The 115,343-nt window shown below is 42.8% G+C and carries 86 protein-coding genes, 6 pseudogenes and 1 riboswitch (1 of these 93 running past the window's edge); of the genes and pseudogenes, 46 read left to right on the top strand and 46 right to left on the bottom strand.

Annotated features, from left to right (window positions below):
• Positions 1–184 precede the first annotated feature (184 nt).
• Positions 185–709, bottom strand: coding sequence for a DUF937 domain-containing protein (locus AACT52_RS11670; RefSeq protein WP_073631031.1), 525 nt, complete (start codon positions 707–709; stop codon positions 185–187).
• Positions 710–1,131: 422 nt separating this feature from the next.
• Between AACT52_RS11670 and AACT52_RS11675 the strand changes: the two genes are divergently transcribed.
• Positions 1,132–2,685 (top strand): YcjF family protein, encoded by a 1,554-nt coding sequence (locus tag AACT52_RS11675; RefSeq protein WP_073631035.1) that lies wholly within the window; start codon positions 1,132–1,134, stop codon positions 2,683–2,685.
• A gap of 145 nt (positions 2,686–2,830) precedes the next feature.
• Here AACT52_RS11675 and AACT52_RS11680 read toward each other — a convergent pair whose 3' ends face one another.
• Positions 2,831–3,001, bottom strand: coding sequence for a hypothetical protein (locus AACT52_RS11680; protein ID WP_158054609.1), 171 nt, complete (start codon positions 2,999–3,001; stop codon positions 2,831–2,833).
• Between the two features lie 202 nt (positions 3,002–3,203).
• Between AACT52_RS11680 and AACT52_RS11685 the strand changes: the two genes are divergently transcribed.
• On the top strand, positions 3,204–5,042 hold the full coding sequence (locus tag AACT52_RS11685; RefSeq protein ID WP_073631038.1) for a serine/threonine-protein kinase: 1,839 nt from the start codon (positions 3,204–3,206) through the stop codon (positions 5,040–5,042).
• A 49-nt stretch (positions 5,043–5,091) separates the two neighbouring features.
• On the opposite strand, the gene AACT52_RS11690 is transcribed toward AACT52_RS11685, so the two are convergent.
• Complete coding sequence (locus AACT52_RS11690; protein ID WP_073631040.1) at positions 5,092–7,188, bottom strand: tetratricopeptide repeat protein; 2,097 nt, start codon at positions 7,186–7,188, stop codon at positions 5,092–5,094.
• Between the two features lie 158 nt (positions 7,189–7,346).
• Here AACT52_RS11690 and AACT52_RS11695 point away from each other — a divergent pair, with 158 nt between their 5' ends.
• Complete coding sequence (locus tag AACT52_RS11695; protein WP_073631042.1) at positions 7,347–8,054, top strand: rhomboid family intramembrane serine protease; 708 nt, start codon at positions 7,347–7,349, stop codon at positions 8,052–8,054.
• A 195-nt stretch (positions 8,055–8,249) separates the two neighbouring features.
• On the opposite strand, the gene AACT52_RS11700 is transcribed toward AACT52_RS11695, so the two are convergent.
• Both AACT52_RS11700 and AACT52_RS11705 read right to left on the bottom strand, forming a co-directional pair.
• The gene (locus tag AACT52_RS11700) at positions 8,250–9,221 is read right to left on the bottom strand and encodes a DMT family transporter (protein WP_083630262.1); all 972 of its coding nucleotides are present in this window, start codon (positions 9,219–9,221) and stop codon (positions 8,250–8,252) included.
• A gap of 309 nt (positions 9,222–9,530) precedes the next feature.
• A complete protein-coding gene (locus AACT52_RS11705; protein WP_073631043.1) occupies positions 9,531–12,656 on the bottom strand; it encodes a tripartite tricarboxylate transporter TctB family protein in 3,126 nt (1,041 codons plus the stop codon).
• Positions 12,657–13,384: 728 nt separating this feature from the next.
• Here AACT52_RS11705 and AACT52_RS11710 point away from each other — a divergent pair.
• From AACT52_RS11710 to AACT52_RS11720, 3 genes are read left to right on the top strand one after another with little or no spacing between them, the layout of a single operon-like run.
• A complete protein-coding gene (locus tag AACT52_RS11710) occupies positions 13,385–13,597 on the top strand; it encodes a chlorophyll a/b-binding protein (protein ID WP_073631191.1) in 213 nt (70 codons plus the stop codon).
• Between the two features lie 43 nt (positions 13,598–13,640).
• A complete protein-coding gene (locus AACT52_RS11715; protein WP_073631045.1) occupies positions 13,641–13,844 on the top strand; it encodes a chlorophyll a/b-binding protein in 204 nt (67 codons plus the stop codon).
• Positions 13,845–13,887: 43 nt separating this feature from the next.
• Entirely contained in the window at positions 13,888–14,091 is a 204-nt protein-coding gene (locus AACT52_RS11720) for a chlorophyll a/b-binding protein (protein ID WP_073631047.1), read from the top strand.
• A 40-nt stretch (positions 14,092–14,131) separates the two neighbouring features.
• On the opposite strand, the gene AACT52_RS11725 is transcribed toward AACT52_RS11720, so the two are convergent.
• The 9 genes from AACT52_RS11725 to ntrB form a co-directional block, all read right to left on the bottom strand.
• Positions 14,132–15,250, bottom strand: a complete 1,119-nt coding sequence (locus tag AACT52_RS11725; protein ID WP_096549405.1) for a sensor histidine kinase — start codon at positions 15,248–15,250, stop codon at positions 14,132–14,134.
• A gap of 69 nt (positions 15,251–15,319) precedes the next feature.
• Positions 15,320–15,691 (bottom strand): hypothetical protein, encoded by a 372-nt coding sequence (locus tag AACT52_RS11730; protein ID WP_073631051.1) that lies wholly within the window; start codon positions 15,689–15,691, stop codon positions 15,320–15,322.
• A gap of 3 nt (positions 15,692–15,694) precedes the next feature.
• On the bottom strand, positions 15,695–16,192 hold the full coding sequence (locus AACT52_RS11735) for a Rab family GTPase (protein ID WP_073631053.1): 498 nt from the start codon (positions 16,190–16,192) through the stop codon (positions 15,695–15,697).
• A gap of 13 nt (positions 16,193–16,205) precedes the next feature.
• Positions 16,206–17,948, bottom strand: a complete 1,743-nt coding sequence (locus tag AACT52_RS11740; protein WP_073631055.1) for an OmpA family protein — start codon at positions 17,946–17,948, stop codon at positions 16,206–16,208.
• Between the two features lie 131 nt (positions 17,949–18,079).
• Positions 18,080–18,697, bottom strand: coding sequence for a hypothetical protein (locus AACT52_RS11745; protein ID WP_073631057.1), 618 nt, complete (start codon positions 18,695–18,697; stop codon positions 18,080–18,082).
• A 625-nt stretch (positions 18,698–19,322) separates the two neighbouring features.
• Positions 19,323–20,015: a universal stress family protein gene (locus tag AACT52_RS11750; RefSeq protein WP_073631193.1), complete on the bottom strand. Its 693-nt coding sequence runs from the start codon at positions 20,013–20,015 to the stop codon at positions 19,323–19,325.
• 115 nt (positions 20,016–20,130) lie between these two features.
• Complete coding sequence (locus AACT52_RS11755) at positions 20,131–20,970, bottom strand: ABC transporter ATP-binding protein (RefSeq protein WP_073631059.1); 840 nt, start codon at positions 20,968–20,970, stop codon at positions 20,131–20,133.
• Between the two features lie 87 nt (positions 20,971–21,057).
• Positions 21,058–22,470 (bottom strand): ABC transporter substrate-binding protein, encoded by a 1,413-nt coding sequence (locus AACT52_RS11760; RefSeq protein WP_073631061.1) that lies wholly within the window; start codon positions 22,468–22,470, stop codon positions 21,058–21,060.
• Between the two features lie 430 nt (positions 22,471–22,900).
• Complete coding sequence (gene ntrB / locus AACT52_RS11765) at positions 22,901–23,752, bottom strand: nitrate ABC transporter permease (protein ID WP_073631065.1); 852 nt, start codon at positions 23,750–23,752, stop codon at positions 22,901–22,903.
• A gap of 97 nt (positions 23,753–23,849) precedes the next feature.
• Positions 23,850–24,040, bottom strand: a riboswitch (cyclic di-AMP (ydaO/yuaA leader).
• A gap of 267 nt (positions 24,041–24,307) precedes the next feature.
• Between ntrB and AACT52_RS11770 the strand changes: the two genes are divergently transcribed.
• The gene (locus AACT52_RS11770) at positions 24,308–25,501 is read left to right on the top strand and encodes a sensor histidine kinase (protein WP_073631066.1); all 1,194 of its coding nucleotides are present in this window, start codon (positions 24,308–24,310) and stop codon (positions 25,499–25,501) included.
• A 345-nt stretch (positions 25,502–25,846) separates the two neighbouring features.
• Here AACT52_RS11770 and rnc read toward each other — a convergent pair whose 3' ends face one another.
• Both rnc and AACT52_RS11780 read right to left on the bottom strand, forming a co-directional pair.
• A complete protein-coding gene (gene rnc, locus AACT52_RS11775) occupies positions 25,847–26,521 on the bottom strand; it encodes a ribonuclease III (RefSeq protein ID WP_073631195.1) in 675 nt (224 codons plus the stop codon).
• Between the two features lie 117 nt (positions 26,522–26,638).
• Positions 26,639–27,001: pseudogene (locus AACT52_RS11780) on the bottom strand (Swt1 family HEPN domain-containing protein); the annotation flags it as partial.
• Between the two features lie 648 nt (positions 27,002–27,649).
• Here AACT52_RS11780 and AACT52_RS11785 point away from each other — a divergent pair.
• A complete protein-coding gene (locus AACT52_RS11785; RefSeq protein ID WP_233153920.1) occupies positions 27,650–28,102 on the top strand; it encodes a nuclear transport factor 2 family protein in 453 nt (150 codons plus the stop codon).
• Between the two features lie 1,038 nt (positions 28,103–29,140).
• Here the strand turns inward: AACT52_RS11785 and AACT52_RS11790 are convergent.
• From AACT52_RS11790 to pheT, 3 genes are all read right to left on the bottom strand, one after another.
• Positions 29,141–29,545, bottom strand: a complete 405-nt coding sequence (locus AACT52_RS11790) for a hypothetical protein (RefSeq protein ID WP_073631071.1) — start codon at positions 29,543–29,545, stop codon at positions 29,141–29,143.
• A 134-nt stretch (positions 29,546–29,679) separates the two neighbouring features.
• The gene (locus AACT52_RS11795; RefSeq protein ID WP_041032143.1) at positions 29,680–29,949 is read right to left on the bottom strand and encodes a YciI family protein; all 270 of its coding nucleotides are present in this window, start codon (positions 29,947–29,949) and stop codon (positions 29,680–29,682) included.
• 104 nt (positions 29,950–30,053) lie between these two features.
• Positions 30,054–32,492 carry a phenylalanine--tRNA ligase subunit beta gene (gene pheT, locus AACT52_RS11800; RefSeq protein ID WP_073631072.1) on the bottom strand — a complete coding sequence of 813 codons (2,439 nt, stop codon included), beginning with the start codon at positions 32,490–32,492 and terminating at the stop codon, positions 30,054–30,056.
• 216 nt (positions 32,493–32,708) lie between these two features.
• Between pheT and AACT52_RS11805 the strand changes: the two genes are divergently transcribed.
• Positions 32,709–33,371, top strand: coding sequence for an HD domain-containing protein (locus AACT52_RS11805; protein ID WP_233153921.1), 663 nt, complete (start codon positions 32,709–32,711; stop codon positions 33,369–33,371).
• Between the two features lie 433 nt (positions 33,372–33,804).
• Here AACT52_RS11805 and AACT52_RS11810 read toward each other — a convergent pair whose 3' ends face one another.
• Positions 33,805–35,232, bottom strand: a complete 1,428-nt coding sequence (locus AACT52_RS11810) for a response regulator (protein WP_073631074.1) — start codon at positions 35,230–35,232, stop codon at positions 33,805–33,807.
• 617 nt (positions 35,233–35,849) lie between these two features.
• On the opposite strand from AACT52_RS11810, the gene AACT52_RS11815 reads away from it, so the two are divergent.
• From AACT52_RS11815 to hepA, 16 genes are all read left to right on the top strand, one after another.
• Positions 35,850–36,524 (top strand): vWA domain-containing protein, encoded by a 675-nt coding sequence (locus tag AACT52_RS11815; protein WP_073631076.1) that lies wholly within the window; start codon positions 35,850–35,852, stop codon positions 36,522–36,524.
• 51 nt (positions 36,525–36,575) lie between these two features.
• Positions 36,576–37,355 carry a PP2C family serine/threonine-protein phosphatase gene (locus AACT52_RS11820; RefSeq protein WP_073631078.1) on the top strand — a complete coding sequence of 260 codons (780 nt, stop codon included), beginning with the start codon at positions 36,576–36,578 and terminating at the stop codon, positions 37,353–37,355.
• A gap of 58 nt (positions 37,356–37,413) precedes the next feature.
• Positions 37,414–39,603, top strand: a complete 2,190-nt coding sequence (locus tag AACT52_RS11825) for a tetratricopeptide repeat protein (RefSeq protein WP_073631080.1) — start codon at positions 37,414–37,416, stop codon at positions 39,601–39,603.
• Between the two features lie 755 nt (positions 39,604–40,358).
• Positions 40,359–41,132: a glucose-1-phosphate cytidylyltransferase gene (gene rfbF, locus AACT52_RS11830; protein ID WP_073631082.1), complete on the top strand. Its 774-nt coding sequence runs from the start codon at positions 40,359–40,361 to the stop codon at positions 41,130–41,132.
• 150 nt (positions 41,133–41,282) lie between these two features.
• Positions 41,283–42,500, top strand: a complete 1,218-nt coding sequence (lhgO, locus tag AACT52_RS11835; protein ID WP_073631084.1) for an L-2-hydroxyglutarate oxidase — start codon at positions 41,283–41,285, stop codon at positions 42,498–42,500.
• Between the two features lie 497 nt (positions 42,501–42,997).
• Positions 42,998–44,023 carry an NAD-dependent epimerase/dehydratase family protein gene (locus AACT52_RS11840; protein WP_073631086.1) on the top strand — a complete coding sequence of 342 codons (1,026 nt, stop codon included), beginning with the start codon at positions 42,998–43,000 and terminating at the stop codon, positions 44,021–44,023.
• Between the two features lie 480 nt (positions 44,024–44,503).
• Entirely contained in the window at positions 44,504–45,511 is a 1,008-nt protein-coding gene (locus AACT52_RS11845; RefSeq protein ID WP_073631199.1) for a glycosyltransferase family 2 protein, read from the top strand.
• A gap of 52 nt (positions 45,512–45,563) precedes the next feature.
• A complete protein-coding gene (locus AACT52_RS11850; protein ID WP_073631088.1) occupies positions 45,564–46,415 on the top strand; it encodes a phytanoyl-CoA dioxygenase family protein in 852 nt (283 codons plus the stop codon).
• A 131-nt stretch (positions 46,416–46,546) separates the two neighbouring features.
• Complete coding sequence (gene rfbC, locus AACT52_RS11855; protein ID WP_073631090.1) at positions 46,547–47,098, top strand: dTDP-4-dehydrorhamnose 3,5-epimerase; 552 nt, start codon at positions 46,547–46,549, stop codon at positions 47,096–47,098.
• Positions 47,099–47,179: 81 nt separating this feature from the next.
• On the top strand, positions 47,180–48,490 hold the full coding sequence (locus tag AACT52_RS11860) for an NAD(P)H-dependent oxidoreductase (RefSeq protein ID WP_073631092.1): 1,311 nt from the start codon (positions 47,180–47,182) through the stop codon (positions 48,488–48,490).
• Positions 48,491–48,610: 120 nt separating this feature from the next.
• Positions 48,611–49,897, top strand: a complete 1,287-nt coding sequence (locus tag AACT52_RS11865; protein ID WP_337251580.1) for a glycosyltransferase — start codon at positions 48,611–48,613, stop codon at positions 49,895–49,897.
• A complete protein-coding gene (locus tag AACT52_RS11870; protein WP_158054613.1) occupies positions 49,890–50,045 on the top strand; it encodes a hypothetical protein in 156 nt (51 codons plus the stop codon). The genes AACT52_RS11865 and AACT52_RS11870 overlap by 8 nt, the downstream gene beginning before the upstream one ends.
• A 153-nt stretch (positions 50,046–50,198) precedes the next feature.
• Entirely contained in the window at positions 50,199–51,299 is a 1,101-nt protein-coding gene (locus AACT52_RS11875; protein WP_073631093.1) for a glycosyltransferase, read from the top strand.
• A 24-nt stretch (positions 51,300–51,323) separates the two neighbouring features.
• A complete protein-coding gene (locus AACT52_RS11880; protein WP_073631095.1) occupies positions 51,324–53,555 on the top strand; it encodes a GumC family protein in 2,232 nt (743 codons plus the stop codon).
• A gap of 1,733 nt (positions 53,556–55,288) precedes the next feature.
• On the top strand, positions 55,289–56,227 hold the full coding sequence (gene hepC, locus AACT52_RS11885; protein WP_073631097.1) for a heterocyst development glycosyltransferase HepC: 939 nt from the start codon (positions 55,289–55,291) through the stop codon (positions 56,225–56,227).
• A 234-nt stretch (positions 56,228–56,461) separates the two neighbouring features.
• Entirely contained in the window at positions 56,462–58,318 is a 1,857-nt protein-coding gene (gene hepA / locus AACT52_RS11890; protein ID WP_073631099.1) for a heterocyst formation ABC transporter subunit HepA, read from the top strand.
• A gap of 46 nt (positions 58,319–58,364) precedes the next feature.
• On the opposite strand, the gene AACT52_RS11895 is transcribed toward hepA, so the two are convergent.
• Positions 58,365–58,604: a hypothetical protein gene (locus tag AACT52_RS11895; protein WP_143172776.1), complete on the bottom strand. Its 240-nt coding sequence runs from the start codon at positions 58,602–58,604 to the stop codon at positions 58,365–58,367.
• Between the two features lie 28 nt (positions 58,605–58,632).
• Here AACT52_RS11895 and AACT52_RS11900 point away from each other — a divergent pair, with 28 nt between their 5' ends.
• From AACT52_RS11900 to AACT52_RS11920, 5 genes are all read left to right on the top strand, one after another.
• Positions 58,633–59,799 (top strand): glycosyltransferase family 4 protein, encoded by a 1,167-nt coding sequence (locus tag AACT52_RS11900; protein WP_083630263.1) that lies wholly within the window; start codon positions 58,633–58,635, stop codon positions 59,797–59,799.
• A gap of 102 nt (positions 59,800–59,901) precedes the next feature.
• Positions 59,902–60,945 (top strand): glycosyltransferase family 2 protein, encoded by a 1,044-nt coding sequence (locus tag AACT52_RS11905; RefSeq protein ID WP_073631103.1) that lies wholly within the window; start codon positions 59,902–59,904, stop codon positions 60,943–60,945.
• An 82-nt stretch (positions 60,946–61,027) separates the two neighbouring features.
• On the top strand, positions 61,028–62,230 hold the full coding sequence (locus tag AACT52_RS11910; RefSeq protein ID WP_073631105.1) for a glycosyltransferase family 4 protein: 1,203 nt from the start codon (positions 61,028–61,030) through the stop codon (positions 62,228–62,230).
• Complete coding sequence (locus AACT52_RS11915; protein WP_073631106.1) at positions 62,148–63,146, top strand: glycosyltransferase family 2 protein; 999 nt, start codon at positions 62,148–62,150, stop codon at positions 63,144–63,146. Before AACT52_RS11910 ends, AACT52_RS11915 begins: the two co-directional genes overlap by 83 nt.
• A gap of 51 nt (positions 63,147–63,197) precedes the next feature.
• Positions 63,198–64,670: a glucose-6-phosphate isomerase gene (locus AACT52_RS11920; protein WP_073631108.1), complete on the top strand. Its 1,473-nt coding sequence runs from the start codon at positions 63,198–63,200 to the stop codon at positions 64,668–64,670.
• 127 nt (positions 64,671–64,797) lie between these two features.
• Here AACT52_RS11920 and AACT52_RS11925 read toward each other — a convergent pair whose 3' ends face one another.
• The 5 genes from AACT52_RS11925 to AACT52_RS11945 form a co-directional block, all read right to left on the bottom strand.
• Positions 64,798–65,904, bottom strand: a complete 1,107-nt coding sequence (locus tag AACT52_RS11925; protein WP_073631109.1) for a glycosyltransferase family 4 protein — start codon at positions 65,902–65,904, stop codon at positions 64,798–64,800.
• Between the two features lie 310 nt (positions 65,905–66,214).
• Positions 66,215–67,162 (bottom strand): glucosamine inositolphosphorylceramide transferase family protein, encoded by a 948-nt coding sequence (locus AACT52_RS11930; RefSeq protein ID WP_073631111.1) that lies wholly within the window; start codon positions 67,160–67,162, stop codon positions 66,215–66,217.
• Between the two features lie 32 nt (positions 67,163–67,194).
• Positions 67,195–68,133 (bottom strand): NAD-dependent epimerase/dehydratase family protein, encoded by a 939-nt coding sequence (locus AACT52_RS11935; RefSeq protein WP_073631113.1) that lies wholly within the window; start codon positions 68,131–68,133, stop codon positions 67,195–67,197.
• A 114-nt stretch (positions 68,134–68,247) separates the two neighbouring features.
• Positions 68,248–69,357, bottom strand: a complete 1,110-nt coding sequence (locus AACT52_RS11940) for a glycosyltransferase family 4 protein (RefSeq protein ID WP_073631114.1) — start codon at positions 69,355–69,357, stop codon at positions 68,248–68,250.
• A gap of 1,491 nt (positions 69,358–70,848) precedes the next feature.
• Positions 70,849–72,900, bottom strand: a complete 2,052-nt coding sequence (locus tag AACT52_RS11945; RefSeq protein WP_233153922.1) for a hypothetical protein — start codon at positions 72,898–72,900, stop codon at positions 70,849–70,851.
• A gap of 1,666 nt (positions 72,901–74,566) precedes the next feature.
• Here AACT52_RS11945 and AACT52_RS11950 point away from each other — a divergent pair.
• The 4 genes and pseudogenes from AACT52_RS11950 (at position 74,567) to AACT52_RS11965 (ending at position 79,569) form a co-directional block, all read left to right on the top strand.
• Complete coding sequence (locus AACT52_RS11950) at positions 74,567–75,736, top strand: glycosyltransferase family 4 protein (protein WP_073631118.1); 1,170 nt, start codon at positions 74,567–74,569, stop codon at positions 75,734–75,736.
• Positions 75,737–76,033: 297 nt separating this feature from the next.
• A pseudogene (iscB, locus tag AACT52_RS11955) lies at positions 76,034–77,316 on the top strand (RNA-guided endonuclease IscB).
• 91 nt (positions 77,317–77,407) lie between these two features.
• Entirely contained in the window at positions 77,408–78,274 is an 867-nt protein-coding gene (locus AACT52_RS11960; protein WP_073631119.1) for a glycosyltransferase family 2 protein, read from the top strand.
• Positions 78,275–78,432: 158 nt separating this feature from the next.
• On the top strand, positions 78,433–79,569 hold the full coding sequence (locus AACT52_RS11965; protein WP_073631123.1) for a glycosyltransferase family 4 protein: 1,137 nt from the start codon (positions 78,433–78,435) through the stop codon (positions 79,567–79,569).
• A 22-nt stretch (positions 79,570–79,591) separates the two neighbouring features.
• Here AACT52_RS11965 and AACT52_RS11970 read toward each other — a convergent pair whose 3' ends face one another.
• Together AACT52_RS11970 and AACT52_RS11975 are read right to left on the bottom strand one after the other, a co-directional pair.
• The gene (locus tag AACT52_RS11970) at positions 79,592–79,963 is read right to left on the bottom strand and encodes a hypothetical protein (protein WP_041032171.1); all 372 of its coding nucleotides are present in this window, start codon (positions 79,961–79,963) and stop codon (positions 79,592–79,594) included.
• A 300-nt stretch (positions 79,964–80,263) separates the two neighbouring features.
• Complete coding sequence (locus tag AACT52_RS11975) at positions 80,264–80,530, bottom strand: hypothetical protein (RefSeq protein WP_073631213.1); 267 nt, start codon at positions 80,528–80,530, stop codon at positions 80,264–80,266.
• Between the two features lie 580 nt (positions 80,531–81,110).
• On the opposite strand from AACT52_RS11975, the gene AACT52_RS11980 reads away from it, so the two are divergent.
• Positions 81,111–81,398 (top strand): hypothetical protein, encoded by a 288-nt coding sequence (locus AACT52_RS11980; protein WP_143172778.1) that lies wholly within the window; start codon positions 81,111–81,113, stop codon positions 81,396–81,398.
• On the opposite strand, the gene AACT52_RS11985 is transcribed toward AACT52_RS11980, so the two are convergent.
• From AACT52_RS11985 to AACT52_RS12000, 3 genes are all read right to left on the bottom strand, one after another.
• Positions 81,355–81,603: a hypothetical protein gene (locus AACT52_RS11985; protein ID WP_233153923.1), complete on the bottom strand. Its 249-nt coding sequence runs from the start codon at positions 81,601–81,603 to the stop codon at positions 81,355–81,357. The two genes, AACT52_RS11980 and AACT52_RS11985, sit on opposite strands and share 44 nt — an antisense overlap.
• Positions 81,604–81,671: 68 nt before the next feature.
• The gene (locus AACT52_RS11990) at positions 81,672–81,794 is read right to left on the bottom strand and encodes a hypothetical protein (protein ID WP_272937094.1); all 123 of its coding nucleotides are present in this window, start codon (positions 81,792–81,794) and stop codon (positions 81,672–81,674) included.
• Between the two features lie 374 nt (positions 81,795–82,168).
• On the bottom strand, positions 82,169–83,836 hold the full coding sequence (locus AACT52_RS12000; protein WP_073631127.1) for a mechanosensitive ion channel family protein: 1,668 nt from the start codon (positions 83,834–83,836) through the stop codon (positions 82,169–82,171).
• Between the two features lie 316 nt (positions 83,837–84,152).
• Between AACT52_RS12000 and ahcY the strand changes: the two genes are divergently transcribed.
• Positions 84,153–85,430 carry an adenosylhomocysteinase gene (ahcY, locus tag AACT52_RS12005; RefSeq protein WP_073631129.1) on the top strand — a complete coding sequence of 426 codons (1,278 nt, stop codon included), beginning with the start codon at positions 84,153–84,155 and terminating at the stop codon, positions 85,428–85,430.
• Positions 85,431–85,710: 280 nt separating this feature from the next.
• On the opposite strand, the gene AACT52_RS41345 is transcribed toward ahcY, so the two are convergent.
• The 4 genes and pseudogenes from AACT52_RS41345 to AACT52_RS12020 form a co-directional block, all read right to left on the bottom strand.
• Positions 85,711–86,025: a WD40 repeat domain-containing protein gene (locus AACT52_RS41345; RefSeq protein ID WP_073631131.1), complete on the bottom strand. Its 315-nt coding sequence runs from the start codon at positions 86,023–86,025 to the stop codon at positions 85,711–85,713.
• Positions 86,026–86,060: 35 nt separating this feature from the next.
• Positions 86,061–86,687 (bottom strand): annotated as a pseudogene (locus AACT52_RS12010) (WD40 repeat domain-containing protein); the annotation flags it as partial.
• Positions 86,662–87,000: pseudogene (locus AACT52_RS12015) on the bottom strand (caspase family protein); the annotation flags it as partial. The pseudogenes AACT52_RS12010 and AACT52_RS12015, both read right to left, overlap by 26 nt.
• Positions 87,001–87,039: 39 nt before the next feature.
• Positions 87,040–87,462, bottom strand: a complete 423-nt coding sequence (locus AACT52_RS12020; RefSeq protein ID WP_073631135.1) for an ester cyclase — start codon at positions 87,460–87,462, stop codon at positions 87,040–87,042.
• A 249-nt stretch (positions 87,463–87,711) separates the two neighbouring features.
• Here AACT52_RS12020 and AACT52_RS12025 point away from each other — a divergent pair, with 249 nt between their 5' ends.
• Positions 87,712–89,955 (top strand): caspase family protein, encoded by a 2,244-nt coding sequence (locus AACT52_RS12025; RefSeq protein WP_073631137.1) that lies wholly within the window; start codon positions 87,712–87,714, stop codon positions 89,953–89,955.
• A 515-nt stretch (positions 89,956–90,470) separates the two neighbouring features.
• Here the strand turns inward: AACT52_RS12025 and AACT52_RS12030 are convergent.
• From AACT52_RS12030 to AACT52_RS12040, 3 genes are all read right to left on the bottom strand, one after another.
• Positions 90,471–92,957, bottom strand: a complete 2,487-nt coding sequence (locus AACT52_RS12030) for an AAA family ATPase (protein ID WP_073631139.1) — start codon at positions 92,955–92,957, stop codon at positions 90,471–90,473.
• A gap of 22 nt (positions 92,958–92,979) precedes the next feature.
• The gene (locus tag AACT52_RS12035; protein ID WP_073631140.1) at positions 92,980–94,068 is read right to left on the bottom strand and encodes an AAA-like domain-containing protein; all 1,089 of its coding nucleotides are present in this window, start codon (positions 94,066–94,068) and stop codon (positions 92,980–92,982) included.
• A gap of 133 nt (positions 94,069–94,201) precedes the next feature.
• Complete coding sequence (locus AACT52_RS12040) at positions 94,202–96,439, bottom strand: methyl-accepting chemotaxis protein (protein WP_083630270.1); 2,238 nt, start codon at positions 96,437–96,439, stop codon at positions 94,202–94,204.
• 404 nt (positions 96,440–96,843) lie between these two features.
• Between AACT52_RS12040 and AACT52_RS12045 the strand changes: the two genes are divergently transcribed.
• Both AACT52_RS12045 and AACT52_RS12050 read left to right on the top strand, forming a co-directional pair.
• On the top strand, positions 96,844–97,782 hold the full coding sequence (locus AACT52_RS12045) for an MASE3 domain-containing protein (protein ID WP_073631143.1): 939 nt from the start codon (positions 96,844–96,846) through the stop codon (positions 97,780–97,782).
• Positions 97,783–98,401: 619 nt separating this feature from the next.
• On the top strand, positions 98,402–98,539 hold the full coding sequence (locus AACT52_RS12050) for a hypothetical protein (protein WP_158054617.1): 138 nt from the start codon (positions 98,402–98,404) through the stop codon (positions 98,537–98,539).
• Positions 98,540–98,676: 137 nt separating this feature from the next.
• On the opposite strand, the gene aroF is transcribed toward AACT52_RS12050, so the two are convergent.
• Positions 98,677–99,549 (bottom strand): 3-deoxy-7-phosphoheptulonate synthase, encoded by an 873-nt coding sequence (gene aroF / locus AACT52_RS12055; protein WP_073631145.1) that lies wholly within the window; start codon positions 99,547–99,549, stop codon positions 98,677–98,679.
• An 891-nt stretch (positions 99,550–100,440) separates the two neighbouring features.
• Between aroF and AACT52_RS12060 the strand changes: the two genes are divergently transcribed.
• From AACT52_RS12060 to AACT52_RS12075, 4 genes are all read left to right on the top strand, one after another.
• Positions 100,441–100,926, top strand: coding sequence for a hypothetical protein (locus AACT52_RS12060; RefSeq protein WP_073631147.1), 486 nt, complete (start codon positions 100,441–100,443; stop codon positions 100,924–100,926).
• 537 nt (positions 100,927–101,463) lie between these two features.
• Complete coding sequence (locus tag AACT52_RS12065; RefSeq protein WP_073631148.1) at positions 101,464–102,111, top strand: pentapeptide repeat-containing protein; 648 nt, start codon at positions 101,464–101,466, stop codon at positions 102,109–102,111.
• An 8-nt stretch (positions 102,112–102,119) separates the two neighbouring features.
• A complete protein-coding gene (locus tag AACT52_RS12070; RefSeq protein ID WP_073631150.1) occupies positions 102,120–102,944 on the top strand; it encodes an SDR family oxidoreductase in 825 nt (274 codons plus the stop codon).
• A 54-nt stretch (positions 102,945–102,998) separates the two neighbouring features.
• Positions 102,999–103,910: an alpha/beta fold hydrolase gene (locus tag AACT52_RS12075; protein ID WP_073631152.1), complete on the top strand. Its 912-nt coding sequence runs from the start codon at positions 102,999–103,001 to the stop codon at positions 103,908–103,910.
• A 54-nt stretch (positions 103,911–103,964) separates the two neighbouring features.
• Here AACT52_RS12075 and AACT52_RS12080 read toward each other — a convergent pair whose 3' ends face one another.
• Positions 103,965–104,966 carry a Rieske 2Fe-2S domain-containing protein gene (locus tag AACT52_RS12080; protein ID WP_198940910.1) on the bottom strand — a complete coding sequence of 334 codons (1,002 nt, stop codon included), beginning with the start codon at positions 104,964–104,966 and terminating at the stop codon, positions 103,965–103,967.
• A gap of 424 nt (positions 104,967–105,390) precedes the next feature.
• Here AACT52_RS12080 and AACT52_RS12085 point away from each other — a divergent pair.
• Together AACT52_RS12085 and AACT52_RS12090 are read left to right on the top strand one after the other, a co-directional pair.
• A pseudogene (locus AACT52_RS12085) lies at positions 105,391–105,960 on the top strand (TetR/AcrR family transcriptional regulator); the annotation flags it as partial.
• 60 nt (positions 105,961–106,020) lie between these two features.
• Positions 106,021–106,122: pseudogene (locus AACT52_RS12090) on the top strand (transposase-like zinc-binding domain-containing protein); the annotation flags it as partial.
• Positions 106,123–106,379: 257 nt separating this feature from the next.
• Here AACT52_RS12090 and AACT52_RS12095 read toward each other — a convergent pair.
• The 3 genes from AACT52_RS12095 to AACT52_RS12105 all read right to left on the bottom strand — a co-directional run bounded on the left by AACT52_RS12095 (position 106,380) and on the right by AACT52_RS12105 (position 110,977).
• Complete coding sequence (locus tag AACT52_RS12095) at positions 106,380–106,958, bottom strand: phosphate-starvation-inducible PsiE family protein (protein ID WP_073631156.1); 579 nt, start codon at positions 106,956–106,958, stop codon at positions 106,380–106,382.
• Positions 106,959–107,094: 136 nt separating this feature from the next.
• Positions 107,095–108,816 (bottom strand): diflavin flavoprotein, encoded by a 1,722-nt coding sequence (locus AACT52_RS12100; protein ID WP_083630274.1) that lies wholly within the window; start codon positions 108,814–108,816, stop codon positions 107,095–107,097.
• A gap of 433 nt (positions 108,817–109,249) precedes the next feature.
• Entirely contained in the window at positions 109,250–110,977 is a 1,728-nt protein-coding gene (locus tag AACT52_RS12105) for a diflavin flavoprotein (protein WP_073631160.1), read from the bottom strand.
• Between the two features lie 748 nt (positions 110,978–111,725).
• Here AACT52_RS12105 and AACT52_RS12110 point away from each other — a divergent pair.
• Positions 111,726–111,917 carry a hypothetical protein gene (locus AACT52_RS12110; protein WP_073631162.1) on the top strand — a complete coding sequence of 64 codons (192 nt, stop codon included), beginning with the start codon at positions 111,726–111,728 and terminating at the stop codon, positions 111,915–111,917.
• Between the two features lie 59 nt (positions 111,918–111,976).
• Here the strand turns inward: AACT52_RS12110 and AACT52_RS12115 are convergent, their stop codons facing one another.
• The 3 genes from AACT52_RS12115 to AACT52_RS12125 all read right to left on the bottom strand — a co-directional run.
• Positions 111,977–113,014, bottom strand: a complete 1,038-nt coding sequence (locus AACT52_RS12115) for an aldo/keto reductase (protein WP_073631164.1) — start codon at positions 113,012–113,014, stop codon at positions 111,977–111,979.
• Between the two features lie 578 nt (positions 113,015–113,592).
• Positions 113,593–114,117, bottom strand: coding sequence for a nuclear transport factor 2 family protein (locus tag AACT52_RS12120; protein WP_073631168.1), 525 nt, complete (start codon positions 114,115–114,117; stop codon positions 113,593–113,595).
• A 118-nt stretch (positions 114,118–114,235) separates the two neighbouring features.
• Positions 114,236–115,343: the 3' portion of an alpha/beta hydrolase gene (locus AACT52_RS12125; RefSeq protein ID WP_083630277.1), read on the bottom strand. It continues 11 nt past the right edge of the window; the window shows 1,108 of its 1,119 coding nt (coding positions 12–1,119); its start codon lies off the right edge, out of view; its stop codon occupies positions 114,236–114,238.

Raw genomic sequence — 115,343 nt, forward strand, 5'->3', positions numbered from 1 at the left:
TTTGATTCCATCTGTGTCCATCTGTGTCCATCTGTGGTTAATTATTCTTTTTTTTTTTACTTTTGCAAGAAGTCTAATAAAATTAAATTTGGGATTTTAAATTCAATCCCAAATCTAACATTGCAACCGCTGATTAACGCGGATATGATGGAAAATTATCTGCGTTTATCTGCGGTTCAAAATTCTACCGTCCCAAATACCGACTAGCTAGCTGTATGGCGTCCATAATATCAACATCGCCATCGCGATCAGAATCGAGAAAAGAATTCAACACAGGATTTCCTCCTGCTTGAGGATTTTGAGAATGTGCTCCAGATTTCAACAGATTCAGCACCACAGGAACCAAAATCGGGAGTAATTGTTGAACGATACCAGCATTTAACCCTGTGCGCTGGGCAACAGTCTGAGCCAACTGCTGTTGTAAAAAAGGAGCGAAAAGTGAGTTAACCGCTTGAGGATTAGGCGAAGTACCGCCAAATTGATTCACCACACTTTGCGCTGCTTCATTACCTTCTGTGGCTTGCTTTTCTTGTAAAGCAGAACGCACATAGTTACCCACAATCCCCAAAGCAGATTGTATTGTTGAGGGGTCTGTACCAGTGCTATTACTCACTTGCTGCACGGTATTGAGAATATTACCCAATTGCCCGGCATTACCTTGCTGATTGGAATTGTCAATTGCATTGATAATTTGGTCAAAAAGTCCCATGAGCTTTTTCTCCTTGTTGACTTATGCTAACAAAACCAAATTTTGACATACCTGCCACTACTTGTTTCTGAGCATTTAGTAATAGATAAGCTTTTTCTAAAAAAAAATCTCCATTACATAAGCTTTATAGGCAAGGAACACTCTACGATGTGTGGTCTAATCATAAGAATAAAGGACTTCCAACTAAAAAAATCTCCAATTTGTAGTAATCCTGGAAACAATGGTGGGTTACGGCGTACTTTAGTTACCATGTAAAACCTCAACTGCCATGCGGCTAACCCACCCTACATAATGGATAATTTATTTTTTGGTACTCCCTAAGCGCTGTAACGCAAAATAACTTTGTCAACACCCTGGTGAAAAACATTGAAACTATTAAGATGGGAAGCATCTGGGTACGTATCCTTTAGTTTGTGCCAACCATGCCTGTGTCGCGCATAGTCACGCTGATTGTTGGTCTCATCGTCATCCTGGGACTCAGCCTGTGGCTGATTGATTCTCTAAGTCGGCTTTACTGGCAATTCTCCTACTCAGCGCCGTTGCTGGGTAATCTGCTACTACTGTTGTTCATTCTCCTTATAGCAGCTTTAATTGCTGTGTTTGTCTACTATGTGTTGGTGATTGCGCGAGGCGAGAATCGTCAGCGCCAACGCAGACAACGCCCAAGCGTACAAGTCCCTGCTGCTAAGTCTGAGGCTGCGTCTTCTACTTTAGATGCTGTCAGGCAACAGGTAGCGCAAATTCAAGATGAAGTTGCACGCCAAGCTTTATTGAGTAAGTCGCGGGAGATTGAGACGAATTTAGCTGGTGGCGAAATTCAAGTTGTAGTGTTTGGCACTGGAAGTGCTGGCAAAAGTTCTCTGGTGAATGCGGTGATGGGACGCATGGTGGGCAAGGTAGATGCACCAATGGGAACGACTCAGGTGGGGCAAACTTATTGTCTAAGGTTGAAGGGATTAGAGCGCAAAATTTTATTTACGGATACGCCAGGAATTTTAGAAGCAGGGGTGGCGGGAACTGACAGGGAACAACTGGCACGAGAACTGGCGACGGAAGCAAATTTACTGTTGTTTGTGGTGGATAATGACATCCGACAGTCAGAATTTGAGCCGTTACGAGCATTGGCAGAAATTGGAAAACGATCGCTGCTTGTCCTCAATAAAACTGATTTGTATACAGACGAGGACAAAGAAGCCATTTTAGCGAGGTTGCGTCAGCGAGTGCGGGGATTGATCGCAGCTAGTGATGTGGTGGCGATCGCCGCGAATCCCCAACCCGTACACCTGGAAAATAGCGAAATTTTCCAGCCTGAACCGGAAATTCTCCCCTTACTCCGGCGAATGGCGGCTATTTTACGGGCTGAGGGTGAAGATTTGGTGGCAGATAATATTCTCCTGCAATCCGTACGACTGGCAGAGGAAGCGAAGAAACTCATCGAAGCTCAACGTCGTCGTCAAGCTGACAAGATAGTAGAACGATTTCAGTGGATTGTTGCTGGCGTGGTTTCGGTGACGCCTCTACCAGTGGTGGATATGTTAGCAACAGCCGGTGTCAATGCTCAAATGGTAGTGGAAATTGGTAAAGTTTACGGCTGTGAATTGAATTTGGAACGTGGAAAGGAATTAGCGCTGTCTTTAGGGAAAACTCTTGCTAGTTTAGGCATTGTTAAGGGAGCTATACAGTTACTGACTACCGCCTTGCAGCTTAATGTCGCTACTTTTATTGTTGGGCGGGCAATTCAAGGCGTGACAGCGGCTTATTTAACGCGGATTGCTGGCAAAAGTTTTATTGAATATTTTCGTCATGATCAGGATTGGGGTGATGGTGGCATGACGGAAGTCGTGCAGCGACAGTTTCAACTCAATCGTCGGGATGAGTTTATTAAGAGGTTTATACAAGAGGCGATCGCACGGGTAGTGAAGCCTTTGCAAGATTCTGAGGTGCTCGAAGAAGAAAATGAAAAGGCTAGGGACTAGGGACTAACGGCTAATAACTACCGTCGTGAGATTCTCCTCACCTTGCCAGAGTCCGTGCGCTTTGCCCTCAGGCGGCGCTTTGCCCATCGCACGCGTGATCAAGCCTTAGATTTTGACATAGCCCAATCAGGAGTAAAGAATGAGGTTAGCAATTTAACAGATAAATCTCAGGTAGAGGAAAAGCAACCTGACAATAAATTTTCACAGTAGAAATACTGAAGAGTTCAGATACACTAATTGGCATAGAGACCAGGTTAGCAATATCGCGAGTATTGACAGCAGTGGCAATATTCCATACTTCATAGTTTCTTTCCATACTTCATACTTTCTTGAACATATTTGTAATCTTACGTACGTACGCAAATTACATTATCCGTAATAATAACTATAAAAAACTGACTCTTATTTAAGAACTTAGCGCTTTATTCAGCGCTGTTTTCATTTAATTTAATCAGGAATTCCGGAAACAGGGGGCAATGTTAGAAAACCTATATAAGCAGTGACTAAGTAACTAGCTAATGACGAACCACATGATCGGTAAAATATTACAAGGACGTTACCAAGTCGTCCAAACCCTGGGAGCAGGGGTATTTGGCGAAACATACGTTGCTGTAGACATTGAGAATCCAGAGAATCCTAAATGCGTTGTTAAACAGCTCAAGGTTATCAGTTTCCAACCAAGCTACTTACAAACCCTTAGGTTACGTTTTCTTACAGAAACCGAAACACTGAAGCACTTGGGACACCATGAGCAAATTCCCGAACTTTTATCCTGCTTTGAAGAACATGAACGCTTTTACTTAGTACAAGAGTTTGTGGAAGGGCATGCACTCACTGCGGAACTACCAATCGATCCCAATTTGGGTTATGTGTGGAGTGAAAGTGAAGTTATTCAATTTTTACAAGATGTTCTGTCGATTTTAGACTTTGTTCACTCTGAAGGTGTGATTCACTGCGACGTCAAGCCGGAAAATTTAATAAGACGCCCTTATGATGGCAAGTTAGTTCTCATTGATTTTGGTTCAATTCAGCCAATTGATTTTGAAATCCTCGATGAGGTCATGCCTTTAGATAGAATTCCTGTCACTTCGCTAGGTTACATACCACCAGAGCAATTTATTGGTCAGACACAACCTAACAGTGATATTTATGCTTTAGGCATGATTGCCATTCAGGCTTTCACAGGGCTAACACCGCTGCAATTGAAAGTAGATCCTCAAACAAATGAGATTATGTGGCGTTTTCAAAACACGCCAGTCAGCGATTATCTAGCTGCTGTGATCAGCCAAATGATTCGCTACGACTACAAAGAACGTTTCAAATCAGCAGGTGAAGCATTGCAGGCACTTCACCAAATGCCGTTGGAAGGTTCACCATCGTACATCATAGATGTTGATTACACCATTTTTTCAGAAGAATATGAAAAAAATCACCCAAAAGATCAACTAAATGTCAAGCGCAGACAATCGCTATCTCCAAATGCCTCTCCACTGTTGACAGGAATGAAGGTGGGGTTGGCGGCTAATTCATTGGTGATGGGATTTGGAGTCTACTCCATCATACATAACACTCCAACTTATTCAGAAACAGAAAAACTATATAAAGCAACTGAAGAATATCAAGGTGGGGATTTGGACGGAGCAATTGCTCTAGCTAAATCAATCCCCTTGAACAGTAATATTTATCCTGAGGCGCAAGCTAGCATTGACGAATGGCAAAAGCAATGGGATATTGCTGCCCAACAATACAATGCAGCCCAACAAGCTTTCAATGAGCATCGTTGGGCAGATGTAGTGCGTGCAGGATCTCAAGTTCCTGATATTTTGCATTGGCAATCACAAACAGATAAATTAGTTCAACAAGCACAAGCAAATCTTGAAGCACAAAGCAAAGATTTATTAGCCCAGGCTTATGAAAAAGCATCATTAAAAGATTTCAGTGGCGCTTTAGATTATCTCAGTCAAATTCCCGAAGAAAGTTCTGCAGGAACAATCGTTCAACAAAAGTTAGCTGAGTACAATCAGAAAAAGCAAATTAGAGCTGCTTACTTGTTACAAAAAGCTTACAACAAAGCAGCAGAGGGTGACTTTGACGCTGCTGTCAAGTTTCTCCAACAAGTTCCTAAAGATACTCCTGTATCTGCCACAGCTCAAGCTAAACTGATAGAATATTCTCAGAAACAGCGCATTGTGCAAGTTGAAGGTGAAAAAATAACTTCATCAGAAGGTGAAAAAATAGCTTCATCAAAAGCACCTGCTTCTGTAAACATGAATCAACCATTTATCAGCAACAGTTCTGCTACGAATATAAAATCTTTTGATTTAGGGAACCAATTACAAGAGGTAAATATTCGATAGTCAACAGTTAACAGTTAACAGTTAACAGTCAACAGTTAACAAACTTAAGTTATGGACTGATGACTGTGGACTCGGGACTCGGAACTAACTGTTGTTGTGCTTGATTACGGGCGTTTATTGCTTGTTGATAATCTGGCTTTATTTTAATTGCTTTATCGTATGAGGCGATGGCTTCTGAATAACGTTTTACATTAAACAGAGCATTGCCTCTACTATACCAACTTTCGTAATGTTTGGGTTCGTAATTAACTGATTTATTGTAGGATAAAATTGCTTCTTGGTATTTCTTTAAATTGTAAAGTGAATTTCCCAGGTTATACCATACTTGATAGTTTTTACGATTCAATTCAATTGCCTGATTATAGGATGTAACTGCTTCTTCGTAGCGTTTTATTTGATGTAGTGACCAGCCGCGACCATACCACGCTTGATAGTTCTTGCGATTGTATTTAATGACTTGTTCAAAAGATTCTATAGCTTCTGGATAGCGTTGCAAATTGATGAGTACATTACCTTTGGATAACCAAGCTTGGTAAAAAGTTGGCTTGTATTGTACCGCTTTGTCATAGGCTGCGATCGCATCTTGGTAGCGTTGCAAATTCACCAAGACATTGCCTCTGTTATACCAAGCTCTTTCATAGTCTTGCTTGAATTCAAGCACTTTATCATAAGCGGAAATTGCCTCATCATAACGTTTTAAATTTTGTAGCAATAATGCTTTATTGTACCAAGCTTCATAATATTCTTTATTAAATTCTATAGCTTTGTCATAAGATTTAAGCGCTTGGTCATATTCATTTAATTTAGTTAAAGCTTCTCCTTTAGCATTCCAGACTTCCGGATAGTTATTTTGTAATTGCAATGCTTTGTCAAAGGAAGCAATTGCTTCTTGGTATCTTTGCAACTTATTCAGTGTAAAACCACGCCCACTCCAAGCTGGCAAATAATCAGGCTCTAATTGAATTGTTTTATCATAGGCGGCAAGTGCTTCCTTATATTCTTTCAACTCATACAAAGTTTTACCTTGTCCATTTCTTGCTTGAGCGTATTCTGGTCTGATGTTCACCGCTTTTTCATATCTCGATAAAGCATCTTGATAACGTTGTAACTCGTATAGTGTGTTGGCTTGCTTATACAATTCGGTGGCATTAACAGAATTGATAGCATTGACAATATATATAGATGAACCTACACCTATTCCTATTAAACTCATGACACCTAAAAACTTTAACACTATATGTTTTTTAGGTTTAGTGATGGGTTTTAAAGTATTTTTTATAGGATTTTGCAATAAGGGAGAACTCAATGCCATTGTCTGAGATTGAGATTTGTTTAAATCATGCAAAGCTTGCAGGACAACCCCTGCAGAACCATAACGTTCCCGAAAGTCATAGCACACCATTTTGTCTAAAACTTTGGCAAAATCCTCACTAACAGAGGTATGTTGCCATATAATCTCACTCGTCTCTGCATCTAAATCGAGTTGCTCAGGAGATAAGCCAGTGAGTGCTTGTATACCAAGTATCCCTAAAGCATAAATATCACTACTGAATTTTGGATTTCCTTGAGCTTGTTCGCTAGGAATGTATCCAGGAGTCCCGATAGCAACGGTAAATTTTGTTTTTCCATTAGGAGTAATGACTTGGGTTGTGATTTGTTTGACGGCTCCAAAGTCAATCAAAACTAACTTGTTATCTGGCTTGCGTCTAATGATATTTCGGGGATTGATATCACGGTGAATGACCTTTTGGCGATGGACAAACTCTAAAATATCCAAAATTTCTTGTAACAGGCAAATAACTTGGTCTTGACTTAGGGGTTTTCCTGGTATTATTTCTTGACTAAGGTCATGACCTTCTATAAATTCCTGTACGAGATAGAATTCTTGGTTCTCCTCAAAGTAGGCTAGAAGTTGAGGAATACGGTCATGAGTGCCTAATTGATACAGAACTTGAGCTTCTGTATCAAATAAGCGTCTGGCTGTTTGCAAAGTATCAGGGTCATTAGCTTGGGGCTTGAGTTTTTTGACTACACATTGAGGTGATCCAGGTAAGTGAGTATCACAAGCAACAAACGTTTCACCAAATCCCCCTCCTCCCAAATGACTAATAATTTGGTATCGTCCAACAAGTGTCTTTCCCAACATTTGGTTAGCCTAGTTTAATGCAGTATGGTCTGATTCCCATCTTGCCACAGCTTCTCTTTTGGGTCGATGAGAACGGTGACGGTAGACGAAGCGAGTATTGAAGGGGATGAGGGGGACAAAGAGAATAACTAATAACTAATAACTAATAACAAATTGATATGATTCCTATTAGCGATAACATTTTCTTTTTCACGCGTAGAAAGCCAATAATTATTTACTGTCTGATTGGTATCAACATTGCCCTCTTCTTATGGGAACTGAAACTAGAACTTGGTGATGAATTAGGCAATTTTGTAAATAGCTTGGGTCTGGTTCCAGCACAAATCAGTACAGCCAGTGCAAATGCAGTTGGTGGAAACTCAGCTGCTTGGATAGTTGTACTAATGCGTTCGACTTCACTGCTTACAGGAATGTTCCTTCACGGCAGTTTTAGTCAAATTTTAGGAAATTTGATATTTTTGTGGGTTTTTGGCAAAACTCTCGAAAATATTCTGGGGTCCAGACGATTTTTATTATTTTACTTGGTTGCTGGCATCCTGACCGGGCTAGTACAAATTTTAGCTGAACCGAGTTTAACAGTGCCATTGATTGGTGCAAATGGGGTGATTACAGCTATTTTAGGAGCGTATGTCTTTAAGTTTCCTAAAGCTAAAATTGATACTATCCTACCCCTTTTGATTATATTTATTCCCGTACAACTACCAGCTTCTTTCTATCTATTTTGGTGGTTTGTGCAACAGATTTCTTACGGAATTGGTAGTTTAAATATTCCTGGTGGTGTTAACCCACTTAGCATTGGCTATTTGGCGCAAATTGCGGGCTTGTTTATTGGTGCAGCTTTCATCAACCTACTGCAAAGATTTTAGCTGGTTTACTAGGGAGTTTGAGGAGCTATAATTCCCCACCATAATCTTCGATGAGGAAAAATAAACAAACAATAGCAAAAACTGGCTAGTACGTGACGGCGTAAATAGGGCAATCATTTAAAATCCCTAAAAAGCCCATTGCATAATACTTTTGAATGCGTGAATGCGTGAATGCGTGACTTCCGCCTTGCGGTACTAGTTCCTCTCTAGTTGGTTAAGTGAGGAATGAACAGCAGCTTGGCTAGAGACAACCAGGTATAGACCGATGAGAACTACAGCAAAACCGACCCAATGAGAGAAACTCAACTTTTCCCAAAATATGACAAAAGCGAAAACTCCAGCAAAAACTGGCTCTAGGAGATGAAACAGAGAGACGACGACTGAGGACAACTTTTCCAGGCTGTATATCAAAAGTCCGTGACCTAAAACTTGGCAGACGAGGGAAAAGCAAATGACTGCTAGCCACCCTCCAAACGTTGAGGGGAAAAATTTATCTCCACTCAATAGAACTATAGGAAACAGGACTACGGTAGCGATCGCACAGATCCACAACTGGATGGTTATAGGACTGAATTTGGTTCGCAGTTGTTCTACAACGAGCAGGTACGCCGCCAAGAAAACCGCAGATATAATAGCAGCTACGTCTCCAAGTAGATTGTTGGGAGCTCCTCCAAGCTGCTCTAGTTCAATGACGATCGCTCCCCCAATAGCGAGCGCCATGCCAATCAGGAATTGGCGGTTGAAGCCCACAGAGAATAATAGCCACGCCCCCAAGCTGGTAAATATCGGGGAGAGATTATGCAATAGACTTGAGATAGCAACGCTGGTTTGAGTCAGTGACCAAGCGACGAGGACTAAGGAGGTAGCAAAAAAAGTCCCAGCACCCAGCAATAACAAAAAGTCCTGACGGGTGTATGGCTCCTGTTGGACAGATTTGTCGTCCCAAAACCACTGACGTATCGTCAAGCCACTATGCCACAACCCGAAGACGACACTACCGAGCCAAAAACGATTAAATACAGTGGCAATGGGGCTGAGTTCGTATTCACTCCATCTAATGAAGATAGCACCAAAAGATATGGCGATTACGCCGAGAAATAATGCAATGCTGACTATCGCTGGTGCTTTGAACGACTGTTGCTCTGATAATTTCAGTTGATTTGTCATTATATAGCAGTCCTATTTGAGTTGTAAATTGCCGAATGAGGGCGCTTAACAGGGAACAGGGAACAAAAATTTTTATAAATTATTTAGGATTGCTATAGTAAAGGGCAATGTTTGAGCTTCTCCATCTTTCTACTGAAATGACAGCAGTTCAAATGCTGTCTTAAAATATTGGTGTCACTTCACGATATTATCTATATTTTTTTTACAGTACCAGCAGGAAAAGTTTATTTTGCGACAGATAACCTTGTGCTAGCAACAAAAAAGCCTCTCGTTTGAGAGGCTGAAATTGTTCCGTAAAAAAGTATCAAACTACACTAATACAATGGCAGCGACTGCTCCTGCAATTGCTGAGAATATGCCTGATACAAGCGCTGTAGCAAATAGCCACCAAGCTGCTGATGCAGCGGCTTTGCGTGTTTCTTCGGCTTGGCGTTGTGCTTGATGCTTCACTTCTTCTAAGCGTCGCTGTGCTTCTTGCTGGATGCGTTCTGCCCGTTGCAAGACGCTGTTTCGTGCGCGTTCGATTTGGTCGATGATGCGGTTAGCGTCTTCCTCCGAGATATCCTCGCGGGAACTCATAATTGCGACTAGGGTATCGCGGTTGAATGAAGATAGGCGATCGCGCAATGCATCAAACCCTGCTTGTGGGTCATCAAACAATGTGCGAACATCGCGCTTAATGCTATCGTAGTTCAGTTCTGGGCGATCCAAAGAGTTGAGGTAGTCGCGAATGCGGGCAAAAATTCCATCAATCACATCTTGAATGCGCCGCTGAATACCCCGCACTTGTTCCACGAACTGGTCACGCACCGATATCATGGTATCCGCAATTTGTGCCGCTTCGTCATCTGTTAAGTCTTCCCGCAGTTTCAGCAGGGTAATAATGGTGGAGCGGTCAAAATGCGAAAGGCGATCGCCTATACTTTCTATCCCCACTTGTGGATCGTGCAACAACAGATATAAGTCGCGCTTGATACCTTCTGGGTTCAGTTCTTCCTTGCCACTCCCCCGCAGGTACGCTTCCAGATAAGCTTGGAAATTTTGCACACTTTGCTGAGTTCGGGTGGCTAGGCGACGAGGCGCACGTATCATGTCGCGAATGGAAGTTTGCACAGAATCGATGACCTGATTGACTTGCTCTTCACTCAAGTCCTGACGTTGACTCAGCAGTTTTACTAAGGTATCTCTATCAACCTGTGATAACCGACGACGCAGTGCAACAACTCCTTGTTGCGGATTTTGGAACAGTCTATTCAAATCCCGCTGAATTCCTTCGGGGTTGAGTTCGTCTTTGCCAGTGTTCCGCAGGTAGTCTGTGATCGTGGTTGTTACGGAGTCATATTGCTCCTTAGCTTTATCTGCCACGGTTCTGGGCACATGACGAATGCTACTCCAGTTTTCCTCAACACTGTCAAGGATTTGGTTAGCTTGGTCTTCGCTCAAGTCTTGCCGCTGACTCAGTAATTTTACTAAAGTATCACGGTCAAAACGAGACAAACGCGCCCTAATTGCCGTAACTCCTGCTTGCGGGTCGTCTAAAAGTCTTTTCAACTCAGCTTGGATAGCATCAGGGTTGAGTTCTTCTTTGCCTGTGTTCCGCAGATAAGATTTTAAATTCAGCCACAGCGATTCAGCTTGATATTTCGCTTGGTCTGCAATTCCTTTGGATTCGACTAAAACTTGATCCCGTTGTTTTTCCAACTGCTCAAGGATTGTGTCTGCTTCCTCAGGATTAATGTCATTGCGCTCTAGGAGGATTTCCCGCATTTCCTGGCGGTCAAACTGAGCAAGTCGCCGAGATAGAGTTTCGTAATCTGCGTCTTGATCTTCCAGCAGGGGTTTGAAATCCCGGTGTATGCCTTCCGCAGTCAAATCTGATTTAGGGGTAACGAGGAGATAGCTTTCGACTCGGCGTTGCAAGTCTTGGACGACCTCTTTTTCTTCCTCTGCGATCGCCGAGAGTAGCACTTCTTGGCGGATCACTTCCAACCGATCTGCTATACGCTGAATTTCTGTTTGGGTCAACAGACCCCTTTGTTTGAGAATATTTACAAAATCAGTCCGAGAAAGTTGCTCTAACTCTCGCCGCACTGTTCCGGGATCAGCAGCTGGATCGTAAAGAACGTCACGAAATTCTTGGGCACTTTTTTCTGAATTCAGCTGCCAAGAATGTGCGTTGAGCAGGTAGTTTTCCACATCAGCACGAATCGGGCTATAAGGCTGCTTTGGCGTGGGAAGACCTAACTTATCTGCTTGATCTGTGACTTTATCTTTAGCGTTTGTGATCGCACCTAGGATTTTTTCTACATCTATGTCTGACAAATCAGCTCGTCCCAACACAACGCCAGTCAACGAGGTTATTGCCTGCTGGACTGTCCGTTGAATTGGACCAGGAGTCGCTTCTTGGGTTGCCCTTTGGTTAGCGTCTTTTGTAGCACGCATTTCTGCCATCAGCTGATCCAGCTTGGCATTGAGTTCATCTGTCCGGGTTTGTCCGGGTGCCATTGATTTGAGATAGTTAACCAATTCTCCCAGGCGGTCTTGTGTTGGTTGTTGTTGACCGACAACTTGTTTCCAAACGCCATATAAGGTGTCAGCAATACGGTTAATTTCTTTCTTTGAAAGGTCAGTGCGACTGCTGATTAAATCGACAAACTTTTGGCGGTCTATATTGCGGATATCTGGACTGCCGGCGATCGCCTTGAGTTGTGGGTCGTTCAGTAACCTTTCAAATTCGCCCCGAATCTTGGATATATCTAGTTCTGGCGGGCGTACCATTTCTAAATAATCTTCTACCTTATCCCTGATAGTGCCGGGGTCGATCGCGCTGCCTAGTTCCCGACGCACGGCGGACGCTGCTGCTTCCGCTGTTGCTACCACTTGCTGATTAACAGCTTTTGCCCCCAACGCGGCGGTTGCTGTCCCCAGAATCGCCTGTAACCCGGAAGTTGCTGTGTTGACTAACGAGCCAATTAAGGAACCCACCGTGGTTGAACTCACCCACACCAGCAGTAAGAAGTACGCTCCCCAAATCACCAACCCTAGAATTGCTCCCTTTACTGGAGACCAATCTCCAAAAAGACTGAGTCTCACCGCTAGGAAACAAGCAATGGCAAGCGCAATAGTCACAGTGATTAATGTCCACAATCCCACCGCCGTGCCTATTTTGCGAATGGTACCGCCCACACTTCCAACTTCTCCATCATGATCTCCATCTGAATCAGATGAACGACCTAGGTAGGAAATCCCAGCAGCAACTGAGAGGTTTGTGAGAACTAATTGTAAGGCAAAAGCCAGGATCACACCTGAGACTAAAGCGAAAAAAAAGTGTGGTCCAAATCCAAAAGAGACATCTGTCTGGTTAGTCACTGGCGCTTGTGCCACCCAAAAGAGCGACTTATACAGTGCCAGTATAATATGCGTACTTTGAAACATCCTACTTATTCCTTCCTCTATACCTCAAGTCGGTGGGGATTAAAAGTTTACGTGAGAATAAATTTTGTATCTGTCATAATACCCAACTCTTGAGCTATACAATCGTGGAATCATGGTGCTTTCAGCATCTCTCCAAAGTTTGAAAATCTTCTACTGCATGGTATGAAGTTTTTCTACCTAATTCAATCAGTAACAAAAACAAGAGTGTAATGAAGGCAAAAAGAAGGCAAAAATGCGAATTATCTGTTGTGAAGTGAAAAATCGGGAATTTTATCCCTTGCTCTTTTTTTATCCTTCTTTGTTAGTTCTACATTAGATTCCTTACAAAAATTGATAAATTCCCAAGAGACTATAACTCACTGACTCACAAGCAAAGCTTACGGAGGTAGGCTTTTAAGCCTTAAGTCCAAGCCTGGGGAATTGAATTTGTCTAGCGGTGATTTTAGTGATTGGGTACCTACTATGGTGACAAATATTTTCTTTTTTATTTTTCATCGCTTTTTAACAGGAATTGATTAAGTAAAATCTAGCTTTTCGTTAACCTTGTTACATTTATTTACAAATACTTTTTTTTGCACTCTCTGTAGGTGGATTTATCCAAGAAAACACTGTTCAGATAATCGTCCACAAGAGGTGCTGATAGTTTGTGCCCATTGACAGAAAGCAGCCCAGTTGTAAATAGCTACAGTAAAGTCAAGAAACAAATTGAACTTGAACCAGGAAAAAAAATGCAAAGTCGTGAAACTCGTCCTGCTACCGATTTACCACCCGTTGCTACAGAATATAACGGCGTAGATCGCAATGCTTTTCTATTTGGCTGGAATCCTCAAGCTGAACTGTGGAACGGTCGCTTGGCAATGATTGGTTTTCTAGCTTACTTGCTTTGGGATTTGGCTGGTTTCAGCGTCCTGCGTGACGTCCTGCACTTGATTGGCTACTAAAGATTGAATTCCTAAAAACCAACTTAATCTTGGAGAAAAAACAATGGAAACTCGTCCTGCTACTGATTTACCACCCGTTGCTAAAGAATATAACGGCGTAGACCGCAATGCTTTTCTATTTGGCTGGAATCCTCAAGCTGAACTGTGGAACGGTCGCTTGGCAATGATTGGTTTTCTTGCCTACCTGCTTTGGGATTTGGCTGGTTTCAGCGTCCTGCGTGACGTCCTGCACTTGATTGGTTACTAAAGATTGAATTCCTAAAAACCAACTTAATATTGGAGAAAAAACAATGGAAACTCGTCCCGCTACTGATTTACCACCCGTTGCTACAGAATATAACGGCGTAGACCGCAATGCTTTTCTGTTTGGCTGGAATCCCCAAGCTGAACTGTGGAACGGTCGCTTGGCAATGATTGGTTTTCTTGCCTACCTGCTTTGGGATTTGGCTGGTTTCAGCGTATTACGTGATGTTCTACACTTTATTGGATACTAGTCATCAGTTAGAGTTGAGTAGCCCCCTCTTGGGGTGCTACTCATTCATTTCGTCTTGGTTTTGGCAGCCGGAACCAAAATCGGGAACCACCTTCTGGACGAGGGGAATAACCAATCTCGCCTCCCCAACGTTCAACTGTAATGCGGCAAGAATAAAGCCCTAGCCCAACTCTACCTGATTTACCTTTTCCTTGAGAGAACTTTTGAAATAAACTCTCTACATTTTCCGGAGGGACACCGGAACCTTCATCATCCACACTGACTAAAATATAATCTCCATCCTGTTCTAAACCAATTGTCACAGTAGACTCTAGTGGACTGTGACGAAAAGCGTTTTCTACCAAATTTGCAATCACCCTATCTAAACGCGATTCATCACCGATGACTCTCCAATCTGCTGTCACGTCAATATTGGCAGCTAGGCGTAACTGCATTTTGTTAAGTGCAAAAGAAGGAGATAAAAGTTGGATAATCTCCTGTGCAGATATCAGGGCACTCGGTGCCTTGTCAACATCGACTGCAAATGTCTCCAAGGATTTGACTTCAGCAGAAAATCCATCCAATATTTCCCGTATGAGCATTTCTTGCCTCTGGCATTGTATTTTACCGAGTTGTAAAATGTCTTTGACTGGTTGTGTGAAATTTTCAAACTGTAAGAGGCTAAGACAGCCATTAATACCACTTAATTGTCCTGCCATATCATGTATAATACAGTGAATCAAAACTTCTTTTTTCTGGTTTTCTTTCACAATATACTGATAATTTAATTGATTTTCTCGTGCTTTTTGAATAATATATTGCTTCTCGTTATAAGTTTCATCAAGCGATTCTATTAATAAATATTTTTTGCTATCTACATAAACGGCTATAGCTTCAAAATGATATTCTTTACCAGACAAATCAAGTTGATACCATATACCAGATTTTAATTTTTTTTCTCCTCTTAAGAGCCAAAATTCTTCAGCATCAATTAAAAAGTTTTCTAAAAATGGAAAGGCTTCTTTCAGTATAATCCCTGTTTCCAATACAACCTTTTGAGGACAAAAGTCAGTTAACCAATCTGGTACGGTTCCAGTGATGCTGAATGAATCAACATCTAGCCGTTCCAATACTAAAATATTCAATGCTGCCAAAATGTCTGCTGTCATAGAACCCTTGATGACTTAGACAAGCCGAAACCAAATTTTTTCAACCAATATCCAGTGATTCTCTATTATAGAGATTTTTTTCTACAGCAGTCTGGAAGAGTTTACTTGTTGTTGTATCATGCCTACATGAATCTCATCCCAGGTAGCATCTAACAGCAACACCCAATCTCCTTCCTGTGAGGAGAAAATATGGACATCTGCACAAATGCTGTATTCCGTTTTTATACAAGGCAAAAATAAAGGAAAATCATCTAGTGGTAAAAGACCTTCCAGAAAAAAAACTTGCTGTCCTACTTTCTTCCCTTCTTGTAAATTTGTAAGTCCGTATACTGATAGTTTACCGCCCCAACCTGACAAATAGCCATCTTTATTAACTAAAAGATAGGCAAGAGAACGTTGATCTATCATGAAATTGAGAAGATAAGCAGTAACCGGAACAGGAAAATCCAACATTATTTATCCCTCCAATATCCTATAAGCAAGAGTTTGGAAAGTTTTTTCTACACCAAAACCACTTTTTGCACTAGTTTTAATAACCGTCCAACCTTTCTGCCTCAGTTCGTCGATTTCGGAGTTACTTATTTCCCATTCATCAGCTAAATCCGATTTGTTTATTACCAAAATAAAGGGAACTTGACCAATTGTTTCTTCTACTCTGTTTTGTAAATTAAAGGCTTTTTCCAAAGTATTGTGTCGAGTTGCATCCACAACTAATAAATAACCTGAAGACCCTCGCAAGTAGGACATCCGCACTTTCTGAAAATCGTCTTCTCCATACAGATCCCAAAGAATAAGATTTAACTCTTTATCTCCAACATTAACTGTTTTTTTGTCAATTTTTACCCCGACAGTAGTCTGGTACTTATCAGAAAAAATGCTATTAACAAAACGTGATACTAAACTAGTTTTCCCCGTGGCAAATGCACCCACCATACAAATTTTCTTTTGGAGCATATAGGGATAATCCTTATTTAGCTTGGTCAGACAGTAAGATTTTAAAAGATACTCTGCGGCTCAATTTCTTATCTTCTACCAATCCCGAACGTAAAGGTTGGCTGTCAGCCACACCTATAGTAGTGAAATTGCTCGTATTGATTCCTTGGGAAGATAAATAAGAAAGGATTTTATTGGCACGGGCTTGACTGAGTGCGATGTTTCTTGTTTCTGTTCCAGTTATATCAGTGTGTCCCACTATTTGAATACCTACATTTTTATCAACGTATTTGGCAGCATCCAAAAGTTTTTGTATTTGCAGTACAAGATTGTTAAGTTTCTTATCTTCCCCTGGGAAAAACTCTGTTGTTCCTTCAGAAAAAAATAGCAATTCTTGTTCAATCTGATTTTTATATGACTCAAGATGCTTTAGTTCTATGTCAATAAGATTATTATCCTGAAATTGAGTAATTCCAGGAATAAAACGCCATAATTTCCTCGCTTCTAAAATCCACTGACGAGGTGCAGAACCACTGACATAAAGAATACCTTTTTCATCTACTTTCACGGCTACAGTTTTTGGAGGTTGAAGTAATTCCTCAGCTCTTTTGCTAATAATTGCTGGTTCAAACGACAGGAAAGGCGTCCAATGGCTGATAACTGTTTTGGGACTGAGATTTGCTTGTTTTATCAGCATCTTGGGGTCTACTGCTAATGGATCGCGCATTCCAGAAATAAAATATTTTCCACCTCGCTTGTCAGCTTTAATCACAACAATTCCAGGGTGAGTGTTCAGTTTTTCCAAGTAGGCATTCCAACGCAGATGATCTCGAATAGCAAAAAAGCTCCAAATTCCCAAACCAATAGCTACTGTGCCTAATAAAGTCCGGGCAGAGATATAATTTTTTTTTGTTGGAGCTTGATACCGAGCCTCCAAACAAGCTTCTATCTCAGGTCTACTGGCTACAAATGGCTCTGTTTCTCCTTCAAAAAAAATAAGTTCTCTGTTTAGCTTCAGATGAATTTTTTCTATTGCTTCTTGAAAAACTAATCTTAATTCTTGGGGAGCAGTTCCCCGAATTATACCTGCCAGTACTGCCTGTGGTCCTTCTTCAATCCAAATGGTGAGTTCTCCAAAGTGCAAACTTTGAAGCCCATCATTTTTTTGTGTATTGAAAGAGTCTTTGACAAAATCTTGAATAGCCGTCAACATGGCTGAAACCAAATCCGGATCTTGAGCGCTGACTTTTGGCGCTACTGTATGTTGCAGCATTAATCCGGTTTTTTTATGAATCAGGAATACCTGTTCCACCCGATAAATAAGCGTGCGAAGCAGCACAACCTCGGCAAATGTTTTACCTGTCTGTCGGGCTTCTAATCTCCACTTGAGGCTTTGTGGAGAAAAGCTTTGCTCTAAAGAAGCATCTAAAGATTGAACCATTCCTTCGAGAGCTGCGGTAATAGCCTTGCGAATGGCTGGTCCCATTATGGGAAAAATCGCAGTTGACAAAATATTTAAATCTTGTTTAACAGAGGATTGAATGGCGTGTTCAACAGTAGGCACTATTGCTTCGCCCAGTTGTTTATCTTGCATTGTTCGCAAAATAACCGCCTCTGGAAGCAATCGGCTGATATCTTCTGCTTTTATCTGTGGGTTATCTAATCGCTCGTATAATTTGTTTAGTTTAGCTGGTTCAATACCAAAAAGCAAACTACGGAGTTCACTCAGTTCATCGTTAGGCTGTACGTGATTGTTATTTGAGTAGTCATTAGTCATTAGTCATTAGTCATTAGTCATTAGTTATTAGTTATTAGTTATTAGTTATTAGTTATTAGTTATTAGTGACTTGTTAGTTCTTAGTTGTTAGTTGTCATTAAGTACGACTAACTACTAACTAATAAGCCTTATTATTGTTGAGAATTCAAGCGGATAGCTAGTTCTGAGAAGAGAGCAGCGAGTGAGGAACGGTCTGTTTTCGCAATACGAAGTTCTTGAGATTCTTGTTGCACTAAAGCCACAATTTCTTCGTATTTTTGCCGGATATCATCCTGTAGGCTTTTAGATTGGTTAAGAATTTGCTCACGAACTTCTCGCTGGCTGTTGGCAGTTTGTTCTTCAAATTGGGCAATTCTTTTTTCTAAAGACATCGTTATATTTTTGTTTCCTTCAGCAACTGCTTTTACTACTTCACCGCGTTCTATTTGCTCGTTTTTTAGCCGATCTGCTATGGACTCAACCTCTTTCTTAATGTACGTTTCTAGGGAATCTAAACGTTTTCTTGTTTCATCCCGTAAATCAGCAGATTCTTTAACCAGACGCTCTTCTAAGCGGGTAAACCTTTTTTCCACCTCCCGCATCTGATGACCAAAAAGAATATCTCTGACTTTTGCTAAACTGTGGCTTTCTCCCATATCTGTACTACTATCTGTACTATGAAAGAGAGGAATATTTGTATTTTGGTTGGACCCTGCTTGAGGTGGTTCTACCATACTATGATTGCTATGTTCTCCTTCGGGCGGGTTCATGTTATTAATCCTTTCGGGATTGCAATGAGTTGTGCATTTGCTTGTTTTCTGACATCTTATGTGATGTGTTTGTACTTCCCTAGAAATAGTTCTGGGCTATACTCCGTAGGGTAGCATCTTTGAATCATAAAGCAAGTCGTCTCCTCCGGAGAGTTTCAATGGTTATTGAAACAATTTCACTCCTTCAAAGATTTGAAGGAGTGAAAATTTTCTTTATAAAACTTAAAATTTTTCAAAAATATTTAAATTTTCATAGAAATACTTTAAATAAGAAGCATCGCCACAGAATTTATTCAGCATACACTTAATCCACTAAGAATCACGCTTAGCGTGTGCCTGTGGTACTTAGCGGGTTCCTTTAGACCCCAAAGGGGGTGCATCGGTTGGGTAGGGTAGTATCTCCCAAGATTCTTCCCTTTGCTCAGAATGACATATTATAACGCAACTTGTATTGGTAGAAATTACACCCAGATTTTTTGCAGATTAGCAAAAAAAAACCACATACATATATTATGTGGTTTTTTGTACTTTGAAGAAATAGGGATAATCATCCTATTGGTAAGGGGTTTAAGAAACCGGACTTCTATACTTAGGTGTCTTTCCACAACATTCGCAATTCTCGCCGCTAAACGCGCTTCTCATTAACAAAATTGGGTATACCCAGTACTGAACAGGGGAAGTTAGAACCGAGCTGTTGGACTATCGGATGCTTGACGGAGTTACAGCCAAGTAATAGTAAATTTGCAGATTCTGATGCAACGACTTTCCTCAGTTCCTTGGCAATACAACCAAACCGAAGATGAGCTTTAAAAGAGCTTTTCCATTCCGCAGCCAGACAACTTGCTTGCCGCAGGATACTTTCTGCTTGTGCAAATCTATCTACCAATATTTCTTGTTGGTATGCTGCGTTAGCCTGCATTTTAGTTTGAGTGATGACACCTGTGTCAAACTCTCTTAAGGAGAAGCTTGTTGAACAGTGAGGAGGATTTAGTTCAGTTGCTCTGTGAGTTGCAAATTCCTCTTTTTGCAAGACTTCTGCACCATTACTACTTTGATTTTCCTCTATCACATAAACAACTTGAACTGTCACTTGCGCCTTTGTGGCTAAACGTGTTTGATGAGCAATTAACAAGGCAATATCTAACGCAGTATGACTGTTGGGAGAACTATTATAACCAACGATTAAATTGACCGATTTTGCAGATTGAGCCTGTGTAGAAAAAGGTGTCTCTGGTGTTGAGATTAACACCATTTGCTCAATTAAATCATCTCTTCCGATAGCGTTTTGCAGACGTACCAATATGGGCTTGAGATTCATAGCTTTATCTCTGTTTAAAGAAAAATTAACAAAAGGAATGACTAATTTGTAATTCATAATCCGTAATTGACTTGCTCATTAAAAATTACGAATTATGAATTAAGAAGTTTTTCGATTACTCGTCTTGGGTGAAATAGCGATCTAGGAAATTTAGGGCGTAGTTGCGGAGATCATAGTACTCTTTTGAGTTTCTCATGGCACTGCGATCGCGTGGATGAGGAAACGGTACTTCTAATATCTCCCCAATATTAGCCGCAGGTCCATTGGTCATCATAACAATGCGATCTGACATATAAATCGCTTCATCCACGTCGTGGGTAACCATCATGACCGCCTGTCGGTGATTTTCCCAGATATCCAACACTTGCCGCTGCAATTTACCCCGAGTGAGCGCATCTAACGCCCCAAAAGGTTCGTCCATCAGCAGCATTTTCGGGCGAATTGCTAATGCTCTAGCAATACCCACGCGCTGCTTCATACCGCCAGAAATTTCCTCAGGGTACTTATCAGCTGCTGCTGTTAAATTTACCATTGCCAGGTGTTCGTTCACAATGCTAATTTTTTCAGATCTATTGGCATCTTTTAGCACTTCATCTACCGCAAGCCGGATATTTTCCCGCACAGTTAACCAAGGTAACAGCGAATAGTGTTGAAACACCATCATCCGCTCAGCCCCTGGTTTACGAATTTCTTTGCCATCTAACCGCACTGATCCAGAAGTCGCTTTTTCTAAGCCAGCGACAATCTTTAAAAGTGTGGATTTACCGCAACCAGAGTGACCAATAACAGAAATATATTCATCTTCGCCCACTGTTAAGTTGACATTATCTAGGACGACAAATTCACCCCCATCAGGTTTTGTATATGACTTGAATAAATTTTCAATCTCCAGAAATCCAGTGGTGGGAGGTGAAGCCTTATCATAGGCATCTCTTGAGAACGAGGTAGATTTCATTTGACACTCCTGCAATTAGTCATTCACAAGCATACAAAGAACAAATGGCAAAGAACGGTGAATACAATGTTATTGATTCTGCCGATGCTAGGACATAAAGAAAGATTTGGGAGCGTTGGCTCTAATCTCAAAACTCTTGAGATACCCCGCTGGATCACTGGGGTCAAAAGCTTTTTTATCGATAAATAGTTCAGCTTGTTCTAGCTTGTAATCTTCTTTTGGAGATTCAATTCCCATTTCAGCGGCAATTTCGCGGTACAAGTCAGTTCGCCAAGCTTTACGCGCCAATTCTTCAGCATTTTTGGGAATTCCTTTAATTTGTCCCCACCGAGCCGACTGAGTCATTAACCAAATACTTTGAGATTGCCACAGAAAGGTTGAATGATCATTTAGCTGTTTGACAAGATTAGCTGGTTTCTCAAAAAAGATTGTTGTATCCGTCGATTTCACAAGCCGTTTTTTGTCATCAAAACCGCCGTAATTGTATTCGCCGACAATCGCTGGTTTTGTTAATTTGAGTTTTGCTCCTGTAAACGACTTATTCGTGATAATTTTAGCCACTTCCTCCCGGTTTTTTGGGTCACCACAATATCGGCAAGCTTCTATCATTGCCTTGACTAAAGAGCGATAGGTTTTGGGATTTTCTTTGATGAAAGACTCCATGACGCCTAGAAGTCTGTCTGGGTGTCCTTCCCAGATTTCCCTACCCTGAGCGAAAGTAAAGCCAATTCCATCATTGCCAGTAATTGCTCGTGTATTCCAAGGTTCTGCCACCATATAACCTTGCATCGCCCCAATCCGCATATTCACTACCATCTGTGGTGGTGGGACGATAATGATGCGAAATTCTTTGTCAGGAGCAACTCCAGCAGCAGCAGATAAGTAGCGGATAAAGTATTCATAAATTGCCGAACTGAGCACCACTGCCCAAACTCGTTGCTCGGTTGGTAATTTTTCAAAGTAATTGCGAAAATCTCGCCCAAACTCTTCCAAATTACCGTTATAGTCTCGCCAAGGACGCAACCCAGACTGCCACATTGCCTTATTCATCGTCATGGCGTTACCGTGACGGTGAATTGTCATTGCTGCACACAGGGGAGCATGACGTGCGCCTTCTGCACCTGTTCTAGCATTCGTCACCGCACCACTGACGACCGGCGAAGCATCGAGGCGACCAAAAATGATGCCGTCACGAGACGTACCCCAGCTGGCTTCACGACTGAGGGTGACATTCAAACCATACTTGCGGAAAAATCCTTTCTCCCACGCTACGGCAAAGGGAGCGCAGTCATTTACGGGGACATACCCTACTGTAATGTTAGGTTTTTCTAGTGTCTTGGGGTCTACAACTGGTTCTACCGCCAACGCCGCTTGTGATATTCCTTTAGGCGCACGGTTAGCATTAATGGCACAAGAAGAAAGTCCAGTTGCAAATGCCGTTGCTCCCAGCCCTTTGATTAAGTCTCGTCGCGTCCAGTTATTTGTGTTATTGTCACTCATGAAAAAGCTCCTGCGGCGGCGAAATCACTGAACAAATTAACCAAGAAGGCGCACAAGTTACAGCGCTTTGCATCTAAATGGAGTACACCCCTCCCCAACCCTCCCCATGAATCGGGGAGGGTGCGCGACAGCGCGGGTGGGGTATCTTTGTACTTCACCAACTTGCAATCTGCTGTATTTGTTGAAGCTGTCACACATTTGATTTGTGTACCGTTCTAGCAGGTAGGCTCCTTACTAAAAAGTGAGTTTTTTATTTGAATTTAGAATCGCTTATCCCCCTCGCCGTGGGCTATTCGCTAGCTATTCAAAAAAGTCAGATTTCCCGAAATGAAACGGCACTTTGCTCTGTAACTAACCCGGATTACAGGTGGTGAGGTGTCGCGTACACTGGGTTCATGCACTCACATCTGAATTATTGAGTGTTGACAAGCTAATTTGAAGTTGCTGGGCGACGAGTGACGAAAGCTTGTATTTTACCTATAGCGTAATCAAGGAATAGCCCTGTTAAGCCAATCACCAGCACGGCTAGAAAAACCGAATTGAGGTTCAGGCGGCTCCATTCATCCCAGACGAAAAAGCCAATTCCAACACCGCCTGTGAGCATTTCTACAGCGACGATAACTAGCCAAGCAATTCCTAAACTAATCCGCAAACCTGTAAAAATGTAAGGCAAACTTGCGGGCCAGATGATTTTTGTAATTCTTCGCCAACGGGGCATTTCCAGAACTCGTGCCACATCTATATAATCTTTGGGAACACTGGAAACTCCCAACGCTGTGTTAATGATTGTGGGCCACAAAGAGGTGATGAAAATCACAAATATTGCCGATGGATCTGCCAAATTAAAGATTGCCAAGGCAATAGGAAGCCATGCTAAAGGCGATACTGGCTTGAAGATTTGAATGACGGGATTAAGAACCATCAGTGCTGTTTTGGACATCCCAATCAGAAAACCAACAGGAATCGCAACAAGAGCGCCTAGCCCAAAGCCTATTAATACCCGTCGGATACTTGCTATTAATAGCCAGCCAATACCCAAATTACCTGGTCCTCTTTGGAAAAATGGGTTGAGGATGTAATCTAAATTTGCTGCCAGCGCCTCAGGAGGGGTGGGCATCAATTCATGGTTGGCAAGGGCAATAATCCACCATATAACAATGACGCCCAAAAAACCAACCAAAGGCAGCAAGAAAGCATCCCGTACAACAATGGGTTTAGCACGTTTCCAAGCTGTTTGACCAGCAACCGCCAAAATGGCAGCTACATTCAGTTGAAATATCATTTATGACCTCAACAGACTCAAGCTCAGGTACAAGTAATCCGAGCAGTACCAGCCAAGGATACTGATGAGATCAGAACATTATACTAATGCTGTCTCTTCAGTCTCCTCTCATTGCCTACGAAGTTAGCTGACGGGCTAGGGCTGAGAGATGCCCCTCTCTTAGAAGAAGGAAGAAACAAAAAGCAAGAAAGATACAATGATTATTTGTTCTTCACTCTTGTTCTTCTATGAGATACGCCCCATACTTTGGTTCCTCCGCTCCAACTTACGCTTCGGCGATTCATTGGATTAGGCTGACTTACTCTTAATTATTATTTTCGATCAATGTAACATCGGTACACAGTACCGTCAAGCCACCTTAGGATATACTTTTTTGGACTTAAAAACAAGTATCTTATTGAGGTCATTCATCCATATTAAGATACATAAAGATTCATTAAAAATTATATATTTTTATATTGAGTCATTACATAGTTTTAAGAAGCAAATGTAACACCCCTCTATAGAAATGATAAAACATTTTTCTCTGGTTGTATTTTTATCCACCCATAAGTGATGAAAGATTTTAGTCAATTGCTGCGAGATAAAACTCAGACGATTCTAGAACAGTGGGTGGAAGCTGTTCGTCGGGATAAAAAGATTTCCAGCACCAATAATCTATCCCACACAGCTATTGAAAATCATCTTAGCCATGTCCTCTCGGCGCTGGCAAGTGTGCTTTCTCAATATCAAGATGATGAAATCCAACCCTTAGTTCAAGCGAGTTTGCATCATGGTACTCTCAGGGCTGAGCAAGGTTTCGACGCGGCAGAAATTGCCCGAGAGTATCGTCTGTTGCGTGATGTCATATTTGTTACTTTAGAGCCGGAATTAGTGCAAGCATCAGCACTAGAAGTGATGCGAGCCGTACGTTTGATTGATATAGTTTTGGATGAGGCGATCGCCTGCTGTTTCCAAACCTACACTGAACAGCGATTAGCAGAACTAGAGCAGTTGCAAAATCAGTTGAGCCTCAACAATCAAGAACTGACTCGCTTGGTACGGGCGAATCAAGACAATTTATCGATTCTGGCACACGAACTCAAAAGCCCTTTAACTTCAATTATTGGCTACTCTGATTTGTTTTTGCGCCTCCAACGCCAACAATCGAACGAGAAAGACACTATAACTCATTTAGAACACGTTGAACGTGTGCTACGCTCTGGAAGACAATTACTCCACCTGATTAACGATGCACTGGAGATTTCCCGGTGTGATGCAGGACAGATGAAACTGCAGCCAGAACCAACCAATGTGCATGAATTAATCACAAATGTCTATGAAATGTTCCAGCCTTTAGCTGATAATAAAAATTTACAAATGGGAGTTGATTGCGATCGCGCTCCTGAAAAAGTTGTAACAGACCCGTTAAGATTGCAGCAAATCGTAACAAATCTTGTTAGCAATGCGATTCGCTACACAGAGTCAGGAACTATAAAAATTAAGTGTGAAACCTTGGGCATTGACAAGTGGACTATTATAGTTTGCGACACTGGAATTGGGATTGAGCCAGAAGACCAAGCCCTAATTTTTGAACCCTACTTTCGCATTGCTTCTGGTACTAAGTCCTTCCTTCCCGATAGTACTGGCTTGGGCTTGGCAATAGTTTCACGGCTAGTGCAACTCTTGTCAGGTGAAATTAGTTTAGTCTCCGAGATGGGAGTCGGTTCTACTTTCACGGTAACTTTGCCGTTAGAAGTGGAAATGTGAAGTGGAGTACACAACCCAAATTGCTAGTTAACATCAGTTGCGCGACATGGTAGGTGTACAAAGTTTTAGCTTAATCCGACACAAGCCCCACACCTGAGCTGTAGGGCAGTGTGGGCGAGGGTCTTACACGTAAAAAATTTGCCAGCCTTGGGTTTGTTAATCTGTCGGCTTCGCACTTGGGACAAGAAAAAGTCGAGCCTTTGTTTTGTTGATTTTTCGCGGAAGACGGGTACTCGTTGTAATAAGGCTCGACTTTTTCCCAGTCGGAACCCTCCTCGTCGGTTACTCGTAGTAATAAGGCTGGCAAATTTTCCCCTAGCTTCTAGCTATGGGGTTTGCACAACACTAGAGAACCCTGACTCTAGCCAGCGCATCTTCAGCCGCGGCTTTTTCAGCATCTTTTTTACTGCGCCCCTTGCCTTGTCCATACTCTTTGTCTCCCACAAATACTTTCGCGATGAATTCCGGCGCGTGAGAAGAACCACCTGCTTGAACTGTGACATACTTGGGGGGTGTTTGGGTGATGTTGCGTTGTACCCATTCCTGAAAACGATTTTTGGAGTCTACATTTGAGCGAAACTGCACAATACTTTCAGGTACAGAATCAAACAGCGGTTCGACAACAGCACGAACTGCTTCGATATTATAATTGTTGTCTAGGTAGTAAGCGGCAATGACTGCTTCAAAGGTGCTGCTGAGCAAATTGGGATTTTGGAAACCTCCTTCTAAAGTTGCTCCTTTACCCAAGCGCATCCTGAAGTCTAAGCCAACCTCAATTGCAAACTTTGCCAGTTGCTTTTCATCTACAAGTGCAGAACGCCGACGGGTTAATTCATCTTCTCCTTTTTCCGGGTGACGACGATAGAGGTATTCGCCACTTAAAAAAGTCAGTAAAGCATCACCAAGAAACTCTAAGCGCTCGTTGTGTTCTCCTTCTTGGGGGTTTTCGTGGACATAGGAACGATGCGTCAGCGCACGGCGTAAAAGAGAACTGTCCTGAAAGCCTTGTTGTTTAATGATTTCAGCCAATTTCTCCTTTGCAAACGGGGCTTTTTCAGCTTGTTTGGGGCTGAGAATTGCTAAAACTTCTTGCTTTTGCTGCTGTGCAACATTTACCTCTGGTGCAGAGATAGCCTTGAGAAGTCGAGCGATCGTGTCGATCGCGCGATAGGTGTCCTCTGTTAAAAAGCGAGATTGATGCGTCCAAGTCTTGCTGGTTTCAATGAGTTCAGCGACTAAAGCACGTTCGGTATAACCTAGTTTTTTGCTGAATACCTGATCCCATTGCTTAATGATTAGTGTTAATAAAACAGAAATATTATCGCCCAGAATGTCTTCCGCCTCAGGCTTGGAGGTTTCGTCATTAGACATATATGAAGTGGCGATTGTTAGCCAACCCTCACCATAGACTTTTTGCATCTCCCTTTTTACATAGGGGTATAAACCCTGATTTAAAAGAGTTAAACCCCTGCCAATTCGTTCATGGTTGCTAACAGCCATCGTAGTATTTAAAGTAACATTTTTCTAAGTAATCATTTAAGGCACTTTATTAAGATGCCAGAAATTGGTACTGTCAAAGCTTGAGCAGGACAGATTTACTATTTTAACCATTGCTAATTTCATAACAAGCTTGGTTCGGGGGGTTTGGCAGATAAGAAGATTAAGCAAGAATTTTCTAAATTTAACTTGACCTATGCTTAACATCCCACCCTATCAGCAGGTTCAAGAACGGGAATCAAGATGTTGTTAGATGGTCAGCTTTCGTTTTCTTACTCTTCCTGACCTATTTTAACGAATGAGCATGAATGACTAGCTGTACGCGGTGTAAAGCTGAAGCAGGTTACTGTAGGTGATTGAGTCATAGATGCAACGCCCCTTCCCTCGGAGACGCTGCACGCCGAAACGGCACGTCCGTAGGGCTTACGAAACGCACTCGCCTTCGGGTACAAAGAACAGGGCGGGGCTTCCTTACAATCACATGAGCAACGCTCACATGAACCGCTCAGGTGTAGAAAACACAGAGGAACAAACAAGAGAGAGGGTTGTGTGAAGCTGTATACTAGTGATAGTCGTTTTTATTTCCATATCTAATTTCATCAAACTGCTATCTTGTAAAAAGAGGCTACACCAAGTTTAAAAAAAATTAGAATGGTAAGATTATCTCAGTTTTTCTTATTAGTAATTATATATTTTTGCCTAACTTTTAATACACCTGCGTTTGCAGATAAATTTATGAATCAAGAAGATATTCGTGTATTGATTGAAAAAGCTAGAGATGCTTGGGTAGCTCAAGATGCTGATGCTCTTGCCCAGTTGTTTACGCCAGACGGTGAACTTATAGTGCCTGGGAAACGTTGGCAGGGGCAAGAGAAAATAAGGGAAGAAGTAACCCAATTTGCTGAGCAATATTCAAATGTGAAAATCAATATCCAGCGGATGATTATTGAGGGAAGCCAGGCGGTAGTGGAATGGTATTACGAAGATACTGAAAAAGCTTCAGGTCACCGCAATAAAGCAGACGATGTTATAGTTGTTGATTTCAAAGAGAGTCGAATTAGCCGTTGGCGTGAATATATTGACACAAAAACACCAGATAAGTAGGTCGGTACAAATAAAGTTAACGAGTTTCGGCAGTCCGACGTCATTAGTCATTGGGAGGCAGTGCGGTGGACGGGTTCCCCGGCATAAAGGAGCCAGCCGCGTGGGCGGCTCTGCCGACTTGAGCGGACTGGCGTCACCTGCCGTTCATTAGTAAGGGTTTTAGAGGCTTTTACATTTCTTAACATAGTTTGGTTTATTTCTACCTATCTACTTAGCATCTAGCAGTCTAAAAATAGAACTGACAAAATTCTTACTTTAGTCTGAGATTAAACTCGAACTGTGGAATGACTTGTTAGAAGCTTTCGGTTTGCTAATCTAAAAATTGAGAATAAGTAGCACTGGATGGGGGTTATATCGCTGTGACCCATTGTTGCACATAGAAGGAGAGCGGCGTCACATGTGCGAAGAGTGCAAATAGTTGACATTGACGATGTGGAGTTTTTGTCGCTTCCTCCACTTTGTTATCACCAAGGGAAGGCTAAACCCTTCTTCAAAGCGGTCTAAGGTGATAATCGTCAGATGTTCATCGCATAGTAAGTTTCTATAAGATATATAGCGCCTCAGATCAATTTTGAACTGAGGCGATTCAATTGTGAAGTATTGACCCTACAAACAAAATAATCCCTAGCTCTACTAGGGAAGGTGTAAATTGACAATCTCTGTCCTAAAGGAGCAGAGATTCTTAAGACATCGCTGTCTTAATATCCTGATTTTTCAGGTTCCCAGGCTCACCCTTCGGGTTCACCAGTCCCCTACGGCGGGAAACCCGCCTTCAGGGCTGGATTCACCACCTTTGCACACACGGTGCGTAGTGATATCTCCTCAAAGTTATTTCGGGCGTCTACTTTCACGAGCGTCCGGGAGTAGGTTTTAACGTCTTGTACTGACGCAAATATTTTAGGATATTTGACCTAAGCCTAAAGGCTTTCATCCAGCTTTCATCCTTGGGCACCCATCCACAAGGTTTTCAGCCAGCCATCCTTAGAAATCCGCAATTGATGATAATTGGTAACTAAGTTACTCGTCACAAATTACGAATTACCTTTTCTTTCTGATGGTATTGATAACTGCACCTGTTGCTGCACCTTCAGCTGCACTACCAAGCGTATCTCCACCACCGTTGATAATACCATCAGTTACTGCGCCGGCGGCGGCACCTACTCCAACATCTTGAATGATGTTGCGATTTTGTCTTTCTCTACGAGTGCCTCTAAGACCATTAGCACCATTAACAGCAGCACCAGCACCAGCACCCTTAATAGCACCCCTTATCACATTACGTCCTCTGATGACGCCTGAGACAGCACCAACACCTGCTCCAATACCTACATCCTCAAGGATCTTATCATCAGCAGAGGCAGGTTGAGCTGGAAACAAGCTCACACCAGCTAAAGAAGCAGCCAACAGGCTGGGCATAAATGCGCGTTTCAAAATTTTGTTCATAGTTTTACCTTCTCAAGACATTAAACGACTAGAGAAAAGTTGAAGTTGTTCCACTTTTTTTACCTTTTCTCTAGTCTAGACAACAGGAAAGTTTTTGTGGATGAAAACGTTTTCATGATTACCGTACCTTTTATTCAGAATGCCTGAATCCATTCTTTGATAGAGTATTCGGTCCAGATGCCATTTTGCCAGTAGGGATCAGCTTCAACTAACTGGCGCACAGTAGCTTCGTCTTCGGCTTCGTAAATACCAAAAACTTTAGTGACATCTTTGGTAGGACCAATAGTAATCAACACACCGGATTCTTTCTGTTTCGCTAATCCGTCTAGGTGCGCTTGACGGTAAGGGGCGCGTTTTTCCAGAACGTCTTCGCAGTAAGTTCCCCACAATACGTATTTAGGCATGGTTCTATGCAATTTAAAGTTCAAAATTCAAACAAAAGAAATAAGACATAAGAGAGAAGAAAGAGCAAAAAATTTCTTCATTTTTCTCTCTTCACTCTTATGTTTTAACTCCTGAGGCTAACACCAAATTTCTCCACGAGGGCTTCGCGGACTTTGTTGTGTACTGGTTCAACTTCGTTATCGGTGAGGGTGCGATCGCTTGCCCGATAAATCAAACGGAATGCTAAACTCCGCTGTCCTTGGGGCACGTTCTCACCGCGATATTCATCAAACAATTCCACAGACTCTAGCAAATCTTTGCCTGCTTTGGTAATTGCTTTTTCAATTTCAGCAACGGTCACTTTCACAGGTGCGAAGAAAGCAAGATCTCGGTCTGCCGCTGGATAAGTGGAGTAAGGCTTGAATTGCGGTACTAAAATTTCATCTTCGTCCAGATAATTCAAAAGCACATCTAGATCCAACTGGAACACGTAGACTGAATCTGGTAAGCCTTTTTCTTGTCGCAGTTGCGGGTGCAGTTGCCCAAAGATACCAAGGCTGTTACCCCGTACCCACAGGGAAGCGGTACGTCCTGGGTGCAAGCGAGAATCTCTGCGATCGCTTTGGTATTCCACTTGCAAGCCAAGTTGTTGAAAGACACTTTCTAGAATACCTTTGGCTTCAAACCAGGTCATAGGTTGCTCGCGATCGCTTCTTGTCCACTTGCTGTTGGAAGTATCGCCTCCCATAATCCCAGCAATGGCTTCTGCTTCTTGCAAACCTTCTTCATGCCAGAAAATCCGCCCAATGTCAAAGCCGTTCAGCGAACCATTGCCTTGTTCTAAATTGTATTGAAACGCATCAATCAACCCTGATATCAAATCGGTTCGCAATGCAGAATATTCGACAAACAATGGGTTTGCCAGGACGATTTGTCTGTCTTCCCCTGGTTTTACCAAGGAATAGTGTATTAATTCTGTCAATCCTTCCGCCCGTAGCGATGCTCGTAACTTGCGTATCAGTTCTTGCTCAAGGGGCAAATAACCTGCTTCTGACTTTTCTGGTAGGGTATCGTAAAATTTATCGTAGCCGTAGAGACGGGCAATTTCTTCAATTAAGTCTATTTCCCGTTCTAAGTCGCGGTAACGATACGGAGGTACAGAAACCGTCCACGTACGATCATCTATGGGAGTCACCTGACATCCGAGTGCTGTCAGGATGCGTTCAACATCTTCGCCTTGGATTTCTCCTGTTTGCTCTCCCAAATCGATTGGTCCGAGAACCTGATTCACTCGGTCTAAACGCAGTTCAATCGAATGTGTCCAAGTCGAGGGGTCAGGACGGGAGTCGCCAATTTCCTGTGTGGCTATAGTTCCAAAAGCCAGTTCGCTGATCAGTGATAAAGCGCGGCGTGTGGCGACTTCCAACTCAGCGCGGTTCACTCCCCGTTCGTATCTCCCAGACGCCTCGCTTCTTAAGCCTACGCTACGGGAAGAACGGCGAATTGCCACAGAATCAAACAGCGCAGCTTCTAATACCAAGTTTTGAGTACCATCATGCACTTCGGTTTCTTCACCACCCATGACTCCCGCTAGCGCCACAGGTTTATTATTGGCGGTGATTAAGAGATTTTGGGTAGATAGAGTGCGAGTTTGTCCATCGAGGGTTTTGAGAGTTTCCCCAGCATTGGCGAAGCGGACACCGATTGTCAGACTGTCACTACCAGCAACCGATTGTAGGCGATCGCGGTCAAAAGCGTGCAGCGGCTGTCCCCATTCCAACAAAACGTAGTTCGTGATATCCACGACATTATTTATCGGTCGCACTCCAGCAGCACGCAGGCGCTGTTGCACCCACTCAGGTGATGGTGCAATTTTTACTTCGTCAATTACTGTGCCAATGTATGCTGGGCAAGCTTGCGTATCAGAGATTTTTAAAGCTAAAGGAAACGTTTCTCGAGACGTACCAGGCGTCTGTTCACCTGGTTTGGGAAGCGTCAGCTTTGCCCCTGTCAGGGCTGCGACTTCCCGCGCTATGCCAACCATACTCAAAGCGTCAGCACGGTTAGCAGTCGCAGTCACGTCTAAAATGACATCATCTAAACCCAAGAGTGGACGGACATCACTACCAACTTGCAAGTTCTCTTGCGTAAAAATATGAATTCCGTCAACATCGCTAGGTAAACCCAGTTCCTTCAGCGAACAAATCATCCCCTGAGACGGAACACCTCGTAGTTTCGCAGGTTTGATTTTTAAATCAATGTTTGGTAAGTAAGTACCTACGGTTGCTACTGGAACATAGAGATCTGCCCGGACATTGGAAGCACCACAGACAATATTTAAAGTTTCACCCGTGGCGATATCGACTTGGCAAACACTCAACTTGTCAGCGTTGGGGTGGGGTTGGCGTTCAAGCACTTTCCCCACAACAACGCCCGCAGCCCAAGTGCGGCGATCTTCAATATCTTCCACCTCAAACCCAGCTAATGTCAGTGTTTCTGCTAGTTCTTCTGGGCTAAGTTTCAACTCTACTAGTTCTTGCAACCATTTTAGTGAGATACGCATGAAGTGTGTTGCCTTGTCTGAAATCTAAGCTAAATAATAATGCACAGACTATTCTAGAACTATTCCACCAAGTTCCTCACGCATTGGGACAAGGTCTTCATTTGCAGACACCAAGCTTGCGATGGTACTTAAGCAAAAATTCAGAACTATGAGTACCAAGGCAACAGTCACTTCTTTTAGGCACTCAAAATCCAAGAATTGTAAAGGGAGGAGCTGATGGTAAAGTTATTCTGTGCAAGTACAAGCATTTGCTTGTCCCCTGTAGGTTTTTATAGTTCACTTGAAATCATGCACACAAAAGCGGCTTTACCTATTACTCTTTTAGACGGCAAGCAAACTTTGCCTATTATTGAAGCTTATTTTGAGTTTAATCATCTTAAGCATCTGTATCGTCAAGGTTGGTTAAAGCACGGTATTGAGCCAAAGTATTGTGAAAGTGTTGCCGAACACTCGTTTTGTGTTGCGCTATTAGCTTTATTTTTAGCTGATGAATATCACCTTGAGTTAGACAGAACCAAGGTTATTCGTATGGCTTTAATACACGATTTGGGAGAAATATATGCAGGCGATTTTACTCCAAAAGATGCAATTCAACCAAATCAAAAATATCAACTAGAAAAGCAGTCTATTGTTCAAGTACTAAGTAAACTTCCTCATGGATTAGAGTGGATCGATTTATGGGAAGAATACGAAAAGGGGCAATCTGCTGAATCACAGTTTGTTCGCCAACTAGACCGATTAGAAATGGCTTTACAAGCAAGTGTATACGAACACCTTGGGCTAGGCAATTTATCAGTATTTTTTGAAAGTGCCAATCAGGCTTTGTCAGCACAACAACTCAAATCTATATCCAGAGGGCTAGAAGACTTAAGAGATTAAACTCAAGCCAGCCTGCCAAACTAGGAGAAATGTAGGCTGCTGGGTTAGTGACAAGATATTCAGTCGCATAAACTTTGATAAAGATATTGATGGTGAATGCCACGATTGTTAACGTGAAACCCTTTTAAATTAAGCTTTTTCTCGTTACAAGGCTCTGTTGTAACGCAATTCCTAGAGGCTCTGCCTCCAATATTTTAACGGGAGGCAGAGCCTCCCAAAATGCGTTAAGAGCCCGGAGGCTCTTAACGAGCCGGCACAAGAGTTTGCTCTTAACAAGCGTGCCATTCGGCTATAAGTAATTGAAATATAAAAATCAAATTGTAAATTACAAAATAGAATATATTTACGCAATAATATTAGGATAGAAAGCGTTTTCTTACATCCTAATTCAAGTTTTTTTTAACGATTGACTATTAACTAATCACTGCAATCATCAAGCCAAATGCATAAACACCATTTTCAGTAAATCTGCACGACTAAAAGGCTTAGTTAAATATCCAGATGCCCCGACAAATCTTGCTTTTACTCTGTCAATAAATCCCTTGTTTCCCGTTACCATGATTATGGGAGTTTTTTTGAACATTGAATTATTTCGGACAATCCTGCATAATTCATAACCATCTATGCCTTCCATATTCAAATCCAGTAAAATTAGGTCTGGCTTATGCCGAATAATCGACATAACTGCTTTCAGTGGATCGTTGATTGTCACTACAGAAAAATTTTCATCTTCTAAAAACCGGCTAATTTCTTTCAGGATGGTGGGGCTATCATCTACAGAAACAACTTTGTAGATTTTTCGATGAGTTGAATTAGCAGGAGTTTCTATATCATGTCCTGAGTTTCCATTATTATTAGGTTTAGATGTTGCTAATTCTTGAACTTCTTCTTTTTGAGGAGAAATCGGCGTTTTTCGCTGATGAGTAACTCTGTTCTCAACAGAAATAGTGGGCTTCTCTTTGGAGATGGTGCTACTTGATGCTACTGCAGAATCAACTAGTTTAGTATTAGCTGATTGGGCGACATAAGTAGAAGCTTGTTCTAAATCTGGAAATGTCTTTGGTAATTTATCAAAGGGAGGGTCTGGTTCATGCAATAATATTGTGCCATTTAAAATATGAGGGTATAATATTCTAGCCAGTTGGACTTCGTCTTGATTCATAATCACTGACAGATGCCGCAGACTAAAACCCTTCATCCACTCAGTTAACTTAGGGTCTATTCCTGATAAATTCTTTTGACTGTTTGTGGTTTTAATTAACAAATATGGACGCTGATAGGGAGAAGAAATTTGGGGACCTAATGACTGCCAATTCTGCAACTTTTGTTGGCAGCGTTCCACAATTTTTTCTACATCCAGCTTGCAAATGGTTGGAACTCGATAATGAGAATCTTTTAATGTAAAAGTTCCATGTTTGATTAAAAGATATGGCTCAAGCACTTCTTTGACCAATTCTTGGATCAGCACAGCTGCTTGTGTAGAATGTAGGTATCGTTCACTAACTAACCAGCAAATAGCTTGGTACTCAGGAGGGAGTGGAGGGGGAATTGACTGTTCTCTGGTATGATTTTTATATTCAACTGACTGACTTTTTGCGTCTGGTTCAAACATCAAACGTAATTGAACACGAACTTCAGCGATGATGTTAGGAACATGATGGCTCAGGCGACGCAAATGACGTTCAAGTCGGTCAAAGGGTTCGACTGAATGGGTGGCATAAGTTATTCTCCCCTGCTCTAAATAGATTGACCAGGAAACGGAGTTGCTGAGGACTTGTAAACAAGTACTCTCAGAACAATTAGATAGATGTCTCAATAAACTGAGGGGACGTAGTTTGCTGAATGTGCCAAAATTATTCATTTCTTTAGAGATTTACTGGAAAATAAGACCGATTGTTTGAATTTTCTTTCTTATCGGTAAATAAGGTATTTCGTTTACCTCGATATTTCCCTATAAAGAAATATTCTTAGAATCTGATATTGTATACATATATTACAAGCTGTAGAGGTAACATTATAGCTAGTATGTTACATTTTCCCGTAACATAGCTAACGAAAGAATTTTTCAACTTATTTCAATTTTAATTAATTAAGCAAGGTAACGAAGGCGTAGCTATCCTACTGATTTTATGAACTCTAGTTAATTGCTTTTATCTAAAATCCTACCTTTCTACATCGAATCTTTAAAATTTTGTGTTAACTGACGTACTAATTTATTGTATTCTATACGTGTTATGTATAAAATTTGCTTGTATTTCGCGGTAGGCAATGCCGACTCCTAGTTGGTTCAGTTTTACAGGGATATGTCTCTGGTAAGATTTCAGAAATTTGTAAAAAAATTAGCAGCAAAATTTTGTTTAACAAATAGTAAACTATCTAGGATTAAACAACTTACATATAGTTTCGTTAGTGCTATAAACTATATACTTTGAGGAAAAGGAAAGCTTCGCTTTGGACTATAACATAACACGAAAAGTTATGCCTGATACATTAAAACTTGATGAAGTAGTGGAGTTTGCGGAAAACCCAGAACCGCGTTGTCCTTGTGTACTTCTCCTAGATACATCTGGGTCAATGCAAGGTATGCCAATAGATTCATTGAATCAGGGGTTGCAGACTTTCAAGGAAGAATTAACGAAAAATTCCTTGGCAGCAAGGAGGGTTGAAGTAGCAATAGTTACTTTTGATAGTCATGTAAATGTAGTACAGGACTTTGTGACTGCTGACCAATTCAGTCCGCCGATACTGACAGCACAAGGACTGACTACGATGGGTGCTGGAATTCATAAAGCTTTGGATCTGCTCCAAGACCGCAAAGCTCAGTATCGCACTAACGGCATTGCTTACTATCGTCCTTGGGTGTTCATGATTACTGATGGTGAGCCGCAAGGCGAGTTTGAAGATGTTGTAGAGCAAGCAGCGCGGCGTTTGCACGCAGACGAAGCGAGTAAGCGTGTGGCATTTTTTACTGTAGGAGTAGACAATGCGAACATGACACGTTTAAGTCAAATAGCTGTACGTACGCCATTGAGGCTCGAAGGGCTGAATTTTGTTGAAATGTTTGTTTGGCTGTCAGCTAGTATGTCAGCTGTTTCTCATTCCAAGGTAGACGAACAGGTAGCACTACCACCGATTGGTTGGGGTTCTGTTTAGTAATGATATGGCGCAATGCTCATGCAAAGAGCAGCAACGGAAGACTATCATATGAACACTTATAGACAGATACCTCATTGGCGGGTAGTAGCCGCATCGGTCTGTGGTACGAGCCACTTAAAGAACAAGCAGTTGTGTCAGGATGCTCACCACTGGCAGATTTTGCCAGATAATATTTTGGTTGTTGCTGCGGCAGATGGAGCTGGATCTGCAAGCATGGGTAAGCTGGGAGCAATGGTTGCTGTGGAAACAGCGATAGAAAACATATCAATCAAAGAAATCTCAGGGCGAACCCTAGTCGATGATGATGCTGTGCGATCGCTTTTGCTTGAGGCAATAATCGCTGCCAAAAAAGCTGTTGAGGAAGAAGCTGTTGCTTGTGAAAAGCAGCCATTGGATTTAGCAAGCACTTTGATTATTGCAGTCGCGACGCCAGAAGTTGTAGCAGTGGCACAAATAGGGGATGGTGTGGCGGTAGCGAGGGATGCTCAGGGAAACCTAATTGCACTGACTATGCCTGATAGTGGAGAATATATTAATGAGACAGTTTTTTTGACCTCGCCGACAGCCTTAGATGCTGCTCAACTTAGGGTATGGCGTCAAGCGATAGTCAACGTTGGTGTCCTCACTGATGGACTACAAATGCTTGCGATGAATATGGCTGTGGGTGCGCCTCATAAACCGTTCTTCCTTCCTCTGTTCGACTTTACAGCGAATGCTGATGATAAAACAGTGGCAAAGGAACAGTTGGTGAGGTTTCTGCGTTCGGATCGGATTACCCAACGTACAGATGATGATCTCACATTAATCATTGCTGCTTTAAGCAATTGATTGGAGAATTCGTCTGTGCCAAAGTGTATACATTTATAACGTATCCATAAATTATATCATGCAGGTACTACGTTGTCTTTCTAACCAAAGAATTAATAATATCAACCTTACCGTAAGTTTGGGACGAGGCGGTGAAGCGTGTATATATACAGTGCCAACAGATGCTGGTTTAGTGGCAAAAGTTTATCACAAGCCAACACCTGCCCAAGCTCGCAAATTGCAGGTGATGCTTGCCCACCCGCCGGAAAACCCAACCGCCAGCTTGGGGCATATTTCAATAGCATGGCCCATTGAGTTGTTGCACTCAACCGATGCAAGCGCTCAGGTGATAGGGTTTTTGATGCCACGCATTCAGGGAATGCGTCCAATCATCGACTTTTATAATCCTAGAACTCGCCGCCAGCACTGTCCTTTGTTCAACTATCAGTACTTAATCCGCACAGCTCGCAATCTAGCTTCGGCTTTTGCGGCGTTGCACGCCAGTGGGTACTGTGTTGGGGATGTGAATGAGTCAAATATCCTTGTCAGTGACACAGCATTGGTGACAATAGTAGACACCGATTCATTCCAGGTACAAGATCCAAATAGTGGAGTGGTTTATCGGTGTCATGTAGGGAAACCAGAATTTACCCCACCAGAACTTCAAAACAAAACCTTTGCTCAGTGCGATCGCAATTTTACCCACGACGTGTTTGGGTTAGCAGTGCTGATCTTTCAACTGTTGATGGAAGGCACACACCCATTTTCCGGCATTTATCAAGGAGCTGGTGAACCTCCAACCTACGAAGCACGCATTGCAGCAGGACATTTTACCTACAGTCTCAAGCGGCGTGTACCATACATTCCCACACCGATTGCACCTCCTTGGGATATTCTTCCCCTAAGCTTGCAGGAACTGTTTGTACGTTGTTTTGAGGAGAGTCACAACGATCCGCAGCTACGCCCCAGCGCTCAAACTTGGCTCACGGCGCTTGCTGATGCCGAAAATTGCCTGATCACCTGTACTGTCAACCCCCAGCATCGCTATAGCAACCACTTGGACAAATGTCCTTGGTGCGAACGTACTTTGCGATTAGGTGGACGTGATCCATTCCCATCTATAAAAGCAATAGCAAATAGAGAACATTTACAACCGCGAGTACAACCCAAAAGACGCCAAGTTCAAGTTCCTCGCACACCGCAACCAGCGATTCCATTTCCCCGCACCAATTATCGCCCTCCAGTTGTTCCGCAAAATATTTCCTACTATAAACCTCCTAAAAAGCGGAAATTATACCCTATTGTTTTTTGCTTGGTTGGTCTTTTTGGCGCTTTAGGGTATTTGGATTTAATGGTTAAATTTACAAATCGCCCCTTTCTTGCCGAAAGTCCTTACGCTCAGCAAAATTTGATTTCTTTGGCAAAAGACAAGATTAAGAATAATAAAAATTTTGCCGATTACTACAAGCAGGGACATGCTTCATACAAAGTCAAAGACTACGAAAAAGCCATTGAAAATTTCAGTCAAGCAATACAAAAAGAGCCAAAACATCCAAAAGCTTATGTCAACCGTGGCAATGCTCACTACAACCTAAAAGAGTACGAAGCAGCACTTGCTGATTACAATCAAGCAATTGGCATCAGTCCTAATGAAGTGAAAGCTTATGTCAATCGCGGTAATGCCCGCTATATGCTTGCCGAATATAGCAGTGATCCAGACAGAGAATATAACTTAGCAATTGCAGACTATAACAATGCCCTGCGTCTCAATCCAAATGAAGTAGAAGCATACATCAGACGGGGTATTGTTCGCTCCCAAATTGCTAAATATAGTGGTGATTCTCAACAGGAATATAAAAAAGCAATTGATGACTTCAACCTAGCACTGAACCTTAATTCTTCAAGGGCAGAAGCATACTTTCAGCGAGGTTTGGTGCGTTATCAAGTTGCCCAATATAGCAGCGAGTTTGAGCAAGAATACAAACAAGCAATTCAAGACTTTAACCAAGCATTGAATATCAATTCAAAACTGGCAAAAGTCTATCTAAAACGAGGCGTTGTCCGTTACGAACTTGCACAATATGGAGGTGGCAAATCTAGTCAGTACCATAAGCAAGCAGTTGATGATTTACAAACAGCTGCCAAAATATCTCTCGAACAAGAGGATATGGATAATTATCAACAAGCATTAAGCAGTATCTGTGTTGTCGTTGAAAATAAATGTGATACTTTTTTGCAAACCACAAATGTATCGCAACAAAGCAACTAATACCAATTTTCTCTAAACTTGCACTTAATACTTACTCTTTAACTCAGCCGCGTACTTGGCGTCTAAAGCCCTCCGGGCATGCGCCTTCGGCGTAGGGCGGTTTATTTAAGAAATATTAAGTGGTTCTTCATGGGGAATTGGTACAAGTACAGTTTCTCGTAAATCTGTAGCGTTATAGCTTATAATTAGGGTTTCAGGGAGAGTAGGCTTGTTCCTTTCTGTCTACCACACTCTTTGATAAAAATTTTTCAAAAAACTTGTGCAATTCTGTACTAAGAACAAGTTAATTGCAGAGAAAATTAAGCTGTTCCACCACGAGGCTTAACAGTTTTGCTGTTTATTATATTTTGTATTTTGAAGAATGACAACGGTTCTCCGTAGGGTGGGCATTGCTCACCAATACTTCAAAAATCACTCACGTAATTTTTTATAGGCAATGCCCACCTTACAATTTTTAGTCTAATCATTTGAAAAAGACTATATATAGCAGGTTATTTCTTGTCATTTTGAAATAGTAAGAGTCGGTAATTTTGTATTTTTTAGAAACTGCCTAAATACTGTTATCTCTAAATTTCAGGTACTTACAAAGCTTATTCATTTTTTCATACTTAAGATAGATTTATTTATCTGAACTTCATACTAAAGTGCCAATTTGCAGTTAGATTATATACTGAGAAAATTGAGAAATCAATTTTTCTCTCTTCAGTCCTAAGATAGTTGATTACTCATCTACCTGAAAACCTAGAGATAATCCCATGAAAGCAGTGATTTTAGCTGGAGGGCTTGGTACACGCTTAAGTGAAGAAACTAGCGTTAGACCCAAGCCTATGGTGGAGATTGGCGGTAAGCCAATATTATGGCATATTATGAAGGTTTACTCCACCTACGGCATACATGACTTTATTATATGCTGTGGTTACAAAGGTTACGTCATTAAGGAGTATTTTGCCAACTACTTCTTACATATGTCAGATGTTACCTTTGATATGCGATTTAACCAGATGAATGTGCATTCGGGTTACGCAGAACCTTGGCGTGTCACCCTAGTAGATACGGGTGATAATACAATGACCGGCGGACGTTTGAAGCGAGTCCGAGAGCATATTGGCAATGAAACTTTTTGCTTCACCTACGGCGATGGTGTAAGCAATGTCAATGTTGGAGAACTCATTAATTTTCACAAAGAACAAAAGAGTTTAGCAACAATGACAGCAGTTCAACCACCAGGACGCTTTGGTGCTCTTGTCTTAGGACACGAACAAACAAAAATCACAAGCTTTCGCGAAAAACCAGAAGGGGATGGAGCTTGGATTAATGGTGGTTATTTTGTGCTAGAGCCTGAAGTCATCAATTTAATAGATGATGATTCCACTATTTGGGAGCAGACACCATTAGAAAAGCTGGCAGAAATGGAAAAGCTATCTGCTTACAAGCATAATGGCTTCTGGCAGCCAATGGATACTTTACGAGATAAAAATTACCTCGAGGATCTGTGGAAGAATGGTAAGGCTCCTTGGAAAGTATGGTGAGAAAAAAAGAAGATAGAAGATAGAAGATAGAACATACAAGATATAAAAATCACTTCATTCTTCACTCTTGTTTTTTCTCTCAGCATTTTTGATTTTTCACTCTTCATTCTTGACTCTTCACACTTCGTATTCCCAGGAGCTATAGTACTGATGTATGATTTTGCGATTATAGGTGGAGGAATCGTTGGTCTTTCCACCGGGATGGCTTTAGGTAAACGCTATCCCAATGCTCGCATTCTGGTTTTAGAAAAAGAAAGCAATTGGGCTTTTCACCAAACCGGCAACAATAGTGGCGTGATTCATTCTGGCATTTACTATAAGCCGGGAAGTTTCAAAGCTAAATTTTGTCGTGACGGTTGTCTGTCAATGGTGGAATTTTGCCAAGAACATGGAATTGACCATGAAGTTTGCGGCAAAGTGATAGTTGCTACTGATGAAAAAGAGTTGCCTCGTCTAGAAAATCTTTACAAGCGAGGTTTTGAAAATGGCATAGACGTTAAGAGAATTACTCCTGAGGAAGTCAAAGAAATTGAACCTCATGTCACCTCCGTTGGGGGAATATTCGTTTCTTCAACTGGTATTGTCAACTACAAGCAAGTTTGCCTCAAGTATGCTGAAATTATTAAACAGCAGGGAGGAGAACTGCGTCTCAATACAAAGGTTGAAAAAATAGTTACCAGTGGCAACCATCAGGTATTAGAAACTAACACTGGTACCTTTGAAACTCGCTTTGTGATCAATTGTGCTGGATTGCATAGCGATCGCGTTGCCAAAATGGGTAAAGCCGATCCGAAAGCAAAAATTGTTCCTTTCCGGGGAGAATATTACGAACTCACACCAGAAAAACGTTATCTGGTGAAAGGTTTGATTTACCCAGTTCCCAATCCTGATTTTCCGTTCCTAGGTGTCCACTTTACGCGCATGATTGATAGCAGCGTACACGCTGGACCAAATGCAGTTCTTAGTCTTAAGCGTGAAGGCTACAACAAAACCGACTTTAACTTGCGTGATTTTGCAGAAGTCATGACTTATCCTGGTTTTTGGAAACTCGCGGCAAAACACGCTGACGAAGGAATCCAGGAAATCATTCGTTCCTTTAGTAAAGCAGCCTTCACCAGAAGTTTGCAAAAACTCATTCCTGAAGTCCAACAAGAAGATTTAGTTCCCACCCATGCTGGTGTTCGCGCACAAGCACTGATGAACGATGGTAAACTGGTGGACGACTTTTTGATTGTTCAAGGTCAAAACTCCGTCCATGTTTGCAATGCTCCTTCCCCAGCAGCAACATCTTCCATCGAAATTGGCAAAGCTATTGTCGCCCAAATTCCTGAGCAATCGCATCTCAAAGCTGTAGTCAGTCAGCTCTAAATATTGTGTTTGCCTGTGCTTTTTTGCAACATTATTTATTATTTAATTTCATCTAGCACAGGCATTGTTTCATGTGAGAATACCTAAACTTAAGGAGAATAGGTATAACGAACTGCTTCACAGTTGCGGCGTTATTCACTTCACAAATTCTCCCAAAGCCTGGTATGCAGGATTGGCAGAACAATCTAAACACCCTAAAAAACATTTGTTCTTGCAATATCTTGACATGACAGACGGGTCTGGCTAGCGAGATAGCATTTGAAGACGGCTTTGGAGAAAATTTATGAAAGTAACATCGTTGACAACCTCAAAACTTTAAAAATGATGTGTTACGGTGCATAACAGATGTACACAAGGTGAGTGAGGCGATAATTTATGCTGCCATCAATACATCATAACTACATCGCCTAAACTACCCTAACCAGAGTGACGCACCGTACCTCACTAGGGTAATTCATTTACAACATGAAATCGAACTTCAATAGGAATTGAAAACAATGAAAATTCTAGTCACTGGTACTGAAGGTTATCTTGGTAGCTTATTACCTCCCTTGTTAATCGAACGGGGACATGAAGTTATCGGAGTAGATACTGGTTTTTATAAAGTGGGTTGGTTGTACAACGGTACTCAGGTCACAGCCAAAACTCTCACTAAAGATATTCGCCATATCACCGTAGAGGATTTAGAAGGTGTTGATGCCATAGTCCACATGGCTGAACTGTCGAATGACCCCACTGGACAGCTCGCACCACACATCACTTACGAAATTAACCATAAAGGTTCAGTTCGTCTTGCCGAATTGGCAAAACAAGCAGGTGTGCGTCGCTTTGTGTATATGTCTTCGTGCAGTGTCTATGGCGTCGCTACCGAGGGTGATGTCACAGAAGAATCTGCTGTCAATCCCCAAACCGCCTACGCAGAATGTAAGACTTTAGTAGAGCGAGATGTCAAGCCACTCGCTGATGATGACTTCTCTCCGACCTTTATGCGGAATGCTACTGCCTTTGGTGCTTCCCCCAGAATGCGCTTTGATATTGTTTTAAACAATTTAGCAGGTTTGGCATGGACGACCAAAGAAATCAAGATGATCAGTGACGGTACACCTTGGCGTCCGCTCGTCCACGCGCTGGATATTTGCAAAGCAATTGTTTGCACAGTGGAAGCTCCTCGTGATATCGTACACAACCAAATCTTCAACGTGGGAGATACAGCAAACAATTATCGAGTCAAAGAAATTGCCGAAATTATTGCCGGAGTTTTCCCTGATTGCAAATTGAGCTTTGGCGATCAGGGTGCAGACAATCGCAGTTACCGCGTATCTTTCGAGAAAATTAACACCGTTCTACCTGGCTTTAAGTGTGATTGGAATGCACAGCGGGGGGCGCAGCAGTTGTATGATTTGTTCTCACAAATCGATATGACTGAAGAAGTTTTCTTATCTAGAGGCTTCACTCGCTTGAAGCAGCTAGAGTATCTCATTCGTACTCAGCAAATTGACAAAGATTTCTTCTGGAGTAAGTAAAGTGCCATAATGGCTGAAAAGCCATCAAGTAGATGGTTTGACGGTGATGTTCATCAAAAAAAGTTTCTAGTTCACAGTTTGGGTTCAAAATTTATTAGCGCGCATAAGTTCTACGTATAGTGGAGAATTTGAATTATCAACTGTGGACTATAAACCCAAGGTGAACATTCCGAACAATCAAACTGTTTTAACTCCGTCTGTAGAATTAATCTACAATCAGGGTTTTCATCTTCAAGTTTTGTGTAAATGCCGATTCGACTGTATTAGAATTATCTCGTCTACCAAGTGTTTGAAACGGGGCTATATTCTATCACAACTGTGTATCTATTGATAATTTTTCCTAAATAATAAAAAACAAGACTGTTTGGAGAATTATTTTGCACCCCAAGCAGATATATAATAACCTGCTATCTGTGGTATAGCAGGTAATCACATATGCAAAATCCAGAGCTACCCAATCACTATTATGTACATTCCAGCATGAATAAATTACTCACTATTGCCATTCCTACTTATAATCGTGCCGAACGACTTGATAAGCAATTAGCATGGCTTGCTCAAGCAATCATTGGCTTTGAATCTGATTGTGAAATTTTTGTTTCAGATAATTGTTCAACTGACAAAACTCAAGAAGTCATTAAAAAGTGGCAAACCAATCTCAGTCATATCACATTTAAATCCAGCAGAAATTCTGAAAATATTGGTGTGATGCGGAATATCATTCATTGCTTAAAATCCGCAAAAACCAAATATGTTTGGACAATTGGTGATGATGACCCCATTCAAGATAGAGCAGTTCCTTATGTGATCAGCAAACTCAAACAACATGAGGATTTATCATTATTATTCCTCAATTTTTCTGGCCGTAACCAAATCACAGGTGAACCAGTACACCCACCTACAATAGTGGGTAACCGTTGGTTTGATGTTGATAGTGAAGATGGGAATGGTGACGGGAAAGCTATATTTGAACACTGTTTTGCGAAAAGTGTTGGCGCAGTCATTTTTCTAACTGCTTCGATATATCGCACTGAGTTGGTACAGCGCGGTCTTCAAATCTGGCAAGAAGCTGAGAAAAACTGGATTTCTTTAGCATATTTAGCTGGGTATTGCGCTGCTAATGGTAGGGTAATTGTTACTAAAGATACCTACGTTGAATGTATTGTTGGTGTAAGTTATTGGCAAAAAGATCCAAAATCTGCACTGTTAATGCAATATAAACACCAGTCTGAAGTTGTGATGAAACTAGGGGAGAACGGATACTCTAAGCAATTTTGCCGTAAGATGATTTGGAAGAATTTTAAAGAAGCTAACTTGAGAGTTTTCTTGGGTGCTTTAAGAAGGTGGCCGATATTCACGCTCCAAATAATTGTTCCCTTTTTGACTTTAGTAGGTATGTCTGTTTTTGAGGCAGCAACTACTAGAGAATTCAAAATGGTAGAAACAAGCGAACAGCCTGCTCAAAACCTAGGAAAATATCCAGGGTAAGCAGGAAATCAATGACTAAGAAAAAACCAAATTTACTAGAAGGTGTTATTCCATGCTTAAAACTATTATAAACAGAATATCTGAACTGAAATCTGAGTTAGGTTATAGATCTGCACTTTTGAACCATGCAGGAAAATTGCCTGCTCTGGAAGAAGGCGATCGCGTCATTGTTGATGCTCTCAAACGCGATGGAGTTTACGTGACAACTCTGGAGAAGTTGGGGTTAGGTTCTACATCTGATCTTCTCCAAGCATCTCACACTCAATTATCTAGAATGAAGGATGCAAATAACAGCAACCTAACGCAAAGACTGCCACAAATTTACACAGTGACAGACTTACCAGAATTTTCCTACTGGGGTCGGGAACAAAAGCTGCTTAACATCATCGAAAATTACATCGGTCTTCCTACTGCCTTTCAAGGCGTACATTTACGCAAAGACTTTCCCAACGAAAATCAGTTTGGCACACTGCTATGGCATAAAGACTCAGAAGACCGCCGGATGGTCAAAATAATTATTTATTTGACCGACGTAGAAGAGAAACACGGTCCTTTTGAATATGTTCCCTTATCTTTGACCTCCTTGTCCACCTTAAATTATTATCGGATTTACTACAAGCTTTGGCGCTCAGGCTACATAGGTATCACTGATGAACAGCTTAAAGAAGTCATCCCAGAACACAAATGGAAATCATGTCCCGGACCTGCAGGTACAGTCATTTTTACAGATCCAAAAACTGCTTTACACCACGGAACCCTAAGGACAGAAGAAAGGTCAGCACTGTTTTTTGTTTACACTGCAAACCCACCGAAACGACCAGAGCTTTGCACCCAGTACTGGGATGATACTTTTGCCAAACCAGATTTATCTCAAGAACTTGATTCAGTGAGAGTTCTTAGATAGTGTGCTTGTCCCGCCCTTAGAATTTCTTCGTGTTGTTTGCGCCTACCCAAGAGGTAGGCGCAAACAACACGAAGGTAAATCAGGAATTACCTAGTGCCACTGTGTAGTCATAATTCAAAGAGAGTTTCCCCATGATTTTTACCGAAACCGAACTTAAAGGCGCGTACATCATTGACCTAGAAGAGAAGCACGACCATCGTGGTTTCTTTGCCCGTACCTTCTGCGCTCAAGAATTTGAGGCGCATGGTTTAAAGCCAACGGTTGCCCAATGCAATCTGTCTTTTAACCACAAAAAAGGAACCCTGCGGGGAATGCATTATCAAATTCCGCCAGCAGCAGAAACGAAATTAATTCGCTGTACCCAAGGCGCTATCTATGACGTGATTATTGATATGCGTCCTGAATCTCCTACTTATCTTCAACATGTCGGTGTGGAATTAACAGCAGAAAACCGTCGCGCCTTCTATGTTCCAGAGATGTTCGCTCACGGCTATCAAGCACTCACAGATGGGGCAGAAGTTGTGTATCAGGTTGGTGAGTTTTATACACCAGGATATGAGCGGGGATTACGCTATAATGACCCATTTTTCAATATTCAATGGCCTGTGGAAGTGACTGAAATTTCCGAAAAAGATCAAAATTGGCCTTTGATGACAATGATGACCGTTGGGGGAAATGTTTAATTCTTAGTGATCAGTGGGCAAACTACTAATAATTCACGACTAACAACTAACAAGCAAATATCAACACAGGAGTTTCACCAAATGATTATTGTAGATCGCGCCTTACAAGCCCGCGCCGAAGCAGGTAACCCCATCAAAGTTGGAATGATTGGTGCTGGCTTTATGGGACGGGGAATTGCCAATCAAATTAAAAATTCCGTGCCTGGTATGGAGTTAGTTGCTATCTCCAACCGGAGTGTTGATGCAGCCAAGCGAGCATATTCGGAAGCAGGGATTGAAGATTACAAAGTCGTTTCTACCGTCGCTGAATTAGAAGACGCGATCGCCCACAATCAGTACGCAGTCACTGAAGATGCAATGTTACTGTGCCGTGCCGAAGGTATCGATGCACTGATTGAAGTCACAGGTGCGGTAGAATTTGGCGCTCATGTCGTGCTTGAGGCGATCGCTCATCACAAGCATGTCATCATGATGAACGCGGAACTCGATGGTACCATCGGTCCGATTCTCAAAGTTTACGCCGACAAAGCAGGAGTCATCCTGACCGCTTGCGATGGCGATCAGCCAGGGGTGCAATTGAACCTTTATCGTTTTGTAAAAAGTATCGGCTTAACTCCGTTGTTGTGTGGTAACATCAAAGGCTTACAAGATCCCTATCGCAATCCCACCACACAGGAAGCATTTGCCAAACGTTGGGGTCAAAAAGCTCACATGGTCACCAGCTTTGCCGATGGCACAAAAATCTCCTTTGAGCAGGCGATCGTTGCCAATGCTACAGGTATGACAGTTGCCAAACGGGGAATGCTGGGATACGACTTTAACGGTCATGTCGATGAAATGACCAAAATGTATGATGTCGAACAACTCAAAGAACTGGGCGGCATCGTTGATTACGTAGTTGGCGCAAAACCAGGTCCAGGGGTATTTGTATTTGGAACTCACGACGATCCAAAGCAACAACACTACCTCAACCTGTACAAGTTAGGTGAAGGACCGCTCTACAGCTTTTATACTCCTTACCACCTCTGTCACTTTGAGGTGCCATTGTCTGTTGCTCGCGCTGTCCTCTTCCAAGATTACGTCTTAAGTCCTTTAGGAGGTCCCTTAGTAGATGTTGTCACTACCGCCAAAATCGACCTAAAAGCTGGCGAAACCCTAGATGGTATTGGTTATTACATGACCTACGGACAATGCGAAAATTCCAACATTGTCCAAGAGCAAAACCTCTTGCCGATTGGTTTAGCGGAAGGATGTCGCCTCAAGCGAGATATTCCAAAAGACCAAGTCCTCACCTATGACGACGTAGAACTGCCTGAAGGTAGACTGTGCGACAAACTGCGATCTGAGCAGAACGCTTATTTCGCTCAATCAAAAACCTTGGCAGCAGTTTAGATAACTAGGTTAACCGAAGTCAACCCATACTTGATGTTATGGTGTTGACTTTGGTAGCAAAAAAGCCATAGGTTGAGTAGTAAAGAATCTCTTATTTGACGCAAAAGTTATGCAAAGGTTATGAGATTCTTATTTCGACAAGTTGATGGCATCCCAAGCATTAACAATGGTTCACTACTCTTCCAACTCAGTATATTTATGCCAACTAAATTAGCTCAGCGTACAGTCAATATCGTTAATCGCCTAACACACAAAATTCAAATCCGTCAACAAATCCGCCGGAAGGTTTCACTCCAGCCAGATAAGCCAGCCATTGGTAACGTACTGATCTCATACGTTGTTGAACCATTTCTTTTAAAACCTGGCGAACCTATTCGGAATTCCCACACCCATTTTTGGGAATGTTACCAAATGGCACAAACTTTCTTGGACATAGGCTACTGTGTTGATGTTATCCAATATAACAACGATATATTCTTACCTCAAAAAGAATATGCATTCTTTATAGAAACTCGTTCCAACCTGCAAAGGTGTGCACCATTCCTCAATAAAGATTGTGTAAAAATATTCCATGCTGACACCGCTCATCTTTTATTCCATAATGCAGCAGAAGCCAACAGACTGTTAGCACTACAGCAAAGGCGAGGCATAACTCTGGGTCCTCGGAGATTTGAACCACCTAATCAAGCTCTAGAACACGCCGATTGTGCCACAGTTCTGGGGAATGAGTTTACCATGAGTACCCTGAAATATGCAAAAAAACCGCTTTACCGCGTTCCCATTTCTACACAAGTAGTTTATTCATGGTCAGAAGAAAAAAATTTTGACGCTTGCCGCAAGAATTTTCTCTGGTTTGGTAGTGGCGGTCTAGTTCACAAGGGATTAGACTTAGTATTGGAAGCCTTTGCTCAAATGCCTGATTGCCATTTAACTATTTGCGGACCAATAAGTAAAGAACAAGATTTTGTAAAAGCTTTTTATAAGGAACTTTATCAAACCCCTAATATTGACACTATAGGATGGATTGATATAAACAGTCAGAAGTTTAGAAATATCCTTAACAACTGCGTTGGCATTGTCTATCCTTCCTGTTCTGAAGGTGGTGGTGGCAGCGTAATTAATTGTATGCATGCAGGGTTAATACCAATTGTTAGCTATGAAGCTAGTGTAGATGTGGAAAAAGATTACGGTGTCATCCTAAAAGACAGTTCGATACAAGAAATTAAGCAAGAAGTCCAAAAAATTTCCACTCTGCCTAAACAAGAGTTAAAACAGATGGCAAGAAGAGCTTGGGAAGTTGCCAGAGAAAATCATACCAAAGAAAAGTTTGCAGAAACTTATAGAAATACTATAGAAAAAATTCTGAAAAATCATTCTCATAAAAACCAGGTATTGATTCATGCCTAAGATTCCATTATTAGAACAACTTAGCTTACGTGTCAACTTTCAAGTTCAAGAACTCAATAGTAAAGTTGGTCACTGGATTTTACGAGTAAAAAGCAAACCACTCACAGTCAGCCAAAAACCAGCTACTATCCTTACGAAATATTTATGAAAAATTAATATTATAAAAATAACCTTTTAGTATCTTGGAAACAAATAGGGTCATAAATCAGATTTGGAAAATAATCTCTTAGCTGTGGGTGCAGTGTTCAGAGCCAACCTATCATTTGTAGATAATTGTATAAAGTAAATCCACAAAAAATATATGAAAATTGCCTTAGTGCATGATTATTTAACCCAAAAAGGAGGGGCAGAGCGCGTTTTTGAATTGCTCTGCAAGCGCTACCCCGAAGCAGACGTTTTTACTTCCTTATACGATCCTGAACAAACCATTGATTTAGGAGAGCGTATTGTTAAGACAACTTTTCTGCAAAATATTCCCAGAGCAGCAAAGTATTTCCGGTTGATGGCTCCTTTCTATTTTCCAGCCTTTCGCGCCTTAGATTTGCAAGAATACGACCTCATTATCAGCAGTAGCACCAGCTTTGCCAAAGCAGTGCGAAAGAACCGAGACGCACGCCACATCTGCTTTTGCCATAATGTTACCCGTTTTTTGTGGGATACAGAAACTTATTTACGGGAGTACGGAGACTATCGATATTTTGCTCCATTAATCGAACAAGTCTTTCAAGTGATGAGAAAGGTAGACCTTGCCTGTGCACAGGAACCTGACCTTTACATTGCTAACTCCAGCATTGTCGCTCGTCGTATTCAAAATACCTACGGCAAAAAAGCCATTGTTATTAACTATCCTATAGACACGAGTAAATTTGTTTTTTCAGATACAAAAGAAGACTTTTATCTTGCCTCAGCTCGGATGATCAGCTACAAGCGTCTTGATATAATAGTCGAAGCTTTTAACTGGCTGGGATGGCGGTTACTGATATCAGGAAATGGTCCAGAAAAAGAGAGATTAAAGTCCAAAGCATTAGGCAATATTGAGTTTTTAGGACACGTAACTGATACACAACGCACTCAGTTGTTTTCTAAAGCCAACTCTGTTATAGTTGCTGCCCTAGAAGATTATGGATTAGTTCCTGTAGAGGCAAATGCCAGTGGAACACCTGTTATTGCTTTTGGAGCAGGTGGGGTGTTAGATACCCAGATACCTGGTAAAACAGGGGTCTTTTTTAAGAGGCAAACACCCGAATCACTGCAAGCTGCACTACTAGAAGGCAGGGAAATCTATTGGGATTACGAAAACATTCGTAATCATGCTGTAGCCAACTTTTCAGAGGAGGCTTTCTTTAATAAGGTCGAGCAAGTTATTGAACAAGCTTGTACCGTAAATACATTATTCAATTAATTTGTTAGCTGAGGGATAGTAAAGGTGGTTCAGAGCAGCCTAAGTCCATATGTGAATCCAGTTACTGAGTCAGAACAGGGTTACGGACAACTGTTTGCGGTTTTAATACGTAGATTTCCTTGGTTTTTAGCAGCGTTTGTGGCTTGTATTGCAGTAGCAGGTGTGATGACAAAAAGGACACCTGCTACCTACAGAAGCTCAATGCAGCTGTTGGTAGAACCTAACTATCAAGGAAGGAAAGAAGGTGGTAGTGGTGTAGACAGTCAATTTACCGACCCTACTGTTCAAGTAGACGCTGCAACCCAACTGAGCTTAATGCAAAGTTCTGGTCTGCTTCAAAAAGCAGTTAATCAACTCAAGCCCCAGTATCCAGACATGACCGTAGGTCAGTTGAAAAGCGCTTTAGTTTTAAGTCAAATCAAAAATAAGGAAGATAATGTTGCTACTAAAATATTTGAGGTGCAATATACCGATAAAGATCCAATTAAAACACATGAAGTTTTGGATGCAATTCAAAAAGTTTATCTAGAATACAACATCGAACAGCAGGACAAGCGCTTAAAAGATGGTCTGAAAATTATCAGCGCTCAGTTAAAGAAAGTAAGCGATGAAGTGAGAAAGGCTGAGACTAACTTGCAAAGGTTTCGCACATCTCAGAAATTAATAGATCCAGAGACACAGGCGAAAGCCAAACAGGACGAATTGACCAGGATTGAGCAAGAGCGCGGCACAACTCGTTCTCTGTATCAAGAAGCGTCTGCTACGTATAAAAAATTACAAGAACAACTTCAAAGTACTCCACAGAATGCCCTCGTCGAAGCTCGTCTGAGCCAGTCTAGTCGCTACCAAGCATTACTGAACGAATACCAAAAAACAGAACTATCTTTAGCACAAGAACGCTTGCGCTTTACAGACGAGGCTCCGAACGTGCAGAAGTTGGTAGATCAACTTCAAAGCCAAAAAGCATTATTGCAGCAAGAGCAAAAACGAACCTTAGGGGGAGAGTCTGCTCCATCTAGTAGCCAAGCACCGTCTCTCTTACAAAAAGGACAGAAGAGCGCAATTGACCTCAACCTCGCTGCGAAATTGGTGGACACACAAACCACAATCGTGTCTTTAAGCGCTAAAGACCAAGTTCTGGCGAAGAAAGAGCAACAACTACGTGAGGAACTCACAAAATTTCCCGCGATTTTAGCTCGCTATGGTAGCTTACAGCCCCAGATACAACTTAGCCGCGAAAGATTGCAGGAGCTTTTGAAAGCAGAACAGCAATTGCGACAAGAAATTGCCAAGGGAGGATTTAACTGGGAAGTTGTGGAAGAACCCCAACCCGGTGCACAGTTAGGTCCAAACCTGCAGCAGAACCTGATGCTGGGTGCGGTAGTTGGGTTGATGTTGGGAGGTATTGCTGCCTTTGTCCGTGAAGCGGCGGATGATTCAGTTCACACCACAGCTGAGTTGGAGAAGCAGGTTGCCCTACCGATATTGGGAACAACTCCCAAGTTGCCACCTGCTAAAAATAGAGAATCAGTTATTAAGTTACCTTTAGGGAAGCCACAAGTCCCTGCTCCTTGGACAATTCAGGTATTGCAATCTCCACCACGTTGGGAATCGCTAGATCTAATTTATAAAAACATTGAACTTTTGAACTCTGTTTCTTCGTTCAAATCTTTGATGATTACCTCAGCTTTATCAGATGAGGGGAAATCAGCTCTAGCATTGGGTCTAGCAATGAGTGCTGCTCGTTTACATAAACGGGTACTGCTGATTGATGCCAACTTACGCGATCCCAGTTTACACAAACAACTCAATCTTCCCAACGAACAGGGGCTTTCTACTTTACTAACAAGTGACGTCTCTATACCCAACCAAATTAGTATCCAGTCCTCAGGCTCATCTTACATCGATATTTTAACCGCTGGACCAACGCCTGCTGACCCAGCTAATCTGTTGAGTTCCCCTCGGATGCAGCAACTCATGGCAACATTTGAGGAGAACTATGACTTGGTACTTATAGATGGCACTCCAGTTCTTGGCTTAGTGGATGCTATGCTTACGGCATCATCGTGTCGTGGCGTGGTTATGGTAGCCAGCATTGGTAGGGTGACTAGAACCCAACTTACGCAAGCGACAGCCATGCTGAGCAGGTTAAACTTACTAGGAGTTGTGGCAAATGGGGTATCAAACTCTACTAGTACATACGTTCCATATGCACAGCAACACCGCTTTGCACTGCAACAAGCTATGGAGAAATAAAGGGTACAAAGGTATAGGGACAGGGCAAACGCATCTAAATTTGGTGTCTAGGTACTTGACGAAAACTCTGATTTATGTAAAAAACGATAAAATCAGATTTCTCGCTCTCCGGCATTGTGCTTACTTATAAAACTTAAGTCAGAAATAGAACTCAAGATGATGTTAGTAAGCATTGCTTAATGCGATTATTTCAGGCTCTATTGAGAACAGAGTCTTGTTAATGACAAGATGCATTTGCCCTGGGTATAGGGAGGAGGCGTCTGCAACGACGCAGTAATGCTCTGTAAGACCAAAGGTGACTAATGCCTTTCCTCAGCCCAAAAATCCCATCGCATAAACGGCGTGGGAGTGTCAATAAACAACAAAAATGCAATCCTCAATGCGGTATATGCCCCTCAGCGTTGGCATAAGCCGTATTTTTTTATAGGGGCAAGAGTGTCAGCATAATTCGTAATTGATAACATGTCCATCAATGAAGCAAGACAAGGACCACAAGGACCACAAGGACCACAAGGACCACAAGGACCACAAGGGAGAATTTGCTTCCTTGTCTCCCCATCTCCCAAGTCTTGGCTTGTCTGATAAATCATTGCAAAAGATCTAAGAATGAAAGCGCACTAGGGAAGCTAGCTGTCCCTTGATAAAATCTAGGTAAAACTGTGGAAATCTATCAGAAAACTTACCATAAAGCGCTCACGTTTTCGCAATTTCGGCCCTTTCTTACAAATAAAGAGTACAAAAGCGATAGTGGCACCCAAGCCGAAATTGCGACGGTGAACCAGTTTGATTCAGGGTTTTCATAAGGCACTGTCTAACGAGTGAGTCATGGTTTATGACAAAAAAATAGTCACAATTACGATTGGCTTTCACTAATGTAGTAAGTTAGCGTACCATAAATAACATAATTATTTCTTTCTAGGTATCATCTTTTCTTATGTAGGTAAAAAATATAGCGGTTCGGGGGTTGAGTGCAATACATCAGGAAATAAGAACCACAGATGGACACTCATGGAACACAGATAAATTTGTACTTCATTCAATTGAGTTGCGCTATAGATACACACGGCTGTTATTTTAGCTTTTAGCCATTCTATATAGCAGGGAAATGACAGTGAGGGATAGAAGAAACATACTGAATCAAACGCTATAAATTTCGTGTTATCTCAACAATAATTCTCTTCCTGGTTAGAATTATCTAAACTTAAATTTAGATAAGTGTATAAAGTTTGTGCCACAAATATTATTGAATTTGTGTAATTTTATTACTTTTGATAATAAAGCCTTTTTTAAGTGCAATCATCTGATTGTGTTAAAATCACATGGGATGATCAGCAAAAGGGTTATTACGTAGTTCTACAACCGATGTTATTCATAATAGCTTAATAATTGCCGGAAAAAGGCACAAAATGTTTAAAGAGTAAATAAAGAATCTATTTACGTAACCGTTATTCCTACGCCGTCTTATATCCTAGATATTAAATACCCCTTAAACAATACAAGAGAGAAGTTTCTTAGATTTATCTAAAGGCTACTATTTTTGTATCTTGTACATCTTTTATAAAGATAAATTCTCCGAAGATGTGCAATATCTATGAGGGATAGCTGTACTATCATTTTTTCCACTCACTGACCTCCAGGTTTGGAGTGAAGACTAAGATACAGGTCGGGCTATTTGGCTTTAATAGCTTTCGATATCAGGTTGGCGATCTACTGTACTATAAGTGTAAATACATATGACAACCTCAATAAAACCAACATTACAGAATTCCTATACTGTGAAGCAGCAACAACAAGATAATCCCTCACAGTACTGCACACTTCAATGGCGACGAGATCAGTTGCTGGTTATGCCTTCTGCAGTAGCGAAACAGCCGTATATGCCTCCACTGGATAAAAACGGATTGTTAGTGGAGTGTTTAAAGCGTTCTCCAGTAAATTTGGTACGCATAGATCCAAAACTCGGTGAAGCAAGGTTGAGATTTTGGGCAGATGCGTGCCTTGCAGCCGGCAAGCCTATATTCCTACGCATACCTTCTAGCGATAAACAGCCGAAACCAGTTGGCTCAGTATTATGGTGGTTAAAGCGGCTCACTGAGTGGCTCACAGCGTTGGTTTTTCTGCTTGCTGTCAGCCCAATCATGCTGGGATTAGTTTTGTTAATGCGCGTTTCCTCCCCAGAACCAGGATCACTTTTTTCTTGCCAATGGCATATTGGAGAACGGGGTAAACTGTTCAAGGTTTTTAAGTTTCGCACAACGACAGTCAGCCAGAAAGTCAGTGGGGATGCGATCGCCTACGGTGGGGCTTTGCCAATCGCGCGGAGTATAGTGCCTTCGGCGATGCTCGCAAACGGAGCCGCCCAGAGGACGATGGCGCAGAACGGGGGCTTCGCGATCGCATATCAAAGCGGTTTATGCGATGGGGAAGATGAGCAGAATCTGACAACTCTAGGACTTTGGATGCGTAAGTACGGACTGGATAATCTACCCCAATTGTTGAATGTGCTGCGTGGTGAAATGAGTTTGACAGGATCTCGTTGCTGGACTTTGGAAGATGCAGTACGGCTGAGTCCAGAAGCACAACGAAATCTCAATAGATTACCAGGAATCATGGGGTCATGGGAAGTTGAGGCAGAGTCGAACTTATTACATTTGGATAGTCCCACTTTGTGATTTGTTCGTTACCTCATGGCTTGAACGCCCGATCCTTACCATATGCTAGTGATACTTACACAGGTTCAAGCCTTGCAAAGTGACTCTCGCTCTTCTTGATTCTGACAAAATAGCAACTAGTGCTTTGTACAGTAGTGAGCTCATTTGCCGCACGTAAACGCGTTGCGGCTTTTCGTAAGACATAGCACTTGGAGCGCTCTATCTTCTCTGGAAAACTATAGTTCAATATTGACCATGCAGCTAAAAATTTCCAAACCAGTCCAAAATCTGCTTAAGAATTTAGTAAAGACTACTAAGTTCTGGCAGAACAACTACCTGATACTGCGAGAATTTAAACACTTTCCGCGAATTACCGTTATGGCATTGATGTTTTCATTGCTGGCGGCAATTTTTGAGGGCTTTAATGTTAGTCTTTTGCTTTCTCTTCTGCAAAGCTTAACTAGTGATGCCAACACCCAACCATTTCATACCGGAATTGGCTGGGTTGATACTGTGTTTTTGGGAGTGAACGCATCTCCTACCAGTCGGCTGTATCGCGTCTCGTTATTGATTTTAATTAGCACTTGGATACGTTCCGGCTTAAATTATGTAGCACAACTTTACACCGAAATCACTCAGCTTACTTTAATTGATAGGCTGCGTAAACAAATATTTGAAAAACTACAATCTGTCAAAATTAGTTATTTTAGCAATACTAAATCTGGCGAACTGATAAATACTTTAACGACGGAAATAGAAAAGCTTAAACAAGCTTTTGGCGATGCAGCTTTCTTATTTTCAAGAACAATAAACGCTGTAGTTTACCTACTATCAATGTTCTTGATATCTTGGCAGCTATCTGTCATTTCATTGATGCTTTTCACTTTGTTAGCCGTAGGGTTATCTACATTGAATGGTCGCGTGCGGGAGGCGAGCTTTGAAGTATCAAAAGCCAGCAATAGATTTACTTCAATCGCCATAGAATTCATCAATGGAATTCGTACAGTTCACGCATTTTCCACTGAAGATTTTGAACGTCAACGTTATTATAATGCCAGCTTGAATCTGGTCAGTGCTTCCAAGAAAATTGCCTTGGTATGGATGATTGTCAAGCCATTTGCCGAGGCGTTAGCGACCACAATACTCGTGGGAATGATTGTTCTGGCATATACGGGTTTGGTAACTAACGGCTCACTACAAGTAGCTTCTCTATTAACGTTTTTCTTCGTTCTCTTTCGTTTCGTGCCAATTATTCAAGATATTAATGGTGTCGCGACGCATATCAGTACAATGTACGGCTCGTCGGAAGTCGTTAAAAAACTTTTGGATATTGATGAAAAACAGTATTTCCGCAACGGACATATCGAATTTCCTGGCTTAAAACGTTCAATCGACTTCGTGTCTGTTGATTTTGGCTACGACAGCGAAAATTTAGTACTTAGTAACATCACGCTGATGATTGAACGAGGCAGAATGACAGCACTAGTGGGTGCTTCAGGGGCTGGTAAAACAACATTGGCGGATTTGATTCCGCGATTTCACGATCCAACACAAGGTCATGTTTTTATTGATGGCGTTGATTTGCGGGATATTGAAATCCACTCGCTGCGCCGGAAGATTGCCGTTGTCAGCCAAGATACCTTTATTTTCAACACTTCTGTCCGTAATAATATTGCCTATGGATCGGAAGGAGCAACAGATGAGGAAATTTACGCAGCAGCTCGACTCGCGAATGCTTTGGAATTTGTCCAAGAAATGCCCGAAGGTTTCGACACTCAACTTGGAGATAGAGGTGTAAGACTTTCTGGTGGTCAGCGTCAGCGAATTGCAATTGCTCGCGCTTTGCTGCGAGATCCGGAAATTTTGATTTTGGATGAAGCAACAAGTGCTCTTGATACTGTGTCAGAACGACTTATTCAAGAGTCTATAGAAAAGCTTTCTGTAGGACGAACGGTGGTTGTGATCGCCCACCGCCTATCGACAATAGTCCGAGCAGATAAAGTTGTCGTACTCGAACAGGGACAGATTGTAGAACAGGGCGGCTATCAAGAGTTGCTTGATCTTAAGGGCAAGCTTTGGAAATATCACCAGATGCAGCATCAACTCAATTAAAGATTGATAACGATGAGCGCACCTGCAACCGTGTAGAAAATCTGCGTCAAACCTTAAAATCTTTGGCGCTGGTGAACAGACAGCAATACTTATCTTGTAAATTGATTGTGGTGGATAACCCTTCCACTAAGCACACCAAAGAGCGATCGCAAAGGTGCCAGTGCCCGCGCATGGCAATCGCTTGCTCTAGTCTCTCAACAGCTATAAAAACCGCATCTAGAACAAAGATGCACAAGTCCAGTCTTAGCAAATTGAGAATTTGTTTTCTCAAGAAAAATCTACTCATGAACTTTGGAAAATAAGGTGGAGGAGCCATGCCAAACTTAATAACTGATGCGGAGGTAAGAGCGGAAAACTTGCAGCAGCCCCAGTTTGATCATAACTTGATGTATCACTGCTCTAGCTTTAGAGTAAATGGGAACGGAGGAGCTGAAACTTATCTCACTTCTTTGATTCAATCTCGGCAACCTGGTGTGAGTGACTTTGTTATTAAATCTCTCAAAGAACTTGACCAGAGTCAGTTCAAATTGCTCCACATTCATAGCCCAGACTTACTATTGCAAATTAAAGGAGAATGTCCCACTGTCTTTACCGTTCACAATCACTCACTTTACTGTGCTAGTGGCACAAAATATCTACCAGGACAGGGCGTCATTTGTGATCGTAATCTCTCTTATTTAGGATGTCTCTGGGGCAAACTTGTAGATGGCTGTGGTAGCCGCAAACCAGCAAGAGTGATAGAGGAATTACTAGGAACTAATCATCTCAGCAAGTTTATAAAAAATCTTAAAGCGACTTTTATTGCCAATAGTGATTACGTGAGGAGTCAGTTGATTAAAAACGGTTTACCACCTCAACAAGCTGTAACGCTACGCTGTGGTATTTCCGCACCGCAAATGGTGACTGCACCTTTGAGTTTAGAAACACACAAGAATCATCGAATTTTATTTGTTGGGCGAATCGTTCCTGATAAAGGACTGGAATGGCTGCTTAAAACCTTAGTACATACAGATCCGCAAATTCAACTTGATATTGCAGGTGAGGGTTGGGATCAACCCCGATTGGAACAGTTAGCTCATAAGCTAGGGATAAACAACCGTATCACTTGGCATGGCTGGTGTAATAGCGAGAAATTAAATCAACTTTACGAACAGTGTTTTGCTGTTATCTTCCCCAGTATCTGGCCTGAACCGGCTGGTCTTGTTACTCTGGAAGCTTATACTCACTATCGACCTGTCATTGCTGCCGCAGTCGGAGGCATCCCAGAATATTTACGAGATGGGGAAACAGGTATTCTTGCGCCAGCCAATGATATTAAGATGCTGGCTGAAGCGATTACTGATTTGTCTAGTGATTATGAAAAATGCCGACACATGGGCGAACAAGGTTATGCTTTGTTTCTGCAAGAATTCACAATGGATATCCACGTCAAACATTTACAAAAAATTTATGAAAACACAATATCTAAATTTTCCCTTTGAAAACATTTAGTTAGATAATATTATCAAGCCAATTAGGCTGTTTCTGTCTCCAACCATAGATTGGACACTATTTCTATTATAAAATTAAAGGATTTTTTAGATATGTTACACAGTAATAGCTCACAAGAGCCTTTAGTGAGCGTTATAATCCCAACTTATAACAGACCAGAGTATCTCAAGCAAGCAATTGATAGTGCTGTTAAACAAACTTATCAAAATATTGAAATTATTGTTTCAGATAATTGCAGTCCAGAAAGTTCCCAAAAGGAAGTTGAATCTTTTGGTGATTCATGCATCAGACCAAAAAGCCCCCGAGAGGTAGTTGAATCTTTTGGTGATTCACGCATCCGATTTTTCAGACATGAAGAAAATGTCGGGATGTTTGCCAATCAGATGAACGCCTTTAAGATGGCACAGGGCAAATACGTTGCCAGTCTGCATGATGATGATATATGGAACGAGGATTTTTTAGAAAAACTTGTTCCACCATTGGAAGAAAATCCAGATGTTATTTTAGCTTTTTGTGACCAATACGTTATAGATGCACAAGGTAAAATAAATTATTTATCTTCAGATGAATATACAAAGGCTTACAAACGTAACTCCCTAAACAAAGGAGTTCATCAACCTTTTTATGAAATTGCCGTAGTACATAAGTCTATACCCACCGCAGCAGCTTGTGTCATTCGCAACGAGTTTGTTGACTGGGATAGTATTCCACCAGAAGTAGGTGGTATGTGGGATTTATATTTAGCATACCTATGTTCTCGTTCCGGTCATGGAGCTTACTATCATCCAGAAAGATTGACACGGTATCGCGCCCATGAGCAAACAGATACAAATCTCAGTGGTGGTGGAGATGCTCAGGCAAAAATCCGCAAAGGGGAAGCGGAAATATTTTGCTACGAAAAGTTTATGGCAGATGAAAACCTTAAGAACTATAAGCCGTATTTCAAGCAGAAATGGTTAGAGGCTCATACAACTTTAGCTCTAGGTTACCTGCGTTCTCAAGAAACAATTCAAGCTCAAGCACGTCCTTATCTTTGGCGAGCGCTTTGGGAACAAAAGTTTAATTTAAGAACTATAGCAGCATTGACTTTGAGTTTCACCCCACGACCACTAGTCAATAAATTGCTCAAAGTATGAATGAAATAATCAAAGTAGAAAGCGCAACAAAGAACATAACATTTAAGTGCTCAATAAACTCAAAAGAAAAGGAAGGTGATGCGTGAAACTATGTATTGTTACCCATAAGGTAAAAAAGGGTGATGGACAGGGACGAGTGAATTATGAGGTTGCGAAAGAAGCAATTCGCCGAGGTCATCACCTTACCTTATTGGCAAGTGAAATAGCACCAGAATTGCAACAAAGTAGCCAAGTAGAGTGGGTTTCTATTCCAGTTAACAGTTTACCAACCGAATTTTTGCGGAATTTCATATTTTCGCAAAAAAGTGCAGATTGGTTGCGGAAAAATCGCTCCCAAGTTGATTTGGTCAAAGTTAACGGAGCAATTACAAAAGCAGCATCTGATGTGAATGCTGTACATTTTGTCCACAGTTCTTGGCTGCGATCGCCCGCCCACATTTCTCGCATCCGCCGAGATTTGTATGGTTTTTATCAGTGGCTGTATACAGGCGTGAATGCTTTTTGGGAAAAACGAGCCTTCCAAAAAGCACAAGTTATTGTCGCGGTCTCCCAGAAAGTCGCCCAAGAATTGGAAAGCATTGGCGTAGGGCGATCTCAAATTCAGGTGATTGTCAATGGAGTCGATTTAGAAGAGTTTTCTCCAGGTGTCGCTTGTCGCCAAACACTAGGTTTACCTGAAAATGTGACTTTGGCGCTGTTTGCAGGAGACATCCGCACCCCCAGAAAAAACTTAGATACCGTGCTGCGTGCCTTGGTGAAAGTGCCTGATTTACATCTAGCGGTTGTGGGAAGTACTGAAGGTAGCCCCTTCCCAGCGATGGCAGAATCCTTAGGATTGAATCAGCGAGTGCATTTTTTGGGGTATCGGCGTGATATAGCCCAGCTGATGCGGGCGGTGGATTTATTTGTGTTTCCCTCTCGTTATGAAGCTTGTACTCTGGTGCTGTTGGAAGCCCTCGCCTCTGGACTTCCCGTAATTACTGCAACAGCAACAGGAGGTGCAGAATTGGTAACACCAGAATGCGGAGTTGTTTTACCAGACTCGGACGACACCGATGCCTTGGCAGATGCACTATCATCAATGATGAGCGATCGCACCCGAATGCAGCAGATGGGAAAAGCTGCTCGTGCTGTTGCCGAGCAGCATAGCTGGAGTATCATGGCACAAACCTATATGGATTTATTTGAGGAGTTAAGCAAGAATGAGGAACACCGTTCTCATACCAACTTATCGCCGTCCTCAAGACCTATTACGCTGCCTTCTGGCGCTACAAGCGCAAACTAAACCACCATATCAGGTGATAGTGACAGTAAGGGATACGGACACCGAAACTTGGCAATTCCTCGAAGAATTCAAAGACTGTAAACTGCCACTACAGACTGTAAAAGTCACCGTTGGGGGGGTAGTTGCAGCTATGAACGCTGGATTGGAAGTGGTTGAAGGCGATACAGTTTCAATTACTGACGATGATGCCGCACCCTACCCAAATTGGTTAGAACGGATCAGTGCATATTTTCTATCAGATGACAGCATTGGCGGAGTTGGGGGACGTGATTGGGTTCACCAGGGAAACCAATTACTCGATGACTCCCGGGAGATCGTCGGTCAATTGCAGTGGTTTGGGCGAGTGATTGGCAACCATCACCTAGGAGTGGGACAACCTCGTGAGGTCGATGTTCTTAAGGGCGTAAATATGAGTTTTCGTACCAGTGCGATCGCAGGATTGCGCTTTGATGAACGGATGCAAGGCACTGGGGCGCAGGTACACTTTGAATTAGCATTCTGTCTCACCTTAAAACGGGCTGGATGGAAGCTTATTTATGACCCAGAGGTAGCAGTCAATCACTATCCAGCACAGCGTTTCGACGAAGACCAACGCCAGAAATTTAATAATATCGCGTTTACCAATGCAGTCCACAACGAAACTTTAGCTTTACTGGAACACTTCTCCTTTTTACAAAAGCTTGTGTTTGCATTCTGGGGAATATTCGTCGGCACACGAGAGGCGTTAGGTTTGCTACAGTGGTGGCGGTTGCACAAAAGTGAAGGAACTTTAGCCAGACAAAAGTGGTTGGCTTCGATGCAAGGACGTTGGCAAGGCTTCCGTACTTGGAACAAAACTCATCATCAAGCATCAAAAATGGGTAGTAGAGTGCTTTCTACACCTGACAACTGCTTCCAGATGGACAAGCCTTCATAGCATTGATAGATAATTTGAAAAAACCACGACTGTTAGACAGGGAGAGGCTGAGTGACCTACAGGCAATTTCATCAAGTTCCGACGCCAGAATTATCAGAAAAAGAACAACCAACAACTCTAGCTTGGCTAGCGATCGGTGCGCTCATACTGTTTACTCTCGCCTGCTATGTGGCAGGTGCTGGAGGTATACTGCGTCTAGCATTTCCAGCAGGGTCTTTTTTGGTAGGGGTGTTCCTCTATGTGCGATATCCGGTGCTTTACATTGGTTACACCTGGTGGATATGGTTTCTGATTGCGCTGATCCGCCGTCTTATAGATTTTAGGAGCGGTTGGGTAGAGCCAAGTCCAATCTTACTCGCGCCGTTCTTAGTAACACTGATTACTGCTGCTACATTCTTCCGCTACCTACCCAAAGCATCGCGCATGGGCGGCTTACCGTTTGTCATGGCGATTTTTGCTGTATTGTACGGCTTTTTGATAGGGAGCGTTAACTACCAACCACTTGTCGTCTTCCGTACAATGCTGGACTGGATTTCTCCCCTATTTTTTGGGTTCCACATACTTGTTAACTGGCGATACTATCCACAATATCGCAAAAACATGGAGACTGTATTTGTTTGGTCTGTACTCTTAACAGGTCTTTATGGGGTAGTGCAATACCTCATAGCACCGGAGTGGGATAGGTATTGGTTAACCCAAACAAAATTGACAAGCTTTGGACAACCTGCACCAATGCAGATGCGGGTGTGGAGTACGATGCACTCGCCCGGACCATTTGCAGTGAGTATGATGGCGGGGCTATTGTTGTTATTTAGTAGCAAAAATCCATTGCGTATCCCTGCTTCTGTAGCGGGCTACTTAGCATTCTTACTAAGTATGGCACGCGGAGCTTGGGGAGGCTGGGTGGTGGGATTGCTCAGCTTGCTCACTAATCTCAAACCAAAGCTACAGATGCGCTTAATATTGACCATCCTGATCATGGCAACATGTGTTGTGCCACTCGTGACAATTGAGCCATTCGGCAGTATGGTCAGCGAGCGGTTTGGAACTATTTCAAATCTAGAGAATGACCAAAGCTATCAAGACCGTACAGCAAATTACGATAGAAACATTGGTATAGCACTTTCTAATGTTTTAGGCAACGGGATCGGCGGTACGTGGGTTGTTGATAAAGACGGCAAACTCATACAAATTGTTCTTGACAGCGGCATCCTAGATACGTTTTTCGCTCTCGGTTGGTTTGGAGGTCTCCCTTATTTGGGAGGATTATTGCTGCTGTTGTATGACGTATACCAAACTTCTGAAGCTCGCAGCGATCCGTTTGCCAATGCTGCCCGTTCGATTAGTCTTGCGATCGTCTTCCAGTTAGTTTTTAGTAGCTTGATGATTTCGCTTGGTGGTGTCGTTATGTGGGGCTTCCTTGGTGTGGCTATGGCAGCTAAAAGGTATTATCAACATCAACGTCTTTCTGCTGGAATCATCAACGGCTACCCGCTTCCCACCCAAAAACTACCTCTCACTTGACGAATCAGTTATCAGTTATCAGTTATCAGTTAACAGTTATCAGTTAAGAATAAGCTGTTATTTCATCTAAAAAGTTATATGAGCGAAGAACACAACACCAGGCGAAATTTTGCCAACTTGAACACTGCTAATTTGCTTTGCTGTGCGCTGCTAACTGTTTTGTAGGTTCAACCAAGTTGGTAGTTAACTCTCCATACACCAACAGGGTTTGCTCATGGACACGCATAACACTCAATCGGTCTAAGTTTTGTTGTGCTAAGTACTGCCACTGGTGCATCAGCTTGCGGCTACTTAGCAATTGCCTGAGAGCGTCTGCTAAGGCTTGGCTATTTGCCGGGGGTACCAGGATACCCGCCTGTCCACCATCTAAAGCTTCTGGTATGCCATCGACATTGCTAGCTATGATCGCGCAGCCAGCTTCACGGGCTTCTGGAATCACAAGCGGAGAAGGGTCACGGTGCGAAGCCAGCACAAATATGTCACACCCCAGCATATAAGATTGTGGCTCTTTTTGAAAGCCCAGAAAATGAATCCTGTCAGCAAAGAGTGTAGTTTGCGCCTGCTGTTCAAACAAAGTTCGGTCAGGACCGTCTCCCACTAAGTAGAGATGCGCGTTTGGAAAATCAGCAGCAATTTGTGCGAAAGCATCGATTAACTCCCCAATACCCTTGCGCTTGTACATTCCGGCTACAGTAGCAATTGCCGGTCTTTGCAGTTCCATCGCTACGTACTCTTGAAGTTTTCGCATACGAAGGCTCCCCAGAGTCCCGTTAGATACCACCCTTAACTTGTTTTGTGCAATACCACGCCGTGCCATAGACTCAGCAACCGCATGGCTGACTGCTATAACGCGATCGCCTAAACCCATCAGCACTGCACTGCGCTGAAATTCGTTGTGTACTGTGGAAACGAGACCATATGTAGAGAAAGCCTTCCAAATCTTTGCCAGCACAATCCCAGTCATCATATGGGCATGGACGATGTCTGGTTGAAACTCTTCGATGATTTTCCAATAACGCCAAGCGGCTTTCATGATATTAATTGGTGTTCTTGTTTGATCCAAATTGAAGTGCTTTACATTGTATGTGGTAAGTAATGCCTCATATTGTCCACCAGCGGATGCTACGCTCACATTATGACCATTTTGAGCTTGCAGACAAGCTAAATCCACGGCTACATTGACAATACCATTACCAACTTCTTGGACGTGGTTCAAAATATGTAGAATTCGCATCTAGCTTTAATTTTCTACTAATTTATTTTTATAGATAATAAATCAAACAACAGTTCCAACAATCCGGATAGTTTTTGCCAATTTGGCAAAGGTATTTGCAAGAGATAATAGAATTAATTTTTACGAATTTATGTAAATTTTAAGAATTGAATCTGGTCTAGGCAAATACAGACAACCATTGATTTTTTGGTTGAGCATATATGCTGCTGATAAAAAAAAGCCTGTACAATCAGGCTTTTTTTGTCCTCCAAGAATCGCTACCTGTAGGCGATAAGGTGCAGGTCTTTAAATTTTAATTAAATATTAAAATTTACCCCCTTCCATCAACACAAGCAATCCATCGCTCTTCATAGATAAAGTGAGGATCGATATGGTGCATACCAGCACCGTTCCAACCAACACCAGTGGGTTTAAGCACTAAGTTTTGGTCAATTTCTCGTTCTTGATAACTTGTCGTTGTCAACTCAGTAATTTCAAATGCTCTTAACTGTGTGCCGTAGTCTGGCTGACAGTCTTGAGTGTAGCGAATAATCTTATCATTCATCACTACAACTCTACCGCCTGGTCTGGCAATGTGTGCATTACCACTAATAATTGGACTTTTTGGGTGTTCTATCCAAGAACCAAGCAACTCATCAGCATAATAGAGACGGAGAGTGTCAAAATGATGCTGAGGATTTGTTTCCGTAAATAACCACCATTTATCAGCGTGACGGAAGATAGAAGCGTCTAAAAATGACGCACCGCTTTTGATATTTCCAACAAAACTCCATTCTGTAGGAAACTTGGATGCTTTGTACAATCGAATCGAGTTTGCCTGATGGCTCTCCGGAATCATGTAATATTCATTCATCCACTCGAAAACGTAGGGATAAGATAAGTGAAATGGTTCAGCAAGTACAATTTGTTCATACTTCCAATTCACTGTATCCTCACTCGTTGCTAGCCCAATTTCTCCTCTACGTGTCTGTTGGTTCAACACTTCAAAGAACATGAACCAGGTGCTATCAGCTTTAATCATAAAAGGGTCTGCAACAAACCCAGCCCTGACATCTGATACGTTCCGGCGTGTCAAGACAGGATTTTTTATCCCTTTAGGAGCATCGAAATCAACAGGGGATTTGCCAGTATAGATTCCAATAGACCATCTTTCCTTTTTTGTCAGCGCACCTAATGGCAGCTTATTAGCTATAGGAACTGGGAAACTATTCACTACAGAAAAATGTAGTTCTTTTACAATCTTTTTGAGGTAATTCATCAGAATTAATTGTGAAAATTATAGAAATAATCCTATGATTTATGTTCTTGACAATATTCTACTAAAACTTTTAAACCAGATTCTACAGACCACTGAGGTACAAAATTTAAAACTGATGACGCTTTGGATATATCCGCTTGGGAGTCTTGAATATCTCCAGGACGAGAAGGTGCAAAGCCAGGTTCTAATTCCCATTTGGGGAAATAAGTTCTCATAATATTTACAAGCTGAAGAATTGAAGTTGATTTACTTGTGCCAATGTTACAACTCAATGCTGAACCAGGAGGTAGTGGAGTCGTTAAGGCTTTAGCAAAGGCAGTCGCTACGTCTTTCACAAACACAAAATCTCTTGTCTGACTACCATCGCCATAAATTTTGATAGGTAAACCTTTGAGCATTGCATCAACAAATATGGAAATCACTCCAGAGTATTGAGAACCAGGTACTTGTCGAGGTCCAAATACATTAAATAAGCGTAACCCAATAAATGAAAAGTTAAATTGTTTGGTAAAAAGGGCAGCGTATTGCTCGCTTACCAATTTTTGCAAACCATAAGGAGAAATGGGATCGGGAGGCTGTTGTTCTGAAATTGATAGAGGTGTTTTATTACCATATACAGCAGCAGAGCTAGCAAAGACTAGCTTGGAAATCTTTAAAGCCTGACACAGTTCAATTACAGCTAGAGTTGCAGACAGATTATTATCGTGCGCTTCCAGTGGCTTGATCCATGATTCAGTAACGGATGGGGTAGCTGCTAAATGAGCAATGCCATCAATCTGTGTGGAAAAATCTTCTGGGTGACAGTCTAATATGTTTTTGTGCAGAAATTTTAACCCAGAATGTTCAGGCAAGTTTTGTAAGTTACCTGTCGTCAAATTGTCAATTACAGTCACAGAGTGACCTTCTGATAACAACTGCTCAGTCAGATGAGAACCAATAAAGCCTGCTCCGCCAGTGACAATAAAATGCATAAATTTAATTTAGGAAAAATAGTGTGATTTTCATTCATAATTCGTAATTTAAATCATAATTGTAAATTACGAATTACGAGTCATCAACAATAAATTAATCTCTAGCTCAATTTGTTAATTATGAATTAGCTTGGCTTTAGCATATTCATAATTATTGGGCGTATTATCTGGAATTAACTCTTTATAGACAGCTAGTGTTTCTTTATGAACGCGACTAGCACTGAGCCTTTCTAGGTTCTGAGATGCTTGAGTCCTCCACCATTGCAGGCGATCGCGATCGCTCAACAACTGCCTTAAATTTACGGCTAACGTATGGCTGTCTTTTGCTGGTACGAGAATGCCTGCTTTCCCAGCGTCCAAGGCTTCAGGTATACCATCTACGTTTGAGCCAATGATCGCGCAACCAGCTTCTCGTGCTTCTGGAATCACAAGGGGTGAGGAATCTTTGTGAGAAACAAGTACGAAGATATCAGTAGCTAGTAGATATCTCTTTGGTTCTGGTTGGAAACCCTCAAAATGAATGCGCGAAGCTGCTTGAGTGTTCCGCGCTTGTTCTTCCAATGACTCGCGATCAGGTCCGTTACCTACCAAGTACAAATGGGCATCAGGAAAATCGCCGGCAATTTCAACAAAAGCATCTATTAATTCCCCGATTCCCTTACGCCGATACATCCCCGATACTGTTGCAATCGCAGGGTGGTGTAGGGGGAGCGGTTGGTATTCTTTAATGCTGCGCTGACGGGGACTCCCTAATGTGCCGTTAGATACAACCCGCATTTTTTGTTTTGGGATACCACGCCGTGCCATAGATTCTCCCACCGCTTGACTGACGACAATCACTCGCTCACCCAAGCCCATCAGTACCGCACTAGGTTGGAATTCGTTGTGCACTGTCGCAATTAAACTATATTTATAGCCGAACCTGAGAGTCCCTGCCAGCACTGCTCCCGTCATCATATGCACGTGGACGATATCCGGTTTAAACTCATCCACGATTTTCCGATATCGCCATACCGCTTTGATAATATTTAGCGGTGTTCTTGACTGGTCTAGATCAAAGTGCCTGATTCCATAAGATTCTAGTAATGCCTCATATTCTCCTCCAGACGATGCTATAGCAACATCGTGACCATCTTTTGCTTGCATACAGGTGAGGTCTATCGCCACATTAACGATACCGTTACCAATCTCTTGTACGTGGTTTGTCAGATGTAGTATACGCATTTATATGATCTCCACAGTGGTCGCTTATTGCAAATGGTTGATCTTGATTCAGTACCGATAGAAGCAACCTCTGATAAATGCAGGATCTTAAACTAGAGGTAGTTATTAGGATTCTGCTTTAAAAAGGATTTCATCAGACCGCAAAAATCGCTTGACAAAGCCACGGCTCAGGCTTTCAAGTTGAGAATAGTAGGAGGCGATATCGCTCTGTTTTTTTGTCTTAAACCGATTGAATTAAGACTCGGTAAGCAGCCACAAAATTCTGTATCTTGAGCAGAATACACAGCGGTTTTCATTTTTGGAAAAATTTGAGGGGTTATTTTGTATTCATATTTTTTTCATTGACTCATAAAAATATAAAAAAACATTTTATAATCTCGATTCAGTCATTGCAGTCGTAACGATAAAATGAGGTTTGTAGGCTCCATTCTCAACCATTTGCTGGTTGAACACGACCGATTTTGTATTTCTTAATTAGTGTTCTAGTGTCATTATCTCTTATGTTTACCAGCTTCTTATTTAAGACATATTCATGTTTAGTTTAAGAAATATAAAATTATCGCTAATTTTGTTATAAATATTACAATTTTCTATATTTTTTCCTCCATCAGATAAGAAATTAAAGCCAGACAAACTTTGCAATCCAACTATTGTGTCATGACACAAAATCATGACCTAACTGAAAAGTGAGATTAATTTTTCAAATCACCGGAATGCAGCCGCTACATTTTTCCTAGACAAAACCGGACAACCTTGGCAAAAAAGGCGGGTTGATTTGTCAACAAGTACGAGTAATTGAGAATTACCGCCTATGCATGCCCCCACCACAGATATCTGAGGAACCATTAGGAGTACTCGTGGGGGAAGGTTGTCCGGTTTTGTCATGGTTTCACCCAACCCTCCCCTCCCTCTGCCGAAGTTTGGAGCCTCGCTCCGCTCTTGAGCTTGCGCTAACGGCGGAAGCCCCTGCGAAGAGCGGGCAGAAAATAAGGGTTTTAAAGCGGGCGTGCATTCCGGTGAATAAACCAACTTGAGGCTGCTTAGACACACAAAATTGCTCCACTCAGCACTTGACGTACTCTATAAGAACGCTCCTGAGTTCTGAATGGATCTCCTGGTATTTCTTTATTTCACTGTCAAATGATTTCGGTTCATTTCAACGCAATGATTTGGCTGCTACTTAACGAAATTTAGTTTAATAAGAAGTATAAGATGTGAACCAAATCATTCTTGAAATTTTGTTGCTATACAGAATTTACAATATCATTAATTGAAAAAGGTCTTTTCAACTAATATCGTTTCTTTAAACTCTGTTTACCTCCCTTTCTCATAATTTTCTAAATTGTAAAAAAATATTGCAAAATGATACTACACTGCCTATAAGTTGATAACAACTATCAATATATAATTTTTACAATAACTTTAAAAATTCCAGATTTTTGGTGTGAAAACTGAAAATTTAGGTTTAAGCCTTTGACTGTTGGAGCGGTTTTATCTGGGTAGCTGATACACAATCACCTTTCCTTTCCAATCTTCCTCAACAAATACCAGGTACTCTCCATTTGAGCGGCGAAAAGCACGAATACCGTAGGGTATATCAATCCACCCACTTTCACCAGCCACTTCTGGACCAGGTTTTAACTTTTGTACTAGCTTTCCTGTTGCGGCGTTATAAACAGAGACCTCTGGCTTTTTCACTGTTACAGAGAATACATAATCTCCCGCCACACTCATCGCTATTGTAACCACTTCACGCTTTCCAGTAGTGTCATGAGGAATGACAGTGCGCCAACGGGGAGTGCGATTTCCTTGACTCCAGTTGTCAAAACGTACAATTTCAGACCCCGCTGCCCCAGCATCATCGTCAGGCGCAGGATGGTCTTTGGTAAAGCCTGATAAATACATGGTGTCTGTTTTGGGGAAATACTCAATCCGTCGCACATCCGTGAAAAGGCTAGGAGTTTTATCCTTTTTCATCGAACTGTACGAGTAAATGGGGTTGCCCTTGGCATCTAGTCCCTGTAAAGGATAATGGCGAATACCCTCTTGAGTTCGCAAAGATTTCCATAAATCGCCTTTGCTATCTACCCACCATCCCCCAAGGTAGGGATAATCTCTATTACTGGCATCATACTCACCTTTATCAAAGGCACCGTTACCGTTATTATCTCGCCAGATCCACTCCTTATCTTCCTGCGGTTGATTTGGCGGCCAACTTTCAACTGGCTTACCATCCTTTATAGATGTGCCAGAAAACATTGCAGAGGGTATGGCAAGTTTACCGTCCGTGGTTGGATTGAAACGATAAATTTGCATAAAGCTTTGATACATATCTGTGAGAAACATGAAGGGTTTCCCCTGGATGCGCCGGAAGAACACTGAAGTCGGCGCTGTATGCAGGCGTGGATCTTGAGGGTATTTAAAAGGATTTACAGTGTAAGATTTGTAAGTCCATTGCTTACCAGCTGGTTTTTTGTAATCCATGTGGAAGTATTCGTGCTTAGTGTATACGTCCACTCCATCACTTTGAGGATCTGTATCAGCGTTATCCACAAAATGCAAACCCAGTAAGCGCCACTGCAGCTTTCCTGATGGCGAAAACTTTCTTAAGTCGGTTCCAGCATTATGAAAACCATTACTATTCACATAGATATTACCTGCTGCATCTGTACCCACGCCGCTTATGCCGTAAAATTTCAAATCTCCAACTTCACCAGGAACACCCGCAAAAATGCCACGCTCAATACCGAATGTTCCCACCTGTTTCGGTTTGCCTGCAATGTTGTAAATTAAGACTTGCTGACGAGGTCCATTTTCTGCTACCAGAAGTCTGCCTTGATTATCGATCGCGATCGCACTCGGGTCAACAACATCTGCAATTACCTTAGGCAGGCGCTTACCTTCTGCTGAATAATGCAAAATTTGAGGAGGAGTACTGCCATCTTTGGCTTGTATTATCCATAGATTTCCCTGTTTATCAATTGTTATCTGCCCTGGGTTGGAAACAGAAAAATTGCGTACTTCCGTCATTGTGTCAGTGTTGTAGACACTAACGCGGTTTGCCTTAGCAATACTCACATACAACTGATTTCCTACAGTAGCTAATCCCGTAACTGGGTTTTTCGTGCTGACAATCAACATACTTTGGTCATAGCCACGCCCTCCAGCAAAACCCGCAGCCTTTCCAGACAAAGTATAGCGTCTTACACAGTACCAAGATGTTCCTTCTGGCGGGTAATCCTCTTTTATCTTGCCCATTGATCCCTGGAACATAGCCAGGTAAATGTACTTGCTATTTGCTGTTATGGCTTTGCCACCCACACGACTCCAACCATGAAGCTGAAAGTCAGGACCAACAACATCACCGTTTTTATATATTCCTGCTTCTCTTCCTGCTTCATCCCAAGTGCTGTTGGTGTAGACCGTACCATCAGGACCAACATACATTGCCTCTACATAATTCTGCACCCATTTGCTACCGCCACCATAAGTATTACCTATCCAAGATGTTGTGTAGGCGTTTGTGGCAGGTGCAGATCTCATAGCAAAGTACAATGCAAGAGTTATTACAGCAATCATAACGAGGAAAAATTTTGCAGTTTTTCCTCGTAGTAAATGACCACTATTTCGTTGCTTATGGTAGAACTTACCCAACTTTGAAATTAATCTATTTTTCATAAACTGACAAAATTTTTGATTGCTTCTCCAACCTCATTTTTCATGAAAAAACTATTTCATTAAATTTTCTTATCTTTGATATAATAAACCAGACTATAGCTCTCTTAATTGAACTCCTAAAATTATGGGTTTTCGGTGGTAGAGTTTAGATATAAACAATTCAAAGTCCCACTTATACTGGAATGGCAAATTCTTTAAAGGTTTGAGAGTCAAACAAAAAATCTAAATTAGATATTATTTCTAGCTTTGAGCATTTTAAAATATATTTTAACATTTTGTAAACTAATTATGATTATGACTTGTTGTACTAGACTAACTTGTTTGACTTCAAGCTATGTCAAAATATTTTTCATATCTTTATTTCTCCTACCTTATCTACAATTAAGGAATTTCATAGAGATGTTTACCAAAACTTTATCATAACTACACTAACTTTTTAATTTCATACAGTTACTTTTGGTAATACATATTCTAGATTATATTTGCAACCTCTATTTTCAATAAAAAGTAAAAATTAATACGCAATAACCTTTGTCCAACTATTTTTTTATCTCATCTGCATTCCTAAACTATCGAAGATTGATCGTTGATAGTTAAAGGAAGTTATAGCCAATAGTCACATTTAAGAGTCAGCGGTGTCGAGGAGTCTTTCATTCCAACCTAAATAGCAGGGTTTTCCCGACGCCATTTAAAAAAATCTTTAGCCTTAACCCTAGAGGTCGTTACTTCTTGTTGAAAGATGGATACTTGGCAATGGAAATGTGGAAGATTAGACGTAGAAGTCTTCTTTGCAAAGGGGGTGTAATTCATTCAAAATTCAGCTTAAAATAAAACTTAGTGTTGGCAAACAGCTTACTTACTAGTACACTGGGCGCGGAAATAAAGCTACCATACCCGAAGGGAAGCCCTTCTGTGCAGGAGATACGTGTTGGCGCAGCCTGTCCTTTTGGACTTACAAAGCAGCGTGTCCCCTTGGGACGAGAGCGGTACTAGCTGTATGCACCCTTAAAAGTTTAAGAAGAACACAGAACGCACCAACGCAGAACATCTCCACAGATAAATCCCCTGGATTTAACTCGCTAAAGAATTCTTTTTTTCGACTTAATCAAATTTAGGGGCTAACGCCAAAGCACTCAAGGAACAGAACCACGCAGCTAGGAAAGCGAACTCCTAGAGTTTAACTTTCATTGCCCATATCTATCTGTACAAGAGCGTTCCTAGCAACGGAGTACTTACACGTTTATACTGACCTTACAAATTGCCCTTCAAATATTTTGTTTTAATAAATGTATAATTAAGTATTTTATAAAAATACGAGAATTCTATCTTTATATCATAATTTATTTACGTTGAGATAGAAGATGATAACAAACATCTATCTAGAGTTATAGTAAAAAGTTCTGATTATATATTCATTAACAGAATATATCTATTGTGGGCATCAATAAATAATCGTGCTGAAATCAAAAAAAGGCGTTAAAAAGTAAATTACAACGAGACAGACAGACAAGCATTACTTGGAGAAACATAAGTGGAAGGGAACACAAAAAATGCTGCTTCAAAATCTGCGTCTATTCTCTGTTTGGGACTAGGCTGGTTTCCTAAAACCCCTGGAGGATTGGAACGGTATATTTATGAATTGACCCAGAAATTGGCAGCAAATCAAGACCAAGTTGAATTATGTGGAGTTGGTTTACCAGAAGCTGAACCAAATTTGCCGATAAAACTAACTAACTTGGCATCGCCAGATAGTGCTATTTGGAAACGGTTGTGGGACATCCGCACTAACTTTCAGAAAACAAGAGGTGCCAAACCTGATGCCATTAATTTACATTTTGCATTATACAGCTTTCCAATTTTGGATCTTTTGCCAAAAGGAGTGCCTATTACCTTTAACTTTCATGGTCCTTGGGCATATGAAAGTCAAGAGGAAGCCGTTGAGAGGAAACTAAGTCTTTGGCTCAAAGCTAAGCTGATAGAACAAAGAACATATAACCGCTGCGATCGCTTGATTGTTCTAAGCAAAGCATTTGGTAATGTATTGCATGAACAATATCAGATTCCTTGGAACAAAATTCACATAATTCCAGGTGGAGTTGATATTACTCAGTTTCAACCTAATTTATCACTTCACGAGGCTCGCGCAAAACTAAATTGGCCCCAAGACCGCCCAATTTTATTCACAGCCCGCCGCTTGGTCAATCGAGTGGGACTTGACCAATTGTTGTCAGCCTTAGCTATGATTAAACCAAGAATTCCGGATGTTTTGCTTATGATTGCAGGACGCGGACGACTACAAGCTACACTACAACAGCAGGCAACTGAATTAGGACTGAGCAATCATGTTAAATTTTTAGGGTTCCTACCAGACGATTTGTTACCTGTTGCTTACCAAGCGGCTGACTTGAGTGTTATGCCCAGTCAGTCTTTTGAAGGATTTGGATTGGCAATAGTAGAATCTTTAGCTTGCGGTACTCCTGTTGTGTGTACTCCCGTTGGAGGAATGCCAGAAATTTTAGAACCATTCTCACCGGGTTTAATTACGTCCTCAATAGAAGTCCCAGCCATTGCAGAAAGATTAGAACAGGTGCTCCTGGGAAAAATTCCAGCACCTACACAACAAGCCTGTCGTCAGTATGCTGTCGCCAACTTCGACTGGAACAAAATAGCGCAGGATGTACGGAGTGTTTTATTTGCCTAAGATAATATTTTTGTAATGCTAGTTTAGCAGCCGTAAGCAACCCCCGAATTGAATTCGGGGGCTTCTCCTAACGGAGACGCTGCGCGAACAGCAAACGTTGAAGCCCTAGCTTACCAGACTCAGTACGCGCGTGTACTACGTTCAGAGCAAGAGTTGAAGTTCCTACCTACAAATGCGTAGCTAGTTCTGCGCTTGAGACCAAAAGATTAAATAGGTGTATGGGTTAAGCCAGTGTATGAATGGATAGTACCGACTCTGAACATTGTCGCAGCTAACTTTACCCGAAAGGAGGGGCTTATGTCCAAAGTATTTGTAATCGATTCTGAAAAACGTCCATTAAATCTAATTCATCCAGCACAAGCGAGGCAATTATTACGAAACAAAAAAGCAGCCGTTTATAGACAATTTCCTTTCACATTGATTCTCTTTGAATCACGTCCAGAAACATCAAATCAACCGCTGCGATTAAAAATTGACCCTGGTGCCAAACATACAGGAATTGCATTAGTAAACGATTCAACAGGTGAAGTTGTCTTTGCCGCTGAATTAAAGCATAGAGGTTTTGCAATTCGAGATGCTTTAACTTTAAGAAGACAACTTCGTAGAAGTAGAAGAAATCGCAAAACCAGATATCGTAAACCTCGGTTCTTAAACAGGACTAGACCAAAAGGATGGTTAGCTCCAAGCGTATGCATTGCCGGATTGATAATATCAAAACCTGGATTAACAGGTTGCGCCGATTTGCGCCGAATGAAGCCATCAGTCAAGAACTTGTGCGCTTTGATATGCAGTTAATGCGTAATCCTGATATTCAAGGAAAAGAATACCAGCAAGGGACTTTGACTGGTTACGAAACCAGAGAATTTCTATTAGAGAAGTGGGACAGGCAGTGTGCATATTGTGGAATCAAAGATGTCCCATTACAAATAGAACACATTCACCCAAGAGCCCAAGGGGGATCTAACTCAATTACAAACCTTACTTTAAGTTGCTCTAAATGTAATACCAAAAAAGGAACAAAAGACATTAAAGAATTTCTTAAAAAAGAACCATTAAGATTAGAGCGAATTCTTAAACAAGCGAAAAGACCATTGGCAGATGCAGCAGCAGTCAATACAACTAGATTTGCATTGTTGGAGGTTTTAAAAGCAACTGGATTGCCAGTAGAAACTGGTTCAGGAGGATTAACTAAATTTAATCGTAACCAACAGAACTTAGAAAAAACCCATTGGCTCGATGCTGCTTGTGTTGGCAAGTCAACGCCTATTCTTAATATTGAAGGTGTAAAACCTCTTTTGATTACAGCTAATGGTCATGGAACAAGACAGTTATGTCGTACAGATAAGTTTGGCATCCCAAATCGTCACTGTTCTAGAACTAAGTTTCACTTTGGTTTTCAGACTGGCGATATTGTTAAGGCTGTTGTTACCACTGGAAAGAAGATTGGTGAATATATCGGTAGGATTGCCGTGCGTTCAACAGGTAGTTTCAATATCTCAACCAGCAACGGATTGATTCAGGGGATTTCGTATAAATATTGTAAATCTATTCACAAAAAGGATGGTTACTCGTATGCATAGTTTGGAGAATTGGACGGCTAAAAATAACGCCGTGTCGTGCTTCCTCCTTGAGCTAAAGGTGCAAGGTTTCCGCACTCCCGGAGGTTTTTAGATGAACTTAAGTGTGATTGTTCCCTCTTTTAATGCAGCAGATACAATTTCCGGACAACTGGAAGCACTGGCAAACCAGCAGTGGAACCAGCCTTGGGAGGTGATTGTTGCCGACAATGGTTCTAGTGATGAAACAGTGGCGATCGCCCAAAAATATAGTACAAAAATACCATCACTTCGCGTGATCGATGCGTCTGATAAGAAAGGAGCCGCTCACGCCCGTAATGTTGGTGCAAGTGTTGCCAAAGGTGAAGCCCTAGCTTTTTGCGACGCCGACGACGAAGTTGCACCTGGTTGGGTAGCAGCAATGGGTGAGGCGCTGTCTAAGTATGACTTTGTTGCTGGTCGCAATCAACACTGGAAACTAAATGAACCTTGGTTGGTCAAAAGCTACAGAGTTGAAAACGGTGATGGAATTGCTTTCGATCACCCATATTTGCCAGTGGTAGGTGGTAATAACATCGGCATCAAACGTTCAGTACATGAAGCTGTAGGTGGCTTTGATGAAACCTTTCTGGCGATTGAAGACATTGATTACTGCTGGAGGGTTCAACAAACAGGAGCAAAACTGCATGAAGTCCCTGACGCAATCCTTAATTACCGATTTCGCACAAGCATAATGGGCGGGTGCAGCCGCTCGTGGAGTGTTGGTTTTTACGAACCATTACTGTATCAAAAGCATCACTCATTCGGTTTACCTAAACTCATGTCATGGAAGATCTGGGTCAAAACACCTTTAAACTTGTGTTTGGATGTTTTGCGTTTGAAAATCCGTGACAAAGCAAGCTTAGCTGGAGCCTTAAGATATCTGGCATGGCATATCGGTCAAATCCAGGGTTGTATTAAATACAGATATTTCCCTGTCTAATTCCTGTTTCGTAATTCGTAATTGAAATTTTGATTCCGAATTACAAGAAAAAAAAGCTGAAAGCCCCGTGTCTTTGACCGGGGATGAAAGCTAATTGCAGGCTTCTTATGCAATCCTGTACTTGGTATTAATTATTATCTGAAACCTCTTAAGCCCTTATGAAAATTTTCTTCCTAGATCAAAGCGGTAAACCAGGCGGGGCTGAACTATGTTTAATAGATATTGCCAAACCCTATAAAGATAGGTGTTTAGTGGGATTATTTGCTGAAGGTTCTTTTAGAAATTTACTACAACAGAACCACATTCCAGTTCAAGTTCTCACCACTCAAGCAATAGAAGTTCGCAAAGAAAGCAGCTTGGCACAAGGATTAGGCAGCTTAGGTCAGCTTATACCTTTAATTGCTAAAGTCGTGCAACAAGCAAGAGAATTCGATTTAATTTACGCCAACACCCAAAAAGCATTAGTTGTTGGCGCACTGGCGAGTTTTTTCAGCCGTCGTCCTTTGGTCTATCATTTGCATGATATTCTTTCCCCAGAACACTTTAGCAAAACCAACCGTTCGATTGCCGTAACTTGCGCCAATCGCTTTGCATCATTAGTCATTGCCAATTCCCAAGCAAGCCAAGCAGCCTTTTTAGCAGCGGGAGGACGCCCAGACATCACGAAAGTGGTTTACAACGGCTTTGATGCGAAAAATTATCAAAGCCAAGAGTCCGATGTCAAGCAAATTAGACAACAACTAGGGATAGACGGACAATTTGTTGTCGGACATTTTAGCCGTCTCGCACCTTGGAAAGGACAGCACATACTCATAGAAGCACTGGCAAAATCTCCTCTTGATGTCACAGCAATCTTAGTTGGTGATGCACTTTTTGGAGAACAAGAATATGTCCAGCATTTACATCAACAGGTGACAGCCTTGGGACTGGAAAATCGAGTCAAATTTTTAGGGTTTCGTTCAGATATTCCATTGCTGATGTCAGCTTGTGACTTAGTTGCACATACCTCAACTGCTGCAGAGCCGTTTGGTAGAGTGATTGTAGAGGGTATGCTTTGCGGAAGACCGGTGGTTGCGGCGAAAGCTGGCGGTGCGATCGAATTAGTAGAACATGGTGTCAATGGTTTTTTAGTGACACCAGCAAAGCCTGATGAATTGGCGCAAGTGATTACCACCTGTCTCCAAGAACCAGAAAAAACAGCAAATATAGCTGAGAATGCACAGGCGATCGCCCGCCAGCGTTTTGATGTCACAGCTATTAATCAGCAAATTGCTGAACTCTTAGACAAGCTATGACTTAGTGGTTTTTGACATCCTACTACAAACCGACTAATTCACGCGATTCAAAATCTGTGAGTTGTTGAGCTATTGCTAGTCTTGCTTGCAGCTTAGCCACACTAAACTGGTTACGCAGATATTCTACATGAGCAACAGCATTTGCCTTTTCGGTAGTTAATTGTATCAGGGTGTCCATCGCTTTTTGATATTCTTGATTCACAAGTAGCACTTCAAAGCGACGAGCTTTGCGTTGAGCATCATTTTTCAGATCGATATCAAAGGCAGCGCTGCGATCCGCATTGCCTTCAAATCGGTTAATCTGGTGCTGAACTGCCATTAACTGGGAGTCTATTTCATTTACTCTTTGGGCAGCTTGAGCGATCGCAGCTGGATAATGATTAAGTTGCGTCATCAAAATAACTTATTCCTCTTAAATAAAATGACATATTCTAGTACGGGAGTGAGAGATGAGGGTAGAGAGCCTAAGCGCAGCGTGTCGCTTTGCGACGAGCGCGAGTATTGAGGAAGTCAAAATTCTCCCTTGTCCTCCTTCTCCTCCATTTCCTCGTTGTTCTCTTGTCCTGTTCTAAGGGACTTCCAAATAAAAAAATATCCAACTTTTTCTTGTGGGATGGGCATCTTGCCCGTCCTATAAACTGGGCGGGCGGGGACGCCCACCCCACAAGATGGATAATTTATTTCTTGGAAATCCCTAAGCCACTTCCCTGAGTTGAGCAGGTTGGATCGTCACCTCGCCAATATTTAAGGAAAGCTGTTCGGCTTGTGGTACCGCAGCTTCTTCCAACACTTGGACTTCAATATTTACACTGACTAAATAACTGCCTGTATCCGCACCAACCGCTTCGGCAACTAATTTGGCAATCTCTGGGCGTTTAGCGGTCAGTGGGTCACGTAGAATACACCGATCCCATTCATGCTTGGCAGTCGGATTGAGGCTGAGAATATAGTGCTTAATCATAGGACAAACCGTTAAACGCATCTCCGGAACGCTGTCACCCACCTGTTTTGCACTAACTTAGGCTTCGTGAACGCTATATCTATTATAGTACATATGTACCGCATTTGGGAGATGAGGAGTAGGGAGTACAGGCGCAGGGTACTGCTCAGAAATAACACTTATATATGATGTACCGTCACGGGTTACGGGTATCGGAGTTGATCAATATGAAGTGGGCTAATGTTGATTGGGACACGTCATATTCAGCACACGGTCAAGTACACCGAACTCCATAGGTGTCAACTTAAAGTGAAAACCAGTATAGAACAAGCTTTAAGAGATTGCCTCGTTCCCAGCCTCAGGCTGGGAATGCCTGTTAAGAGGCTCTGCCTGCCTTAACAGCGTTACTAGCCGCTTCAATTGCATTTACAGGTGGAACCTGGAAACGAGATTTTATAAGGGTTCTAGCTTAAGTTGGCACCAATGACCGAACTCCCCCCGATCGCTTTGATGGGCTTTGGGATTAAAGGTTTTTTCGTAATTGACTCTACTTGGGTTGTATCTAACCCACAATAGCTTTACAAATTAGAGGTCATTTGTTGTGAGCCATCCCGATTCATCCTTGGTTAAGCTCCGCAACCCTTATTTTCTTTCAGTTGTTATGGGGGCTACAGGTAGTTTTCTTTCCTGTATGCTAGACTCTGTTAGTCTAGAGACTACAGTGACCGCATGTATCATCGGTGGTCTCAGCCTTAGTACTGCTGAACTTGTCAGTCTCCTAGGCAAGACTTGGTGGTTGAAAGCACTACTGTGGGGAACAACGATGGGAATTATTGGCAGTGCTCTCATTCGTTTGCTGCTACCATTGCCTCACAAAAGCCGTGCTTGAGTTCATCTGCTTGTGCTAAATTTTCTAGTTTGACGCGCAACAATTCCCGAATTCGTTCATGAATTTGATAAGTGTCTTCTGCTAAATGCTGTACGAGGTATCGTTGAATTAAGATAGTGCAGCTAGCTTTGATGTCAAACTCCAAATTGCTAGCACTCGCTGCTGATTCTACCAAAGACCAAGAAATAGGAGCTAAAGCAAACAAACTTAACAGACCAGCTAACTTTTGCTCCTGGGGTTCTAAACATTCCCAGTTGAGTTCAAAGGCTGCTGTTACACCTGACTCGCCTTAATATCAGGACGTTGTGCGTAAATGTTTTTCTCAATTGTTTTAAAAGTTTCCTCGTATTCGCGCTTCCGTACTCCTGTACCATGTACAAATATTACGGTCGTCATTGCCTTTTACGCATAGGTCAGTGATTAAATATCTGCGACTATTCTAGTATCTCATTGACACTCCCCTGCCGTCCATGCGAGGGGATTCTTGGTTCATCGACTCGCCGTTAGACAGCAGGTTTGCACCAACCGCCCAAGAGGGCAAATCACGCCTGCGCGACGTTCCTGGGGGCAACACGGTACTGAGTCCTAATTTCAAGATGTTGATGGAGGTTTTAAACTTCCAAATAAAAAAATATCCAGCTACCTCTTGTGGAGGCAGACATCTTGTTGGCAACTGACTTAGGGCAAGCAGTCCGGCACAACGCCCTTCTCCGGCAGGAGAAGGGCGCTGCCTCTGCTATAAAATGGATAATTTATTTGTTGGAAATCCCTTAATGTGTAGACGCCCTATGATCCGTCTGTTTGACTATTGACGAATTGCCGTTGCCATCAAGTGGAGGTGTCTGCAGTTGAAAATCGTTTACCCAAATCGATTGTTGAGGCAAAGGAATGGAAATTCCGGCGTCGTCGAAGGCGACTTTCAGACGACGGCGATACTCCCGTGCGACTTCCCATTGCTTTAGGGGCTGTGTCTTAATCCAGACGCGGATAATCAAACCTCTGTCGCCAAAATTATCTATTCCTAAAACTTGGGGGGTTTCCAAAATTGGATTTTGCCATTTTGGGTCTTGGTCCATCTCTAAAGCGACAGTTTCAATCAACTTTAAAGCTTGGTCAATATTGGTTTGATAAGCGACTGGGATAGTTAGATCAGCGCGTGACCAGCGACTAGAAAGATTGGCAACTATTTTGATTTCGCTGTTGGGGATCGTGATCAGCCGTCCTTCGGAATCGCGCAGTTGAGTCATCCGCAGATTCAGATTTTCTACCAAACCTCCCACATCTCCCACGTTAATGACATCACCCAAAGCGTACTGGTCTTCGACGATGATCAGAAAGCCGTTGATCGCATCTTTAATCAGGTTTTGCGACGCAAGGGATACGGCAACACCAACCAAACCGGCACCAGCTAGCAACGGACCAATATTTATACCCAGCGTCGTCAGGGATACCAGGATACCAACCCCTACCCAGACAACGGTCACAATACCTTTGGAAACGCCAGAAATCGTAGAAACTCGCAACTGTAGCCGTTCAGAAGTTTGAGGAGTGAGTAATGCACCACTGTTGATAAAAGCTGTGGTAAAGCGCTCAATCAGGGCATACGAGAGACGTACTGCCACATAAGTTCCCAGTACCACAACACCCAAGCTCAAAGGAATTTGCGCGGCAGTAATAATGAGGATCTGAAGCGGTCGCGTATAGGGAAACAAACCCAGTATGAAGAAAGTTCCACCGCCCCAAATTGTTGCTTGTCCTAGCTGAGAAAGTCGCCGTTTGACTTCTTTAAGATGTTGATGTTGCTGTTGAGTCAGCTGTGTCGTAATAGGTTTAGCTTCTGCTGAAGTTGGAAGCGGCGGCTGTAGTGGGTACTTTCTTGAGCGCCGCTGCCAGCTATAGACTCCCCAACTCAATACAATCATCCCCAAACCAGTTGCGCCAGCAATTGCACCCTGGCGGATTAAAGATTCGGATCGTCGCTCGTTTCTTGCCTCATTGAATTCGTCGTCCAACGTTTGGGCGATTAAATCTGCCGCCGCTGAGGGGGTATTTACCTGTAGCTGGTTCGCGTCCTGGGAAGTAACGGTCATCAGGTAATAACCATTAACGCGAATGACTGGTGGTGAACCAGCAGAACGCTCAACCTGCACATCAAGCTTTGAGTCAGGTTTTTTCAAGAAATCTTCGGTAATTTGATTCAAATTTCGTTGAACTTGTTGTGAACGTTCTGAAACGTTTGTCCTTGGTGCCGCTATCTGTATCACCCGACGACCATCCAAATACACCCACCGAGAAACGACTCTATTGTCTGATTCTTGAGTGCGATGGGTGGGAAGTTGCACCGTAGGCAAAAAAGGAATCTGCGCTGTTACTGGAGGCATCGCCCCTACTGTTATCACTGTGGAAGAAAGAGCTATCGCCAAAAATTCAAAGCGCACTTTTACACCTCCTTGAGCAAAATGTACAGTTCAGTACTCTTAGAGCCATACTCCAAACTCAAACTGTGTAATTGTATCCGTCTTCAGTCAAGTTTTAACAAATCTTAAGGTCATACTTTCTGGTTTTTTTTGCTTTTTCCCTATCTTTCGGTAGATGACACAAGAAAAAATAAAGATTTTGGGCAAAAGTATAAAATTAACAAATTAATCACACATTATATTTCACACTTGAAGCAGGCATTTTGCTAATTGTGGAATAATCTAGTAGTGTGCGTAAGAATTTACGCCAATTTCTTTCTAATTGAGGAACTATTTAATGACCGCAACTTCTCCCCGATTAAAGCACGAGGTTAAAGACCTCGCCCTAGCTTCCTTGGGAAGACAGCGCATTGAATGGGCTGGACGCGAAATGCCAGTTTTACGGCAAATCCGCGATCGCTTTGCCCAAGAAAAACCCTTTGCGGGTATTCGCCTTGTGGCTTGCTGCCATGTGACGACAGAAACAGCACACCTAGCAATTGCACTGAAAGCTGGTGGTGCAGACGCTCTGCTGATTGCGAGCAATCCCCTATCAACTCAAGACGACGTAGCTGCTAGCCTCGTCGCCGATCATGAAATTCCTGTCTTTGCCATCAAAGGTGAAGATAACGAAACCTACAGCCGCCACGTACAAATCGCTCTAGACCATCGCCCCAACATCATCATTGATGACGGTTGTGATGTCGTCGCTACCTTGGTACAACAACGCCAGCACCAACTTGCTGACATCATTGGTACCACAGAAGAAACCACAACAGGAATTGTGCGGTTACGCGCCATGTTTAGAGATGGCGTTCTCACCTTCCCCGCAGTCAACGTCAACGACGCTGACACCAAACATTTCTTTGATAACCGCTACGGTACCGGACAATCAACCCTCGACGGCATTATCCGCGCTACAAATATCCTACTTGCTGGTAAAAACATCGTTGTTGTTGGTTACGGCTGGTGCGGTAAAGGTACAGCTTTGCGGGCACGGGGACTCGGTGCTAACGTCATTGTTACTGAAATTGACCCAATTAGAGCAATTGAAGCTGTGATGGATGGTTTCCGCGTCCTACCAATGGCGGAAGCTGCACCCCAGGGTGATTTGTTTATCACTGTGACTGGTAACAAGCACGTCATTCGCGGTGAGCATTTCGATGTGATGAAAGACGGTGCAATTGTTTGTAACTCCGGTCACTTTGACATTGAATTGGATCTCGTCGCTTTGGGCGAGAAAGCGAAGGAAGTCAAGACAGTACGTCCTTTCACCCAAGAATATCGCCTGCAAAGTGGCAAATCCGTTGTCGTTCTTGGTGAAGGACGCTTGATTAACCTTGCCGCAGCAGAAGGACATCCCAGTGCGGTGATGGATATGAGCTTCGCCAACCAGGCTTTGGGTTGCGAATACCTTGTGAAGAATAAAGGTCACCTCGAACCCGGTATTCACTCAATTCCAACAGATGTCGATCAAGAAATTGCGCGGCTGAAGTTGGAGGCTATGGGAATTCAGATTGATACCCTCACCTCAGACCAAATTGAGTACACAAACTCTTGGACTTCTGGAACTTAAGCGTTACCTAAGCGCTTAAGCCAAAGCTCAATGTTCTAAATTTTTGTTGTGGGATAGGCAAGTTGCTTATCCCATTTTTTTTCGTCATTGATCACGATGGGCGGCGATGGCGCAGAGCGCAGCCCCAAAGGGGCATCGCACGTTCGCCTATGCCTGAAAAACACTTCGCGCTTACGGGCGATGGTAAGGGCAGTTGCCCCGAATCGCGATTGCCCTCGTGCTTCCCACTGCGCTCCGCGCAATCGCTCTTGGAAGTGAGAACAGGTAGAATTGAAACTAGCTAGTTGTCGCAGAGGTGGCGATCGCTTTGGTTAACATTGGGGTTATTTTTCAGATAGTCACGCGCCCATTGACAACCACGATCAAGCAAAATTTCTAAATCCAGAAATTTCAAATTCCACAAAGGAACAGTTTTATCAGCACCACCAGAAATTAGGTACTTACCGTCGTGGCTAAAGCTTAGGCTGTAGACGGGAGCAGTATGTGCTTTAAGGGTGATGAGTTCTTTACCATCTCTGTTCCAAAGTTTGATGGTATTATCTTCACTTCCCGAAGCCAGTATCTGACCATCTGGGCTAAAACGCACATCACGCACTGCTTCTGTATGCCGTCTGGAATACTCCAGAATCTTACTGTGTTATCAAAGCTTGCTGAAGCTAGTATCTTACCTTTTGGGCTAAACACGACACCAATCACTTCACCTTCATGTCCCCACCAAGTTTTGCGAAGCTTAGCATCCTGCTTTTTGTCATCCCAATTCCACAAATGTATTGTTCCATCCTCAGTGGAAGCAACAATGAGTTTACCATCTTCGCTAAAGTTGACTACGTTAACAGGGTTGTTTTGTTTATCTTTATTTTTCTGCTTCTGTTGATGCTGTGTAAGTGTTGTTTGTTGGGGGCGTACAGTTGTGATGATGATTTGACTGGTTACCCAGTCGTCATAAAGTTCTTCTGATTCTGGTGTGGCTATAAGGTTGCGGCATTGAACTTTTTTCATCAAACGGTTCAGCGTTCCTCCACCGCGACTGAGTTTTCTCGTTGCGCGAAATGGCAAATCAAGTTCTTCTTGTTCTAGTAATGTGGCATCAAATTCAGCAGTGCTAACAATCAGTTTGAGAATATCTTTAACTTCTGTAATTCCTTGTTCCCGCCACAGTTTTTCTGGAACGGTGGGATAAATCGGTTTACCGCCTAATACCCAAGCTTCATTTCCTATCTTTCCACTTGGCTGTGTCATAACACACCAAAGTTTCATCCAGTCGCTCCGGCTCTAAAGTCCAAAACTCTTCCGGGGCATGTTCTTGACTTCCATGCCCTGCAAAATAAAATAAGACGATATCCTCACTTTTAGCTTGGCACAAATGTTGCCGAAAACCTTGAATAATTGCCTGACGCGAGGCATCTTGGTTTAAGAGTGTGCGAAGATGTAGCTGATATCCATCCGTCGCAACTCGCCCTTCTAAATATTCTTTGACAGCAATAATGTCATTCACACAGCCCTGCAACCGAGGGACAGGAGGAAGGTATTGATCAATACCAACCAGCAGCGCATATATATTATGAGCCATACCGATGATGCAACCCCTCTTCTGAAGATAAAACTATTACTACTCGAGAGTTTCCGGCTCAATCCGTGCCCCAAGCTGAAGAACCCGCCCCAGATCATCAGCGTTTCGCCAGGTTTCAATGATCTTCCCGTCAGCAATCGAATGAATGAAAATAGCCGTGAAGGTTTGCCGGCGACCACGACCGGGTATCCCAAAGAAACTCTCCTGGACGCAGGTGTTGGTGGCGCGCACGACAACTTTGTCACCCTCAGCAATGACATCTTCAATCGTCCATTTCTGATCGATAGGTCCGATTGCCCCAAAGAGTTCGCGAACGCCGTCCGATCCAGGGGAAAGCCCCGGCGCACCACCATGCATCCTCCAACTCGGGGCGGTCATCGAGCAGATATCCTCGATCCTGTGCTCGTTTATAAGTTCCAGCCACCGTCGAGCAATTATTTTGTTGTCCTCAATGGAAGACATTGCTGCTCCTCCTAAAGCTGAGATTAGAAACCGAATGCCACGTACCCACGCGAGCCCTAATTCTTTATTAGACAGACAATGTCAGGTATTGTCAATTGACCCTGTCCCCGCGCTCAAGCGACGGGGGTTCTAAAAGGTAGCGCATAAGTTCTTGCGATTGTCACCTATGAAGTTATAAGGCATATAACTATGGCAAGCACCAGAAAAAAGGTATTTGATTGAAGACACCATATATAGGAAGCAAAAAAGATGGCTAAGCAGGCAAATTCTACTTCAAAATTCTTTGCATTATTGATAGGGATTGATTGCTATCTGCCGAATACATTGCCTGGTGGTTCTTCCTACAAGAGTCTCCAAGGATGCGTGCGCGATATTAATCATGTAGAAGCTTTCCTGAAAAATAACCTGCAAGTCCCTCCAGGACAAATTATTAAGTTAACGGCTTCTCATTCTGACAATTCCAAGCAGCCAAAAGAGCCTTTGGAGCAGTTGCCTACCTACGAAAATATCGTAGCCAAATTTAAGGAACTTAGCGAACTGGCTCAACCTCAAGACCAGGTATATATTCATTATTCTGGTCACGGCGGACGTGCGACAACAATTTATCCAGAACTCAAGGGAAAGAACGGAGTTGATGAAACACTCGTTCCCACAGATATTGGCAATTCAGAAGCCCGCTATCTTCGTGACTTGGAATTAGCAAAAATTCTACAAAATATGGTAGATAAAGGGTTAATTGTCACAGTGGTGCTAGATAGCTGCCATTCTGGAGGTGCAACGCGAGGCGGAGTCGATGATTCGGATATTCGTGGTCTTAACAGCGATGCTGTAGATACAACGTCGCGACCTACAGATAGTTTAGTGGCATCGGCTGACGAATTGATCCAAACCTGGCAAAAGTTAACAGGAGAACAAAAAAATACTCGTAACCTTACCGCCAGCAGTGGTTGGTTGCCAGAACCTAAAGGTTATGTTTTATTGGCTGCTTGTCGGGATAATGAGTATGCTTATGAGTATGCTTTTAATGGCAAAGAGCGCAATGGTGCGCTGACTTATTGGCTATTAGACTCTCTACAGAAGCTGGGAAATGAAGTCACTTACAAGACCATTCACGATCGCATTCTAGCAAAGGTAAATAGTCAGTTTGAGCGACAAATACCCATGCTCCAAGGCGAAGGCTCGCGCGTTGTCTTCAGCGGTCAATCAACGTCTTCCCAGTCGGCTGTGATCGTTAAGAAAGTAGATTTGCCCAAAAATCGGGTTCTGTTACAAGCAGGCGAAGCACAAGGTGTGCGTAAAGGCGCGGAGTTTGCTATCTATCAATTAGGCACAACCGATTTCACTCAGAATCACAAGCGAGTCGCACTGGCTAAGATTGTAGAAGTTCTTGCCGAAGAATCTTGGGCTGAGGTTACGGCAATTTTTGAACAAAAAAATACCAATGTAGACAATTATCGCACTACACGAGACACTTCCTCTAATCCTGTACGCTCTATTTCTGCCGTAACTTCACCACAACCACAGGATACCCTGCGTCTTTACACTCCTCCCGCAACCCCAACTCAAGCCATCATTGAAGATGGCGCTCCTGCTTTACTGCTGTCGCCAGGTGTCAAGCTTGTTCGGAAGGTACGTTTGTTGCCACCAGAGGAGCATCAGCAAGCTTTAGGAATAAATCCTCAAGAAGCATTAGCAGCAGTCAAAGCCGCCAAAGCAAAAGTAGAAGGCAATGGCTGGGTAGAATTCTTGTCTTTTGATGAAAAAAGCGATGAACCTGTCACCTATCAAGTATCTGTCAACGCCCAAGGTGAGTATGAAATCCTTGATGCAGGCGGAGAACCAATTATTAATTTGCGACCGACATTAAAAGTAGGTGATCCAGATGCTGCTGCTAGTGTCGTCAACCGGTTGGTACATTTATCTAAATACCACGCAACTTTACAGTTGGACAACAACGACCCACTGTCACCTTTAGCAGGAAAGCTCAAGGTTGAGCTATGCACCGCCGGAGAAAATCGTGAATTAAAACCCATCAATGCTCCTGGCAATGTACCAACGCTCGATGTTGATGAATATGCATTCCTGCGTATCCGCAATGAATCTAACCAAGTTCTCAACATTACCGTACTCGCGATTCAGCCAGATTGGAGTATTGCCCAACTCCACCCAGGTGGTGCAGCTGCCTTTGAACCCTTAGATCCTGGAAAGGAAAAAGCGATCCGTTTCCAGACAAGTCTTCCAGAAGGTTATAAACAAGGTGCTGACGTTCTCAAAGTTTTTGCAACAATTGGTGCAACTAACTTCCGTTCATTAGAACTACCAGCATTAGACAAACCTCGCAAGGGAACACAGGCAACGCGAGCAACTAACCCCCTAGAAGAATTATTAGCAGCTGTTGCAAGTGAACAACCCCCAAATAGAAATATCAATGCTGCTGCTTATCCCAGTGAGAAATGGACAACAGAACAAGTGAAACTTGTTGTGAAGATGTAGAGACGCGATCGCGCCGCACATACGGGCGATCGCTCTTTTAGTATGACTTAGGTGGGATAGGCAACTTGCTTATCCCGCTTTTTTTGCAAGGTAGCGATCGCCCAGAAGCAAAAACACCTGGCGAATAGAATTCGCAGCTACACAAGCGAAGTCCGCCTGCGCGGACTACTCCCTTCCCGCCAGAAGATTACCTATTAAAAACCGCCAAGACGAGCCAGCGCCGTGGTGAGGCAGCGCGGTCTTGGGGGTTTCCCCCATGAGCGACCTCCGTTAGGGTTCCCCGACTTGAGGCGACTGGCGTCGCCAAGAACGCCAAGGTTCAGAATCGGTAATTTTGTACCGGGAAGGGAGTAATTACAGCCTGCGTAGGCAGGCTTTGTTTGTATAGCCCCAGACTTCCAGTCTGCGGGCAATTTGCATATTTGGGATGCTCCCCTTATTCTCCGCCTTGTGTCTCCCGCTTGGGCGTACCGTTACTCTTTTGTTCATTACTACCAGCACCTCTATCTTTGTCATCAAGTTTCCTCTTCTAGCCGCTGTTCCACATACTTCTGAACTAAAGGCACTTGGAACTCAACACTTTCTTTATACAAAATTTCTTTGCGCACGAGTTTTCGCACAGATGCTTTGTCTTGTGTTGTGGGCGTTTCTCCTTGAAGGAGACGCTGGAGTAAATTGCGATCGCTCTCCGTAAAACCTGTCCACAATTCACGAAAATACTGATCTCCCCGTTCCAGCACTGTGGGAATAACTGTCTCCACATCGTGTACAGTCGCTTTGATGGTAGCGGCGTCTCGCTGATTTTGCCTGATACCACGGTTGAGCAACTCCATCACTTCGTAACACATCAACTGCACGAGATAAGGTTGACAGCGAGTCAGACGGATAATAGCATCTACTGCCTCTGGTGCGTAGATTTTGGGGAAGTCTTCTACAGGTTTCTCAATCAACTCACGCGCTTCTGATTCGTGCAAATATGTCAACCGTAAAGCTCTGGTATTAATTAGGTAGTCACTCCAGTATGTGGGAAGTTCCGACAATTCGTGAGAGCCACTGAAAAGTAAAGTCCAAGAGGTGCGGTGTTGCAGAATATAGCGGAGAAAGTTGAGGGGAACTCGGCTACTTGTCGCTTCCACCACCTCACTTAAGCGCTCATATTCATCCAAACACAGAAGAAATCGCTTATCAGGCAAAGTGCGTTCAATTTGTCCCAGCCAATTTTGGAGGGCGATGAATGGATCTGTTCTGCCTAAATCTGGGTAAGGCAAGTCTAGACGACGGGGTAATCGCCGTGCTGCTTCCGTTATTTGTGACACCAGATTATTTGCCAATCCTTGAAGTGTTGTTGCTGATGCTGCGCCTTGTAAATCCACCAACAAAGGTATCAAACTTGCTCCGACTTTGTCGGGCAGATATTTCAAAGAAGAAGTTTTGCCCGTGCGACGCCCGCCATAGAGTAGCAAAACAGGCGGTGATTCGGAAAGCGCCAAAGTTTCGATTTCCCGAAACAAGTCCATCCGCCCTTTAAAACGATTCTCTGCTGTTTGGGGATCTAGGGCGTTACCAGCAATATAGACTTGCCGGATTTCTTTTGACAACCGTCCTTGTTCTTCCAAATTACGCTGTGCAGTTTCCAGGATACTCTGCCAACGCTGTATAATACTGCCAAAAGTCGTAGCAACTTCAGCATTCTTGCCTAAAGCTAGACTGTTCTTTAGTCGGCGCAATGCACTGATGGGACGGTTAAGTAACTCAGACTGACGATGAGCTGCAGTGGCTTGCCTCGCTGCCGAAACATCTTGACTCATATCTAATAGTTGAGGTAGAACCAAACCGAGTTCTTTTGGCGGAGGTGAGGGAATCCAAGCGAGTTCTTCAGTCATATCTGCGATATCGCTAAGAGTTTGACAACTGTTGAGACGAGTAACAGCGATACTAGCCATTGCCTGAAGTACAACCGGCTGCTGGTTAGTAGAATTTATTAAGTAATCAATTGTTTCACGGGCAGCAGTTGGGTTTTCTCGATAAGCCTCAACAATCATCTCACCCATAAAAGGTAGGGGTAAACGGATGAGTTCGTCAAAGCGAGGTGGTAAGTAGCGCAGTGCTAGCACTGAATTCTTTTGCAGTGTGAGCAAACCCAGGATAAGCATCCACAGTAACTCTGGCACCCAAAAATAAACACGCAAAACCCCAAGAATCCACCCCACGCCAATCGCCACGCCAAACCCCACACCAAACCCCACACCAACCGCCACGCCAAACCCCACACCAAACCCCACACCAACCGCCACGCCTAACGCCACGCCTCCCACTACGTCTCCCGCCACGCCTAACGCCACGCCTAACACCACGCCTCCCACCACGCCGCTCGCCACGCCAAATGCCACACCAAACCCTACGCCAACCGCCACGCCGCTCGCCACGCCGCTCGCCACGCCGCCCACTACCCCTAACGCCACGCCTCCCGCCACGCCTCCCACCAAGGGCCAAAATTGAGTTAACGTAGGCAGCAGGTTAACTAAAAAGGGTAAAGCTTGCAGCAGTGAGCGTATTATCTGTGGTGCGAAGCGAAGGGTAGTATTCCAAATCAAGATGACGCCGAGGGAAATCCATATAAATCGGTAAAACCATCTTTGCAGGTTTTGATTGTCACCACGCGCTACCATCAAACCGATTAACCAACCAAGCCAAACTAGACTACTGCGAAGCCAGTTAAACGGCTCACCACTAACCAAGATATAAACTGGCGCTACTACCAGCACAGCCACCACAGGCGTGACAGCAGTTAGCCACCAAACCTGCCCAGCATAACGACGCAGACGTGGGTTAGTGGGAAATTCAGCTCGTTTTGCAAAGAGATTCGTGTCTGGCTCCAATTCTGGGTGGATATCCTGCAACCAGTTGGCAAAGGTGTAGGGCTTGAAGTAAATCCAGTAAAGGAGGCGAATACATTCAGCGATGTAAGTCCACAAATCTGATGCTGGGCGCTGTCGAGTCATGGCTATCCCCCTAATACTTTATTCACCCTAATACTTTATTCACCAACTTCTGTATCCACTGCCACGCTTGAGAATGAGTCACAAGACCGAACACAACCAAGATAATGACACAAACTATACCAAACCCTAAAATCCAATTGCTCATATCGTCCATACTCACGCCGATGGATTTTACTACGCTACCTATACGAATTGGGACATTCCAAACTAACCAATGTAGAGAACGCCACCACCTGCGGGAACCCAATCCAGGACGGGGTAAACGGCGAGACTGCTCTTCAAACTGAGTTTTTACCCAGTTTTCATCTTTCCCTTGCTGACGGGCTTGATACACCAGCATACCTGCTAATTGCAGCAAAAAAGGATGACGCCCACCCAGTTGCCGAGTTAAGTTCTGCTCATGCATACCCAAGACTGGTTGGGCATGAGCAACAGTGCTACTAGGGAGGAGGACTAATTCTGTGACTTCTTCTTCAGTGAGTTCCCTCAGCTTGAGCACATGACCTAAATTAAAGAAGGAAGAAGTCAGTTGATGGTCACGCGCATAAAAATCGAGTTCCTTTTCGGAAGCTACCACCAGCATTAAACTATTACTATTCATCAAATAGCGCAAGTTGTCATAAAATCCATTATTGAATTCGCTCTTGTTCTTAAGTAATGTCTTAAAATCATCCAAGCAAAGAACAGGCAATAACTTTTGATTTTTAAATTGTGCGATCGCTGCTGAAAATGCTATGCGGTTAAGAGGGTTGAGTTGCAAAGCAGTCATTAAAGTTGGTTTTGCTCGCACACTTGGACGACTGAGCAACTCCTGCGCCACAGCGAGATAGAAATCCTCTTCTCGTTGACACTGAACACTTTGAAGCGACAGATAAATCACTACATAACGGCTGGGATCTTGCACTTGCTGCTCCCAAGTCTGGAAAAAGTGATACAGCAACGAAGATTTGCCAATTCGTTTTTCACCAACAACATTAACACTTGTTGGCTGCACACCACTCATGCGTGATGCGATCGCGTGTAATTCATCTTTTCGACCAACAAATAGCTGAGGATTATCTAACATCCCGCCAGCTACGAAGGGATTGGAAGGAACCGCTCCAGGATTCATAAAAAAATTTTCTAGTGACTAGATTCTAACACTAGAGAAATAATCCTAAAAAAGTAATACCCGCGTTGCGGCTCAATTCCTCACCCCTACACCCTTACACCCTTACACCCTTACACCCGCCCCTAGTGGTGGATCAATTCTGCTCACCAGTTTTGAATACACCGACAGACTTTTGCAATTGCTGCGCTATCTCTAAAGTTTTTTGTAGAGATCCAGACACAATGCCAGAGGAATCTGAAGTGCGTTCTGAAACTTTGGCAATCTCCTTCATCAAAATAGCAACAGTACCAGAAGTCTGAGCTTGAGACACTGTCGCACTTGAAATCGACTGCACTAACTGGTCAATCTGGCGAGACAACTCTAAAATTTGCTCTAGGCTGAGCTTGGCATTTTTGACAAGATTAGCTCCCTCCACCACTTGAGCGCTTCCCGTTTGCATAGCTTTAACCACGTCGCTGGTTCCCAATTGAATATTCTCGAGGATTTGTTGTATTTCTGTCGTCGCTTGGGCAGACTGCGCGGCTAATTCACCAATTTCTTCCACCACTACAACAAAGCCCCGACCTTCATCACCCACCCGTGTCATCTCCAGAGTGGCATTGATAGATAACAAGTTGGTTTGCAGGGCGATTTTGTTAATCAATGACACAACCACCGAAATTTCTTGGGAAGATTCACCTAAACGGTTCACCTTGTTAGCTGTTTCTGTGACTGTCTGTTTCAAATTCAAGATACTAGAGACAGTGCTATCCATTGCTTCGGCGCTTGCTCTGGCTATGTCAAAGGCAGTGCGGGCTACTGCTTTCGCTTGGTGGGCGCTATCGGCTACAGCTTGAATTGAAAGCGTCATTTGATTGACGTCTTCAAGAGTACGAGTAATCTGTTCGGTCTGTTTGAGCGCTTCAAAAGCCAGTAGCTGGACTGCACCTGAGTTTTCCCCAACGGCAACATTTACTTGCTGGGCAGCTTTTTTGACAACAGTGACAATTTGTCGCAAGCTTTCAATGATGGAATTGAAAAAGTCAGCAATTATACCGATTTCACCTGCTGCCACTTCAGCCTTCACAGTTAAATCGCCCTCGGATACCGCCTCGATACTACTTACCAATTCGACCAGTTTTTGCTGGAGCGCTTCTTTTTGTTGACGTTGCTCTTGGGAAACAACTTCAAGCTGTTCCAAAAGAGCTGCTTGGTCTAGAGCAAATCCAACTTGGATTGCTAACTGTGCGAATAAATTAATTTCCCACTCTTGCCAAGTACGAGGTTGGCTACACTGATGAGCAATCAGTAAGCCGACGAGCTGTTTTTCTTGAAGAATTGGCGCGACCAAATTTGCCTGGACTGCAAATTCTTCCAAAGTTTTGATGTGACAATTTGTAAGATTTGCCTGGTAGATATTATTAATCGCACGCACCCGACCATTTTTGTACTGTTGTACATAACGCTCCCTAAAACAGGGGTCATCTATTTGTTTATCGATAGTTTTTGGGAAATCAGCAGCAACAGATTCTGCTATGACAGTTCCACCACCGTCTTGATGAAAGCGATATACGACGACTCGCTCGGTTGCAAGTGAGTTTCGGATCGCATCAACTGTTGTTTGGAGGATATCTTTCTGGTTTAAAAATTGACGAATGTGCAGGGTAATGTCCGTAAATATCTGTGTTCGCTTGGCTTCAGCTTCTAGGCGACGGGATTGTTCTGCTTGTTCGGTAACTAAAACCTTCAGTTGGTCTGCCATCAAGTTGATTTTAGACCCTAACGCGCCGACGTCTTCTCCTTGATCAATGTCGCTATCAACTTCTCCTTGACCCAGTTTTCCTTCCGCGTTAGTCTTATTTAGAATCGGACGGATGCCCCACTTATACAAGAAAGCAGCGATCGCAATCACTACCAACGCTGTCAGCACTGTCCGAATGAGCAGAGTCAGGAGTAAATCTTGTTGGGGAGCAAATGCAGTTGCGCCCTTGACAGCAAAAATTTCCTCCCTATTAAAAGAAGGCAAACTATTTGGTGTTTTCCAAGGCAGGTCGGTTACCAACTGGTATCGATTGTTGCTTTTGACGACAATGTTGTCAAAATCTGCTAGAGCAGAGGCTCTGGTTTGTTGAACTTGGTTAATTTCCTGGCTAGTTGATTGGTGAGCCAATGGATAAGCCGTTGTCCCAGTTGCCAGTGATAAGACCGTGCCAATAGCAGTAGCTAGTGTGACTTTAGTTTTTAAGCTCAGCGGCTGCAACAGTCGAACACCAAATCTTCGATTTCGATGACCAGTGGAAGCAGTCATCGGTTGGTGCAGTGTGGTATTCTCATCTCTTGGGCACGATTTTTGATGAGAAGCCTGTGAATTCTGATGAAATTGATAGCTCATAAATCTTTTCAAGTCTGGTAAATTGCCAAAGATGAGTTATGAAATTTTGGCTTTTTCCAAAAATTTACTGAGCTAGCACGTAGTCTTTGGTACGGGAACAAATTTGGGGCTTTGGGTAAAATGCGTCCCTAAGTGAAAAAACAATTCTAGGCTGTTGAGTGAGTGGGATGTATAAGGAATACTTCTCGGTTAACCTCTCCAGGTGCCCCTCTCCTGCAGGGAGAGGGGAGGTAGTTCCCCCCATTCCCTTGGAGGGAAGGGGGGCTAGGGGGGTTAGGTCTGCCTTATCCTTTAAAGTATTGGATGTATAAGGAATTGCCAATCATACTGCCACTACTTCACATATCCCAGAATATACTGAGTTAAGCTACTTATAAGTTAAGCGAAATACCTCAGAAATTTCTATGAAAAAAACTAGGATTCCTGTTCAATTGGTTTGGGCAGTGGTCGGTATATGTGTGTTGCCTAGCTTGCTGAATCTACTGGGAGTAGATTTTGGCTCGCCGTCGCAGACCTTAGATGCCCCACTGGGGAATACGACTAAGGGCGAAATCATCGATGTGATGCACTACACTCTCTCAGGCAGCTTTACACACACCATTTTAGAGTGGAGTGCCTTCTGTACAGCAATCTTCACAGTAATTTTGTCTTTAATACATTTCTACCTTAAGGGTGATGTCGTCACTCTGATCATTGGCGTAGCACTTTTTAGCGCCGGGTGCATGGATGCATTTCACACTCTGGCGGCTGATAGATTAATTCAGGGTGTGGCAGATAACCATAATCTCATCCCCTTCACTTGGGCAATCTGCCGACTTTTCAATGCTTTGATTCTGCTTGGTGGTACAAGCTTTTTTCTGATCGTTCAGCCAAGAAAGTGGAAGGGGGGTATCGGTTTGGTAGTGGTTGCGAGTCTACTTTGTGGAATAATTGCTTTTTGGTTTGTATCTATCTGCGCCCACAGCGCGACTCTGCCCAAAACCATATTTCCTAACTCTATAGTGACTCGTCCCTGGGATCTTGCTCCGCTGTTACTATTTATCTTTGCAGGTCTTGTTGTTTTCCCTCGCTTTTACTACAAATATCCAAGTCTGTTCTCTCATGCCCTCGTCATCAGCATTATTCCCCAAGTAGCCACTCAACTGCATATGGCTTTTGGTTCAAAAGAGCTGTTTGACAACCATTTCAACATCGGTCATTTTCTCAAGATTATTACCTACTTAGTACCGTTTCTCGGATTGAGTTTGGACTACATCCGAACTTATCGAGAACAGGCAGATACAGCCAAGCAGTTAAAACAAGCTATGGGGGTGTTTAGTTCTATTTTGACTGAGTCCCGTTGACATTGCCCCCTGTCGTTACCAGACAAAATTAATAGAACAATTAAGAAGAACGCAGAACACAGAACACAGTAATCAGAATATCCAAAACGAGTGAATCCGGGGGATTTAAGTACGGAAAAAGTTTGTTGGTCTCCTTCATGATTTATCCGGGGGCACGCCTACCAATACTCAGTACAGACGCCCATAGAGGGCGTCTGTACTCTTAATTCACGGCGAGAAAAGCGCGTTTAATATTCTGACGAATGATTCCTATTCTGTGGTCTTTTTTGGTGAAACTTGTTGTGAAGGTGTAGAGACGCGATCGCTCCTTGGCGGGCACTCCGTGCCATCGCGCAAAGCACCGCGTCCTAAGTACATCGCCTCATAAAAGCAGGGCTATTTCATCCCCCAAAAGACGTAAAATTACAAGCGTCGAAGGGATGAAAAACAATGAGTGCAAACGGAATTGAACAAATGCGGGATAATCAATTAACTTTTGGGTTAAAGACGGACACAAACATCCTGTTTTGCATTCAAGATATACTCCAGCAAAAACATTGTTCTCCGTGAAAGTACAGTAAGAACCGCTTGTTATGCTGTATCTGGCATACCGTTTAAGTCATAATCTTGGTGAGTCTTCATGGTTGAGCAAGCAAACCAGTCACATTTTAGTCATCAACCTATTGCAGACGAGAAATTAGAGTTATGTTTTGCACAAAAACAGTTTCAAACCCTCATAGAAGGGGCGATCGCCCTCTGTCATAGACGTGTTGGATAAACAGAACCATAGATGCACATCGATGAACACTAGTTATTTATCTGTGTCCATCTGTGTCCATCTGTGGTTTCATTTTCATAAATTTGATGACTGCAAGAGATTTACCAGAGAAAAGAGCGATCGCCCTCTACCAACATTTAAGCCGCACAACAAATAGGGGCAGGTTTGAAACCCGCCCCAATGTCTTGCGATATACTCCGTCCAACAGATGCTGCTACAAGCCTTAAGCTATCAACTAAATTCACCATATCTTCCAAAGACAGCGCTTGACGTGCATCAGAAACAGATTTTTCTGGTTCTGGGTGACACTCAATAATTAACCCATCTGCCCCACAAGCAACAGCTGCCTTTGCAACAGGTGCCACGAGTTCCCGTTTACCTACCGCATGGGATGGATCTACAATCACAGGCAAGTGAGTGATTTGCTTAAGAGCCGCCACAGCTCCTAAATCAAGGACATTACGGGTGTAATTATCAAAGCTGCGGATACCTCGTTCGCACAGCACCACATCGGGATTTCCATGGCTTAAGATATATTCTGCTGCCATCACGAATTCTTCAATTGTCGCTGATAAGCCGCGTTTGAGGAGTATCGGCTTACCCGCTTGTCCTAAAGCTTTCAGCAAATCGAAGTTTTGCATATTGCGGCTACCCACTTGCAGCATATCAACATGAGCGGCGACGACTTCAATTTGAGAAATTGACATAACTTCGGTGATGACTGGGATATTGTAGTGCGATCGCACGCCTGCCAAAATTTCTAGTCCTTCCTCTCCCATTCCCTGGAAAGCGTAGGGAGAAGTGCGGGGTTTGTAGACACCGCCACGCAACGCCTGCACGGGCGCGGCGGATAGGCTTTCGGCGACTGTTTCCATTTGTTGGGCGCTTTCAACAGTGCAAGGTCCGCCAATAATCACCAGTTCCGTACCACCAAAAGCGACTTTTTCCGAGAGGTTGATGATTGTCTGATGGTGAGGATGAGATTTGGCGGCTAGTTTAGCATTATTCATGGTTGGATTCTCCTAAAAAACAAAAATGAGAGGTTGACACTAAAAAAGCCCAGAACCTTTGTCAGTTCCGGGCTTTAACGATTCATCGACATGACGCGACTTACCCGGAACTTATTCTGGGGTAAAAGTAAAAGCCATAAAACCAGCTACTGAAATAGGTCATCACGATGAAATTTCACTCCTTAAAAAACAAAAACCGCAGAGTTCGCTCTGCGGTTCACCGGGCGGTTTCCATAAGGAAACTTGACTCACTCCCGGTGAACCACCCTAAACCAAAAATAAAAATAGGAATTGCTGCTGATCATTTGTCAGGCGTTTGGTTGAATAATTTAATTTACACTTATGTTTTCTGACGTTAGCATAGGAAACGAGTCGCGTCAAGACCACCATAACTAAAAAAAAAGCGTTAAACTCAGTACAATTCTGGCAATCAAAACTTATTGCTGGCTGGCTATCATCTCATTTACAGAACTTTAAAAATATTTTATTTCACAGAGCATGGAGAAACAATGAATGTATGAATGCTGAATGAGAAATTGGTGTGGACTGCTCATTTCATAATTCATAATTCATCATTTTGACCGAAGAAAGAACTCAGAACTCAGAACTCAGTAGTCAGCTTGGAGGAATAAGTAAAAGGATGCAAGCTCCCAACTCCGTTATGGAAAGAAGAAAAAGAATTGTTTCAAGACACGTAGTGCGTAAGCGCAAAGCGCAATCTCCGCCAACGCGCAGTGTGCCCGCTTTCTCTTAGAAACAAAGCGTCCGCACTTTAAATACCCGCGCATTTATTCATGGGGATGTCCGGTTCTGTGTTCTGCGTTCTGACAACTGAGTTCTTCTTAACTCACAATTGACTGTATTAACACTTGAAGACGACCAAGTATTATTATGCCCAGTACCAAAGTTTTAACCACATCTTTCAATTATCAAGGAGTTTACCCCTGCCCTGTCTGTCGTGTGGGTAAGATTAGTCATATGCCACTCATGGAGGCTATGTCTTGTGACTTCTGTCAACAAATTTTTACTGTCAACGTAGAACAACAGCTTCTTAAAATGCCATCCAGACAACCGCCCCTCATTTGGCATTGGAATGGCTTTAATTGGACAGAAGCGCAAATAGAAGGTGTAGAATTTGGTTGGGGCTATGTGATAGCTGCTGCTGCTTTTGTACTTTTGCCAACAACTTTAATTGGGGTAGTGGCTTATAATTTCCCACCCCATCCAGCAACTCCCCTATCTTGGCTACCATATATCTGGACGATATTAACTCTGTTGTCGCATCTTACAATTATTGTTTGGCTTTTTATTGAAATTTATCAAATTCCACTTATGGCATACTGGCGAGCCATACAACAGCGTTTTCTAGGTCTTTGAAAATTAAGAAAGACTTGGTGTTAAGCCGCAGGTCATAATCACTTCAATGGCTTAAAGCTTATGACTTAACAATAGATATTGGAAAATCTCGGGCGTTGCTTAATTTTCCAGGCTGAAGCGCGGTGGTGATGTTTCTATCCTAGAAATGTTAGCAGCTATCTAAAGATTCGAGAAACTGCGGCAACTTAATAAAATTTACAAAACAAAAAAATAAATTACACAATATTAAGGAGTATGTCATTTTTAACAGTTTTAAAAAGCAATTTCAATTCAAACTTATGTAAAGTATAGAGTATGAGACGTGGGTACAAGATGCTTGTTGCATTTTCTTGAAAAACTGCATCTGTTAACATACTCGTATGGCGTAGTAAAACAGAAAGTTACTGTTGCTCAAGTGTAATCTCAAGCTTTGCAAATAATACTGAGAAGTCTCGGGTTTTCGCTAAAATTACCCAATAGCAAAAAAGTTTGACAAATAATTCAGCCGCTAATCGGTTGCATCACTCATAATTAAGATAATTTCCACTGAAACGTCTTATGAGCGAGTTGGAGCAGTATTATAGAGTGTTGGAATTAGAGCCTGGGGCAACATTTGACGAAGTGACCCAAGCTTATAAAGATTTGGCTTTTGTATGGCATCCCGATCGCCTCCCAAAAGACAATACGCGCTTACAAGAGAAAGCGCAAAAAAAGCTACAAGACATTAATGAGGCTCGTGAACAATTGCGCTTATCAAAAATGAAGTATCAAAAATTACATCATCATGCGCCACCTGCACACAAACAGCCAACCCAAAAAACCCATCAACCACCAAAGCAAAACCCAGACTTAAGTGGAAAAGACTTTAGTCGCGCAAACTTACAAGGCAGAGATTTATCTGGTAGAAACCTGAGTTATGCGAACTTATGTGGTGCAAACCTCAGTGATACGTTTATGCACAAAGCAAATCTTACAGGTGCAAATTTGTCTGAAGCAAATTTATTTAGAGCTAACCTACTTTTAGCCGACTTGAGAGAAGCCAATTTACGTGGTGCTAACTTAATTGGAGCAGATTTGAGCGGAGCAGATTTGCGGGGAGCAAATTTAACAGGAGCGCGTATTCGTTCTGGTGACAGACTTCTTGTTAAACTGATTGGAGCTAACTTGGTTGGCGCAATCATGCCTGATGGCAAAATTTACGAATAACTACGACAATGAACGTTGCGATTATTGGTTGCGGATATGTCGGTTGTGCAGTTGCTCAATATTGGCAACAAAATATGAGTTTTGTCGTCACCGCTACCACAACCACTCCTGAACGTGTCCCAGAATTACAAACAGTAGCCCAACAAGTCGTAGTAGTACAAGGAAACGACTCAGACTTGCTCAAATCAGTATTGAGAAATCAAGATGTTGTGCTTTTGAGTGTCGGTGCAAAAAGTGCCGATGTTTACGAAGAAACTTATCTACACACTGCTCAAACTTTAGCCTCTGTCTTGAAGCAGATTCCCAGCGTGCAGCAACTGATATATACAGGGAGTTACGCTGTTTACGGCGACAAAAGCGGAGAGTGGGTAAATGAAGAATCATCGGTTGCACCCGTTAACCAAAATGGGCAAATTCTTAGCGATACCGAGCAAGTTTTACTCTCAGCATCAAGTGAAAACCTCCGTGTTTGTATTTTGCGATTAGGAGGAATTTATGGTCCAGGGCGAGAATTGGTAAAAATATTTGGTCGGTATGCTGGTACAACCCGACCTGGCAATGGCAAGGATACAACAAATTGGATTCACCTTGATGACATTATTGGTGGTATTAGGTTTGCCCGCCGGAATCGACTGCAAGGCATCTATAACTTAGTTGATGATGCCCATCTCACAACTGGAGAATTACTTGATCGTGTGTGTGAAACACACAATCTACCTAAAGTTAAATGGGATTCTTCCCAAGAGAGTAAGCGCCCATATAACGCCAAGGTGTCTAATAAAAAGATAAAAGACGCAGGATACAAATTGATTCATCCACAGATGATATTTTAAAAGAGTTCTTGCTCTGCGTCCTCAGCACCTCAGCGGTTCCTTACTCTTAAACATATGATTACTCAAGATAAAACAACATCTCCAACCCAGTTTTACACCTGGAAAAATTATCGCTGCGCCTATGAAATTCATAACCCAACCAATTCAACCGCTGAAGGTATTCCCCTGCTTTTAATTCACCCAATTGGCGTTGGGTTGTCGCGGCAATTTTGGCAGAGGTTTTGCCAAGAATCGTATAAACAAGGTCACCGTAATCCGATTTACAACCCCGATTTGTTGGGATGCGGTGAAAGCGATATGCCTCATGTGGCTTACACTCCCAAAGATTGGGCGCAACAGCTGCAACACTTTTTACAAACAGTCGTCCAGAAACCTGTCATTTTGGTAGTACAAGGTGCTTTATTTCCGGTTGCAATAGAATTAGTTAAAAAGGAACCAAATTTAATCGCCGGACTTGTACTAGCCGTTCCTCCAGCTTGGGCAATCATTACGAAAGAAACGTCCCAATGGCAAGATAAACTCATTTGGAATCTATTAGATTCACCATTGGGTAATGCTTTTTATCGCTATGCCCGAAGAGAAAAGTTTTTGCGTGATTTCTCAACACGTCAATTGTTTGACTCATCTGATGCTGTTGATGCTGAATGGTTAAAGACCTTGGAACAAGGTGCAGAAAATCCCGAAAGTCGTCATGCAGTGTTTTCTTTCTTGGCTGGTTTTTGGCGCAAAGATTATAGTCAAGCTATTGCTTCTATCAAACAACCTACTTTGGTAGTTGTGGGGGAAACAGCATCAAGTATTAGCCAAGAAGGTAAAAAAGAATCACCAGATGAACGCTTGGCAGATTATCTCGCCTGTTTACCCCAAGGACGTGGAATTAAAATGCCTGGTCGGAATGTTTTACCGTATGAATCAACTGCTGAGTTTGTTCGGGGAATTGCACCATTTATTAATGAAGTTTCTTAAAGTGACTTCCTAAAATGGCTCTCAATGTGCTATAATTATTCTTCGCAATCAGTCTTACACCTTCAGTGGCTTTTGTAAACTGAGGTTCGGTTCTACAATTTCAGGCCAAGTGTCAAAATTGCGCCTTACCCAATCCATACCAACTTCGTTGTTGAGCTTAATTTTTTGGGGTGTATTCGGGTAAATCTTCCGCAAGATATCACTATCTTGCTCAACCACAACTTTTGCCAAGTTGAGAGCCGTCTTCCCTAGAGCCTTAAATGCTGGATTTTTCGCTATGCCATACATCAGTATATAAGTTCGTGTCCGATTTTTCGACTCTGGTACAAACAAGTGGATTTGAGTTATTTTGCCCATTCCGATTTCTGTATGTAATATCACCAAGGACGGAAAGTGATTTTCCAGATGAGCCTTAATAACTTTTGGTAGCAGCAACATACTTGGATTTGTCAGTTTTTCACCCAAGGTAGTTTGTGCTGTGGGCATACTGTAAAATGCATGCGAATGATGACCCTTATCCTGAAAAGTCTCAAAATGCACTTCCTCAATCCTAAATAAAGGTCGATGGGTACCGTTTTGGTGATTGTAGTCGTGCATAACCAGCAGCATACTCAGCAAATCAGTCTCCACGCTAGTATCAGCTGTATGACCGATAAACTCGTATTGCGAGGCAATTTCATTAAGAATATTGGGAATCGGTATTTTGGGTTCAAAGCCGCCGTATGACCAAATAAAATCATCTTGAATAATCAGTTCTAGCGGCTCTAGTTGCGGTAGAGTTTTCTTTTTGGAACCTGGCAAAATCGTGCAGCCTTCACCATCAAACTCAAGTGCATGAAAAGGACAGACTACTACACTCGTTTTATCTTCACGTTCTTGACACCACCCTTCAGACAACATAGCTCCCATATGGGGACACGCGTTGGGTAGGGCATTCACGTTACCAGTTTTATCTTGCCAAAGTACATAATCAGTTCCGTAAAGGGATACTTTTTTTGGCTTGTTGATTTCCAACATAGACTTGTGTGCTAATAGCCAGGGCGCACCAGCAAGCATAGACATCGGTATTACTCTCCTGATTTACTAGTAGTTTGTCAATTTTGATTTGAGGAGTTCGTAGTTGCAAACCACGCCTTTGCCAGTCCAATTTGACGCAAACAAAATCTGCTTGCGGTGGATGTAGCATATATGGCGCTTCTTGTTTGGATGAAGTAATTATTTATCTGTGTCCATCTGTGTCCATCTGTGTCCATCTGTGGTTCTCCTAACTTGATGTATTGCACTCAACACCAGAACCGCTATATCTGAGTTGTGTTGAAATGCCTGCTAGGGCAACTCAACTACGCTCAGGTGCGATCGCAAAATAAAATGTGACTAATTATTCGCTTTTATTATAATTAATGAGTAACAATTCATGTTTGTCAAGAGGATTGGTGACGAGCGAAGGGGTGCAAGGGTGAATTCAAACAAAAAGGCATCCATGCGCCGTCAGCCCAAGCAAAAGCGCAGTCAAGAGCGTATCGAACGCATTCTAGATGCAGCAGCTGAGGTCTTTGATGAAGTGGGTTTCGAGGCGGCGACAACTCATGCGATCGCCGCTCGTGCTGACACAGCCATAGGTTCGCTTTACCAGTTTTTTCCAGATAAATTGGCAATTTTCCACGCTTTGGAATTGCGTCACGTCGAGCGAGTACACGCCGTATGGACAAAGCTGAATCAGCCAGAAATCATTCAACTGCCTTTGGAGGGATTTATCCGAACTTTGGCAGGAGCATTCCAGAAACTTTTTGAGCAGCCCACTTGTCGGATGGTCTTTGTGCAGTACTTCACATCCCGAACCATCTTTCAAAACATTGATGATAGCTTTACCGAGGAAGCCATCAATTTTATCGCAAAACTGCTGCGAGGGCGCAATCCAGCATTGAGTCCCGAACATTGCCATTTACTGGCTCAAGTCTGCACCCATGCCTATAATACTTTGTTACTACTGGCACTACGCAGCGATGAAACTCAGCGCCAGCAGATTTTTGAGCAAATCGAGGCGCTGCTGATTGCATACTTACAGCCTCATGTAGGGGATGAAGATTTGCACAATAAAGTAATGAAGGTAATGATGTGCCCGCACTGTGGTGGAGAGCGCATTTCTAAAAATGGGCATCGTCATGGCAAGCAGCGTTACATCTGCAAAGACTGTGGTAAGCAATTCCCTGAGGCGTACTCATTGCAAGGATACGGCGATGAAGTGAAGCAGCAATGCTTGGAACTGTATCGCGATGGTGTTGGTTTTCGCGAAATTGAAAGAAGAACTGGAGTCTCTCATAACACAGTCATTTATTGGGTAAAGCAGACTGGCACAAACGAATAGAACAGGACTTACACACCTAGTCTGAACGAACAAACTTTGTGCGTAAGTCCTGCCTACTCCCTGTACCTAGCTGTTAAGTTAGACTTGCAGCGGGTTTTTAACTTTCAATATTCGCCTCTAACCCGATTATTGTCTTCTGCCAAAATAGAAGCTGTAACTGGAGAGTCCATAGGATGAATAGATTCAGATAATTGATCTGGCGTAAGTAATTTATTTCTCATAGAGAGACGACGTTCAGGATCAATGCCGCTGAAGGTTGGTGGTAACCAAACTCGAACGACTAGTAATACCGCCATAACAAGCAAAAAGGCACAAGAGGCTAAAATCTGGCTCCAGTGTGCTTCCAGCACTCCCCGCACAATCACTTCTCGCAGAACGGATACGATGGATACTTCTACTGCTACGCCAATAGATATTCGTTGCTCTTGTAAGTAAATAATCAGCAGTCGAAATAACTCAACTAAAATCAACAAAAATAGAATATCTGAGGTGACAACTTGAAAATTCAGGGGAGGTAGCAGCGAATAGAACATGGCTCGCAACTGAATTGTCATGAAGCTGAACAGACCAATACACAAAGAAATCACAAGTAAGTCTTGGACAGCTTCAAGACATCGCACAAGGCTATTCCGATTCAACCATGCGTATCGATTTGTGGATGGCTTCTCAAGGGACTTTTGCATTTAAGCTCCTACTGGATTATGAAAAGTATTGTTGAAAAATTTAGCGCTCACGCCAAAAGAAGTGCACATAGTCAACAGGCAAGATGCCTGCCAGAAGTGAGTTTCTTCTTTTTGAATACCGTACCTTATGAATTGCTTAGTACTGGCTGCCCGATTTGCGCTGATGTATTGCAGTCATCCCCATAGACTGTAATATTTGACCACTGTTGACTATGGCATAAACAACCCAGTGATCACCGCAGTCCATCCGGCTGTGGACTGTACATTCTAAATAAGTGAGAGCATCGTTGAGGATGGAACAGCCATTTTGGGCTGTTTGAGTTGCCAAGCCAACAAAGCGATCTTGTCCAGGTGCAAAGGGTTGGAGGAAGTGCCGTCTGAGGTTCATGCCTTCTTTCAAGATATTCAGGACAAAATTGTCTCCTGTATGCATTAAAGATTCAATAGCTCTGTCTTTAGCAACTGCGACTGTCAAACCAGGGGGATTAAAGCTAGACTGAGTCACCCAAGAGGCGAGCATCGCGCTGCTGATCTCTCCACGTTTGGCAGAAACCACACACAGAGGTCCAATAATTCGCCCCACCGCTTGTTCAGTTCGGTCAATTTGGGAATCACTCACGGGTTGTCGGGGAGCGCGAATTTTCTTCGCCTTTTTTAAGGCTTGAGCAAAGTCAGTTCCGGCTTCTTTACACTGTTGCAGGATGGCATCAGTGGGTTTGAACTTAACCCGCATCGTGTCAAAGCCAAAGTGATACCCTGCATCTTGTAATTTGTTTTCAATCTCATCAACTGCTTCGCCACTCCAGCCATAGGAACCAAACACACCTGCTAACTTGCTTTTAGTAGCAGTTGAAAGCACAATACCCAAGGCTGTTTGTACTTGTGTGGGCATATGTCCCCCTAATGTGGGCGAACCGATGATAAATCCATCGCATTTTTCAACAACTGCTTGAATTTCAGTAGGATCAGTGAACTCACAGTTAATGAGTTCTACTGCCACACCCGCTTTGGTAATGCCCTTGGCGATCGCTTGTGCCAAAGTCGCTGTGTTTCCATAGGCTGATGCATAAATCATTGCTACTGTCAAGTCTTTATCCTTCTGCTGCTGACTCCACTGGCGATAGTCATGGCTGAGTCGGCTTTTGCTGAAGCGTACAAGAGGACCGTGACCAGGAGCATAGAAATTGACTGATAAAGGAGCAAACTTGTCAAGTGCTATTTCTACCTGGCGAAATTGAGCAGCATGAAGGCAATCATAGTAGTGTCGTCTGTCTTCGTCTAGGCGTTTCCAACCTTCATCAAAAACTTCATCCCCACAAATATGAGTACCAAATAGTTTATCGGTAAACAAAATGCGAGTTTCAGGGTCATAGGTATAAAGTTCGTCTGGCCAACGTGGCGTGGGGACAGCAATAAATTGTAGTTTGTGACCTTGACCCAAATCCAGAACTTCTTCCCCTCTGACAACACTTATTTTTAGGTCTCGTTTTGGAAATGCTGTACGTAGAGCAACTGCACCAGCTTTGGAGCAGATAAAGGTAATTTGAGGAGCTAACTCTAGCAAAGCCTTCAACGTCACGCAACGATTTGGGTTGATATGACCTAAAATTACGTAATCGAGATGTTTTAAATCAACGTGTTGCTGTAGTTCATGCAGGTAAATCTCTGTAAACGATTCTCCAGGAGGGTCCAAAACAGCGCTTTTCTCAGCTTGAATCAGGTAAGAGTTGGCTGTCGTTCCTTTTTGTAGCGAGTATTCGACTTCAAATTTGAGTCTATCCCAAGTGCGCGATCGCAGCACAGTCGTGTCAGCACCAATCGAGGCAACCTGAACATCGCGTAGTTTTATGTCTGGCATAGATTTATTGAGTTGAGTAAATTTGTTATTTGTCACTAACCAGTGACTGGTATATCCTATTCAAAATCAAGCGACATCAAGAGTAAGCGCAAAAACAGACCAGAGCGCAAGCATTTTTCTCACAACTTCTGCCTCAATACCCAGCACCTAGGGGCTTAGTACAGCATTTCATTCATTAAATTTAGCGACACTCTGCGTCCCTTTGTCTTGAAAAGTTTCCTAGGTCGGGAAACCCCTATGGCTAACGCCACGCCTTACGGCGAACGGGTATGCGCGGAGCGCACGCCTTAGGGCGAACGCCAGGGGCGCTGCTCCGGGAAACCCTCCGTAAGAAACTGCGGTACTGGTCTCATCTCCTGCAGAACTTTTCGCTGCGCTACCAAGCGCGTTCCTCTGCGTTTAAAAAAGTTACGAACTTATGCAACGCCTATACTTAATAGTGATTGCCAACTTTGCGATGGTGAACCGCAGTCAGAGCATCAGGTTTAGAGACACGACCTATAGAGACAGTGCTGTAAATATTCCAGTGATCACCGCACTCCATACGGCTTTTGACTTCGCACTCTAAATAGGCAAGGGCGTCTGCCAAAATGGGACAACCATTGTTTGCTGAGTAAGTTTTGACTCCTTCAAAACGATCAGCACCAGGAGCAAAGCGCTGGAGGAAGTGCTTCATTAGTCTCTGAGAATTACCTTCTTCCAAAACGTTCAGAACGAAGTGGTCACCTGGATGCAACAAAGATTCAATGGCACGGTCTTTAGCTACCAAAACTGTTATGCCTAAGGGTTTAAAACTAGCTTGCGCTACCCAGGAAGCCAACATAGCACTACTGAAACTGCCTTTTTGAGTCGTGAGGATGTACAGCCCAGAGCTTAACCGTCCCAAGGCTTTCTCTAGCTCAGAATTTATGGCTTTGATTTGCTTGATATTGCGATCGCGGGACAACCACTGCCCCATGTCTGTTCCAGCTTCTTCACACAAATGGTATGTGGCATCAGTTGGTGTTTCCTTAACGACAATTGGTGAGAAGACAGGATTGAGCCCTAAGTCACGGAACTGGTTGAACAGTAAATACACTGATTCACTATCCCGACCTCCGGATTCAAATACACCAATGGACTGCTTGGCTTTGGCAGCCGCTAGAACAGTGCTCATGGCAGTTTGAGCAGAAGCAGCGATAGGTCCTGTCGTTGGTGGAGTACCAATCACCAATCCACTGGCAATGCTGACCAATTCTCTGACATCTTGAGGATCAGCCGACTTCAAATCCATCATTTCCACTGCCACACCCGTTTTCGTGATACCGTGGGCAATAGCTTGAGAAAGACGATCGCTATACCCATAATCTGAGACATAAAAGACGGCAACTGTTGTTTCTGCCTTTGCTTGCTCTTGGCTCCACTGACGATAGCGACCTACCAGTTCGGTAACATTGTGATGGAGTAGAGGACCGTGACCTGTGGCTATGGTTGCAATTTCTGGCAACTCACTCATCCGCTTGAGAGCAGACAACACTGAGCGAGCATTTGGTCTCATCAAGCAGTCGTAATAGTACTGGTAATCTTCTTCGATCAGGTCTAAATCTTCATCAAAAGTATGGTCGTCACAATAGTGCATACCAAACGCATCACAGGTATATAGAATTTGCGTTTTGGTATCATAAGTGAATATTGTGTCAGGCCAGTGCAGATTAGGCGCAATCACAAATTCCAGGACGTGTCCGTTACCTAAATCTAGGCGATCGCCATTTTTCACAATCTGTTGCTTAAATGGAGCGTGTACCCAATTTTCTAGAAACTGGATTGCCACCTTAGAACCAACAACGGTTACCTGAGGAGCCAGTGCTAGTATATCTTTGACCAATCCACTGTGGTCTGGTTCAGTATGGCTAACAATCAAGTAATCCAGCTTTTGTGGGTCAATCAGTCCCAACACAGTATCTAAGTACAGCTGGCGAAACTTTTCATGGGAAGTATCAATTAAAGCTGTTTTTTCGCTTTGTATTAAAAAAGAGTTGTAAGTTGTGCCATTTTGGAGTCCGAATTCAATATCGAAGCGATCGCGATCCCAATCCAAGCAGCGGATTGCTGTAGTACCAGGAATCATTTCAATAGACTGCATCGTTAATCTGCGTTGACGTTGTTCAACAAGTGCTATCATTCGGCTCCTCCTGTGCTACTCTATGGTTTTTTTGATTTTTATAGTAACTTTTCTATGCTTATGTAAAAAACTATATTGATAAAGTTTAAAAATTACAAGAGAAAAATCATATAATTTTTTTTTATTACTCATAGAGCCAGCTTAACTATAAAGCAATGAAAATACCTTAGATAAACATTAGTTTTCAGGTGCAGAGTATTGCTACGACTTTGCACCCAGGTTAGGGCAATATAAGTACGTGGGCGAAATTAAACGTAAATAGGACTTACGCATTGACGGAAGAGACAGGATGTGAATACCATCGAAACGGCTGGATCAGATTTTAAGTTACTGCTAAAAAGGACTATCTTGCCTAGTCAAACCAGAGAATTTGATAGAAGCTAAACAAGGAAAGCTTTCACTCGCTCAACTGGTCTTCAGCAAATAAGGTATGAACATCATATGCAGCAAACTTCTGTCAATGCTTAAGTTTAACGAGCTATGATCAATCCATATGTAGATGTATTTGTATAGTCCGTAAGGGAGTTCCAAATAAAAAAATATCCCAAATTTTCTTGTGGGATGGGTGTCCCCACCCGTCCCAGTATTCAGGGCGGGCAGGATGCCCCGAAGTTCCGATTGCCCAGAGGGCACTGCGCTCCGCGCAATCAGAGGAAACCTCCGCTCGGACTTCTCTCCACCCCACAAGATGGAGAATTTATTTCTTGGAAATCCCTAAGTCTAACAAAATGAGTGAAGAATAAAGAAAATGAATGACTCAGTGTTTGTTATCTTCATTGCCTTTGGGTGTCTTTGGATATTGATGGGAGTTGGTGGCTGGATTGCACTCCTAAAATCTGAAGGTGAAGAGATTAAGTTTGGCAAATGGGGACTGATAGTTGCTATCCCCATTCTTATTCCGATCATCATTGCCCTGCTCATTGGCGCACTTTACCATTAGTTGCACTCTCGCTGCCTATCCCCTCTGATCCGACAAAAGTTTATCTATCAGGCTTATTTTCAACTACGGTGATTGTCTATTAACTCGAAAGTCCCGCCGAAGGTTGCTCCTCTCGTATTGACTAAGAAGTCGTGGGGGAAGCCAAGCTCAAGGAAGCTAACTTCATCCAGTTTCTGTATGTGTTCTGGAGATAATTGGAAATCTAGACAAGCGAGGTTGTCTTGAATTTGGGATAGCTTAGTTGCTCCCAAAATGGGAATGACGCCTTTGCTGCGTACCCAGTTAATAGCAACTTGTGAGGGTTTACGTCCTATTTCCTCTGCGACTTGAACAACAGTGTCGGCGATCGCCAACTTTCGCTCATCAATCTCAGTCCACTGCACTTTTTCCAGTCGCTTGGACTCCGTTGATTCTTGACTCTGATTCTTCTTGCTATACTTACCTGTCAAAATACCGCTTGCTAAAGGCGACCAACCTGTGATACCAATATCTAAAGCACGCGCCATTGGTAGCAGTTCCCGTTCTGGTGTGCGCTCAATCAAGCTATATTCTATCTGCAAGCCGATAAACGGTGTCCAACCCCGGAGTTGTGCCAGCATATTCGCTTGCGACACCACCCAAGCAGGCGCGTCGGAAACACCGATGTAAAGCACCTTCCCTGCACGCACCAAATCATCAAAGGCACGCATGACTTCTTCTACAGGAGTCATAAAATCCCAGGAATGCAGCCACAGCAAGTCAATATAATCAGTTTTTAGGCGCTTCAAGCTGCGCTCAACCGACTGCACCATGCTTTTGCGTTGATTTCCACCTCGGTTAGGATCTGTGGTAGGCGGAGTGTCGGTGTATTTTGTCGCGAGTACAATTTTTTCTCTGTCAGCAGCGATGAACTCACCCAAATACTTCTCGCTGTTACCGCCAGTATAAATTTCGTTGGCAGTATCAATAAAATTACCGCCTGCCTCAAGGAATGTGTCGAAGATTTTCCGACTTTCTTCGTAGGATGCGCCCCAGTTAACGTTTTCGCCAAAGGTCATCGTTCCCAAGCAAAGTTCCGAAACTCGCAATCCGCTTTTGCCAAGTAATTTATATCGCATAGTCGTTGTTAAGTGATTTGTAAAATAATGTCTGTAGTGCTTATTTGGAGAAGGGGCTACTTCCTTCTTGCCAAAGGGCAGTCATTTTCATCTTGGTAACTTTCCAGCCTTTAGCTTCTTCGCCGTAAGCCCCGCGCTATAACGGTACTCCGTTTAGCGTCGGGATATAAGGCGGACAAAAACTTGGTGCACCCTTGACCTATGCTGGCTGTCAGTCAGCGCGGGACAGGGTGCCCGAGTTTTTGTCACTCTCTGTGTTGGGTAACCTGTCAACCCAATCTTCAACAATTTGAGTAATCGTCTTATCTCTATTTGCAGCATATAACCGTAGTTTATTTAATCTGCGAGTCGATATTCTTAAACTTAATCGTGCTTCTTTCATAATGGATAGCCAATCACCACCCATAATGCTACCATAAAGAAGTGTTGACAAAGACTAAAATGCTGGTCAACCATCTGTACCTAGACAACTGAAGATATAGGGTTTTGCCAGGAAGTGGGGTTTTAAATATGCTATATGCGCGCCTCCTGCCTCTGGTATGTAAAATCTTCAAGGAACGTAGGGGAATGGTTTTCAATCATTCAAGTCGGGAGGGACACGTGCCTGACTGTAAACTGCGGTAGTGGGAAACGCTCTGGAGTACCACGAACGAATTTCTGCTCCGGATATTTTCCGGCAGAAGCCTACACCGTACCGCGACTGTCGGTGTAGGAGTGTCACTAGTCCGAGATAACTCGTGATGGTAAGTTCCCCCCAAAGTCCAAGTTTTACCTTCACTAGTATCTAGGAAAACGTGATGTGCTTGAAAATGAGAAATGCAGGTGGCAGTATCTCCCTTGAGGGTGAGTGTATGGCTACCAATGAGATGCTGAGTCGTTTTGAAGGTGCTGGCAAAAAAGTCTTTCCACTGCTGGATTTGGGTATCTGCGCTGACAGTGGTAGGTTGACCGCCTAACATGGAAGTATAATCGAATTCAACTTGATCGCTAAAGGAAGCACGGCACTCAGCCCAGTTACGCAAATCTGCCATCAAGCCAATTTTGTTAACTGTTTCGATAATTTCCTGGCGATCCAATGCTTGTTGAGCAACATCATGATTCATAGTTTGATTCCTGCGATTCCTTATTTGAGCTTGGGCAGTAGTCATCTGTGTTATCAGAAAAGCAACTCCGGCACTAGCTGTGAAAACTATGTTTCTGCGGGATATTATCATCAATAATTTATTTTTGGGCAGTTTTCGTGTCTTTTAGCGTGTTTTTGAAGTGAACAGCAGCAACTTGCACCGCCTTAGTTACATATGGCTCTTGATCGTAGAAGTCAGTGTGCTGACCTTGTGTCCAGAACAACTTCTTCTGTCCAGGCATGGTATTGTAAAATTTACGCACGCTATTTGGTAAAGCTGAATTGTCACTGTGAATAAAAAGCGTCGGAACATTGACTTTGGGAGCTGCGGCAAGAGCATTAAACTGCAACCATTCTACCCACGACATCTCTGCAAACTGGTTCTTCCACTGGGCGATCGCACCGCGAGAAGAACTGCCATAATAACTTAACGGACTCGACATGGCAGCTTTTGGGTCATTTTGCTTGTAAGCTGGCACATACTCCACTAAACCCGTTTGAGCGAATTTCTTTTGTGCAGCTATCCCAGCTTGCATCTTGCGACGCACTCCTTCTTCACCAAAGACTGAACGCAGAGATTCAGGGTCGTGCAACCATGCAGCGACGGTTACGAATGATTTGAATCTGGTATCTTCAGCTACTGCCTCTGCCATATAACCAGCACTAGCACACACGCCCAAGCCACCGATTTGGTTGGCATTAATCATGGGTAGCGATCGCAAGTAGCTTACTGCATTCTTGATATCCTGAATTTTCTTTTGTGGCGATTCATACTGACGTGGTTCACCGCCGCTTTCACCCCAGAAGCGAAAATCAAATGTGAAAGCCGCCAACCCTTGTTCTGCAAGCTTTTTAGCATACAAATCAGGCATTTGCTCCTTCACCGTTGTCCACGCGCCCGTAACTACAACCGCTGGAAGTTTATCGCCTGGTTTGTAATCAGCAGGCAAATGCAAGTTGCCCACCATCTTGACGCCTTCACTTTGGAAAGTTACTCTATTTAAGCCTGGTTTGTAGTCAGCAGGCTGTTGCAAGTCGCCTGCCATTTTTACATCGTGACTAAGTGTTATTACTTGATTCACAGCAGGCTCAATAGCTCTTGTTTTGGCGAAAGCAACGCCACCTACCAAAGCAAGGGCAAGTGCTGCTCCGATAGTTAGAAGTTTTTTAGGAGCATTGTTGTTTGTGGAAGATGGTGTCTCTGCA

It is taken from the genome of Scytonema sp. HK-05, assembly GCF_963872035.1.
Classification (GTDB): Bacteria; Cyanobacteriota; Cyanobacteriia; order Cyanobacteriales; family Nostocaceae; genus Kalymmatonema.

What these genes read in the sequence shown, in the direction of transcription:
- AACT52_RS11785 (WP_233153920.1), top strand. Translation starts at nt 27,650, where the DNA reads ATGGTAAGATTATCTCAGTTTTTCTTATTAGTAATTATATATTTTTGC.
- AACT52_RS12050 (WP_158054617.1), top strand. Translation starts at nt 98,402, where the DNA reads ATGGTTGAGCAAGCAAACCAGTCACATTTTAGTCATCAACCTATTGCA.
- AACT52_RS11975 (WP_073631213.1), bottom strand. Translation starts at nt 80,530, where the DNA reads ATGATTAAGCACTATATTCTCAGCCTCAATCCGACTGCCAAGCATGAA.
- AACT52_RS11870 (WP_158054613.1), top strand. Translation starts at nt 49,890, where the DNA reads ATGCCTAAGATTCCATTATTAGAACAACTTAGCTTACGTGTCAACTTT.
- AACT52_RS11865 (WP_337251580.1), top strand. Translation starts at nt 48,611, where the DNA reads ATGAGATTCTTATTTCGACAAGTTGATGGCATCCCAAGCATTAACAAT.
- AACT52_RS11695 (WP_073631042.1), top strand. Translation starts at nt 7,347, where the DNA reads ATGATTCCTATTAGCGATAACATTTTCTTTTTCACGCGTAGAAAGCCA.
- AACT52_RS11825 (WP_073631080.1), top strand. Translation starts at nt 37,414, where the DNA reads ATGCAGGTACTACGTTGTCTTTCTAACCAAAGAATTAATAATATCAAC.
- pheT (WP_073631072.1), bottom strand. Translation starts at nt 32,492, where the DNA reads ATGCGTATCTCACTAAAATGGTTGCAAGAACTAGTAGAGTTGAAACTT.
- AACT52_RS11900 (WP_083630263.1), top strand. Translation starts at nt 58,633, where the DNA reads ATGCCAAACTTAATAACTGATGCGGAGGTAAGAGCGGAAAACTTGCAG.
- AACT52_RS11795 (WP_041032143.1), bottom strand. Translation starts at nt 29,949, where the DNA reads ATGCCTAAATACGTATTGTGGGGAACTTACTGCGAAGACGTTCTGGAA.
- AACT52_RS11945 (WP_233153922.1), bottom strand. Translation starts at nt 72,900, where the DNA reads ATGAGATCTGCACCTGCCACAAACGCCTACACAACATCTTGGATAGGT.
- AACT52_RS11815 (WP_073631076.1), top strand. Translation starts at nt 35,850, where the DNA reads ATGCCTGATACATTAAAACTTGATGAAGTAGTGGAGTTTGCGGAAAAC.
- AACT52_RS11720 (WP_073631047.1), top strand. Translation starts at nt 13,888, where the DNA reads ATGGAAACTCGTCCCGCTACTGATTTACCACCCGTTGCTACAGAATAT.
- AACT52_RS11730 (WP_073631051.1), bottom strand. Translation starts at nt 15,691, where the DNA reads ATGTTGGATTTTCCTGTTCCGGTTACTGCTTATCTTCTCAATTTCATG.
- hepA (WP_073631099.1), top strand. Translation starts at nt 56,462, where the DNA reads ATGCAGCTAAAAATTTCCAAACCAGTCCAAAATCTGCTTAAGAATTTA.
- AACT52_RS11740 (WP_073631055.1), bottom strand. Translation starts at nt 17,948, where the DNA reads ATGACTAATGACTACTCAAATAACAATCACGTACAGCCTAACGATGAA.
- AACT52_RS11675 (WP_073631035.1), top strand. Translation starts at nt 1,132, where the DNA reads ATGCCTGTGTCGCGCATAGTCACGCTGATTGTTGGTCTCATCGTCATC.
- AACT52_RS11745 (WP_073631057.1), bottom strand. Translation starts at nt 18,697, where the DNA reads ATGAACCCGCCCGAAGGAGAACATAGCAATCATAGTATGGTAGAACCA.
- rfbC (WP_073631090.1), top strand. Translation starts at nt 46,547, where the DNA reads ATGATTTTTACCGAAACCGAACTTAAAGGCGCGTACATCATTGACCTA.
- AACT52_RS11960 (WP_073631119.1), top strand. Translation starts at nt 77,408, where the DNA reads ATGAACTTAAGTGTGATTGTTCCCTCTTTTAATGCAGCAGATACAATT.
- AACT52_RS12060 (WP_073631147.1), top strand. Translation starts at nt 100,441, where the DNA reads ATGCCCAGTACCAAAGTTTTAACCACATCTTTCAATTATCAAGGAGTT.
- AACT52_RS11845 (WP_073631199.1), top strand. Translation starts at nt 44,504, where the DNA reads ATGAATAAATTACTCACTATTGCCATTCCTACTTATAATCGTGCCGAA.
- AACT52_RS12070 (WP_073631150.1), top strand. Translation starts at nt 102,120, where the DNA reads ATGAACGTTGCGATTATTGGTTGCGGATATGTCGGTTGTGCAGTTGCT.
- AACT52_RS11790 (WP_073631071.1), bottom strand. Translation starts at nt 29,545, where the DNA reads ATGAACAAAATTTTGAAACGCGCATTTATGCCCAGCCTGTTGGCTGCT.
- AACT52_RS12115 (WP_073631164.1), bottom strand. Translation starts at nt 113,014, where the DNA reads ATGCGATATAAATTACTTGGCAAAAGCGGATTGCGAGTTTCGGAACTT.
- AACT52_RS11670 (WP_073631031.1), bottom strand. Translation starts at nt 709, where the DNA reads ATGGGACTTTTTGACCAAATTATCAATGCAATTGACAATTCCAATCAG.
- AACT52_RS11690 (WP_073631040.1), bottom strand. Translation starts at nt 7,188, where the DNA reads ATGTTGGGAAAGACACTTGTTGGACGATACCAAATTATTAGTCATTTG.
- AACT52_RS11735 (WP_073631053.1), bottom strand. Translation starts at nt 16,192, where the DNA reads ATGCTCCAAAAGAAAATTTGTATGGTGGGTGCATTTGCCACGGGGAAA.
- AACT52_RS12020 (WP_073631135.1), bottom strand. Translation starts at nt 87,462, where the DNA reads ATGTCTTCCATTGAGGACAACAAAATAATTGCTCGACGGTGGCTGGAA.
- AACT52_RS12030 (WP_073631139.1), bottom strand. Translation starts at nt 92,957, where the DNA reads ATGACTCGACAGCGCCCAGCATCAGATTTGTGGACTTACATCGCTGAA.
- AACT52_RS11710 (WP_073631191.1), top strand. Translation starts at nt 13,385, where the DNA reads ATGCAAAGTCGTGAAACTCGTCCTGCTACCGATTTACCACCCGTTGCT.
- AACT52_RS11820 (WP_073631078.1), top strand. Translation starts at nt 36,576, where the DNA reads ATGAACACTTATAGACAGATACCTCATTGGCGGGTAGTAGCCGCATCG.
- AACT52_RS12025 (WP_073631137.1), top strand. Translation starts at nt 87,712, where the DNA reads ATGGCTAAGCAGGCAAATTCTACTTCAAAATTCTTTGCATTATTGATA.
- AACT52_RS12100 (WP_083630274.1), bottom strand. Translation starts at nt 108,816, where the DNA reads ATGCCAGACATAAAACTACGCGATGTTCAGGTTGCCTCGATTGGTGCT.
- AACT52_RS11850 (WP_073631088.1), top strand. Translation starts at nt 45,564, where the DNA reads ATGCTTAAAACTATTATAAACAGAATATCTGAACTGAAATCTGAGTTA.
- AACT52_RS11715 (WP_073631045.1), top strand. Translation starts at nt 13,641, where the DNA reads ATGGAAACTCGTCCTGCTACTGATTTACCACCCGTTGCTAAAGAATAT.
- AACT52_RS12080 (WP_198940910.1), bottom strand. Translation starts at nt 104,966, where the DNA reads ATGCTTGCTGGTGCGCCCTGGCTATTAGCACACAAGTCTATGTTGGAA.
- AACT52_RS11770 (WP_073631066.1), top strand. Translation starts at nt 24,308, where the DNA reads ATGAAAGATTTTAGTCAATTGCTGCGAGATAAAACTCAGACGATTCTA.
- AACT52_RS11965 (WP_073631123.1), top strand. Translation starts at nt 78,433, where the DNA reads ATGAAAATTTTCTTCCTAGATCAAAGCGGTAAACCAGGCGGGGCTGAA.
- AACT52_RS11810 (WP_073631074.1), bottom strand. Translation starts at nt 35,232, where the DNA reads ATGAATAATTTTGGCACATTCAGCAAACTACGTCCCCTCAGTTTATTG.
- AACT52_RS11925 (WP_073631109.1), bottom strand. Translation starts at nt 65,904, where the DNA reads ATGCGAATTCTACATATTTTGAACCACGTCCAAGAAGTTGGTAATGGT.
- AACT52_RS11840 (WP_073631086.1), top strand. Translation starts at nt 42,998, where the DNA reads ATGAAAATTCTAGTCACTGGTACTGAAGGTTATCTTGGTAGCTTATTA.
- AACT52_RS11990 (WP_272937094.1), bottom strand. Translation starts at nt 81,794, where the DNA reads ATGACGACCGTAATATTTGTACATGGTACAGGAGTACGGAAGCGCGAA.
- AACT52_RS12120 (WP_073631168.1), bottom strand. Translation starts at nt 114,117, where the DNA reads ATGAATCATGATGTTGCTCAACAAGCATTGGATCGCCAGGAAATTATC.
- AACT52_RS11915 (WP_073631106.1), top strand. Translation starts at nt 62,148, where the DNA reads ATGAGGAACACCGTTCTCATACCAACTTATCGCCGTCCTCAAGACCTA.
- AACT52_RS11875 (WP_073631093.1), top strand. Translation starts at nt 50,199, where the DNA reads ATGAAAATTGCCTTAGTGCATGATTATTTAACCCAAAAAGGAGGGGCA.
- AACT52_RS11760 (WP_073631061.1), bottom strand. Translation starts at nt 22,470, where the DNA reads ATGAGTGACAATAACACAAATAACTGGACGCGACGAGACTTAATCAAA.
- AACT52_RS12110 (WP_073631162.1), top strand. Translation starts at nt 111,726, where the DNA reads ATGAATGACTCAGTGTTTGTTATCTTCATTGCCTTTGGGTGTCTTTGG.
- AACT52_RS11755 (WP_073631059.1), bottom strand. Translation starts at nt 20,970, where the DNA reads ATGAAATCTACCTCGTTCTCAAGAGATGCCTATGATAAGGCTTCACCT.
- ntrB (WP_073631065.1), bottom strand. Translation starts at nt 23,752, where the DNA reads ATGATATTTCAACTGAATGTAGCTGCCATTTTGGCGGTTGCTGGTCAA.
- AACT52_RS11970 (WP_041032171.1), bottom strand. Translation starts at nt 79,963, where the DNA reads ATGACGCAACTTAATCATTATCCAGCTGCGATCGCTCAAGCTGCCCAA.
- AACT52_RS11700 (WP_083630262.1), bottom strand. Translation starts at nt 9,221, where the DNA reads ATGACAAATCAACTGAAATTATCAGAGCAACAGTCGTTCAAAGCACCA.
- AACT52_RS12095 (WP_073631156.1), bottom strand. Translation starts at nt 106,958, where the DNA reads ATGCAAAAGTCCCTTGAGAAGCCATCCACAAATCGATACGCATGGTTG.
- ahcY (WP_073631129.1), top strand. Translation starts at nt 84,153, where the DNA reads ATGACCGCAACTTCTCCCCGATTAAAGCACGAGGTTAAAGACCTCGCC.
- AACT52_RS11930 (WP_073631111.1), bottom strand. Translation starts at nt 67,162, where the DNA reads ATGAATTACCTCAAAAAGATTGTAAAAGAACTACATTTTTCTGTAGTG.
- AACT52_RS11895 (WP_143172776.1), bottom strand. Translation starts at nt 58,604, where the DNA reads ATGAGTAGATTTTTCTTGAGAAAACAAATTCTCAATTTGCTAAGACTG.
- rfbF (WP_073631082.1), top strand. Translation starts at nt 40,359, where the DNA reads ATGAAAGCAGTGATTTTAGCTGGAGGGCTTGGTACACGCTTAAGTGAA.
- AACT52_RS12040 (WP_083630270.1), bottom strand. Translation starts at nt 96,439, where the DNA reads ATGAGCTATCAATTTCATCAGAATTCACAGGCTTCTCATCAAAAATCG.
- AACT52_RS11685 (WP_073631038.1), top strand. Translation starts at nt 3,204, where the DNA reads ATGACGAACCACATGATCGGTAAAATATTACAAGGACGTTACCAAGTC.
- AACT52_RS11940 (WP_073631114.1), bottom strand. Translation starts at nt 69,357, where the DNA reads ATGCGTATACTACATCTGACAAACCACGTACAAGAGATTGGTAACGGT.
- AACT52_RS11935 (WP_073631113.1), bottom strand. Translation starts at nt 68,133, where the DNA reads ATGCATTTTATTGTCACTGGCGGAGCAGGCTTTATTGGTTCTCATCTG.
- lhgO (WP_073631084.1), top strand. Translation starts at nt 41,283, where the DNA reads ATGTATGATTTTGCGATTATAGGTGGAGGAATCGTTGGTCTTTCCACC.
- AACT52_RS12105 (WP_073631160.1), bottom strand. Translation starts at nt 110,977, where the DNA reads ATGATAGCACTTGTTGAACAACGTCAACGCAGATTAACGATGCAGTCT.
- AACT52_RS11705 (WP_073631043.1), bottom strand. Translation starts at nt 12,656, where the DNA reads ATGTTTCAAAGTACGCATATTATACTGGCACTGTATAAGTCGCTCTTT.
- AACT52_RS12075 (WP_073631152.1), top strand. Translation starts at nt 102,999, where the DNA reads ATGATTACTCAAGATAAAACAACATCTCCAACCCAGTTTTACACCTGG.
- AACT52_RS12065 (WP_073631148.1), top strand. Translation starts at nt 101,464, where the DNA reads ATGAGCGAGTTGGAGCAGTATTATAGAGTGTTGGAATTAGAGCCTGGG.
- AACT52_RS12035 (WP_073631140.1), bottom strand. Translation starts at nt 94,068, where the DNA reads ATGAATCCTGGAGCGGTTCCTTCCAATCCCTTCGTAGCTGGCGGGATG.
- AACT52_RS11750 (WP_073631193.1), bottom strand. Translation starts at nt 20,015, where the DNA reads ATGAATCTCAAGCCCATATTGGTACGTCTGCAAAACGCTATCGGAAGA.
- AACT52_RS11680 (WP_158054609.1), bottom strand. Translation starts at nt 3,001, where the DNA reads ATGGAAAGAAACTATGAAGTATGGAATATTGCCACTGCTGTCAATACT.
- AACT52_RS11860 (WP_073631092.1), top strand. Translation starts at nt 47,180, where the DNA reads ATGATTATTGTAGATCGCGCCTTACAAGCCCGCGCCGAAGCAGGTAAC.
- aroF (WP_073631145.1), bottom strand. Translation starts at nt 99,549, where the DNA reads ATGAATAATGCTAAACTAGCCGCCAAATCTCATCCTCACCATCAGACA.
- AACT52_RS11905 (WP_073631103.1), top strand. Translation starts at nt 59,902, where the DNA reads ATGTTACACAGTAATAGCTCACAAGAGCCTTTAGTGAGCGTTATAATC.
- AACT52_RS12045 (WP_073631143.1), top strand. Translation starts at nt 96,844, where the DNA reads ATGAAAAAAACTAGGATTCCTGTTCAATTGGTTTGGGCAGTGGTCGGT.
- hepC (WP_073631097.1), top strand. Translation starts at nt 55,289, where the DNA reads ATGACAACCTCAATAAAACCAACATTACAGAATTCCTATACTGTGAAG.
- AACT52_RS11805 (WP_233153921.1), top strand. Translation starts at nt 32,709, where the DNA reads ATGGTAAAGTTATTCTGTGCAAGTACAAGCATTTGCTTGTCCCCTGTA.